This is a genomic window from Aestuariimicrobium kwangyangense DSM 21549 (assembly GCF_000421525.1).
GTDB lineage: Bacteria > Actinomycetota > Actinomycetes > Propionibacteriales > Propionibacteriaceae > Aestuariimicrobium > Aestuariimicrobium kwangyangense.
Genome location: NZ_ATXE01000002.1, coordinates 397,684 through 513,026, shown reverse-complemented (window position 1 = coordinate 513,026; position 115,343 = coordinate 397,684). Strand labels below are relative to the sequence as shown.

104 protein-coding genes and 1 tRNA gene (2 of these 105 only partly in view) are annotated in these 115,343 nt (G+C 68.4%); 82 read left to right on the top strand and 23 right to left on the bottom strand.

Features of this window, described 5'->3' with window-relative positions:
- The 6 genes from galK to H507_RS0108995 all read right to left on the bottom strand — a co-directional run.
- Positions 1-854: the 5' portion of a galactokinase gene (gene galK, locus H507_RS0109020; RefSeq protein WP_022910393.1), read on the bottom strand. The gene continues 310 nt to the left of window position 1, outside the view; 854 of the gene's 1,164 nt are visible here — the first part of the coding sequence; its start codon is at positions 852-854; its stop codon lies beyond the left edge, outside the window.
- A gap of 1 nt (position 855) precedes the next feature.
- On the bottom strand, positions 856-1,038 hold the full coding sequence (locus H507_RS0109015) for a DUF6104 family protein (RefSeq protein ID WP_022910392.1): 183 nt from the start codon (positions 1,036-1,038) through the stop codon (positions 856-858).
- Between the two features lie 3 nt (positions 1,039-1,041).
- Positions 1,042-4,959: a multifunctional oxoglutarate decarboxylase/oxoglutarate dehydrogenase thiamine pyrophosphate-binding subunit/dihydrolipoyllysine-residue succinyltransferase subunit gene (locus H507_RS0109010; protein WP_022910391.1), complete on the bottom strand. Its 3,918-nt coding sequence runs from the start codon at positions 4,957-4,959 to the stop codon at positions 1,042-1,044.
- A gap of 118 nt (positions 4,960-5,077) precedes the next feature.
- Positions 5,078-6,313, bottom strand: a complete 1,236-nt coding sequence (locus H507_RS15810; RefSeq protein WP_022910390.1) for a glycosyltransferase 87 family protein — start codon at positions 6,311-6,313, stop codon at positions 5,078-5,080.
- Positions 6,310-7,662, bottom strand: a complete 1,353-nt coding sequence (locus H507_RS0109000; protein ID WP_022910389.1) for a glycosyltransferase 87 family protein — start codon at positions 7,660-7,662, stop codon at positions 6,310-6,312. Before H507_RS0109000 ends, H507_RS15810 begins: the two co-directional genes overlap by 4 nt.
- A gap of 68 nt (positions 7,663-7,730) precedes the next feature.
- Positions 7,731-7,805, bottom strand: a tRNA-Arg gene (locus tag H507_RS0108995).
- A 120-nt stretch (positions 7,806-7,925) separates the two neighbouring features.
- Between H507_RS0108995 and lysA the strand changes: the two genes are divergently transcribed.
- From lysA to H507_RS0108865, 26 genes are all read left to right on the top strand, one after another.
- Positions 7,926-9,329 carry a diaminopimelate decarboxylase gene (gene lysA / locus H507_RS0108990; protein WP_022910388.1) on the top strand — a complete coding sequence of 468 codons (1,404 nt, stop codon included), beginning with the start codon at positions 7,926-7,928 and terminating at the stop codon, positions 9,327-9,329.
- The gene (locus tag H507_RS0108985) at positions 9,326-10,663 is read left to right on the top strand and encodes a homoserine dehydrogenase (RefSeq protein WP_022910387.1); all 1,338 of its coding nucleotides are present in this window, start codon (positions 9,326-9,328) and stop codon (positions 10,661-10,663) included. The genes lysA and H507_RS0108985 overlap by 4 nt, the downstream gene beginning before the upstream one ends.
- Complete coding sequence (gene thrB / locus H507_RS0108980) at positions 10,663-11,547, top strand: homoserine kinase (protein ID WP_022910386.1); 885 nt, start codon at positions 10,663-10,665, stop codon at positions 11,545-11,547. Before H507_RS0108985 ends, thrB begins: the two co-directional genes overlap by 1 nt.
- Before the next feature lie 238 nt (positions 11,548-11,785).
- Entirely contained in the window at positions 11,786-13,780 is a 1,995-nt protein-coding gene (rho, locus tag H507_RS15805; protein WP_022910385.1) for a transcription termination factor Rho, read from the top strand.
- Positions 13,781-14,057: 277 nt separating this feature from the next.
- A complete protein-coding gene (locus tag H507_RS0108970) occupies positions 14,058-15,842 on the top strand; it encodes an ABC transporter substrate-binding protein (protein ID WP_022910384.1) in 1,785 nt (594 codons plus the stop codon).
- A 39-nt stretch (positions 15,843-15,881) separates the two neighbouring features.
- On the top strand, positions 15,882-16,892 hold the full coding sequence (locus tag H507_RS0108965) for an ABC transporter permease (RefSeq protein ID WP_022910383.1): 1,011 nt from the start codon (positions 15,882-15,884) through the stop codon (positions 16,890-16,892).
- Positions 16,889-17,851, top strand: a complete 963-nt coding sequence (locus tag H507_RS15800; protein WP_022910382.1) for an ABC transporter permease — start codon at positions 16,889-16,891, stop codon at positions 17,849-17,851. Before H507_RS0108965 ends, H507_RS15800 begins: the two co-directional genes overlap by 4 nt.
- The gene (locus H507_RS15795) at positions 17,848-18,909 is read left to right on the top strand and encodes an ABC transporter ATP-binding protein (protein ID WP_022910381.1); all 1,062 of its coding nucleotides are present in this window, start codon (positions 17,848-17,850) and stop codon (positions 18,907-18,909) included. The genes H507_RS15800 and H507_RS15795 overlap by 4 nt, the downstream gene beginning before the upstream one ends.
- A 1-nt stretch (position 18,910) precedes the next feature.
- Positions 18,911-19,696, top strand: a complete 786-nt coding sequence (locus tag H507_RS0108950) for an ABC transporter ATP-binding protein (protein WP_022910380.1) — start codon at positions 18,911-18,913, stop codon at positions 19,694-19,696.
- A gap of 120 nt (positions 19,697-19,816) precedes the next feature.
- Positions 19,817-20,464, top strand: coding sequence for a TetR/AcrR family transcriptional regulator (locus tag H507_RS15790; protein ID WP_051139728.1), 648 nt, complete (start codon positions 19,817-19,819; stop codon positions 20,462-20,464).
- A gap of 60 nt (positions 20,465-20,524) precedes the next feature.
- The gene (rpmE, locus tag H507_RS0108940) at positions 20,525-20,731 is read left to right on the top strand and encodes a 50S ribosomal protein L31 (RefSeq protein WP_022910378.1); all 207 of its coding nucleotides are present in this window, start codon (positions 20,525-20,527) and stop codon (positions 20,729-20,731) included.
- 132 nt (positions 20,732-20,863) lie between these two features.
- Positions 20,864-21,931 carry a peptide chain release factor 1 gene (gene prfA, locus H507_RS0108935; RefSeq protein WP_022910377.1) on the top strand — a complete coding sequence of 356 codons (1,068 nt, stop codon included), beginning with the start codon at positions 20,864-20,866 and terminating at the stop codon, positions 21,929-21,931.
- Entirely contained in the window at positions 21,928-22,743 is an 816-nt protein-coding gene (gene prmC, locus H507_RS0108930) for a peptide chain release factor N(5)-glutamine methyltransferase (protein ID WP_022910376.1), read from the top strand. Before prfA ends, prmC begins: the two co-directional genes overlap by 4 nt.
- Positions 22,744-22,747: 4 nt before the next feature.
- Positions 22,748-23,575 carry an L-threonylcarbamoyladenylate synthase gene (locus H507_RS0108925; protein ID WP_022910375.1) on the top strand — a complete coding sequence of 276 codons (828 nt, stop codon included), beginning with the start codon at positions 22,748-22,750 and terminating at the stop codon, positions 23,573-23,575.
- A 1-nt stretch (position 23,576) separates the two neighbouring features.
- Positions 23,577-24,677, top strand: coding sequence for an MraY family glycosyltransferase (locus H507_RS0108920; RefSeq protein ID WP_022910374.1), 1,101 nt, complete (start codon positions 23,577-23,579; stop codon positions 24,675-24,677).
- Positions 24,674-25,144, top strand: coding sequence for a hypothetical protein (locus H507_RS0108915; RefSeq protein WP_022910373.1), 471 nt, complete (start codon positions 24,674-24,676; stop codon positions 25,142-25,144). The genes H507_RS0108920 and H507_RS0108915 overlap by 4 nt, the downstream gene beginning before the upstream one ends.
- Positions 25,145-25,200: 56 nt before the next feature.
- Positions 25,201-25,428 carry a hypothetical protein gene (locus tag H507_RS15785; RefSeq protein ID WP_022910372.1) on the top strand — a complete coding sequence of 76 codons (228 nt, stop codon included), beginning with the start codon at positions 25,201-25,203 and terminating at the stop codon, positions 25,426-25,428.
- A gap of 19 nt (positions 25,429-25,447) precedes the next feature.
- Entirely contained in the window at positions 25,448-26,245 is a 798-nt protein-coding gene (gene atpB, locus H507_RS0108905) for a F0F1 ATP synthase subunit A (RefSeq protein WP_022910371.1), read from the top strand.
- 66 nt (positions 26,246-26,311) lie between these two features.
- Positions 26,312-26,533 carry an ATP synthase F0 subunit C gene (gene atpE / locus H507_RS0108900; protein ID WP_022910370.1) on the top strand — a complete coding sequence of 74 codons (222 nt, stop codon included), beginning with the start codon at positions 26,312-26,314 and terminating at the stop codon, positions 26,531-26,533.
- Between the two features lie 5 nt (positions 26,534-26,538).
- Positions 26,539-27,096, top strand: a complete 558-nt coding sequence (locus tag H507_RS0108895) for a F0F1 ATP synthase subunit B (protein WP_040438050.1) — start codon at positions 26,539-26,541, stop codon at positions 27,094-27,096.
- Positions 27,093-27,881 carry a F0F1 ATP synthase subunit delta gene (locus tag H507_RS0108890; RefSeq protein ID WP_022910368.1) on the top strand — a complete coding sequence of 263 codons (789 nt, stop codon included), beginning with the start codon at positions 27,093-27,095 and terminating at the stop codon, positions 27,879-27,881. Before H507_RS0108895 ends, H507_RS0108890 begins: the two co-directional genes overlap by 4 nt.
- A 62-nt stretch (positions 27,882-27,943) precedes the next feature.
- Positions 27,944-29,581: a F0F1 ATP synthase subunit alpha gene (gene atpA / locus H507_RS0108885; protein ID WP_022910367.1), complete on the top strand. Its 1,638-nt coding sequence runs from the start codon at positions 27,944-27,946 to the stop codon at positions 29,579-29,581.
- Between the two features lie 5 nt (positions 29,582-29,586).
- Positions 29,587-30,498, top strand: coding sequence for a F0F1 ATP synthase subunit gamma (locus H507_RS0108880; protein ID WP_022910366.1), 912 nt, complete (start codon positions 29,587-29,589; stop codon positions 30,496-30,498).
- A gap of 24 nt (positions 30,499-30,522) precedes the next feature.
- Positions 30,523-31,986, top strand: coding sequence for a F0F1 ATP synthase subunit beta (atpD, locus tag H507_RS0108875; protein ID WP_022910365.1), 1,464 nt, complete (start codon positions 30,523-30,525; stop codon positions 31,984-31,986).
- A gap of 2 nt (positions 31,987-31,988) precedes the next feature.
- Positions 31,989-32,402, top strand: coding sequence for a F0F1 ATP synthase subunit epsilon (locus H507_RS0108870; protein ID WP_022910364.1), 414 nt, complete (start codon positions 31,989-31,991; stop codon positions 32,400-32,402).
- Positions 32,403-32,490: 88 nt separating this feature from the next.
- Positions 32,491-32,937, top strand: a complete 447-nt coding sequence (locus H507_RS0108865) for a DUF2550 domain-containing protein (protein ID WP_022910363.1) — start codon at positions 32,491-32,493, stop codon at positions 32,935-32,937.
- Positions 32,938-32,940: 3 nt separating this feature from the next.
- Here H507_RS0108865 and H507_RS0108860 read toward each other — a convergent pair whose 3' ends face one another.
- The gene (locus H507_RS0108860; RefSeq protein WP_022910362.1) at positions 32,941-33,555 is read right to left on the bottom strand and encodes a cob(I)yrinic acid a,c-diamide adenosyltransferase; all 615 of its coding nucleotides are present in this window, start codon (positions 33,553-33,555) and stop codon (positions 32,941-32,943) included.
- A 27-nt stretch (positions 33,556-33,582) separates the two neighbouring features.
- Here H507_RS0108860 and H507_RS18390 point away from each other — a divergent pair, with 27 nt between their 5' ends.
- A complete protein-coding gene (locus tag H507_RS18390) occupies positions 33,583-34,254 on the top strand; it encodes a peptidylprolyl isomerase (RefSeq protein ID WP_022910361.1) in 672 nt (223 codons plus the stop codon).
- Here H507_RS18390 and H507_RS0108850 read toward each other — a convergent pair.
- Together H507_RS0108850 and H507_RS0108845 are read right to left on the bottom strand one after the other, a co-directional pair.
- Positions 34,241-35,062, bottom strand: coding sequence for an alpha/beta fold hydrolase (locus tag H507_RS0108850; protein ID WP_022910360.1), 822 nt, complete (start codon positions 35,060-35,062; stop codon positions 34,241-34,243). The two genes, H507_RS18390 and H507_RS0108850, sit on opposite strands and share 14 nt — an antisense overlap.
- A gap of 6 nt (positions 35,063-35,068) precedes the next feature.
- Positions 35,069-35,278 carry a hypothetical protein gene (locus H507_RS0108845; protein WP_245558881.1) on the bottom strand — a complete coding sequence of 70 codons (210 nt, stop codon included), beginning with the start codon at positions 35,276-35,278 and terminating at the stop codon, positions 35,069-35,071.
- Between the two features lie 108 nt (positions 35,279-35,386).
- Here H507_RS0108845 and nucS point away from each other — a divergent pair, with 108 nt between their 5' ends.
- Positions 35,387-36,091 carry an endonuclease NucS gene (gene nucS, locus H507_RS0108840; protein ID WP_051139726.1) on the top strand — a complete coding sequence of 235 codons (705 nt, stop codon included), beginning with the start codon at positions 35,387-35,389 and terminating at the stop codon, positions 36,089-36,091.
- 14 nt (positions 36,092-36,105) lie between these two features.
- Here nucS and H507_RS15780 read toward each other — a convergent pair whose 3' ends face one another.
- Both H507_RS15780 and mce read right to left on the bottom strand, forming a co-directional pair.
- Positions 36,106-37,251 carry a coiled-coil domain-containing protein gene (locus tag H507_RS15780; protein ID WP_051139725.1) on the bottom strand — a complete coding sequence of 382 codons (1,146 nt, stop codon included), beginning with the start codon at positions 37,249-37,251 and terminating at the stop codon, positions 36,106-36,108.
- A 96-nt stretch (positions 37,252-37,347) separates the two neighbouring features.
- Positions 37,348-37,821 carry a methylmalonyl-CoA epimerase gene (mce, locus tag H507_RS0108830; RefSeq protein ID WP_022910357.1) on the bottom strand — a complete coding sequence of 158 codons (474 nt, stop codon included), beginning with the start codon at positions 37,819-37,821 and terminating at the stop codon, positions 37,348-37,350.
- Positions 37,822-38,012: 191 nt separating this feature from the next.
- On the opposite strand from mce, the gene H507_RS17965 reads away from it, so the two are divergent.
- Both H507_RS17965 and H507_RS0108820 read left to right on the top strand, forming a co-directional pair.
- Positions 38,013-38,159 (top strand): hypothetical protein, encoded by a 147-nt coding sequence (locus tag H507_RS17965; RefSeq protein WP_169512691.1) that lies wholly within the window; start codon positions 38,013-38,015, stop codon positions 38,157-38,159.
- A 19-nt stretch (positions 38,160-38,178) separates the two neighbouring features.
- On the top strand, positions 38,179-38,727 hold the full coding sequence (locus H507_RS0108820) for a PH domain-containing protein (RefSeq protein ID WP_022910355.1): 549 nt from the start codon (positions 38,179-38,181) through the stop codon (positions 38,725-38,727).
- A gap of 27 nt (positions 38,728-38,754) precedes the next feature.
- Here the strand turns inward: H507_RS0108820 and pgm are convergent, their stop codons facing one another.
- Positions 38,755-40,395 (bottom strand): phosphoglucomutase (alpha-D-glucose-1,6-bisphosphate-dependent), encoded by a 1,641-nt coding sequence (pgm, locus tag H507_RS0108815; protein ID WP_022910354.1) that lies wholly within the window; start codon positions 40,393-40,395, stop codon positions 38,755-38,757.
- 61 nt (positions 40,396-40,456) lie between these two features.
- Between pgm and H507_RS0108810 the strand changes: the two genes are divergently transcribed.
- Positions 40,457-41,377, top strand: a complete 921-nt coding sequence (locus tag H507_RS0108810; protein ID WP_022910353.1) for a tetratricopeptide repeat protein — start codon at positions 40,457-40,459, stop codon at positions 41,375-41,377.
- On the opposite strand, the gene H507_RS15775 is transcribed toward H507_RS0108810, so the two are convergent.
- From H507_RS15775 to glgX, 5 genes are read right to left on the bottom strand one after another with little or no spacing between them, the layout of a single operon-like run.
- On the bottom strand, positions 41,360-42,631 hold the full coding sequence (locus tag H507_RS15775; RefSeq protein ID WP_022910352.1) for an MFS transporter: 1,272 nt from the start codon (positions 42,629-42,631) through the stop codon (positions 41,360-41,362). The two genes, H507_RS0108810 and H507_RS15775, sit on opposite strands and share 18 nt — an antisense overlap.
- Positions 42,632-42,634: 3 nt before the next feature.
- Entirely contained in the window at positions 42,635-44,563 is a 1,929-nt protein-coding gene (glgB, locus tag H507_RS0108800; RefSeq protein WP_022910351.1) for a 1,4-alpha-glucan branching protein GlgB, read from the bottom strand.
- Between the two features lies 1 nt (position 44,564).
- Complete coding sequence (locus H507_RS0108795) at positions 44,565-45,839, bottom strand: maltokinase N-terminal cap-like domain-containing protein (protein WP_040438217.1); 1,275 nt, start codon at positions 45,837-45,839, stop codon at positions 44,565-44,567.
- Positions 45,840-45,849: 10 nt separating this feature from the next.
- Positions 45,850-47,931 (bottom strand): alpha-1,4-glucan--maltose-1-phosphate maltosyltransferase, encoded by a 2,082-nt coding sequence (locus H507_RS15770; RefSeq protein WP_022910349.1) that lies wholly within the window; start codon positions 47,929-47,931, stop codon positions 45,850-45,852.
- The gene (gene glgX / locus H507_RS0108785) at positions 47,928-50,072 is read right to left on the bottom strand and encodes a glycogen debranching protein GlgX (RefSeq protein ID WP_026378010.1); all 2,145 of its coding nucleotides are present in this window, start codon (positions 50,070-50,072) and stop codon (positions 47,928-47,930) included. Before glgX ends, H507_RS15770 begins: the two co-directional genes overlap by 4 nt.
- A 66-nt stretch (positions 50,073-50,138) precedes the next feature.
- Between glgX and H507_RS0108780 the strand changes: the two genes are divergently transcribed.
- The 5 genes from H507_RS0108780 to H507_RS0108760 are packed head-to-tail and all read left to right on the top strand — an operon-like array spanning position 50,139 to position 54,384.
- On the top strand, positions 50,139-50,921 hold the full coding sequence (locus H507_RS0108780) for an enoyl-CoA hydratase/isomerase family protein (protein WP_022910347.1): 783 nt from the start codon (positions 50,139-50,141) through the stop codon (positions 50,919-50,921).
- The gene (locus tag H507_RS0108775; protein ID WP_022910346.1) at positions 50,911-52,056 is read left to right on the top strand and encodes a cysteine desulfurase family protein; all 1,146 of its coding nucleotides are present in this window, start codon (positions 50,911-50,913) and stop codon (positions 52,054-52,056) included. Before H507_RS0108780 ends, H507_RS0108775 begins: the two co-directional genes overlap by 11 nt.
- A gap of 42 nt (positions 52,057-52,098) precedes the next feature.
- The gene (mnmA, locus tag H507_RS0108770) at positions 52,099-53,172 is read left to right on the top strand and encodes a tRNA 2-thiouridine(34) synthase MnmA (RefSeq protein ID WP_026378008.1); all 1,074 of its coding nucleotides are present in this window, start codon (positions 52,099-52,101) and stop codon (positions 53,170-53,172) included.
- Between the two features lies 1 nt (position 53,173).
- Positions 53,174-54,160 (top strand): uroporphyrinogen decarboxylase/cobalamine-independent methonine synthase family protein, encoded by a 987-nt coding sequence (locus H507_RS0108765; RefSeq protein WP_040438047.1) that lies wholly within the window; start codon positions 53,174-53,176, stop codon positions 54,158-54,160.
- 17 nt (positions 54,161-54,177) lie between these two features.
- Entirely contained in the window at positions 54,178-54,384 is a 207-nt protein-coding gene (locus H507_RS0108760) for a hypothetical protein (RefSeq protein WP_040438213.1), read from the top strand.
- 9 nt (positions 54,385-54,393) lie between these two features.
- Here the strand turns inward: H507_RS0108760 and H507_RS0108755 are convergent, their stop codons facing one another.
- The gene (locus tag H507_RS0108755) at positions 54,394-54,900 is read right to left on the bottom strand and encodes a VTT domain-containing protein (RefSeq protein ID WP_022910342.1); all 507 of its coding nucleotides are present in this window, start codon (positions 54,898-54,900) and stop codon (positions 54,394-54,396) included.
- Positions 54,897-55,505, bottom strand: coding sequence for an ACT domain-containing protein (locus H507_RS0108750; protein ID WP_026378007.1), 609 nt, complete (start codon positions 55,503-55,505; stop codon positions 54,897-54,899). Before H507_RS0108750 ends, H507_RS0108755 begins: the two co-directional genes overlap by 4 nt.
- A gap of 131 nt (positions 55,506-55,636) precedes the next feature.
- Here H507_RS0108750 and gatC point away from each other — a divergent pair, with 131 nt between their 5' ends.
- The 6 genes from gatC (at position 55,637) to H507_RS0108720 (ending at position 63,725) form a co-directional block, all read left to right on the top strand.
- Positions 55,637-55,930, top strand: coding sequence for an Asp-tRNA(Asn)/Glu-tRNA(Gln) amidotransferase subunit GatC (gene gatC, locus H507_RS0108745; protein WP_022910340.1), 294 nt, complete (start codon positions 55,637-55,639; stop codon positions 55,928-55,930).
- A 2-nt stretch (positions 55,931-55,932) separates the two neighbouring features.
- Positions 55,933-57,468: an Asp-tRNA(Asn)/Glu-tRNA(Gln) amidotransferase subunit GatA gene (gatA, locus tag H507_RS0108740; RefSeq protein WP_040438211.1), complete on the top strand. Its 1,536-nt coding sequence runs from the start codon at positions 55,933-55,935 to the stop codon at positions 57,466-57,468.
- A gap of 1 nt (position 57,469) precedes the next feature.
- A complete protein-coding gene (gatB, locus tag H507_RS0108735) occupies positions 57,470-58,978 on the top strand; it encodes an Asp-tRNA(Asn)/Glu-tRNA(Gln) amidotransferase subunit GatB (RefSeq protein ID WP_022910338.1) in 1,509 nt (502 codons plus the stop codon).
- A complete protein-coding gene (locus H507_RS0108730) occupies positions 58,975-59,820 on the top strand; it encodes an SMP-30/gluconolactonase/LRE family protein (protein ID WP_026378005.1) in 846 nt (281 codons plus the stop codon). The genes gatB and H507_RS0108730 overlap by 4 nt, the downstream gene beginning before the upstream one ends.
- 109 nt (positions 59,821-59,929) lie before the next feature.
- Positions 59,930-62,020 (top strand): cytidylate kinase family protein, encoded by a 2,091-nt coding sequence (locus H507_RS0108725; protein ID WP_022910336.1) that lies wholly within the window; start codon positions 59,930-59,932, stop codon positions 62,018-62,020.
- A gap of 34 nt (positions 62,021-62,054) precedes the next feature.
- On the top strand, positions 62,055-63,725 hold the full coding sequence (locus tag H507_RS0108720; protein WP_022910335.1) for a nuclease-related domain-containing DEAD/DEAH box helicase: 1,671 nt from the start codon (positions 62,055-62,057) through the stop codon (positions 63,723-63,725).
- 3 nt (positions 63,726-63,728) lie between these two features.
- Here H507_RS0108720 and H507_RS0108715 read toward each other — a convergent pair whose 3' ends face one another.
- Entirely contained in the window at positions 63,729-64,379 is a 651-nt protein-coding gene (locus tag H507_RS0108715; protein ID WP_022910334.1) for a TIGR03085 family metal-binding protein, read from the bottom strand.
- A gap of 48 nt (positions 64,380-64,427) precedes the next feature.
- On the opposite strand from H507_RS0108715, the gene hisI reads away from it, so the two are divergent.
- The 11 genes from hisI to H507_RS0108660 are packed head-to-tail and all read left to right on the top strand — an operon-like array spanning position 64,428 to position 77,601.
- Positions 64,428-64,862, top strand: coding sequence for a phosphoribosyl-AMP cyclohydrolase (gene hisI / locus H507_RS15765; protein ID WP_022910333.1), 435 nt, complete (start codon positions 64,428-64,430; stop codon positions 64,860-64,862).
- Complete coding sequence (locus H507_RS15760) at positions 64,859-66,346, top strand: anthranilate synthase component I (protein ID WP_022910332.1); 1,488 nt, start codon at positions 64,859-64,861, stop codon at positions 66,344-66,346. The genes hisI and H507_RS15760 overlap by 4 nt, the downstream gene beginning before the upstream one ends.
- A complete protein-coding gene (locus H507_RS0108700; protein ID WP_022910331.1) occupies positions 66,343-66,837 on the top strand; it encodes a Trp biosynthesis-associated membrane protein in 495 nt (164 codons plus the stop codon). Before H507_RS15760 ends, H507_RS0108700 begins: the two co-directional genes overlap by 4 nt.
- Before the next feature lie 48 nt (positions 66,838-66,885).
- Positions 66,886-67,137 carry an HGxxPAAW family protein gene (locus tag H507_RS0108695; RefSeq protein WP_022910330.1) on the top strand — a complete coding sequence of 84 codons (252 nt, stop codon included), beginning with the start codon at positions 66,886-66,888 and terminating at the stop codon, positions 67,135-67,137.
- Entirely contained in the window at positions 67,137-67,955 is an 819-nt protein-coding gene (gene trpC / locus H507_RS0108690; RefSeq protein ID WP_022910329.1) for an indole-3-glycerol phosphate synthase TrpC, read from the top strand. The genes H507_RS0108695 and trpC overlap by 1 nt, the downstream gene beginning before the upstream one ends.
- Positions 67,952-69,226 (top strand): tryptophan synthase subunit beta, encoded by a 1,275-nt coding sequence (trpB, locus tag H507_RS0108685; RefSeq protein WP_022910328.1) that lies wholly within the window; start codon positions 67,952-67,954, stop codon positions 69,224-69,226. The genes trpC and trpB overlap by 4 nt, the downstream gene beginning before the upstream one ends.
- Positions 69,223-70,038, top strand: a complete 816-nt coding sequence (gene trpA, locus H507_RS0108680) for a tryptophan synthase subunit alpha (RefSeq protein ID WP_022910327.1) — start codon at positions 69,223-69,225, stop codon at positions 70,036-70,038. Before trpB ends, trpA begins: the two co-directional genes overlap by 4 nt.
- A complete protein-coding gene (locus H507_RS15755; protein WP_022910326.1) occupies positions 70,035-70,676 on the top strand; it encodes an SCO family protein in 642 nt (213 codons plus the stop codon). Before trpA ends, H507_RS15755 begins: the two co-directional genes overlap by 4 nt.
- A 17-nt stretch (positions 70,677-70,693) precedes the next feature.
- Entirely contained in the window at positions 70,694-71,554 is an 861-nt protein-coding gene (lgt, locus tag H507_RS0108670) for a prolipoprotein diacylglyceryl transferase (protein ID WP_026378000.1), read from the top strand.
- 49 nt (positions 71,555-71,603) lie between these two features.
- The gene (gltB, locus tag H507_RS0108665) at positions 71,604-76,139 is read left to right on the top strand and encodes a glutamate synthase large subunit (RefSeq protein ID WP_022910324.1); all 4,536 of its coding nucleotides are present in this window, start codon (positions 71,604-71,606) and stop codon (positions 76,137-76,139) included.
- Complete coding sequence (locus tag H507_RS0108660) at positions 76,132-77,601, top strand: glutamate synthase subunit beta (RefSeq protein ID WP_022910323.1); 1,470 nt, start codon at positions 76,132-76,134, stop codon at positions 77,599-77,601. Before gltB ends, H507_RS0108660 begins: the two co-directional genes overlap by 8 nt.
- Positions 77,602-77,628: 27 nt before the next feature.
- Here H507_RS0108660 and H507_RS0108655 read toward each other — a convergent pair whose 3' ends face one another.
- A complete protein-coding gene (locus H507_RS0108655) occupies positions 77,629-78,075 on the bottom strand; it encodes a DUF2231 domain-containing protein (protein WP_157438938.1) in 447 nt (148 codons plus the stop codon).
- A 98-nt stretch (positions 78,076-78,173) separates the two neighbouring features.
- Here H507_RS0108655 and H507_RS0108650 point away from each other — a divergent pair, with 98 nt between their 5' ends.
- Genes H507_RS0108650 through H507_RS17335 form a run of 3 tightly spaced genes read left to right on the top strand, consistent with a single transcriptional unit; the run spans position 78,174 to position 83,761 of the window.
- Positions 78,174-79,421 (top strand): MFS transporter, encoded by a 1,248-nt coding sequence (locus H507_RS0108650; protein WP_245558879.1) that lies wholly within the window; start codon positions 78,174-78,176, stop codon positions 79,419-79,421.
- Complete coding sequence (gene dnaE, locus H507_RS0108645) at positions 79,414-82,977, top strand: DNA polymerase III subunit alpha (protein WP_026377998.1); 3,564 nt, start codon at positions 79,414-79,416, stop codon at positions 82,975-82,977. Before H507_RS0108650 ends, dnaE begins: the two co-directional genes overlap by 8 nt.
- A 10-nt stretch (positions 82,978-82,987) precedes the next feature.
- Positions 82,988-83,761 (top strand): hypothetical protein, encoded by a 774-nt coding sequence (locus H507_RS17335; protein ID WP_157438937.1) that lies wholly within the window; start codon positions 82,988-82,990, stop codon positions 83,759-83,761.
- Here the strand turns inward: H507_RS17335 and H507_RS0108635 are convergent.
- The gene (locus tag H507_RS0108635) at positions 83,666-84,457 is read right to left on the bottom strand and encodes a DUF554 domain-containing protein (protein ID WP_169512700.1); all 792 of its coding nucleotides are present in this window, start codon (positions 84,455-84,457) and stop codon (positions 83,666-83,668) included. The genes H507_RS17335 and H507_RS0108635 overlap by 96 nt on opposite strands.
- Positions 84,458-84,508: 51 nt before the next feature.
- Between H507_RS0108635 and hisD the strand changes: the two genes are divergently transcribed.
- Genes hisD through H507_RS0108555 form a run of 16 tightly spaced genes read left to right on the top strand, consistent with a single transcriptional unit; the run spans position 84,509 to position 101,986 of the window.
- Positions 84,509-85,813, top strand: a complete 1,305-nt coding sequence (gene hisD / locus H507_RS0108630; protein WP_211217325.1) for a histidinol dehydrogenase — start codon at positions 84,509-84,511, stop codon at positions 85,811-85,813.
- Positions 85,810-86,922: a histidinol-phosphate transaminase gene (locus H507_RS0108625; protein ID WP_022910316.1), complete on the top strand. Its 1,113-nt coding sequence runs from the start codon at positions 85,810-85,812 to the stop codon at positions 86,920-86,922. The genes hisD and H507_RS0108625 overlap by 4 nt, the downstream gene beginning before the upstream one ends.
- On the top strand, positions 86,919-87,548 hold the full coding sequence (hisB, locus tag H507_RS0108620; protein ID WP_022910315.1) for an imidazoleglycerol-phosphate dehydratase HisB: 630 nt from the start codon (positions 86,919-86,921) through the stop codon (positions 87,546-87,548). Before H507_RS0108625 ends, hisB begins: the two co-directional genes overlap by 4 nt.
- Before the next feature lie 9 nt (positions 87,549-87,557).
- Positions 87,558-88,298, top strand: a complete 741-nt coding sequence (priA, locus tag H507_RS0108615; RefSeq protein WP_022910314.1) for a bifunctional 1-(5-phosphoribosyl)-5-((5-phosphoribosylamino)methylideneamino)imidazole-4-carboxamide isomerase/phosphoribosylanthranilate isomerase PriA — start codon at positions 87,558-87,560, stop codon at positions 88,296-88,298.
- Positions 88,295-90,655 (top strand): HAD-IB family hydrolase, encoded by a 2,361-nt coding sequence (locus H507_RS15745; RefSeq protein WP_022910313.1) that lies wholly within the window; start codon positions 88,295-88,297, stop codon positions 90,653-90,655. The genes priA and H507_RS15745 overlap by 4 nt, the downstream gene beginning before the upstream one ends.
- A gap of 10 nt (positions 90,656-90,665) precedes the next feature.
- Positions 90,666-91,721, top strand: a complete 1,056-nt coding sequence (locus tag H507_RS17330; protein ID WP_022910312.1) for a GNAT family N-acetyltransferase — start codon at positions 90,666-90,668, stop codon at positions 91,719-91,721.
- Positions 91,718-92,485, top strand: a complete 768-nt coding sequence (locus H507_RS0108600) for a YebC/PmpR family DNA-binding transcriptional regulator (protein ID WP_022910311.1) — start codon at positions 91,718-91,720, stop codon at positions 92,483-92,485. Before H507_RS17330 ends, H507_RS0108600 begins: the two co-directional genes overlap by 4 nt.
- A gap of 15 nt (positions 92,486-92,500) precedes the next feature.
- Positions 92,501-93,076 (top strand): crossover junction endodeoxyribonuclease RuvC, encoded by a 576-nt coding sequence (gene ruvC, locus H507_RS0108595; protein ID WP_022910310.1) that lies wholly within the window; start codon positions 92,501-92,503, stop codon positions 93,074-93,076.
- On the top strand, positions 93,073-93,681 hold the full coding sequence (gene ruvA, locus H507_RS0108590) for a Holliday junction branch migration protein RuvA (RefSeq protein WP_022910309.1): 609 nt from the start codon (positions 93,073-93,075) through the stop codon (positions 93,679-93,681). The genes ruvC and ruvA overlap by 4 nt, the downstream gene beginning before the upstream one ends.
- Positions 93,678-94,709, top strand: coding sequence for a Holliday junction branch migration DNA helicase RuvB (gene ruvB / locus H507_RS0108585; protein WP_022910308.1), 1,032 nt, complete (start codon positions 93,678-93,680; stop codon positions 94,707-94,709). Before ruvA ends, ruvB begins: the two co-directional genes overlap by 4 nt.
- Before the next feature lie 53 nt (positions 94,710-94,762).
- Positions 94,763-95,209 (top strand): preprotein translocase subunit YajC, encoded by a 447-nt coding sequence (yajC, locus tag H507_RS17865; RefSeq protein ID WP_022910307.1) that lies wholly within the window; start codon positions 94,763-94,765, stop codon positions 95,207-95,209.
- 4 nt (positions 95,210-95,213) lie between these two features.
- On the top strand, positions 95,214-96,893 hold the full coding sequence (secD, locus tag H507_RS0108575; RefSeq protein ID WP_022910306.1) for a protein translocase subunit SecD: 1,680 nt from the start codon (positions 95,214-95,216) through the stop codon (positions 96,891-96,893).
- Position 96,894: 1 nt separating this feature from the next.
- Positions 96,895-98,007, top strand: coding sequence for a protein translocase subunit SecF (gene secF, locus H507_RS15730; RefSeq protein ID WP_022910305.1), 1,113 nt, complete (start codon positions 96,895-96,897; stop codon positions 98,005-98,007).
- Between the two features lie 12 nt (positions 98,008-98,019).
- Positions 98,020-98,550 (top strand): adenine phosphoribosyltransferase, encoded by a 531-nt coding sequence (locus H507_RS0108565; protein ID WP_022910304.1) that lies wholly within the window; start codon positions 98,020-98,022, stop codon positions 98,548-98,550.
- Positions 98,551-98,608: 58 nt separating this feature from the next.
- Positions 98,609-99,643: a potassium channel family protein gene (locus H507_RS15725; protein ID WP_425393310.1), complete on the top strand. Its 1,035-nt coding sequence runs from the start codon at positions 98,609-98,611 to the stop codon at positions 99,641-99,643.
- Between the two features lie 39 nt (positions 99,644-99,682).
- Positions 99,683-101,986 carry a RelA/SpoT family protein gene (locus H507_RS0108555; RefSeq protein WP_026377993.1) on the top strand — a complete coding sequence of 768 codons (2,304 nt, stop codon included), beginning with the start codon at positions 99,683-99,685 and terminating at the stop codon, positions 101,984-101,986.
- Positions 101,987-102,004: 18 nt separating this feature from the next.
- On the opposite strand, the gene H507_RS0108550 is transcribed toward H507_RS0108555, so the two are convergent.
- The gene (locus tag H507_RS0108550; RefSeq protein ID WP_022910301.1) at positions 102,005-103,249 is read right to left on the bottom strand and encodes a DUF349 domain-containing protein; all 1,245 of its coding nucleotides are present in this window, start codon (positions 103,247-103,249) and stop codon (positions 102,005-102,007) included.
- Positions 103,250-103,331: 82 nt separating this feature from the next.
- On the opposite strand from H507_RS0108550, the gene hisS reads away from it, so the two are divergent.
- From hisS to H507_RS0108500, 10 genes are all read left to right on the top strand, one after another.
- Complete coding sequence (hisS, locus tag H507_RS0108545; RefSeq protein ID WP_022910300.1) at positions 103,332-104,678, top strand: histidine--tRNA ligase; 1,347 nt, start codon at positions 103,332-103,334, stop codon at positions 104,676-104,678.
- 77 nt (positions 104,679-104,755) lie between these two features.
- The gene (gene aspS, locus H507_RS0108540; protein WP_022910299.1) at positions 104,756-106,567 is read left to right on the top strand and encodes an aspartate--tRNA ligase; all 1,812 of its coding nucleotides are present in this window, start codon (positions 104,756-104,758) and stop codon (positions 106,565-106,567) included.
- Positions 106,560-107,237 (top strand): dienelactone hydrolase family protein, encoded by a 678-nt coding sequence (locus H507_RS0108535; RefSeq protein ID WP_022910298.1) that lies wholly within the window; start codon positions 106,560-106,562, stop codon positions 107,235-107,237. Before aspS ends, H507_RS0108535 begins: the two co-directional genes overlap by 8 nt.
- Positions 107,238-107,257: 20 nt before the next feature.
- Positions 107,258-108,619, top strand: coding sequence for a replication-associated recombination protein A (locus tag H507_RS0108530; RefSeq protein WP_026377992.1), 1,362 nt, complete (start codon positions 107,258-107,260; stop codon positions 108,617-108,619).
- Between the two features lie 88 nt (positions 108,620-108,707).
- Positions 108,708-111,380, top strand: a complete 2,673-nt coding sequence (gene alaS, locus H507_RS0108525; RefSeq protein ID WP_026377991.1) for an alanine--tRNA ligase — start codon at positions 108,708-108,710, stop codon at positions 111,378-111,380.
- 40 nt (positions 111,381-111,420) lie between these two features.
- Positions 111,421-111,858 (top strand): Holliday junction resolvase RuvX, encoded by a 438-nt coding sequence (gene ruvX, locus H507_RS0108520; protein WP_040438196.1) that lies wholly within the window; start codon positions 111,421-111,423, stop codon positions 111,856-111,858.
- Positions 111,859-111,892: 34 nt separating this feature from the next.
- Positions 111,893-113,005, top strand: a complete 1,113-nt coding sequence (gene mltG / locus H507_RS0108515; RefSeq protein ID WP_051139758.1) for an endolytic transglycosylase MltG — start codon at positions 111,893-111,895, stop codon at positions 113,003-113,005.
- Complete coding sequence (locus H507_RS0108510) at positions 112,978-113,820, top strand: shikimate dehydrogenase family protein (protein WP_245558877.1); 843 nt, start codon at positions 112,978-112,980, stop codon at positions 113,818-113,820. The genes mltG and H507_RS0108510 overlap by 28 nt, the downstream gene beginning before the upstream one ends.
- Before the next feature lie 13 nt (positions 113,821-113,833).
- A complete protein-coding gene (gene aroC, locus H507_RS0108505; protein WP_022910294.1) occupies positions 113,834-115,021 on the top strand; it encodes a chorismate synthase in 1,188 nt (395 codons plus the stop codon).
- A protein-coding gene (locus H507_RS0108500; RefSeq protein WP_022910293.1) for a shikimate kinase crosses the window boundary here: on the top strand, positions 115,018-115,343 show its 5' portion. 190 nt of this gene lie beyond the right edge of the window; the window shows 326 of its 516 coding nt (coding positions 1-326); its start codon is at positions 115,018-115,020; the stop codon falls past the right edge of the window. Before aroC ends, H507_RS0108500 begins: the two co-directional genes overlap by 4 nt.

Below are 115,343 nucleotides of genomic sequence, written 5' to 3'. Positions count from 1 at the left end.
GCCGCGCGGAGCACCCGCTCGTCCTCGGTCACGACGTGCCGCACGCGCTTGGTCAGCAGCTCGGCATCGTCAGCGGTGGCCAGCTTCGCCAGCGCGTCGTCCAGGTCGGTCACGTCACGCAACGCCGGGACGCCGAGCAGCAGCGCCGCCCGTTCACAGCTGGCGCGCCGTTCGACGTACTCACCGTCGACGTGGCTGTGCGGGGTCTTGGTGTCGAACACGAGGATCTCGAGTCCAGCGGCCCCGAGGTCCATGGGCACCTGCTCGGTCTCGTGGGTGCGGCAGTCAAGCACCAAGGTGTTCCCCTCGGTGCACAGCGTCGAGGCGGCCTGGTCGAGCAATCCCGTGGGTGCACCGACGTAGGCGTTCTCGGCCTTGCGGGCCAAGGTGGCCCGTTCCAAGGGGGCGATGTCGAGACCGAACAGGTCACACAGCCCCCCGATCATGGCGCACTCGATGGCGGCCGAACTCGACAGACCCGCGCCGAACGGCACGTCGGACGACAACACCACCGTCACCCCGGTCGGAATGCCCCCGATGGCCCAGATGCACCCCGTGAGGTAGTCCCACCACCCACGCTCGCCGGCTTCGGGATGGTCGAAGGGACGAAGCTCGTCGAGACCCACCTCGTGGCGTTGGTCAAGGTCGAGGGCCTGGACGAGTACCCGGTCGTCGTCCCGCTTCGAGAGGCTGACCAACGCGCACTGTTCCAGCGCGAAGGGCATCACGAAACCGTCGTTGTAGTCGGTGTGTTCACCGATCAGGTTCACCCGACCCGGCCCGGCCCACACCAGTTCGGGTTCGACCCCGGCCAGTTCACGGTGGGCCGCCAGCAGCACCTGGATGTCTTTCATGTCAGGAGTCCTCATCGTCGTCGTCGAGTCGTGCCAGCCACGTGGCCAGCCGCTCGACCGGGGTTTCGAACTCGGGATTGAGGTCGACGAACGTGCGCAGCTGCTCGGCCAGCCACCCGAGGCTGACCTCCTCCTCGCCACGGCGCCGATCGAGTTCCTCGATCCCGCGATCGGTGAAGTACACGGCTCAGCCCTCGACCGCGTCGAAGGCCCGTTGCAGCAACTCGGCCTCCTGGGCCTGGTGCACCTTCGACAGGCCCACCGACGGCGCAGAGGCCGGGGGACGGGTGATGCCCGTGAACGAGAGTTCGTAGTTGCTCATGTGCCGCGCAACAGCCTGGGGCAGGTGCAGCTTCATGAACTCGTAGGCACCCTGGTTCTCGGGCTCGTCCTGCACGAAGCGCACGTCGTCGACGTGGCGGTAGCGCTCCAGGATGGCGGCGAGCGCCTCATCGGGCAGCGGGTAGAGCCGCTCGAGCGAGACGATCGCGACCTGCCCCTCGAGCCCGCGGCGCTTGCGCTCGGCCACCAGGTCCCAGCGGATCTTGCCCGAGCACAACAGCACGGTCCTGACCGAGGCCGGATCGGTGATGGTCGGGTCGTCGAGGGCCGGCTGCCACGTGCCCGTGGTGAACTCCTCGGGCATCGACGTCGACAGCTTGTTGCGCAGCATCGACTTGGGAGTGGCGATCACCACGGGACGGTGCCAGTTCACGTAGGCGTGCTGACGCAGCAGGTGGAAGTGGCTGGCCGGTGTCGAGGGCTGGCAGACCGCCAGGGCACCCTCGCTGCACAACTGCAGCCAACGCTCGATCCGGGCGGAGCTGTGGTCGGGACCCTGCCCGTCATGCCCGTGGGGGAGCAGCAGGACGACTCCGGACTTCTGGGTCCACTTGGCCGCGCCGGAGCTGATGAACTCGTCCGCGATGGTCTGGGCGCCGTTGGCGAAGTCGCCGAACTGTGCCTCCCACAGCACCAGCGCCTCGGGTGCGGCCACGGAGTAGCCGTACTCGAAGCCCATCACGGCGTACTCGCTCAACAGGGAGTCGAACACCTCGAAGGTCGCCTGGTCCTCGCTGAGGTGCTTGAGCGGAACCCACGAGTCGTTCGTGTGCCGGTCGACGATGGCCGCGAAACGCTGGACGAAGGTGCCGCGCCTCGAGTCCTGCCCGGTCAGGCGCACCGGCCTGCCCTCCAGCAGCAGCGAGCCGAAGGCGAGCAACTCGGCGGTGGCCCAGTCGATGGGCCCCTCCATGATCGCCTTGGCGCGACGCTCCAGCTGGGGCAGCACCTTGGGATGCACGGTGAACCCGTCGGGGAAGCTGGAGTGCACCTCGGCGACCTTGGCCAGCACGTCGGGAGTCGTGGCCGTGCCCTTGAACCCGCCCGGCTTGACGGGGTAGACCGGAACCTTCTTGTACTCATCGGCGTCGGGAGCGGCCTCGCGGACCTCCTTGAAGACGTTCTCGAGACGACTGCGGAAGCGGTCCATCACCTCTTCGGCGTCCGCGACGGAGATGTCACCGCGTCCGATCAACGACTCGGTGTACAACTTGCGGGTCGAGCGCTTCTGCTCGATCAGGTCGTACATCCTGGGCTGCGTGAAGCTGGGGTCGTCACCCTCGTTGTGGCCGCGGCGGCGGTAACAGATCAGGTCGATGACGACGTCCTTGTTGAACTTCTGGCGGAACTCGTAGGCCATCCGCGAGGCCTCGACGCAGGCGTCGGGGTCGTCCCCGTTGACGTGGAAGACGGGCGCCTCGATCACCTTGGCCACGTCGGTGCAGTACACCGAGGTGCGCGACTCGCTGGGCGAGGTGGTGAACCCGACCTGGTTGTTCACCACCAGGTGGATCGTGCCACCGGTCTTGTATCCGCGCAGTTGGCTCATCTGCAGGGTCTCGTAGACCACGCCCTGACCGGCGAACGAGGCGTCACCGTGCATGAGGATGGGCACCACGGGGTAGACGCCGCCGCTCGAGCGCAACCGGTCGAGCTTGGCCCGGGCGATGCCCTCGAGCACGGGGTTGACCGCCTCGAGGTGTGAGGGGTTGGCAGCCACCGAGGCCTTGACGGTGGCGCCGGACAGTGCCGTGAACTGGCCCTCGGCTCCGAGGTGGTACTTGACGTCACCGGTTCCCTGCGAGTTGCGGGGGTCCATGTTCCCGTCGAACTCGGCGAAGATCTGGCCGTACTTCTTGCCGATGATGTTGGCCAGCACGTTCAGGCGTCCACGGTGGGGCATGCCGATGCACACCTCGTCGAGGTTGTCATTGGCCGCCTGCTCGCAGATCTCGTCGAGTGCGACGATCGCCGACTCGCCACCCTCGAGCGAGAACCTCTTCTGACCCACGAACTTGGTCTGCAGGAAGGTCTCGAAGATCTCGGCCTCGTTGAGCTTGTCGAGGATGCGCAGGTGCTCGTCGCGGGGGAGCGCCACGTGGGGCTTCTCCATCCGCTCCTGGAACCAGGTGCGCTGGTCGGGATCGGTGATGTGCATGTACTCGACGCCCAGGGTGTGGCAGTACGAGTCGCGCAGGATGTCGAGGATCTCGCGCAAGGTCAGGTAGGCGCGGCGGTTGCCGCCGAACCGGCCGACCGCGAACTCACGGTCGAGGTCCCAGATGGTCAGCCCATGGGTCTCGAGCTGCAGGTCGGGGTGGCTCCCGACGCGGTACTCGAGCGGGTCGATGTCTGCGGCCAGGTGGCCAAGCGATCGGTAGGCCTGGATCAACTCGACCACCCGGGCGGCCTTCGCCACTTGGTTGGTGCGGTGGCCCGAGATGTCGTTGGCCCAGCGCAACGGGGCGTAGGGGATGCGCAACGCCTTGAAGATGTCGTCGTAGAAGCCGTCCTGCCCGATCAGGAGCTCGTGCAGCTTCTTGAGGAACTCACCCGACTGGGCGCCCTGGATGACGCGGTGGTCGTAGGTGCTGGTCAGCGTGGTGAGCTTGCCGATGCCGAGGTCGTTGAGCCTGGACTCGGAGTTGCCCTGGAACTCCGGCGGGTAGTCGATCGAGCCGACTCCCAGGATGGTGCCCTGGCCGTTCATCAGCCGGGGAACCGAGTGGTTGGTGCCGATACCGCCGGGGTTGGTCAATGAGGCGGTGGTGCCGGCGAAGTCGTCGACGGTCAGTTCGCCCCTGCGCGCCTTGGCCACGACCTCCTCGTAGGCGCCCCAGAACTGGTTGAAGTCCAGCGACTCGCAGTTCTTGATGTTGGGCACCAACAGTTGGCGGGTGCCGTCCTTCTTCGCCACGTCGATCGCCAGACCGAGGTTGATCGACGGGTTGGTGACCAGGGCAGGCTTGCCGTCGACCTCTGCGTAGGCGTTGTTCATGGCCGGGACGGCCTTGAGGGCCTGCACCATGGCGTAGCCGATGAGGTGGGTGAAGCTGACCTTGCCGCCCTTGCTGCGACGCAGGAAGTTGTTGATCATCGTCCGCTGGTCGATGACCAGTTTCATGGGCACGGAACGCACCGAGGTGGCCGTTGGCATGGTGAGCGACGAGTCCATGTTCTTGGCCGTGCGCATCGGTGCACCCTTCATCACCGTCGTCACGGGAGCAGCGGACTCCACGGTCGGGCGGCGGGTCGGGTTGGGTGCGTCGGCCGACAGGCCGCCCGAGGCACCGGGCACCGAGGGGCGGTTCGGACGGTTCTCGGGAACCTTGCGCGGTGAGTTGGCGGCGTTGGGGGCCGGCTTCGGATCGGCCGGGATCGCCTCGGGTGACTGCCCGGGCGTGGGCCTGGACGGATCCGGCTGGGGTGTCTCAGCGGTCGCCTTGACCGGGGCCTGGCCGTTGGGGGCCGGCTTGGTCTGGGCGGCGGGCTTGTTCTGGGCCGGCTTGTTCTGGGCCGGCTTGTTCTGGGTCGGCTTGGTCTGGGCGGGCTTGGTCTGGGCGGCGGCGGTCGGCTCGGGGCTCACCGATGCGGGGGCAGACTGGTGGTTCGACTCCCGGTCGAAGTAGGTACGCCAGCTGGGGTCGAGCTCGTCCGGGTTCTTCTCGTACGTCTCTCGCAACTCATCGATCAGCCAGTCATTGGCTCCGAAGTCACTCGCCTGGTCGTGGGACATGCTGTCTGAGGTGGAGGGAGCCACCATCGCCTTCTTCCGCTGAGAGCCGCCGCCAGGCTTCCGTGCCTGATCCTCTGACAAGGCTATCGAAAGCCAACGGCCTGACCAACACACACGCACGGACTGGTGCCGCCCCCGTTCGGGCTCAGCGACGCCCGACCCTGCGCAGCAGCACGACCACCGCCGACACCTGGGTCGCCACCCAGACGGCCACCATCAACAGGTTGCGAGCCACCAGCACGGAGGTGGCCGCCGAGGAACTGTGGGGGTTGCCGATCAGCCCGGCGTACTGCACGGGATAGACCTGCTGGGTCAACCACGCCAGCACGATGCAGGTGACCGCAACCGCGGCGGCCAGCAGGTACATCAGTCGGGTCCTGGCCTCGACCAGCAGGGCCGCCACCGGGGCAGCCAGCCAGACCAGGTACTGGGGCGAGAAGGTCTTGTTCGCCACCAGCATCCCGGCGACCACTGCGACCATCATCAAGGTCAGCACATCGGCGGGCAGCGACCGGTGGAGCAGGGCCATCAGCCCCATGCCCACGGCACAGATGACGACGACGGCCATGGCCAGGTCGGCTGCCCTCAGCCACGCCTCCACGCCCGGTCCGTAGATCTCGAAGGCGTTGTGGGGGCTGAACTCCACCTTCCACTGCGACGAGGTGACCCGCTGCGCCATCAGCCAGGTGGCCGGCACCGCCTCGATCTGCAACCCCCGGTCTCCCTGCCAGGTCAGGGGCGAGACCAGTCGCGCCGGCGACGAGCTGATGAGCGCCAGCAGCGCCAGGGCCAGTCCGGTGAACGCGAACCACACGACTCGCTGCACACCCGCGCGATGGCGCCCCGCCAGGGGGGCGATCAGGAGCGCGGGCCACAGCTTCAGACCGGCACCCAGCGCGACCAGAGCACCGCTCACCCGTGGATGCCTGGTGACGTAGAGCGCCGCCAGGCCCACCACGAGCGCGGGCACCATGTCGTAGCGGAACCAGATGAGCCCACCGAAGGCGAGCACGAATACGGTCCAGAACATCACGGCACGGGTGGATCCACGGCGGTGCAGCGCGATCGTGAAGACCGCGTCGAGGGCGGCCATGGTCAGGCCGAACAGCACCACGTAGTCGTTCACCTCCCGTGCCGGGAGCACGATCAACCCCAACACCCACAGCACCGGCACGGGGTACTCCACGAGACGGTTCATGCCCAGGTCGGGTTGTGACATCCACGCGTAGTAGTAGCGGACGTCGTTCCAGATGAACCGGGCGTGTGCCGACCACTGCGAGAACATGTAGGCCCGGGTGACGATCCACACCACCGCCCACAGGGCCCCGTGCCGCCAGACCCGCACGAGGTCGTCCCGCAGTTCGCGGGTCAGCCCCCTCACCGCTGGGCTTTCTGCAACGGCTGGGCCTTCTTCGCCGGGGGTCGCAGGAACGTCCACAGCCAGTGCAGCACCCACACCAGCAGGGCGACGATCCCGAAGTTGCGGGCGACCAGCACCAACGTCACCGCGGTCATGCCCAGGGATCCCTTGACGAGCGGCGCGTATCCGATCGGGTACACCAGTTGGGTGGCCAGGGTCAGGGCCAGCAGCACCGAGCCCGTGCGGATCAGCCGCCGCTCGTCGGCGAGGCGCCGGAAGGTGGAGGGGTCGTCGGCCGAGGAGATCACGCTCAACCCTGCTGCCAGCGGCCCGCCGAGCCAGATGATGTACTGCGGCGAGAACGTCTTGTTGGTCACGATCATGACCAGGATCACCATCAACATCAGCACCACCGCCTCGATCCGTCGGCGGGAGTGACCCGGTCGGAGCCACGCCAGGTAGACAGCGACGGCCAGCGCATAACCCACGTAGGTCGAGATGGTGGCCATCGCGAGCAGGGCGTTGGCCCCCGGTCCCCAGATCTCGAAGGCCTGGAAGCTCGAGATGCCCACCCAGTAGTCGTGCCGGTGCAGGATCCGCCACAGCATCGCCGGGGTAGCCCAGACCGACTCGATCTGCAGGTGTCGTCCCGACTGCCAGGTCAGCGGCGACAGGAGCCGGTCCCACCCCGCCCAGAGGAGGCTGGCCAGGGCCAGTGCCCCGCCCAGGCCGAACATGGCGGCGGTGGCCTTCACCCGGGCCCGCGCATCCCCGCGCAGCAGGGCCGGCCACAGCAGTGCCGGCCACAGCTTCGTGGCCGCACCCAGGCCGATGAGCGCCCCGGCTCGTCCGTGGTGCCGGTTGACCAGGGCAAGCAGCGCCCAGGCGGCCAGGGCCGAGGTGACCAGGTCGAAACGCAGGTAGGCCGTGGGTCCGATGAACGCCAGGAAGACCACCCAGAAGACGACCGCCTCACCGCGCAGACGGCCGCCGTTGATCCACAGGCTGCGGCAGATGGCGGCGTCGATGGCCAGCATCACCACCACGAAGACGATGATGTAGCCGACCTTGGTGGTGAACCCGAGGTAGTAGGGGACCAGCATCAACCAGATCACCGGCGTCGGGTACTCGACCAGGGTCTGTTGTGGACCGACGTCGAACAGGGCGCGTGTCTTCTCGAAGTAGTAGACGACATCGCCCTGGGTGCTGGGTGCCGCGATCAGCCACAGGGCGAACACCAGGCATCTGGCGATCACCCACAAGGTGGCGAGGAAGCGAGGACTGTCGAGCTGGGCGCTGGTGAACCAGGTGCTCCACGCCCACCAGCGGCGTTTCAGGGGCAGTCGACGAGGCGCCTCCGTCTCCACCACGAGGCCTCCTGACACCGCGCCGCGCCGGGCGCGACACCCGCCCCTGGGTCCTGACTGGTCGATCCTGCTGGCGCCCCCGGCAGGATTCGAACCTGCGCTCCCGCCTCCGGAGGGCGGTGCTCTATCCCCTGAGCTACGGGGGCCTGGTGGCCTGGGGCCTGCCCCACACTAGCAGCCGTCGGAGGGTCGCGACACGCGCCGCCCGCCGCCCCTCCAACTGGACGGCATCGGGCCGATCCTCGCCGACATGGCACGCTTGCCCCATGACCCACATGCACGTCGCAGGTGTCACCCACGCCGATGTCTGGGGTGCTGGCCCGCAGTGGCTGGAACGCCCCACCGATCCCAATGCCCTCGACACCCAGTTGTGGTCGTCCACGACCAGGCGCGAGCCCTCTGGCGAGGTCACCATCGGCGGGATCGGGGTCACCGGGATCGTCGAGCAGACCCAGACACCGGTCTACGTGATGGACGAGGTCGACTTCCGCGCCCGCGCGGCCGCGTTCAGGCAGGCCTTCGCCGACTGGGACGTCTACTACGCCGGCAAGGCGTTGCTGACCCGGTCGGTCGCCCGCTGGGCCATGGAGGAGGGCCTCCGACTCGACGTGTGCAGCCTGGGTGAACTCGTGACTGCCCTGCGCGCGGGGGTTCCGGCCGCCGACATCGGGCTGCACGGCAACAACAAGAGCGTCGAAGAACTGCGGCTGGCCATCGAACAGGGAGTGGGCCGTATCGTGGTCGACTCGCTCGACGAGGTGGCGCGCATCGAGCGGCTCACCGAGGAACTCGACCTCACCGCCCATGTGCTGGTGCGTGTCACGGTCGGGGTCGAGGCGCACACGCACGAGTACATCGCGACCGCCCACGAGGACCAGAAGTTCGGCTTCTCGATCGCCAATGGGGCCGCCATGGTCGCGATGGTCAGGTGCCACTACAACCCCCGGATCGACCTGCGGGGAATCCACAGCCACATCGGCTCGCAGATCTTCGCCACCCAGGGCTTCGAGGTGGCGGCGCGCCGCACCATGAAGCTGTTGGGACAGTTCGTCTCGGCGACCGGGTCCCAGTTGCCCGAGCTGGACCTCGGGGGCGGCTTCGGCATCCGCTACACCAGTCAGGACTCGCCGGCGACCCCCGACCAGCTGGCCAGCGACCTGCGCGAGATCGTCGAGCACGAGTCCCGAGCGTTCGGTCTGACGGCGCCGAGGATGTCGATCGAGCCGGGCCGGGCCATCGTCGGACCGGCGGGTACCGCGCTGTACACCGTCGGCACGGTGAAGACGGTCGAACTGGACGGTGGCCAGAGCCGGGTCTACGTCTCGGTCGACGGAGGCATGAGCGACAACATCCGCACCGCCCTGTACGCGGCGGAGTACTCGGCCGCGTTGGTGAATCGGGCCAGCACCGCCCAACCCGTGCTCTGTCGCGTGGTGGGCAAGCACTGCGAGGCAGGTGACATCGTCGTGCGGGACGTCTTCCTGCCCGGGGACATCACCCCCGGTGACCTGATCGGCGTGCCCGCCAATGGTGCCTACTCACGCTCGATGGCCTCCAACTACAACCACGCCACCAAGCCCCCGGTGGTGGCGGTGCGCGACGGGCACCTGGTGACCATGCTGCGCCGCGAGACGCTGGACGACCTGCTGGGACTGGACGTGGGCGCATGATCAAGCCTGCAGACCTGAAAGAGGACACCGTGAAGGAACCGCTGAAGATCGCCCTGTTGGGGTGTGGGGTCGTCGGTACCCAGGTGGCCCGACTGCTCACCCAGCAGACCGCCGACATCGAGGCCCGGATCGGCCGGGAGATCGAGTTGGTCGGCATCGCCGTACGCGACCTCGACCGGCCCCGCGAAGGGCTCGACCCTGCGTTGTTCACCACGGACGCCACCGCCCTGGTCAGCCGGGACGACCTGGACGTGGTGATCGAGGTGATCGGTGGTATCGACCCGGTGCACGCCCTGGTGCGCGCAGCCATCCAGCACGGTGCCTCGGTGGTCACCGCCAACAAGGCGCTGTTGGCCGAGCACGGCCCGGAACTGGCAGCCCTCGCCGAGAGTGAGGGGGTCGACCTGTACTTCGAGGCGGCCGTCGCCGGTGCCATCCCGATCATCCGCCCACTGCGGGAGTCGTTGGTCGGTGACGAGATCACCACGGTGATGGGCATCGTCAACGGCACCACGAACTTCATCCTCGACAAGATGTCATCGGAGGGCGGATCGTTCGCCGACGTGTTGGCCGAAGCCCAGGAGCTGGGCTACGCAGAGGCCGACCCGACCGCCGACATCGAGGGGTTCGACGCCGCCGCCAAGGCGGCCATCCTCGCCTCCCTCGCCTTCCACACCCACGTGCGCGGTTCCGAGGTCTACCGCGAGGGGATCACGAAGCTTGCCAGCGACGACATCGCTGCCGCCCAGCGGATGGGCTTCGAGGTCAAGCTGGTCGCCATCGCCCACCTCAACCAGGACGACTCGGTGACCGTCAAGGTGCATCCGGCCATGGTTCCGCTCGACCACCCACTGGCCGCGGTCAAGGGTGCCTACAACGCCATCTTCGTCGAGTCGAGGGAGGCCGGACGCCTGATGTTCCTCGGCCCCGGCGCCGGGGGAGCGCCGACCGCATCGGCGGTGATGGGTGACCTGGTCACCGTGGCCCGCAACCGCGTGCGTGGGGTGGCGGGTCCCGCCCAGACCAGCTACACCCAGCGCAAGGTCGCCCCCATGGGTGCCTCCGTGACCCGCTACTTCATGCGGTTCGAGGTCCGGGACAAGCCGGGCATCCTGGCGGCTGCGGCCCAGATCTTCGCCGAGCACGAGGTGTCGGTGCAGACGGTGCAGCAGTCGACCATCGAGGCCCTCTCGAGGGGCGACGAGATCTCAGCCACCCTGGGCATGCTCACCCACGCCGCCACCGAAGAACAACTGCGCGCCTGCGTCCAGGAACTGGAGGCGAGCGACTTCGTGCCCGGCGCCGTGCGGGTGCTGCGCGTCGAGGGGGTGTGATGGCGGCCGTCACCGTACGGGTGCCGGCCACCTCGGCCAACCTCGGCCCGGGTTTCGACGCCATGGGTCTCGCGCTCGACGTCTATGACGAGATCACCGTCACCCCCGCCCACCGGCTCGGCTTCGACCTGAGCGGCGAGGGTGCCGATGACGTGCCCCGCGACGAGTCGCACCTGGTGATCACGACGATCCGCCAAGGCCTGGTCGACCTCGGGCACCACGATCCGCACCAGGGCCTGCACCTGCGCGCCACCAACGTCATCCCGCACAGCCGCGGTCTGGGCTCGTCCGCCGCCGCCATCGGCGCGGGTCTGGTGGCGGCCTGGGCGCTCGCTCGTCCGGGCACCGAACTCGACCGCGAGTGGCTGCTCGACCGGTCGTCGCGCATCGAGGGGCACCCGGACAACGCCGGTGCGGTCGTGCACGGTGGTGCGGTGCTGGCCTGGATGGACGCCGACCGGGTCGGACTGGTCAACCTCGCCCTCGACCCACGCATCGAGGCCCGCGTGTACGTGCCTGCCACGACGCTGCCCACGGCCAAGGCGCGTCGGGTGCTCCCCGGCACCATGCGGCGTGCGGCGGTCATCAACCAGGCGAGTCGGGCGGCGCTGCTGGTGCACGCCCTGGCCGGGGCGCCGGAACACCTGTGGGAGGCGACCCGCGACTGGATGCACCAGGAGCAGCGGGCAACCCTCATGCCCGAGTCCCACCGCCTGCGCCTGCGCCTGCGCGGGGTGGGGGTTGCCGCGGCGGTGTCGGGGGCCGGTACCACCATCATCGCCCTGGGCACCCCGGAACAGTTGGCGGCCGCTGACGCGGTCAACTGTGAGGGTTTCCAGGAGCACCACGTCAAGGTCGGACGAGGCGCCCATCTCGTCGGCTGACCGTTGGCACCGGCGCGTCAGAATTCCCCAGTTGTCGCCACGCTGCTATGGTTGACGCTGACACGAGACGGTGTCATACAGCCGAGGACTCCGGCAGCTTCCAGCAAGCACGCGGACCCCGCCACCAGCACCTGGTGCCGGCCCGCTGCAACCCAGACGATCACAACTGGGAGAAGTCCGAATCTTGGGTGACCGGGTTCGTCCCGTGAGCTCACATGCACCCCTTGAAGGGACCTTCGTGACCGAATCCACCGCCGGCCTGTCCGGCAAGCTCCTGCCGGAGCTCAAGTCCATCGCCGCAGGCATGGGCATCCAGGGCACCGCAAAGATGCGCAAGGCAGACCTCGTCGCCGCCATCGGCGCCCGCAATGGCGGGGGAGGGGCGCCGCGTCAGTCGGCCGCCCAGACCTCAACCGGCCAGGGCGGGACGGGCCAACCCGAGACCCAGCCGCGCCAGCACCGCTCGGCCCGCCGTGATGCCGGGGCACCCGCCCAGAGCCCAGCGGAGTCGTCCGGTGTGCACGTCGCACCCTCGACCGTCGACGAAGTGGGCGCCCGGCTGGCCCAGCTCGCCGCCGAGAGCGGCACCCCCGACACCCAGGACGGTGGGGGATCCCGCCGTCGCAGGCGTCGTGGTGACCAGGCCGAGCAGGCCGACCAGTCCGAGGGCACCCAGCCCTCTGAGAACCAGCCGAACGACTCGGGCTCGAACGACTCGCAGGGCTCGGAGGGACGACGCTCCCGCGGTGGCCGAAACGACCGCCAGAACGGTGACCGCCAGAACGGTGATCGCCAGAACGGTGATCGCCAGAACGGCCAGAACAACGATCGTCAGGGCTCTGGTCGCCAGGGCGGCCAGAACAACGACCGCCAGAACAACAACGACCGCCAGAACAACGACCGCCAGAACAACGACCGGCAGAACAACGACCGGCAGAACAACGACCGGCAGTCGCAGAACTCGGGCGGGGGCTTCGAGTTCGACGACGAGCCGGGCGGTCGGCGCAGCCGTCGTCGTCGTCAGCGCGACCGACAGGGCCGCCGTACCCGCCCCTCGGGTGGCCAGGGTCTGGCCGACGAGCCCACGGTCAGTGATGACGACGTGCTGGTGCCCGTCCGCGGCATCCTCGACGTTCTCGACAACTACGCCTGCGTGCGAACCCAGGGCTACCTCCCCGGGCCCAACGACGCCTACCTGTCGCTCTCGCAGGTGCGCAAGTACGGCCTTCGCCGCGGCGACGTGGTGACGGGCCAGATGCGCGCCGCCCGTGAGGGTGACCGGAGCCAGAAGTTCTCGCCCTTGGTCTCGGTCGAGTCGATCAACAATGCCGAGCCCGAGTCGATGCGCAGTCGTCCCGAGTTCAACAAGCTGACGCCGCTGTACCCCCAGGAGAGGCTGCGGCTCGAGACCACCCCGACCAACATGACCGGCCGCATCATCGACCTCGTGTCGCCCATCGGCAAGGGTCAGCGTGGCCTCATCGTCTCGCCGCCGAAGGCCGGCAAGACGATGATCATGCAGAACATCGCGAATGCGATCGCCACCAACAACCCCGAGGTGCACCTCATGGTGGTGCTGGTCGACGAGCGACCCGAAGAGGTCACCGACTTCCAGCGCACCGTCTCGGGCGAGGTGATCGCCTCGACCTTCGACCGGCCCGCCGAGGACCACACGATGATCTCGGAGTTGGCCATCGAACGGGCCAAGCGCCTGGTCGAGCTGGGTCATGACGTGGTCGTCCTGCTCGACGGCATCACCCGACTCGGTCGCGCGTACAACCTCGCGGCGCCGGCGTCGGGACGCATCCTGTCGGGTGGTGTCGACTCGGCCGCGCTGTACCCGCCGAAGAAGTTCTTCGGTGCTGCCCGCAACATCGAGGACGGCGGTTCGCTGACCATCCTGGCGACGGCGCTGATCGAGACCGGCTCACGCATGGACGAGGTGATCTTCGAGGAGTTCAAGGGCACCGGCAACATGGAGCTCAGGCTGCAGCGCCAGTTGGCCGACAAGCGCATCTTCCCGGCCATCGACGTGGACGCCTCGGGTACCCGTCGTGAGGAACTGCTGCTGGGGCGCGAGGAGCTCGCCATCATGTGGAAGCTTCGCAGGGTGCTGTCGGGTCTGGAGGACCAGGCCGCCCTCGAGATGCTGCTGTCACGGTTGCGCAAGACCCAGACCAACCACGAGTTCCTGGCCGTCATCTCGCGTACCACACCATCCTCGGAGAGCTGATCCCGGCCCCCTCGAAAGGCCCTCGGGGAACCGATTTCGGAGAACCGATTCTGTAGCCCCTGACAAGTACCGACGCCCCATCGTGACCCGGTGGGGCGTTGGTGTATGTTCACGATTGGGTCACGGTTCGGTGAACATCCTCGCGGATCTCACTGAATGGTGGTTCAGTTAAGCGATCCTGACACTCGGGGGGCGGTGCAGCCCACTCGTTTCGAAGGTCAGCCCTTCTGGTCGAGGACGACCAGTCAAGGACTCACAGAGCATGCAAAGGAGCATCATGAACAATTCGTGGACGCCGACCCGTCGCGGGTTCCTGGGACTGGCCGCTGCGGCCACCGCGGGCCTCGCGCTGACGGCCTGTGGCACGGCCACCAACACTCCGGGGGGTGGGAGCACCAACAAGTCCTCCACCACCGGTACCGGCGCCAAGCCGATCCGCACCGGGGCATCGGCCGACACCTTCTTCATCGCCGGCTTCCAGTGGGGCCCGCCCACCAGCTTCAGCCCCATCAACGCCTCGCCCGCCTTCGGCGCGGCCCTGAACACCTTCGACATCATGTTCGAGCAGTTGGTGCACTTCAACCAGCTCGACGGCAAGATCGAGCCCTGCCTGGCCAAGGAGCTCAAGCAGACCGACACCGGTTTCGAGCTGCCGCTGCAGGACACCATCAAGTGGTCCGACGGCACCGACCTGACCGCTGACGACGTGCTCTACACGTTCGAGATCGCCAAGAAGGCCCAGGTGAGCTTCTCGTCCTTCTGGACCTACGTCGACAAGGTCGAGGCCAAGGATCGCACCATCGTGATCACCCTCAAGAAGGATCCCTTCAACCCGCTGATCGTCAAGGACATGCTCTGCACCGTCCCGATCCTGCCCAAGGCGTACTACGGCAAGCTCTCGGACGCCGACCTGACCAAGGACGCCAACCTGAAGCCCGTCGGCTCGGGCCCGTACATGCTCGACAAGTACGACGCCACCCAGGTGATCTTCAAGCGCAATGACGACTGGTGGGGCAACGACGTGTTCGGCAAGCCCGCGCCGACCGCCATCGTCCACCCGATCTTCAAGGCCAACAACGACGGTGACCTGCAGCTCGAGGCCGGCCAGCTCGACGGCAGCCAGCAGTTCACCGCCCAGATCTGGAAGATGTGGGAGGACAAGAAGAAGCCGGTCGGCACCTACCTCAAGGAGAAGCCGTACTACCTGCCCGGCGCCATGCCCTCGTTGATCTTCAACGTCGCCAAGAAGGGCCTCGACAACGTCGGCGTCCGCAAGGCCATCGCCTACGCGATCAACTACGGTGACATCGCCTCGAAGGCCATGAGCGACTACTCCGACGAGATGCAGGCCTCGATCGTGCTGCCGAAGGGCTCGGAGGAGAAGTACTTCGACAAGGCCGCCGTCGAGAAGTCGGGCTGGAAGTTCGACAAGGAGAAGGCCGTCAAGATCCTCGAGGAGGAGCTCAAGTGCAAGAAGGGCTCCGACGGCATCTACTCCCTGCCTGACGGCACTCGTCTGGGCCCGTGGAAGCTGCAGACCCCGACCGGCTGGACCGACTGGAACACCTCCTGCGAGATCATCGCCAAGTCCTGCAAGGACATCGGCATCGACGTGCAGACCAACTTCCCGCAGGCCGCCACCATGATCGACGCCATGCAGAACGGCAACTTCGACCTGGTGCACTACAGCTACGCCTCGGTCGGCTCCGCCACCCCGTGGCAGCGCTTCCGTGACTACCTCGGTGACGAGGGTGTCGCACCCGTCGGCCAGCGTGCCTTCTGGAACTACGGCCGGTTCAAGAACGCCGACGTCACCGCGCTGCTGAAGCAGGCGGCGGCCGAGACCGACGAGGCCAAGGCCAAGGAGATCTACGGAAAGTTGGACGAGATCTTCCGTACCAACGTGCCGGCGATCCCCGTGATGTACCGTCCGAGCCAGTTCTACGAGTTCAACCAGGGAACCTGGACCAACTTCCCGACCGAGGCCAACCCCTACGCCCCCCCGACCTGGAAGGGCGCGGGACGCAAGTTCCTCTGGAACATCAAGAAGGTTGGCGCCTGAGTCACCCCTGGGTGACTCCCTCTCCCCGGAAGGACAGACATGGGCCTCGGCCGCTACCTGCTGCGGAAGGCTCTGTGGTACATCGCTGCACTGTTCGTCGCTCTCCTGCTCAACTTCCTCCTCCCGCGACTCATCCCCGGCAACCCGGTGGATGCGCTGGTGGGGAAGTTGGCGCAGGGGGGCGCCGGCAGCGACCAACTGCAGACCATCTACGAGCACTACGTCAAGGAATTCGGCCTTGACAAGCCAATGTGGGAACAGTTCCTGGTGTACCTGCAGAACACCTTCACCGGGAATCTCGGTACCTCATTCATGCAGTACCCCGCCTCGGTCAACAAGCTGATCGGAGACGCCCTTCCTTGGAGCCTCGCGATCCAGTTGCCGGCCGTCATCATCGGATGGCTGGTGGGCAACCTGCTGGGCGCCGTGGCCGCCTTCAAGGGCGGCTGGTTCGACAGGGGAGCCTTCGTCGGCTCGCTGTTCCTGTCGTCGATGCCGTACTACTGCCTGGCCATCCTGCTGCTGTTCGGCTTCGCCGTGTGGCAGCCGGTCTTCCCGCAGGGCCGGGCCTACTCCATCGGGCTCACCCCCGAGTTCTCGATGCCCTTCTTCATGGACGCCATCAGCTACTGGTGGTTGCCGTTCTGGTCGCTGGTGCTGATCTTCATCGGTGGCCAGGCCGTGGGCATGCGCTCCATGGCCATCTACGAACTGGGTTCCGACTACGTGAACTACGGTCGCGGCCTGGGCATGCGCGACAGCCAGATGGTGCGCTACATCTTCCGCAACGCCATGCTGCCCCAGATCACCGGTCTGGCGCTGTCGCTGGGTGGTCTGGTGGGTGGCGCACTGATCACCGAACTGGTCTTCAACTACCCGGGCATGGGCTCACTGTTGTTCACCGCCATCTCGGCGAACGACTACCCCGTGATCCAGGCGATCACGTTGATCATCACGGTGACGGTGCTCGTCGCCAACTTCGCCGTCGAAGTTCTCTACGGCCTCATCGATCCCCGCATCCGGGCCACCCAAGGTGGTGACAAGTCATGAGATTCTCCGTCCGTTTCTACGTCGCGGCCGGTCTGGTCGTGCTGGTTCTGCTGGCGGCACTGCTCGGCCCGTTCCTGATCGGCGTCGACCCCAACACCTCCATCGGTGGTCTGTACGACAAACCCGGGGTCCACCCCGGCTTCGGGGGCATCCTCGGCACCGACAACGAGGGCCAGTCGGTGATGTCGAACCTGCTGTACGGCACCCGCACCTCACTGTTGGTCGGCCTGATCGCTGGCATCGTCGCCTCTGCGATCGGTCTGGTCATCGGCCTGATCGCCGGGTATGCCGGTGGTCTGGTGGAGGAGATCCTGATGGGCCTGACCAACATCATGTTGGCCATCCCCAGCATCGTGATCGTCATCCTGTTGTCGGTGTCACTGCCGCAGCGCAACATCTTCACCCTTGCGCTGGTCATCGGGATCACCTCGTGGCCCTGGACGGCACGAGCGGTTCGTGCCCAGGCAACCTCGGTTCGCACCCGCGAGCACATCGAGGTCGCCAAGATGTCGGGTGCGAACTTCTGGAGCATCCTGGTCTGGGACGTGTTGCCCTACCTGCTCAGCTATGTCGTGATGGCCTTCGTCCTCCAGGTGGCCAGCGCCATCCTGACGGAGTCCTCACTGTCGATGCTGGGGCTCGGTCCCTCGAACATCGTGTCGATCGGCATGATGCTCAACTGGGCACTGGCGTGGGGATCGATCCGGGTCGGTGCCTGGTGGGCCTTCATCCCGCCGACGTTGATGTTGACCCTGATCGCGTTCTCGCTCTTCCTGCTGCAGTCCAGCCTGGACGAGCTGTTCAACCCGCGCCTGCGCCGAGGCAAGAAGGTCAAGGCCGGCGTTGTCACCCCCGACCAAGACGACGAGTTCCTGCCCGAGGCAGGTTCGGCGGCCGGTCCCGCAGCCCTGATGGAAGCGGCCGTCGTCGACAGGACTCGTGAGGAGGCCCGACCATGACGAAGCGCCTGTTGGAGGCCAAGCAGGTCACTGCGGCCTACCACACACCCGACGGACGTGAGGTGCGCGCCGTCGACAACGTCAGCGTGTTCGTGAACGAGGGCGAGATCCTGGGCTGTGCGGGCGAGTCGGGGTGTGGCAAGTCCACCCTCGGCAACGTGCTGGCCCTGACCGCTCGTCCGCCGCTGTACCCGATCAGCGGCACTCTGAACATCGACGGCCAGGTGCTCGAGCTCGGGCAGAACAACAAGGTGCCCCGCACCTGGCGTGGTTCGGTGGTCTCGATGCTGCCCCAGGGTGCCTTGAACTCGTTGTCGCCCACGGCCAAGATCCGCGGGCTGGTGGTCGACGTGCTCAAGTCGCACGGCACCAAGTTGTCGAAGGACGAATGCCTCGACCTCGCCCGGGACAGGATGAAGAACCTCGGGCTGCCCACCCGGGCCCTCGACTCCTACCCCCACCAGTTGTCGGGCGGTATGAAGCAGCGCGTGATCACGGTGATCTCGACCTTGCTCAACCCGCGATTGCTGATCGCCGACGAGCCCACGTCGGCGCTCGACGTGTCGAGCCAGCGGGCCCTGGTCGAGATGCTCCGGGAGATGCTCAACCAGGACATCATGAAGGGCGTCATCTTCATCACCCACGACCTGCCGTTGCTGAAGACGATCTCTGACCGGGTCGCCATCATGTACGCGGGCCAGATCGTCGAGGTGGCGAACTCCGAGGACATCGCGGAGCGGCCCCGCCACCCGTACTCGAAGGCCCTCCTCAACGCGGTGCTCGCACCCGAGGAGGACACCCTTGCGAAGAGGGTGGAGGGCATCAAGGGCTCCCCGCCCAGCCTTGCCAAGCCGCCGTCGGGATGCCGGTTCCACCCTCGCTGCGGCCTGGCGATGGACATCTGCACCCAGGTGATGCCACGTGCCCAGGGCAACGAGCTGCAGTTCGCCAAGTGTCATTGGTCACAGCAACATCCCCACGAGCCCATCCGTATCGAAGACGTGTTGCGTCGCAACGACGAGATCGAGGCCCCCGTGCTGATCAAGAAGGAGGCCTGACATGGCACTGTTCGAAGCCGACAACCTGTCCAAGACCTTCGGCGGCGGCAAGGGTGCGGTGCACGCCGTCAAGGGAGCCACCTTCGGGCTGGAGCCGGGATCCATCACAGCAGTCGTGGGGGAGTCCGGTTCGGGCAAGTCGACGCTCGCCCGGTTGGTGCTGGGGCTACTGCCCTCGTCGGGTGGAACGATGACCTTCGACGGTAGTGACGTGACGAAGATGAGCTTCCTGCAGTCGAAGAAGTACTGGCAGGAGGTGCAGGCGGTCTTCCAGGACCCGTTCAGCGCGTTCAACCAGTTCTTCACGGTCGAGCGCCTGCTCGACCGTTCGGCAAAGCTGATCGACAACAAGGCCGAGGCGAGGACCCGCATGGAGGAGGCCCTCCACCACGTTGGGTTCGAGGTGGCCGACGTCATCAAGAAGCACCCGCACGAACTGTCCGGCGGGCAGCGGCAGCGCATCATGATCGCACGAGCGCTGATGATGCGACCCAAGCTGCTGCTGGCCGACGAGGCGACCTCCATGTTGGACGCCTCACTGCGGGTGAACGTGCTCAACGTGTTCAAGGACCTGCGCGACAACCTCGGCACCACCATCATGATCATCACCCACGACATCGGACAGGCCACCTACGTGGCCGACCGCATGTTGGTGATGCAGAAGGGTGACATGGTCGAGCAGGGCACGAGCCAGGACGTGGTGTTCAACCCGCAGCACGAGTACACCAAGCAGCTCCTGGCCGACGTCCCGAAGCTGCACGGCGAGCTGGGCGAACTCGTCCACTGAGTCACCCCCGTCCCACCACTCGGGACGGGGCAGTCGACCCTGAAGGGGGTGAGCAGGCGCTCACCCCCTTTTGGGTGTTCATGTCAGGGGGCCGGTGCAAGCTGTGCTTGGATGTCCTGCGTGACCCGACCGAAACTTCATGACGAAACCTTGCGCGAGGCCCTGATCGAGGAGGCTTCGAAGGTGATCGCCAGGCACGGTCCGGACAGCCTGAACCTTCGCCGGGTGGCCACGGCCACGGGTACTTCCACGACCGCGATCTACTCCCTGTTCGGGTCGAAGGACGAGCTGGTGAGCGCGGTCACGATCACCTCCTACGAGAGTCTGGCGGCCTCCCAAGCGGCTGTGCCCACCACGGACGATGCCTTCGCCGACCTGTGCGAGATCGGTCGCGACTACCGTCGCTGGGCCCTGAAGCACCCCCACTTCTACGTGGGCATGTTCCGCGAGCAGGCGCTCAGCCTGTCGGCCTCCACTCCCACCGCCATGGACCCGGTCAAGGACTGCATCCGCCGGTGCATCGACGAGGACCTCTTCCGTGGGGACGTCTACCTGCTGTCGATGCTGTTCTGGTCCATCGTCCACGGCTTCGTCGTCCTCGAGATCGAGGGCCATTTCGAGATGCTCCCCGACCACGATGCCCTGTACGAGACCCTGCTGCTTGCCAATGCCGCCGGTTGGGTCACCGAGGCCCACAATGCCGAGCCCCGATCGAGCGACTGGCTCCACCAGTTGTCGATTCGGATGCAGCGCCCTTCCGTGGCATAATCAATCCTCGGTCCCGGTTCACGCACTCCTGCGACCCGGGGCACCAACCCAAGGAGAATCATGAAGCAGGGCATCCACCCCGAGTACGTCGACACCACGGTCACCTGCACCTGTGGCGCCACGTTCACCACCAAGAGCACCGCGAAGGGCGGCCAGCTGACCGCTGACGTCTGCTCCGAGTGCCACCCGTTCTACACCGGCAAGCAGAAGATCCTCGACACCGGCGGCCGCGTGGCCCGGTTCGAGCGCCGTTACGCCAAGAAGTGACGCTGCCGACCGTCTGATGGCCCACCCTCGTGCGGCCTCCAACGACCCCTCGCGTTCACGCGGGGGGTCGTTCTCGTCCGGGGCTGACCCGAGACCATCGATCAGAGCCGACGCAGGGGAGAGGATTCATCCGTGGCTGATCTGGCTGAAGGCCTGCGGGCCGAGCACGCCGACCTGGAACGTCAACTGGCCGATCCCGCGGTGCTGGGCGATGTGGCCCAGAGCCGAAGGGTGGGTCGGCGCTACTCCGAACTGACCGGCATCGTCCGGGCCCTGGACGATCGGGACGCCCTCGTCGCCGACGTACAGGCCGCCCGCGAACTCGCCGAGGAGGACCCCGACTTCGCCGCCGACGCCCAGACGCTTGCCGAGCGACTCGACCTGGCCCAGCGTCGAGTGGCCGAGTTGTTGGCGCCGCGCGACCCCCATGACTCCTTCGACGCCCTGGTCGAGATCAAAGCAGGGGAGGGTGGGGAGGAGTCGGCCCTGTTCGCTGCCGACCTGTTCTCGATGTACTCCAGGTATGCCGAGAGGGTGGGGTGGAGGATCGCGGTGCTCGACTCCCAGGACACCGATTTGGGCGGGCACAAGTCGATCACCTTCTCGGTGCAGGCGACCGCTGCCTGCCCGCCCGAACGACTGCCCTACGGGGTGCTGAAGTTCGAGGGAGGGGTGCACCGGGTGCAGCGCGTGCCCGTGACTGAATCCCAGGGAAGGATCCACACCTCGGCTGCGGGGGTGCTCGTGATGCCCGACCTCGAGGCCGACGAGGTCGACCTGCGCGAGTCGGACCTGAGGATCGATGTCTTCCGCTCGTCGGGGCCCGGCGGACAGGGGGTCAACACCACCGACTCGGCCGTACGGATCACGCACCTGCCGACGGGCATCGTGGTCAGTTGCCAGAACGAACGCAGCCAGTTGCAGAACCGTGAGCAGGCGATGCGCATGCTGCGGGCCCGGCTGGTGGCGCGCGCCGACGAGGAGGCGGCCGCGTCCGCGTCGGCGGCACGACGTTCGCAGGTGAGGACGGTCGACCGATCCGAGCGAATCCGCACCTACAACTACCCCGAGAACCGCATTGCCGACCACCGGATCGGTTTCAAGGCGCACAATCTCGACGCCGTGCTGGGCGGTGACCTGGAGGCGGTCGTCGAGGCACTCCAGTCCGCCGACGTCGCCGAACGTCTGGGCCAGGCGTGAGTGACCTGCGTCGTCTGACCCGTCAGCTGGCGGAAGGGGGTTCGCCCAGCCCCGAGGCGGAGGCCCGCACCTTGCTGAGCCACGTCACGGGCGTGCCGCTCGATCGCCTGTTCCTGGTCGGCGAACTCTCCGAACAGCAGCAGGCCACCCTCATGGCTGCGACCCGACGGAGGCTGGCCGGCGAGCCCGTGCAACACATCACCGGTGAAGTCTGGTTCCGTCACGCCCGGCTCCGGGTCGGGCCAGGAGTCTTCGTGCCCCGCCCGGAGACCGAACTGCTGGCGGGCTGGGCCATCGACCAGCTGGGGGACACCCACGGTCGGGTGGTGGTGGAGCTGTGTGCCGGGTCGGGGGCGATCAGCCGGTCGATCGCCGACGAGGCGCCGGGTCACCACCAGTACGCAGTCGAGATCAGCGAGACCGCGCTCACCTTCGCCCGGGAGAACCTCGCGGGAACCGATGTCGACCTGCGCCCCGGTGACATGGCGGACGCGTTCCACGACCTCGACTCCAAGGTCGACCTGCTGGTGGTCAACCCCCCCTACGTGCCCCTGCCGACCCGGGTGTCGGCCGAGGTGCACCATGATCCCGCGGCCGCCGTCTTCGGCGGGGAGGACGGGCTGGATGCGGTGCGGGTGGTCGCCGAGGTGGCGGCCCGGCTGCTGCGTGCCGGTGGAGTGCTCGGCTGCGAGCACGACGAGTCCCATCCGGAGGCCGTCCGTGGACTGTTCGAGCGTGCGGGACTGACCCGGGTCGAGACCCATGCCGATCTGGTGGGTCGTCCTCGGTACACGACCGCCGTGGCAGGATGATCGCGTGAGCGTGAACGAACCCGAACAGTCCCCCCTTGACGAGTGGACCCCTGACGAGTCGACCGGCGACCAACTGCCCCTGGCCCCCGTGGAGCCCGCCTGGCAGCGCCACACGCTGGGGATCGATGACGAGGCCGGGCTCGACGCCGCGGTGAAGGCAGTGCGCGCCGGCGAGGTGATCGTCATCCCCACCGACACCGTCTACGGGGTCGCCGCTGACGCCACGAGTCCCGAGGCCGTGCAGCGCCTGCTCAACGCCAAGGTGAGGGGTCGCGACATGCCCCCGCCGGTGCTGATCTCTGACGCCATCATGCTCGGCTCGCTCGCCGACGAGGTGCCCGAGTCGGTGCACGCGCTGACCGCCGCCCACTGGCCGGGGGCGTTGACGGTGATCCTCAAGGCCCAGTCGAGCCTGGGCATGGACCTCGGGGAGACCGAGGGGACGATCGCGGTGCGTGTGCCCAACCACGACGGTGCCCGCGCCCTGCTGAGGCGCACCGGTCCGTTGGCGGTGAGCTCGGCCAACATCTCGGGCAATCCCGCCGCCACCACCGTTGACGAGGCGATCGACCAGTTGGGGGAGTCGATCTCGGTCTACCTGGACGGAGGGCCGACCCCGGGACTCGCGCCCTCGTCCATCGTCGACTTCTCCACGAACCCCGACGGCCGGCTGGTGCGTCTGGGTGCGTTGACGATCGAACAACTGACCGAGCGGCTGCCCCAGCTGGACCTGGGCGAGTTCGCGCCCCAGCCCAGCCAGGATCCCGGGACGCCCGTCGAGCTTGCCGAGTCCGACGACGACGCCACCAGCGAGGACGAACCCGTCCGCTGACATGCGCGAATACCTGCTGGTGCTGCTGACGGCGGCCATGACCACCTACCTGCTCGCAGGCATGTGTCGTCGCGTGGCTCTGCGTGTGGGCGCACTGGCGATGGTGCGCGACCGCGACGTCCACGCCGTGCCCATCCCGTACTTCGGCGGGGTCGCCATGCTCGGTGGCGCCGCGGCAGCCTTCCTGCTGGCCGCCCAGCTGCCCTTCCTGGGCCGCTTCGCACTGGTCAGCCATGACGCCATGACCATCTTGCTGGCGGGCACCGTCATCTGCCTCGTCGGGGTGGTGGACGACATGATCGACCTGCCCGCGCTGGCGAAGTTCGCCGGTCAGATCCTCGCGGCCGCCATCGTGGTGACCAACGGCGTGCGGATGTACTGGATCCCCCTGTCGAGTTCGATCTTCGCCCTCGACCAGGCCTCCTCGATCGTGATCACGGTCTTCTTCATCGTGCTGTGTGCGAACGCCGTCAACTTCGTCGACGGTCTCGACGGTCTCGCCTCGGGCGTGGTCGCCATCGGTGCCGGAGCCTTCTTCATCTACACCTACCTGCTCGCCTACGAGCAGGACATCACCCGCGCGACCACAGCAAGTCTGGTGACGGTGGGCATCACGGGGGTGTGCCTGGGGTTCCTGCCCCACAACTTCTCGCCCGCGCGCATGTTCATGGGTGATTCCGGCGCGCTGCTGCTCGGACTGCTGATGGCCTGCTCGGTGATCTCCCTGACGGGCCAGATCGACTCGTCGGCACTGTCGGCCACCAACGGGTCGCTGGTGCCGAGCTACCTGCCGATCGTGCTTCCCTTCGCCATCATGGCCATCCCCCTGCTCGACCTGGTGCTGGCCTACGTGCGGCGCACCATGAACGGCAACTGGTGGTTCGTCGCCGACAAGCAGCACCTGCACCACCGCCTGCTGCAACAGGGTCACAGCCAGGCGGGTGCCGTCGGCGTGATGTACCTGTGGACGGCCATCCTGAGTTTCGGCACCGTGGCGATCGGCATGCGCACCAATGCCTGGACCATCGGGGGTACGGCTGTCGCGGTGGCCCTCGCGGTCGTCCTCACCCTGATCCGTGGCCGAGGGGCGCGGGCGGCATGAACCGTGCCGGACACCGGGTGAGCGTCAGCGCGAGGCTGCTGTCGTCCATGATGCGAGGGTCTGTGCTGTTCGCGCACGCAGCCCTGCTGATCGCGCTCGGTGTGGGATGGCTCACATCTGGGGCGGCTGGTCTGGCCAACGCGGCCATCGGGGGAGCGATGGTGGTGCTGTTCTTCGCGGCCGGCCAAGGGGTACAGGTGCTGGCCGGGGAACTCGACCCACGTGCCGGTCTTGGACTGACGCTGCTCAGCTACCTGGTCAGGGCAGCGCTGCTGGCCGCGGCGCTGCTGGCGGTGCAGAACTCGCAGAAGGTGGCCGATGCCTTTCGTCCGGTGCCCTTCTGCTGGGGGGTCGGTCTGGTGCTCGCGGGGTGGCTGGCCGGTATGTTCTGGGCCCACGCGCGTCTGCGGATCCCCGTCTACGACACCGACGATGGTGGCCCCGACGAGGGCAGCGACCGCGTCTGAGGGGTGGACGCCGCAGTGTGACCCGCACTGACTTGTGCTGATAGAGTCGCAGCGACATGGACGACGAGAGTTCGAAGAAGGCTCCGCCAGTCAGATCCGGCAACGGTGAGGACGGCATGGTGGTGCTGAGCTATGTCTTGTCGGGAATCCTCCTCTATGGCGGACTCGGCTGGGCAGGTGCTCACTTCCTGGGCCAGGTCTGGATGCTTCCAGCCGGCCTCATTCTCGGACTCGGACTGAGCCTTTTCTTGATCGTCAAGCGATACGGGAGCCCGACACGATGATGAGCACCGCGGAGCGGCCATGCTGATCCCCTTCCTGCCCCTCGAGACCGCCGGTCACGGTGGTGGTTACCACGCGCCCTCGGTCGAGGACTTCTACTTCGACAACCTGTTCGGGGTGGCCCAGGTCGACCGGGTGATCTTCCAAGCCGTCCTGGGTGCTGTGATCGTGGTGGCGTTGTGGTGGTTGGCGGCACGCCGACTGAGGACGGTGCCCACCAAGGCGCAGTTCATCTCGGAGTACCTCTACGACTTCGTGCGCAACGGCATCGCACGCGACCTGTTGGGTCACGACTACCGCAAGTTCCTGCCCTACCTGCTGGGGCTGTTCAGCTTCATCTTGGTGAACAACCTGTTCGGGCAGTTCTTCCTGTTCATGTTCCCGACCTTCTCGCGAGTCGGGTTCGCGTACGGACTGGCCCTGCTGACGTGGCTCATCTACATCGGCGCGGGCCTCAAGCGGCACGGGCTCACCTACATCAAGAACTCCCTGCTGCCCTCGGGCGTGCCGTGGTACCTGTGGGTGCTGATCATCCCGCTGGAGTTCCTCTCGAACTTCATCACCAGGCCGATCACGTTGGCCCTGCGTCTGTTCGCGAACCTGTTCGCCGGACACCTGGTGGTCTCGGTGTTCGTGGTCGGCGGCGCCTTCCTGCTGCAGTACCAGGACAACCTCTTCTACAACATCTCCGGCGGCGTCTCGCTGCTGTTCAGCTTCGCCATCCTGTGCCTGGAGCTGTTCGTGGGGTCGCTGCAGGCCTACATCTTCACGGTGTTGACCGCGCAGTACATCTCCAGTTCCCTGGCCGAGTCCCACTGACCCGGTCCGACCACCCCACCCCAGAACTTCTCCACGCCAGTGGAGAGCAATCCGAAAGGAAACCACATGACCCCCATGGAAATCGGCGGCTCGATCAACATGATCGGCTACGGTCTGGCGACACTTGGACCGGCCATCGGTGTGGCCCTGATCTTCGCGGCCGTCATCAACGGCACCGCTCGTCAGCCCGAGGCTCGTGGCGCGATGATGAGCACCGCCTTCATCGGCTTCGCCGTGGTTGAGGCCCTCGCCATCATCGGCATCGCCCTCGCCTTCGTCCTGGCGTGACCTTGATGGGCCCCAACGTGTGGGCGCCCCTCGAAATCGACCTTGGGCCGCTCCTTCCGCACTACGTCTCGGAGATCATCGTCGGCATCGTGCTGATGGTGTTGATCTGGCTCGTCATGCGCTCGAAGGTCGTTCCTGCGTTCGAGAAGATGTACGCGGAGCGTACGGACTCGATCCAGGGCGGCATGGAGCGGGCCGAGAAGGCCCAGGCCGAAGCTGAGGCGGCACTCGCTGAGTACCGCACCCAGCTGGCCGAGGCCCGCGAGGAGGCAGCCAGGATTCGTGAGGACGCCAAGAACCAAGGCGCCCAGATCATCGCAGAGATGCGTGATCAGGCGACCGCCGAGTCGGCTCGTATCGTCGAGCACACCCGCGCTCAACTCGAGGCCGAGCGGGCTCAGGCCATGCAGCAGCTGAAGGTCGAGGTGGGCGGCTTGGCCACCACACTGGCAGGCAAGATCGTGGGCGAATCGCTCTCGGACGACGCCCGTGCCCGCCAGACGGTCGACCGCTTCATCGCCGAACTCGAGGCCGCTGACGCCGAGGCGGGGCAGCTGTCGTGAGTGCAGTGACCGAAGGCCGCGCACGCCAACTCGACTCCGTCCTCGACCAGAGCCAGGTCACCGAGGCGGTCGCCGACGACCTGTTCGCGGTCGTGGACGTGCTCGGTGAGGCCACGGCCCTGCGCCGCGCCCTCAGCGATCCCGATGCCACGGCCGGTGCCAAGACCGATCTGGTCGAACGGCTGTTCGGGGCGCGACTCTCGGCCCCTGCGGTGGCCGTCGTGAAGGAGGCGGCATCGTTGCGCTGGTCGTCGATGGGGGCCCTGGTGGCCGGCATCGAGCGGCAGGCGGCCCGAGCGGCCCTGAAGCAGGCGGAGGCGGCTGGTCAACTCGACCAGGTGGCCGACGACCTGTTCCACTTCAACCGGATCGTGGCTGACGACGACGGGCTGCGCGAAACCCTGACCGACGCCCGGATCGACCGCACCGCTCGCGAGCAGTTGGTCGACCAGTTGCTGCAGCACCGGACGAGCCCGGTGGTCGTGGTGTTGGCCAAACGAGCACTGCGCGCACGCCACCTGGCCGACGCGCTGGCCGAGTACGGCGGCCTGGCGGCCCAGTTGCGCGACCGCAGCGTCGCCAGGGTGGTCGCGGCGGTACCCCTCACCCCTGAGCAGGAGGCGCGTCTTCGTGCAGCCCTGGTCAAGCAGGTGGGACGCGAGGTCGATCTGCAGGTGAGCATCGACCCCAGCGTGCTGGGTGGGCTCACGGTGCGCATCGGCGACGAGGTCATCGAGGGCACCGTCGCACATCGCCTCGAAGACGCCCGACGCCAGCTGGCCTGACCAGCGACAACTTCAACCGGCGGCTGCCGTCGCCACCCAGTACTTCTTGAGATGAGGACGCTATGGCGGAACTGACGATTCGTCCGGACGAGATCCGCGACGCTCTGGACACCTTCGTCCAGAACTACACCCCTGAGGCGGCCAGCCGCGAAGAGGTCGGCACCGTCGTGACCTCCGGCGACGGCATCGCCCGTGTCGAGGGACTGCCCTCGGCCATGGCCAACGAGCTGCTGAAGTTCGAGAACGGCACCCTCGGCATCGCCCTGAACCTGGACGTGCGTGAGATCGGTGTCGTGGTGCTGGGCAACTCCGAGGGCATCGAGGAGGGTTCGAGCGTCACCGGCACCGGTGAGGTGCTCTCGGTCCCGGTGGGCGACGGCTTCCTGGGTCGCGTCGTCGACGCCATGGGCAACCCGATCGACGGTCTCGGTGAGATCACCGATGTCGACGGCCGTCGTGCCCTCGAGCTCCAGGCTGCGGGTGTGATGGATCGCCAGGAGGTGCGTGAGCCGCTGCAGACCGGTCTCAAGGCCATCGACGCCATGGTGCCGATCGGCCGGGGACAGCGTCAGTTGATCATCGGCGACCGCAAGACCGGCAAGACCGCGCTGGCGATCGACACCATCATCAACCAGAAGTCGAACTGGGCCTCCGGCGACCCGAAGAAGCAGGTGCGGTGCATCTACGTCGCGGTCGGGCAGAAGGGCTCCACCGTCGCCGAGGTGCGCGGTGCGCTCGAGGAGGCCGGGGCGCTGGAGTACACCACCATCGTCCACGCCCCTGCGTCGGACCCCGCCGGGTACAAGTACATCGCCCCCTACGCCGGATCGGCCATCGGGCAGCACTGGATGTACGCCGGCAAGCACGTGCTGATCATCTTCGACGACCTCACCAAGCAGGCCGAGGCGTACCGCGCCATGTCGTTGCTGCTGCGTCGTCCCCCGGGCCGTGAGGCCTACCCCGGCGACGTGTTCTACCTCCACTCCCGTCTGCTGGAGCGTTGTGCCAAGCTCTCCGACGAGCTGGGCGGTGGTTCGATGACCGGTCTGCCGATCATCGAGACCAAGGCCAACGACGTGTCTGCCTACATTCCCACCAACGTGATCTCGATCACCGACGGCCAGATCTTCCTGCAGTCCGACCTGTTCAACGCCAACCAGCGCCCGGCCATCGACGTCGGCGTGTCGGTCTCGCGCGTGGGTGGCGCGGCACAGATCAAGGCCATGAAGGGTGTCGCCGGCTCGCTGAAGCTGAACCTGGCCCAGTACCGCGACATGCAGGCCTTCGCCATGTTCGCCTCCGACCTCGACGCGACCACGCGCCGGCAGCTGGACCGGGGCGCCCGCCTCACCGAACTGCTCCGTCAGGGGCAGTACGCGCCCTACCCGGTCGAGGACCAGGTGGTCAGCGTCTGGGCCGGCACCACCGGTGAGTTCGACGACGTCCCCGTCGACGACGTGCTCCGCTTCGAGCAGGAACTGCTCGAGCACATGCGCCACAACACTCCCATCCTGAAGACGATCGCCGAGACGCAGGTCTTCGACGACGACCAGAAGCAGGCTGCCAAGGAGGCCATCGCCTCGTTCAAGCAGGGCTTCCGCACCTCAGCGGGCAAGCTCCTGCTCGGTCATGAGGAGGCGGAGCCACTGGCCGAGGAAGAGATCGGCCAGGAGACCATCGTCAAGCAGAAGCGGGGCTGATCGACGTGCCAGCCAGTCTGCGTGAACTCAGGCAGCGGCGGAAGTCTGTCCAGACCACGAAGAAGATCACCCGGGCCATGGAACTGATCGCCGCCTCGCGGATCGTCAAGGCCCAGCAGGCTGCCGCAGCCGCCGCCCCGTACAGCCGTGAACTGTTCCGGGCGGTCTCGGCAGTCGCGACCTTCTCGGACGTCGACCACCCGCTGACCAATGACGTGGAGTCGCCGCAGCGATCCGCCGTGCTGCTGATCACCTCCGACAGGGGGCTCGCGGGGGCGTACTCCTCGTCCGTCATCAAGGCGGGGGAGCAGTTGACCGCTCGCCTGCACCATGAGCAGGGCCAGGAAGTGCTGCCCTATCTGGCGGGTCGCAAGGCGATCGGCTACTACGGGTTCCGCAAGCGCCAGGTGGCCCAGCAGTGGGACGGGTTCTCGGACTCACCCACCTACACCCAGGCTCGCGAGATCGCTGACGCGCTGATCGAGGCCTTCCTCACCCCGACCGAGGAGGGCGGTGTCGACGAGATCCACATCGTCTTCACCCGTTTCGTCTCGATGATGACCCAGACCCCGACGGTGGTGCGCCTGCTCCCGCTCGAGGTCGTCGAGGGCACTGAACCCCCGGCCCCGGGTGAACTGTTGCCCGAGTACGAGTTCGAGCCCGACCCCGAGACGGTGCTCGACCGGTTGTTGCCGTTGTACGTCGCCAACCGCGTGCACTTCGCCCTGCTGCAGTCGGCAGCCTCGGAACTGGCGAGCCGTCAACGGGCCATGAAGTCGGCCACCGACAATGCACAGACACTGATCGAGACCCTGACCCGCCAGGAGAACCAGGCGCGGCAGGCCGAGATCACCCAGGAAATCAGCGAGATCGTCGGCGGCGCCTCGGCGCTGGCCGATTCCGCACCGCAAGCGTGACGACCACGGAAATTTGGAGACACAATGACTGCCACTGAAGTTGATCCCCAGGCCTCGCGCCCTGCCGGTGCGACCGGCGGAGTCGGCCGGGTCAGCCGCGTCATCGGCCCCGTGGTCGACGTGGAGTTCCCCGCCGACCAGATGCCCGACATCATGAACGCGCTGCTGGTCGAGACCGAGGTGATGGGCGACAAGCGCACCATGACCATGGAGGTCGCCCTGCACATCGGTGACAACACCGTGCGTGCGATCGCGCTGAAGCCCACCGACGGCATGCAGCGCGGGGCCGAGGTGCGTGACACGGGTGCACCGATCTCGGTGCCCGTGGGTGACATCACCAAGGGACACGTCTGGAACGTGACCGGTGACGTGCTCAACGCCGATCCCTCCACTGTCGAGATCACCGAGCGCTGGCCCATCCACCGCGATGCGCCCAAGTTCGATGCCCTCGAGTCCAAGACAGAGATGCTCGAGACCGGTATCAAGGTGCTCGACCTGCTGACCCCCTACGTTCAGGGCGGCAAGATCGGTCTGTTCGGTGGTGCCGGCGTGGGCAAGACCGTGCTGATCCAGGAGATGATCTACCGCATCGCCCACAACTTCGGTGGCACCTCGGTGTTCGCCGGCGTGGGGGAGCGCACCCGTGAGGGCAACGACCTCATCCACGAGATGGACGAGGCCGGCGTCCTCAAGGACACTGCGCTCGTGTTCGGCCAGATGGACGAGCCCCCGGGCACCCGTCTGCGTGTCGCCCTGTCGGCGCTCACCATGGCGGAGTACTTCCGCGATGTGCAGAACCAGGACGTGCTGTTGTTCATCGACAACATCTTCCGGTTCACCCAGGCCGGCTCGGAGGTGTCGACCCTGCTGGGCCGCATGCCCTCCGCGGTGGGCTACCAGCCCAACCTGGCCGACGAGATGGGTCAGCTGCAGGAGCGGATCACCTCGACCCGTGGACACTCGATCACCTCGATGCAGGCGATCTACGTTCCCGCGGACGACTACACCGACCCGGCACCGGCGACCACCTTCGCCCACCTCGATGCGACCACCGAGCTGAGCCGCGAGATCGCCTCCCGCGGTCTCTACCCGGCCGTCGACCCGCTGACCTCGACCTCGCGCATCCTCGACCCCCGCTACGTGGGCCAGGAGCACTACGACACCGCGGTCCGGGTCAAGCAGATCCTCCAGCGCAACAAGGAACTGCAGGACATCATCGCGATCCTGGGCGTCGACGAGTTGTCCGAGGAGGACAAGATCATCGTCAACCGGGCTCGTCGCATTCAGCAGTTCCTGAGCCAGAACACCTACATGGCCGAGAAGTTCACCCAGATCGAAGGTTCGACGGTTCCGCTGAAGGACACCATCGAGTCGTTCAAGATGATCTGCGACGGTGAGGTCGACCACATCGCCGAGCAGGCCTTCTTCAACGTGGGTGGCATGGACATGGTGATGGAGAACTGGTCGAAGATGCAGAAGGACGCCTGATCGTGGCCGAGCCATACCAGGTTGAGGTGGTCGCGGCGGATCGTCGGGTCTGGGAGGGGCGCGCGGTCAATGTGATCGTCCGCACCACCGAGGGCGACATCGGCATCCTGCCCGGCCACGAACCGCTGCTGGCCGCCCTGGTGCCGTGCGCTGCCGAGATCGTCACCGCCGAGGGCGGCCGTGAGGTGATCGCCCTCGACGGCGGCTTCGTCTCGGTGACCCCCGAACGCGTCTCCCTGCTGGCCCAGTACGCCTCGTTGGCGACCGAGGTGAAGCCCGACCAGGCCCAGCGTGAGCTCGACAAGTTGCAGGTCCTGATGGATTCGGGTGACGCCACCGACGAGGAGCAGCACCGCTACCACCTCGCCGTCGCCCAACTGGCGGTGCTCAGGCGACAGGGGAACGAGCCTCACTGAGGCCACGTATGACCCCCGCTGACACGGAGGCCCCGTCCACATCCGAGCGCGATGTGACGGGGCCTTCGCCGTTGGCTATCTTCTGAACATGAACGAGTGGGAGCTTCCGGTCGAGATCGCTCTCGCGGTCTTCGTGATCGTGGTGCTCCCGCTGGTCTGGCTGTTCGTCCGGCGCCGCTGGCTGACCGGTCGAGGCGGTCTGTTCGACTGTTCCCTGGCCAGGGGCCAGAGTCATCGGTGGGCCCTGGGTCTGGCCCGCTACGAGGGAAACACGCTCCAGTGGTACCCGGCGCTGGGTGTCAGCCTTCGTCCGGCGCTGACCCTGGACCGGACCGAGACGACATTCGAGTCACAGCGGGAGCCAGACGTCTCGGAGGCGATCCAGTTGTTCAGCCATGACGTGGTGGTCACCCTGCGCAGCACTCGCCCCGACCAGTCCCACCAGTTGGCGATGACCCCCGCCTCGCTGATGGGCCTGCTCAGCTGGCTCGAGGCCGCCCCCCCGGGGGGTCTGCGCTACCCCGGACTGGAGTAGGGCTCAGCGTTCGGGACGCGGACGGTCGCCTCCGGGCACCCACAAGACCTCGCGCTCGGGGTGCGCTCCGGACTCGGTGGTGACCGACCGACTCAGGATGAACAGCAGGTCGGAGAGCCGGTTGAGGTAGGTCAACGCCAGCACGTGCAGCCCACCATCTGTCTCGAGGCCGTGGGCCTCGGCTGCCTGCCATCCGGCGCGCTCGGCCCGACGCACGACCGTGCGGGCCACGTGCAACTGCGCGCCCGCAGGCGACCCGCTGGGCAGGATGAACGAGCGAAGGTTCGGCAGCGGTTCGGAGAACTCGTCGCACCACGCCTCGAGTCGGTCGATCGACTCCTGCTCGATGCGCAGCGGCGGCCACGGCGGTGACTGCTGGATGGGCGTGGACAGGTCGGCGCCGACGTCGAAGAGTTCGTTCTGGATGAGCGTCAGCACGCCCGCCACGGCCTCGGGGAGGTCGGCGGCGGCCAGCACCACCCCCAGCAGCGAGTTGGCCTCGTCGACGTGACCGTAGGCGGCAACCCGCAGATCGGTCTTGGACGCGACCGAGTTGTCACTCAACCGAGTCTGACCGGCGTCGCCGGTGCGGGTGTAGATGCGTGTCAGATTGACCATGTACCCACCCTAGTGAACAGTGGAGCAGTGGCTTCCTCCCCCCGCTCCTTGACCCTGCTGATGGCTGCGCTGGCACTGGTCGCCGCAGGCTGCAGCGGTTCACCCTCCGCAGCCGACGATCCCGCGACCGTCGCCTCGGGGAAGCAGCCCCGGTGCGCCTACCCGGTGGGTGGACGCGAACCGGCTCGTCCGGTCGACCCGCCCAGCACCGATCGGGTGCCCACCACGGGCACCGTCACGGCGACCCTGAAGATGGCCGCCGGCACGGTGACCATCACGATGGATCGAGCCAAGACGCCTTGTACCGTCCACAACTTCGAGTCTTTGGCCGCCCAGCAGTTCTTCGACCACACCACGTGCCACCGACTGGTCGACACCGGCATCTTCATCCTGCAGTGCGGTGACCCCAGCGCCACCGGCACCGGTGGCCCCGGGTACTCCTTCGCCGACGAACTGACGGGCAAGGAGACCTACCCGCGGGGCACGGTGGCGATGGCCAACGCCGGACCCGACACCAACGGCTCCCAGTTCTTCCTGGTCTGGCAGGACAGCCCGCTCGACCCGAACTACACCGTCTTCGGGCATCTGGACGATGCGTCGCTGAACGTGGTGGCCTCGATCGCCTCCCAAGGTGTCGACGGCACCGATGGGGTCTCGCCGATCGCCGACGCCTCGATCACGTCGGTCACGCTGGGCTGAGGAAGGCCTTCACCACCGCCACGAAGGCGGCTGGCTGCTCGGCGTGCACCCAGTGGCCCGCGTTCTTGATGGTGACCAACCGCACCTGCGGGAAGAGACTGCGCATCAGCGGCCGGTCGGCATCGGTGATGTAGTCGGAGTCCTGCCCGGCCAACCAGAGAACAGGGCCCGGCCACGGTGTGAACTCTTCGTCGGGCCAGCCCCCGATCGCGGGCAACTGTTCCGCCAGCAGGTCGAGGTTCATCTGCCACCGCCACTGGGCGGGACCGTGGTCGCCGGGGATGCGGCGCAGGTTCTGCAGCAGGAACCCCCGCACCGTCGCCGACGGCACGGCCGAGCGCAGGGCCTCGTCGGCCTGACTGCGGGCGGTGAGCCGTTCGAGGTCGATGGCCCGCATCGCCTCGATGTAGGGGGCGAACGCGCTGACCCCCGTCGACTGGCCCGGTGAGATGTCGGCGACGACGAGCCGCTGGACGAGTTCCGGGTGCCGCAGGGCCACCAGCATCGCCACCTTGCCACCCATGGAATGGCCCAGCAGGGTCGCTCCTCGTCCACGGGCGACCGAGCCGGTGTGCGTGTGCATCCACGTGGCGATCTGGTCGGCCAGCTGGGGGTAGGAGAGATCGACGGTCCACGCTGAATGGCCGTGGTTGGGCAGGTCGAGCAGGTGGACCGTGACGTCACCCAGCTCGTCGGCCAGGGCCTTGGCGACGGTCGAGAAGTTCTTCCCCTGCCCGAAGAGGCCATGCAGGAAAACCACCTGTCGGGGGCCGGAGCCGTGGTGCAGGGCGTGGATCGGTTGGCTCACGGCGACTCAGTGCCTGGTGGTCCAGCAGTGCCCGTGCCAGTGGCGCCGGACGTCGGAGGCGCGCTCGACACCCCAGTCCGGTTCGGCGGGCCAGGCCACGACGTGGGCGGTGCCAGCCGGGATGGTGCGGTGGCAGCCGGGGCAGGTGTAGGTCTTCTGTGCGGCGGTGCCGGTCACGGTGCGGACGATCCAGCGGCCGTCAGATTTCTCGACCACGCTCGCCAGACTCCCGGTTGACAAGGGACGATGCGCCCGCTGATGTTTGCTGACTCGTCGTGCCACCCGACCAGCCTAGCGTCGGTTCGCTAAGGTGTCGGCGTGCGAATGGTGATAGCGGAGTGTCAGGTCGATTACGCGGGCCGGCTGACCGCCCATCTGCCGATGGCCAAGCGGTTGATCCTGGTGAAGGCCGACAACTCGGTCTCGATCCACGCCGACGACCGGGCCTACAAACCGCTCAACTGGATGAGCCCTCCGTGCACCTTGGTCGAACGCGAGCCGGAGCCCGACGAGGCTGCAGCCACCGTCGACGTCGATCCGAGGATCACCCGGGTCTGGGTGGTCGAGGGCAAGAACGGTGACACCCTGCAGATCTCTCTGGGCGAGGTCTTCCACGACTCGAGTCACGAGTTGGGCGTCGACCCCGGGCTGCAGAAGGACGGGGTCGAGGCGCACCTGCAGGCGTTGCTGGCCGAGAACCCGGCGACCTTCGGGAGGGGGTACACCCTCGTGCAGCGGGAGTACATGACGCCCATCGGCCCCGTCGACCTGCTGCTGCGCGACGACCGGGGTGCCTATGTGGCCGTCGAGGTGAAGCGCCGGGGCGAGATCGACGGCGTCGAGCAGTTGACCCGCTATCTCGAACTGATGAACCGCGACCCCCTGCTGGGGCAGGTCAGCGGCGTCTTCTGCGCCCAGCAGATCAAACCACAGGCGAAGACCCTGGCCACCGACCGTGGCATCGCCTGCGTCACCGTCGACTACGACGCCCTGCGTGGACTCGACCACGCCGAGGACCGACTGTTCTGAGCCGATTCGCCCGATCAGGCCCTGCGGTCCGCGGACGAGGAGGCTGCCGGTTCGGAGGGGGGATTGTTCGGGTCGAGGACCATCGTGGGTTCGGACTCGGGAGTCTCGAAGGGGTCGGCGTCGGGGAAGTCGCCGACCGACTGACCTGCCAGCTGGCGAAGGTTCGACAACTGGGCCAGCACGGACTGCTTACGCTGCAGCAGGGTGGCGACCTCTCGCTCCAACTGCTCCTTGCGCCAGGCGAACTGCTCCTCGAGCCGGTCCTTCATCATGGCCGCCTGGCGATGGGCGGCAGCGATCTGCTGCTCCGACTCGCGAGCCGCCTCGACCTTGATGGTCTCGGCCTCGGTCAGGGCGTCGCTGCGCAGTTTCTGCGCGTTGTCGGTCTCGGTGGTCAGGTGCGCCGCGGCCGCCTCCAGGTGACGGGTGGCGTCGGCCAACATCTGTTGCGAGCGGTCCTTGGCCTCCAGATGGTCGGACTGGGCCTTCGAGATCAGCTGTTCTGAGTCGTTGCGGGCCTGCAGCATCGCCGCAGCGGCGTCCCTCTCACCCTGGGCACGAAGCGTGCTGCCCTCGGCCTTGGCAGCCTCGATCAGCGAGGCGGCGGTGCGCTCGGCGGCGTGCACCTTGCCGTCGGCCTCACGCCGAGCTGCCGCCACCAGGGAGGCGGCCTGTGACTTCGCCTGCCGCAGGGTCTGCTCGTGCACGGCCTCGTGCTCGGACCGGAGCTTGCGCAGGTTGGCCAGCCCGGCCACGCGGATGTCGTCGGCCTCCGCCTGGGCATTGGCGCGCAGGTCGGCCGCCACCCTCCGGCCCTCCTCCTTGATCCGTTCGGCTTCGAGTCCCGCCCGGCTGACCAGGTCGGCAGCCTGGGCCTCGGCGGCCTTGAGCAGCCCCTGGGCATGTGCCCCGAGCCGCGTCAGGTCGGTGGTGCCGTGGGCCTCGTGGGCGAGAGCCACCTCGCGGCGCAACTGTCGGGCCAGCTGCTTGAGGGTCGACAGTTGTGTCTCGATCTCGCGCACGTAGCGGTCGACCTCCCGGCGTTCGTAGCCCATCATGGCGCTCGGGAAGGTGCCAGCGGCACTGGCCTGGTCGTCGAACAGGTTGAGCCCGGTCTCTTCGCCGAGGTCACGCACCTGCAGTTGGTCGTTGTCGCTCATGAGCCCTCCAGAACACGTTCGTCCCCGAGGCTACCCTGCCAGTGGCGGGGTGCTCGGGGACGACTCGGCGGGTTTCTGGCGGATTGTGGGTGGCGCTCAGTGAGCGGCTGCGGCCGGGGGTTCGGTCAGCTCGAGCAGCACGCCGCCGGCATCCTTGGGGTGCACGAAGTTGATGCGCGCGCCACCGGTGCCGGTCTTCGACTCGGGGTAGAGCAGTCGCACACCACGCTCACGGAGCACCGCCGAGACATGCTCGAGATCTGCGACGCGGTAGCAGAGCTGCTGCATGCCCGGACCGTTCTTGGTGAGGAACTTGCCGATCGCCGAGTCCTCGCGCAGAGGAGCCAGCAACTGGATCTGCGCGCTCTCGGGAAGCTGCGATCCGGTACCGATCATGGCCTCCTCGACACCCTGTTCCTCGTTGGTCTCGCGGTGCAGCAGACGCCACCCGAAGACCTCGGTGTGGAAGCGGATCGCCTCGTCGAGGTCGGGCACGGCCAGACCGACGTGGTCGATGCAGATGAACAGGTCCTGGGGGAGGGTGACTGGGGTGTGTGCGCCGTTTTCCATGGGCCCATCGTCCCAAACCGGATGGCCACTCGTCGGGGCGGGGCGCCCATTCCGATTGCGGTTGCTGCGCCTGGCCCCCGGCGCGCCGCCCGCGAGGAGGCAGCCGCGGCGGGCATCATGTGAGCTGGAGTGGAGACCGATCGCTCGGTGTGCCATGATCCCGTGACCTTCCCCGCCACTAGGAGATGACCATGCCAGGCTGGCTCAAGAAGATCCTGTGGGCGCTGCTTGCTGCCTTCGCGCTGTACTACATCTTCACGCAGCCGGAGCAGACCGCCACCGTCGTCCGCAACTTCTTCGGGGGCATCTTCACGTTGTTCCGCGCCCTGGCCTCCTGATCACAGCGGTGCCGCAGCGATGGGCCTGCTGACCCGTTTCGTCGAACCGGACATCGACCGCCACCTGCTCACCCAGGAGGGGGAGTACGTGATCGACGAGGTGACCAAGCACTGGGTGACCATTCTGGGGCCCACCCTGGGTGTGGTCGCCTGCATCCCGATCTTCCTGGCCATGATCTGGTTGGGCCCGTGGTTCTGGTTGTCGTTCGTCGTCGGTGTGCCCCTTCTGGTGTTCTGTCTGGTCCGGATCCACGTGGAGTACATGGACCGGTTCGTGGTGACCAACATGCGTGTCTTCAGGGTGCACGGGGTGCTGAGCCAGCACTTGGCGACCATGCCGATGACCCGCATCCTCGACATCTCGGTCTTCCAGCCCTTCCTGGGCCGGCTGGTCGGCTACGGGCACTTCACCTTCGAGTCGGCCGCCCAGGACCAGGGACTGCGCGACATCCGCTTCGTCCCCGATCCCGAGGGCCGCGACCTGACCATCCAGCGGACGATCCAGCGGGCCGGTCTGCGGGCCTCATTCAGCCGACAGACCGACGACGACGCCCAAGACGGCAACTGATCGAACGGCAACTGAGCCGAGGGGCGGTCACGCCAGTGCGGCGTCGACCACCTGCTTGGCCTCGGCCAGCACCTGCTGGAGGTGTTCTGGGCTCTTGAGCGACTCGGCGTAGATCTTGTACTTGTCCTCGGTGCCGGAGGGTCGGGCCGCGAACCAGGCGTGCTCGGTGGTCACCTTGATCCCGCCGATGGCCGCCCCGTTGCCCGGTGCGTGGGTGAGCACGGCGGTGATGGGCTCACCTGCGAGGTCCGTGGCGGTGACGTCGTCGGCGGAGAGCTTCGACAGGCGCGCCTTCTGCTCCCGGGTGGCGTCGGCGTCGACCCGGGCGTAGGACGAGGCACCGTAGCGGGCCTCGAGGTCGGCGTAGTGCTGGCTCGGGGTGCGGCCGGTGACCGCAGTGATCTCGGAGGCCAGCAGGTCGAGCACCAACCCGTCCTTGTCGGTTGTCCACGTGGAGCCGTCCATGGCGAGGAAGGAGGCCCCCGCCGACTCCTCGCCGCCGAACCCCATCTCTCCCGAGATCAGTCCGGGCACGAACCACTTGAAACCGACGGGCACCTCGACCAGTTCTCGTCCGATCTCGGCGGCCACCTTGTCGATCATCGAGGAACTGACCAAGGTCTTGCCCACTTTGGCGTCGGCCGACCACCCGGGGCGATGGGTGAACAGGTACCAGATCGCCACGGCGAGGAAGTGGTTGGGATTCATCAGTCCGGCGTCAGGGGTGACGATGCCGTGACGGTCGGCGTCCGCGTCGTTGCCGGTCGACAGGTCGAACGCGGTGCGGTTGCGGATCAGCGAGGCCATGGCGTTGGGGGAGGAGCAGTCCATGCGGATCTTGCCGTCGGTGTCGAGGGTCATGAAGCGCCACGTCGGGTCGACCTCGGGGTTGATCACCGTCAGGTTGATCCCGTGCGTGTGGGCGATCGCACCCCAGTACTGCACCGAGGCGCCACCCATCGGGTCGGCCCCGATCCGCAGACCCGACCTCTGGATGGCCTCGAAGTCGATGGCCTGGGCGAGGTCGGCGACGTAGGCCGTGCGGTAGTCGTAGCGTGTCACCGAGGACGAGGCCAAGGGGTAGGGGGTGCGCGCGATCGCCCCCGCGTCCTCCTTCAGCTCGGCCAGCAACTGGTTCGCCCGGTCGGCGATCCAGCCCGTGGCGTCGGAGTCGGCCGGTCCACCGTTGGGCGGGTTGTACTTGAAGCCCCCGTCACGCGGAGGGTTGTGGCTGGGGGTGACCACGATGCCGTCGGCCAGGGCCTCGGGGCGTTCGCGGTTGTACCGGATGATGGCGCGGCTGACGGCCGGGGTGGGGGTGTACTCGTCCTCCCGCTCGGCGAGGACGGCGACCCCGTTGGCCACCAGCACCTCGATGGCGGTCGTCCAGGCGGGCAGGGAGAGGGCGTGGGTGTCCTTGCCGATGAACAGCGGTCCGGTGGTGCCCTGACCCGCGCGGTACTCGATGATCGCCTGCGTTGTGGCGGCGATGTGGGCGTCGTTGAACTTGGTGTCCGGGCTCGAACCGCGGTGCCCGGAGGTGCCGAAGACCACCCGCTGGTCGGGGTTGCTCGGGTCGGGTACCAGCTCGTGGTAGGCGGCCAGCACCTCATCGACGTTGATCAGGTCCGCCTCGGTCGCGGGTTGGCCCGCTCGTACATGTGCCATGGCCCCATCCTTGCGGATAGTCGGGGTTGGTGCAGGGCGAAGGTTTGGTTGAATGGGAGCCATGACCGACGCTCAGTTCTCCCGTCCCGGTGCCGTTGACCTCTCCTCCCTCACGCAGGCCGCCCAGACGTCGCCCGCGGCAGCCCCCGGCGGCGACACGTGGGTGACCGACCTCACCGAGGCCAGCTTCAACGACTTCGTCCAGTTGTCGATGCAGTACCCCGTGGTGCTCGAACTGTGGTCCCCCCGTGCCCAGGGTGGCGAGCAGTTGGCCCGAGACCTGGCCGAACTCACCGACGCCGCCCGGGGGTCCTGGCTGCTGGGCCGGGTGAACGTCGACACCGAACCGCGCATCGCCCAGGCACTCCAGGCCCAGGCCGTGCCCTACGTCGTCGTGTTGCTGGGTGGGCAGGTGGCCCCGCTGTTCCAGGGCACCCGCTCACGGGACGAGGTGAAGGCGGCGCTCGACCAGATCGGTCAGGCGGCGGCTGCCGGGGGCATGGTGGGCAAGGCCCAGCCGCTGGGACGCTCTGCCGCCGCTTCGGCGGGCAGCCCGGACGAGTCACCCGCCAATCCCCGGTTCGCTGCCGCCGATGCCGCCCTCGAACGGGGAGACTTCGCCGCCGCCCTCGCCGAGTTCGACAAGTTGGTTGCCGAGACGCCACGGGACGCTGAGGTGCTCGCCGGGCGAGCCCAGGCGGCCCTGCTGGTCCGCGCCGGGGCCCATGACCCGGCCGGGGTGCTCGCGGCAGCCCAGGCCAACCCCGACGACTTGGAGGCCCAGTTTCGAGCCGCCGACGTCGAGTTGATGAACAACCGCGCCCAGGAGGGATTCGACAGGTTGCTCGTCCTCGTGCGGAACACGTCGGGGGACGAGCGCGAACAGGTGCGCCTGCGTTTGGTGGAGTTGTTCAGTCTGCTCGGCAACGGTGACCCGCGGGTGCTGAAGGCCCGGCGGGAACTCTCAACAGCCCTGTTCTGAGACCCCGCTCCCGTCCACCGCGTGCCGCGCAGACCGCAGGGGCGACAGGGCCACGACGAGGGCAGCGAGGACGAACGCCGTCGCCCCGACGCCCATGGTCGCCCTGTAGCCGAATCGGGTCGCGAGCAAGCCCGAGACGAGCGCCCCGAAGAAGAAGACCACCCGGTTCGTGGTGCGAATGGTGGCGTTCATGCGCCCTTGCAGGCGGTCGGGGGTGACCGACTGGCGATAGCCCGTGTCGTTGGCGTCCTCGATGCCCATCGCCAGCCCGTGCACGACCTGGACCGCCGCCACCGCCACGATGGTCCGCGTTTCAGCCCCCAGCTCCGGTGGCCACAGTGCCAGTGCCGCCCAAGGCAGGAACACCAGCGTTCGTCCCAGCAGGATGGCGCGGCCAGCGCCGAGTCGGTCACCGAGCCCGGGCGAAACCAGGGTTCCCGCCAGCCCGCCCACCCCCGCGCAGGCCAGCGCCAGTCCATAGCCCCAGGCCGGTACCCGCAGTTCGCGAAGCACGAAGACCGCGAACACGGTCATCACCAGCGAGTTGCCCAGGAACCACAGGTGCACCGACAGGGCCAGTGGCCGCAGGGTGCGATGGCGGTAGGTGAACCTCATTCCCTCGGCGATGTCGTGGCCCAGGTGCGTTCCGGCTGGGCGAGCCTGGGCGCGTGGCTCGCGGACGCTGATCCGTGCCTGCAGCAGGGCCGCCAACCCCGTGAGTGCGGAGTCGGCCACGAAGAGCAGCGGGGCCCCGATCAGGGTCAGCAACACCCCTCCCAGGGCCGGACCCGCGGTTCCCGCGACGGTCTCGCTCTGACCGAGTCTGGCGTGGGCCATCACCAGGGAGCGGCGTGGAACCAGTCGCGGCAGCAGCGGCTGGGCTGCTGAATCGCCGAAGAGCACCAACACTCCCAGCCACAGGGCCACCAGGGCCAGTGCCGGGAAGGACAGGTGTCCCGTCACCATCAGCAGCGGGACCAGGGCCAGCAGGCAGGCCCGCCCCAGGCTCGTGAGGACCAGTGTTCGCTGCCGGGGCCAGCGGTCCATCAACGCCCCCACGACCAGTCCCAGGAACAGGTAGGGAAGGACGCCCAGTGCGCTGAGCACGCTGATCTGCAGTGGGGTCGCCCCCAGCCGGGTGACCACCACGACGTTGAGGGCCACCCCGGACACGGAGGCACCCGCCAGCCGAAGCGTGTGGGCTCCCCAGAAGAGGGCGAACCTGGGCTGCCGGAGCACCTCGTGCGTGGGCACCCGTCAGTCGACGACGGCGTTCGAGAGTGAGGTCAGTCGTCCGTCGTACTTGAGCCAGACCGAACCTAACGGGGGCAGGCACACGCTCGCCCCGGCCATGGCCCCGCGCCCACCCGGGATCTCGCGAGCGATCACCTGGCCCATGTTCCCGTAGCTGCCCGTGCCCTGGAAGTAGGCCGAATCGGTGTTCAGGATCTCGGTCCACACGCCGGGCTTCGGCAGCCCCAGTTGGTAGTGGTCGTGCGGGGTGGGGGAGAAGTTGGTGATGCAGGCCACCAACTGCCCCTCCCCGTCGGAGCGCAGGAAGGCGAACACGTTCGCGGCCGAGTCATCGGCGTTGATCCACCGGAAGCCAGCCGGGTCGTTGTCGAGCTTGTGCAGTGCCGGCAGCGAGCGGTACAGACCGTTCAGGTCCCGCAACAGCAGCTTGAGCCCGTGGTGTCCGTGCTGGTCGGCCTGCCACCAGTCGAGGCCGCGGGTCTCGGAGAACTCGGCCGACTGCCCGAACTCCTGCCCCATGAACAGCAACTGCTTGCCCGGGAAGCTCCACATGAAGGAGTAGAAGGCACGCAGGGTGGCGAGCTTGCGCCAGTCGTCCTGGGGGATCTTGCCGAACATCGAACCCTTGCCGTGCACGACCTCGTCGTGGCTGATCGGCAGCATGAAGTTCTCGGAGTAGGCGTAGACCATCGCGAACGTCATCAGGTGGTGGTGGTGGCGCCGGTTGATCGGGTCTTCCTCGAGGTAGCGCAGGGAGTCGTTCATCCAGCCCATGTTCCACTTGAACCCGAACCCCAACCCGCCGTGGTGCACCGGCCGGGTGACCCCCGGGAAGCTGGTCGACTCCTCGGCGATCATCAGCACCCCCGGTTCACGCTCGTAGAGGTGGGTGTTGACGTAGCGCAGGAAGTCGATCGCCTCGAGGTTCTCGCGGCCACCGAACTGGTTGGGCACCCATTCGCCCTCCTTGCGCGAGTAGTCCAGGTAAAGCATCGATGCGACGGCATCGACCCTCAGACCGTCGATGTGGAACTCCTGGATCCAGTACAGCGCGTTCGAGACGAGGAAGCTCTTCACCTCGTTGCGGCCGTAGTTGAAGATGTAGGTGCCCCAGTCCATGTGCTCGCCCTGGCGGGGGTCGGAGTGCTCGTAGAGAGCGGTCCCGTCGAAGCGACCCAGGGCGAAGTCGTCCTTGGGGAAGTGGCCCGGCACCCAGTCGAGGATGACCCCGATGCCGGCCTGGTGCAGGCGGTCGACCAGGTACCGGAACTCGTCGGGACGGCCCAACCGGCTGGTGGGGGCGAAGTACCCGGTCACCTGGTAGCCCCAGGAACCCTCGAAGGGGTGCTCGGCGACCGGCATGAACTCCACGTGGGTGTAGCCCTGCCAGGTGACGTACTCGACCAACTCCTCGGCCAGCTCCAGGTAGGTCTTGCCGCGCCGCCATGAACCCAGGTGCACCTCGTAGACGCTGATCGGTTCCTGATGGGCCTGACTGGTGCGCCGCTTGGCCATCCAGTCCTCGTCCGCCCACAGGTACTTGCTCTCGTAGACGATCGAGGCGGTCGACGGTGCGGCCTCGCAGAAGCGGGCCATCGGGTCGGCCTTCTCGATCCACCTCCCGTCGGCGGTGAGGATCTTGTACTTGTACACGGTGCCGGTGTCGATTCCCTCGACGAAGCGTGCCCACACCCCCGAGCCGGGAACGAGCGTGAGCTCGTCGCCCTGCCACCCGTTGAAGTCGGCGATCACCATCACGCGCTGCGCGTTCGGTGCCCAGACCGAGAAACGGGTGCCCCTCACCGACCCGCGCTCGTCGTCGTGCACGTCGGTGACGACGGCTCCCAGACGCTTCCAGCACTCGGTGTCGCCACCGGAGTGGAAGCCCTCCAGGTCCCAGCCGGTGAGTCCACCGGAGAAGTCGTGTGCCACGTCAGTTCCTTTCGGTCAGCTGCTGCAGGGCGAGCAGAGGAATCCCAACCCACGTCGGTCGGTTGCGTGTCTCGTAGACCACTTCGTAGATCGCCTTGTCAGCGATGTAGGCGGCAAGGATCCGGCGCTGCTCGGCCGTGATCTGTGGAGCGTAGGCGCCGAGGAAGGCCGCCGTGGTGCGGTCGAGCCAGCCTGCGGCCGTTGACGGGTCGTCGGCTGCCGAGGTGGCGTAACCGAAGGAGCGCACCATGCCGGCGACGTCACGCCACTTGGAGTCGGGCAGGCGGCGCTCCTCCAAGGACTTCATGGGTTCCCCCTCGAAGTCGATGATCCGCCAGCCGCCGGGGGTGTGCAGGGTCTGGCCCAGGTGGAAGTCGCCATGGGTCTGCTGGGTGTTCAACTGCAACCCCACCAGGCCCTCGAACAGCGAGGTCAGCGCCGTGACGTGCGGCTCGAGCACCGGTGCGGCCAGCACGGCCTGGTCGAGCCGCGCCCGCATGGTCGCCGCCACGGTGGCACCGTCGACGCGTTGCGCCGGGAAGGTGTCGGCCAGTGCCCGGTGCACCTGGGCCAGCGCACTGCCCAGGGCGGCCGCGTGGTCGGTGAAGTCGGAATCGGTGCGGGCCGCCTCGCAGGCGAGCCCCCAGCCGTCGACGGCGTCCTGCAGGCGTTCGACGATCATCGCCAGATCGCAACCACCCAGTCCGGGCACCGGTGCCGTCGACTCGACCCAGCCGTAGAGTCGCGCCACCGCACCCGACCCGGCCCGGGCGAGGGCGTCGTGCACGGCGATGTCGAGGTTTCGTCCGGCCTCCAACTTGCGGAACAGCTTCACCAGGGCCGCGCCGCCGACCTCGAGGTTGGTGTTGGACTGCTCGCCACCGAAGACGGTGACCTCGCCCGACAGCGCCTCGGGGTGGCTGACGACCGATGACCACGTGCCCGACTCCCCCCCGCGCTGAGCCATGGCGGACACCATGGCCCGCAGGGCGGCGGGATCGCGGGTGGCGTCGTGGGCGTGGCCCTCGTTCGTGTGGCCCAGACCGCCGGATCCCAGCGCCTGGGGCCGGTAGCTCACCACCACCTGGTAGAACTCGTGGCCGCCGTCGTCGTAGGTGACGGTGACGATCTCGCTGCGCACCGACAACTCGTCGGAGCGTACGTACCAGTCGAGGGGGACGAGGGCGGTCAGGCGACCGCCACGGCCCTTGCCGGAGAACCAACGGGCCCCCAGCACGTGGTCGGACAGGGCGGGGCTCTCGAGCAGCGTGGTCACGGGCGACACCTCACTGCTGGCGGGCACTGAAGATGTGGGCGGGCGTCGCGGGCGAGAGCTTGACGAAGTTGGTCTGCCCCCAGCTGAAGGTGGACCCCGTCAGTTCGTCGTGCACGCGCAGCACCGCCCCGGCATCGAAGCCCAGACCGGCCAGGTCGAGGGACACCTCGGCCGACTGCTCCAGGTTGGGGTCGAGCGAGACGATCACCAGCACGACGTCGTCACCGTCGCGTTTGGCGTAGGCGAGGATCGCCTCGGAGGTGGTGTGCTGGAAACTGGTGCGGCGCAGTTGCTGCAGGGCCGGGTGCCGGCGCCTGATGTCGTTGAGCAGGCCGATCAGCGCGTTCAGGTTGGGCTCCGCGTTGTGGTCACGGGGCCGGTACTCGTACTTCTCCGAGTCGAGGTACTCCTCACGACCGGGTGCCAGGGGCAGGTGTTCGAACAGTTCGAAGCCGGAGTACACCCCCCAACTCGGCGCGAGGGTGGCCGCCAGGATGGCCCGGATCGCGAACTGGGCCGGGTTGCCCGACTGCAGGGCGAAGGGGTTGATGTCGGGCGTGTTGACCCAGAAGCTGGGCCGGTAGCAGTCGGCCCACTCCGTGGCCAGTTCGGTGACGTACTCGGTCAGTTCGTGCTTGGTGTTGCGCCAGGTGAAGTAGGTGTAGCTCTGCTGGAACCCGGCCTTGCCCAGGGCCTGCATCATCTGGGGGCGGGTGAACGCCTCGGCCAGGAACACCACCTCGGGATGGGCGGCGTTGACCCGCCCGATCAGCCACTCCCAGAAGTCCACGGGCTTGGTGTGGGGGTTGTCGACCCGGAAGACGGTCACCCCCTTCGAGATCCACAACTCCAGCAGCCGCAACGACTCGGCATAGATGCCCTCGGGGTCGTTGTCGAAGTTGATGGGGTAGATGTCCTGGTACTTCTTGGGAGGGTTCTCGGCGTAGGCGATGGTGCCGTCCAGCCGGGTGGTGAACCACTCCGGGTGCGAGGTCACCCACGGATGGTCGGGCGATGCCTGCAGGGCGAAGTCCATCGCCACCTCCAGCCCCAGCTCCCGGGCTCTGGACACGAAGGCCTCGAAGTCGGCCATGGTGCCCAGGTCGGGATGGATGCTGTCGTGGCCGCCGGCCGGGGAACCGATCGCCCAGGGAGAGCCGGGGTCCTGTTCGCCGGGGGTCAGGGTGTTGTTCCTGCCCTTGCGGAACGAGGTCCCGATGGGGTGGATGGGTGGCAGGTAGACGATGTCGAAGCCCATCGCGGCCGCTGCCTCGAGCCGCTCGTGCGACGAGGCGAAGGTGCCCGAGACCCATCGTCCGGTCTGGGCGTCGATGTGGGCCCCCTGGGAACGGGGGAAGAACTCGTACCAACTCGAGAACGCCGCGAGCCGCCGCTCGACCCGCACCGGGACGGGGCTGGTGGGGGTCACGAGACCGCGTACGGGGAACCTGGCCATGGCGTTGGAGACGGCCCGGGTCTGCACCGTCTCGAGCAGTTCGGCCGGGTCACGTTCGGGCAGCAGGGTCGCGGCGACGGAGTCGAGCACGGTGGCGGTGGTGGTGTCACCGGCCGTGCGGGCCAGGTCAGCGGCCCGGGTGAGCACGTCGCGTCCCTCGAGGCAGACCAGCGCGACGTCGATCGCCAGCGGCAGCTTCGCCTCGGCGTGGTGCAGCCAGGTGTTCCATTCGTCGGCCCAGCCCTCCACGTGGAGGGTCCAGTCACCCTCGGCATCGGGGCGAACCCAGCACTCGAAGATGTCGAGCCCCATCGGCTCCACCTGGACCATCGCAGTGGTCAGTCGTCGACCGTCGGGGGCGGTCAGCACCGCGGTCGCGGCGACCGCGTCGTGCCCCTCGCGGAAGACGTGCGCCCGGACGAGCACCTGCTCCTTGACGACCGCTTTCGTGGGGTACGCGCCACAGTCGACCAGCGGCTCGGTGAGCCGCACGGGGATACGTCCCATGGCGGCCGGGTGAGGGTTGCGTTCGAGGGTGATCGCAGCCACGGCGGGAGCCGCGGTGGTGGCAGTGTCGGCCTGGACGGCCGAGGGTTCGGTGGCCTTCTGGGCGGGCTTCTTGCTGGGAGTGCTCACGCCTCCAACGTATCGGCTCCGGCCTTGCTGGGGGCCAGATGCACGCGCACCACCAGTGAGGATCGTCCCGGGATGGTCAGCGTCTCACCCGGGGCCAGCACCGTCGGAGCCGACCCGGTCGTGCCGTCCGTTTCCGGTGCCGACCAGGAGTCGAGCAGCACCTCGTGGCCGGCTCCCCATTCGGCGGGCGGCATCACCAGGTCGAGGGGTTCCGGGCCGGCGTGCAGCCAGACGATGAACGCGTCGGTCTCGTCGGAGACGTACATGCCCAGGGTGCGGCGTCCGGCGTCGGCCCAGTCGGCGTCCCCCATCTCCCCGGCCCCGCCGTTGAGCCAGGCGAGGCGGTGGCGACCGGTCGGCTCACCGTCGGCATCGAGGATCTCGTCGTGTCCGCTGAACTCGGGCCGGCGCAGGAGCGGCTGCTCGGCCCGCAGCTTGAGGGCGCGCGCGGTGAAACCGGTGACGTCGGCCCAGTCGTCTGCCATCTCCCAGTGCACCCACGAAATGGGGGAGTCCTGGCAGTAGGCGTTGTTGTTGCCCCGCTGGGTGCGTCCGATCTCGTCACCGGCCAGCAGCATCGGCACGCCCACCGCCATCACCTGGCTGAGCATCATGTTCTTGATCTGTCGGTGGCGCAGGTCGAGCAGGGCCTCGTCGTCGGTGTCGCCCTCCCACCCGTGGTTCCACGAGTGGTTGTTGTCGGAGCCGTCGCGGTTCGACTCGCCGTTGGCGTCGTTGTGCTTGACGTCGTAACTGACGACATCGCGCAGGGTGAAACCGTCGTGCACGGCCACGAAGTTGATACCCGCCGTGGCATCGCGCCCCGGGGTCTGGAAGATGTCTGGGGACCCGGCCATGCGGGTCGCCAGTTCGCGCACACCGTGGGTGGCGCCACGCCAGAAGTCGCGCACGTGGTCGCGGAAGTGGTCGTTGTGCTCGGCCCAGCCCGGCCCCCAGTTGCCCACTTGGTAGCCGAAGGGGCCCACGTCCCACGGCTCGGCGATCAACTTGATGTCGGCGAAGACCGGATCGGCCGCCAGTGCCTGCTTGAACGGGTGGTTCTGGTCGACGTGGTGCTGGGCGTCGCGGATGAGGGTGGTGGCGAGGTCGAACCGGAACCCGTCGACCCCCATCTCGGTGACCCAGTAACGCATCGAGTCGAGCACCATGTCGAGCACCGCCGGGTGGGAGGTGTCGACCGAGTTGCCACAACCGGTGACGTCGTAGTCGTTGTGCAGGTCCTGTGTGAGCCGGTAGTAGGCCCCGTGGTCGATGCCGCGGTAGCCCAGGGTGGGTCCTTCGTGACCGCCCTCACCGGTGTGGTTGTAGACGACGTCGAGGATCACCTCGATGCCCGCCTCGTGCAGCGTCGAGACCATCTGCTTGAACTCCAGCACCTGTTCGCCGGTGGTCCCCATCGACGAGTAGGCGGCATGCGGTGCGAAGAAGCCCAGCGTGTTGTAGCCCCAGAAGTTCGTCAGTCCCTTGCCGACCACGAACGGCTCCGAGACGAAGTGGTGGACCGGCATCAACTGCACCGCTGTGATGCCCGTCCTCACGAGGTGCTCGACCACGGCGGGATAGGCCAACCCGCCGTAGGTGCCACGCAGGTGCTCGGGGACCTGCGGGTGCTGATGGGTGTAGCCCGACAGGTGCGTCTCGTAGATGACCGTCTCCGACATCGGACGACGCCGGGCGAGCGGGGTCGGCGCCGGTCCGTCGGCCACCACCACGGCCAGGGGCACCGCCGAGGCACTGTCGCGGGTGTCGGGCTGGTAGTTGGACTCGGCGGTGTGGTCGCGGATGGGTCCGGCGTAGTCCACCCCGGCCGTGATGGCGCGGGCGTAGGGGTCGAGCAGCAACTTGGCCGGGTTGAAGCGCATGCCCCGGTTGGGGTTCCACTCACCGTGCACCCGGTAGCCGTAGAGCTGACCTGCGCGCACACCCGGCACGTGCACCAGCCAGGTGCCGTCTGGTTGCTGGGCCATGTCATGGTTCTGCTGGCTGCGGTCGAGTTCGAGGAGGGAGAGTTCCACCCGCGTGGCGCGAGGCGCCCACAGGGAGAATCGACAACCGTCGTCGACGAGGTGTGCCCCCAAGCTCGATGAATCCTGGGCTCGACGGGACTCAGCAGCGCTGATCTCGCTCAATTCACATCCTTTGGTTGACCGGCGACTGATTGTAACCGCCACGGTAAGTTGACCGACATGAACAGAGCGGACGTCGTGGTCGAGCGTGTCGGACGAGTGGCGGTCATCCGGTTGGATCGTCCGCCGGTGAATGCCCTCTCGATGGCGATGCAGGACCGCCTCGGTGAGATCGCCCATGACCTGTCAGCGGATGCCGGGGTACGGGCGGTCGTGGTCACCGGCAACGGCAAGAACTTCGCCGCCGGTGTCGACATCAAGGAGATGTCGCAGCTGGGCGTGACGCAGATGTCGTCGCGCGTGAAGGTGATGCAGGAGTGTTTCACGGCCGTGGCGAAGATCGGCAAACCGGTCGTGGCCGCCGTCAACGGCTACGTACTGGGCGGGGGCTGTGAACTGGCCCTGTGCGCCGACCGCCGGATCGCGGGGGAGTCGACCACCCTGGGCCAGCCCGAGATCCTGCTGGGCATCATGCCGGGGGCGGGTGGCACCCAGCGGCTGCCGAGGCTGATCGGCTCGTCCGCGGCCAAGGACCTGATCTTCACGGGACGCCGGGTGCACGCCCAGGAGGCACTGGCGCTGGGCCTGGTCGACGAGGTGGTGCCCGATGCGGAGTTGGTCGACCGGGCCGTTGCGTGGGCCGCGCAGTTCGAGAACTCGCCCTCGTGGGCGATCAGCTGGGCCAAGGAGTCCATCGACACCGGCCTCGAGACCGACCTCGACAACGGACTGACCATCGAGGCGACCGGGTTCGCGTCACTGTTCGGCACCGAGGACCGTCGGATCGGCATGAAGAGTTTCCTGGAGTCCGGGCCCGGCAAGGCCGTCTTCCGTGGCCGCTGAGGCGACCCGACACTACTTCGACCACGCGGCGCACTCGCCGCTGCGGCCCGCTGCCCGGCAGGCGTGGCTGCAGGCCGCCGACCTGGTCGGCAACCCGGCCGCCCTGCACGCCTCAGCCCGGCGCTCCCGGGCCGCGCTGGAGGACGCCCGCGAGTCGATCGCGGCTGATCTGGGGGCGCACCCCACCGAGGTGGTGCTGACCTCCGGCGGGTCGGAGGCCGACACCCTGGCGGTGTGGGGTGGTGTGCGTGGGCGCGCGTCGTCGGGCCGCGATCTGGTGGTGATCTCGGCCGTCGAGCACCCCGCGGTCGGCGAACTGGCCCGACAGTGGCCGGGCACCCTGATCGCCGGTGTCGACCCGACCGGCTCGGTGATGCTGGACGAACTGGCCCGTCTGGTCGGTCCGTCGACGGCGGTGGTGAGCGTGCAGACCGTCAACAACGAGGTCGGGGTGGTGCAGCCGGTGGCCGAGGCCGCCGAGATCGCCCACGCGGCCGGCGCCTGGTTCCACACCGACGCGGTCCAGGCACTGGTCTCACCCGGGCTTGACTTCTCAGCCAGCGCGGCCGATCTGGTGTCGGTCTCCGCCCACAAGCTGGGTGGCCCCGTCGGGGTGGGGGCGCTGCTCGTCCGACGTGAGGTGGCCCCCGCCGTCACCGGACTGGGAGGGCGCCAGGAACGGGACCTGCGCTCAGGCACTCAGTCCGCGGCGCTGGCGGCAGCCTTCGCCGCGGCGCTGCACGAATCGGTGGCGAGCCGAGAGGCCGAGCGCGTCCGGATGGCTCGACTGAGGGCTGAACTGCTGGCCGGTCTGGCCGCAGCAGGCCAGGGAGAGGGGGTGCGCGTGAACGGCGGCGAGGTCGTCAACCCGGCCATCGTCCACCTCACCGCCCCCGGGGTACGCGCCGACGATGTGCTCCTGCTGCTCGACCGGGTCGGCATCGACGCCTCCGTGGGGTCGGCGTGCCGGGCGGGGGTGCACCAGCCCAGCGAGGTGGTGTTGGCGATGACCGGCTCCACCCAGGACGCCCTGTCGAGCCTGCGCTTCTCGATGGGTTGGTCGACCACCGACGACGACGTCGCGGCGCTGGTGAGGGAACTGCCCCGGGCGCTGGCGCGGGCGCGGGGAGTCTGAGGCCGCCGGGCCACCGAGGGCGGCGGGGTAGACTCGTCCGCCGTGAGAGTTCTGGCAGCCATGAGCGGGGGAGTGGACTCCGCCGTCGCCGCTGCCCGCATGGTGGCCGCAGGTCACGACGTCACCGGCGTGCACCTGGCGCTGTCGAAGAACCCCGAGTCGTATCGCAGCGGTGCCCGTGGGTGCTGCTCGCTGGAGGACTCCCATGACGCCCGCCGCGCCGCCGACAAGCTGGGCATCCCCTTCTACGTCTGGGACTTCGCCGAGCGTTTCCATGCCGACGTCGTCGAGGACTTCGTCGCCGAGTACGCCGCCGGCCGTACCCCCAACCCGTGCCTGAGGTGCAACGAGAAGATCAAGTTCGCTGCCGTCCTCGACCGAGGGCTGCAGTTGGGATTCGACGTGGTGGCCACCGGGCACTACGCCCGGTTGACCCGCTCGTCCGCCGGCCAGGTGGAACTGCGCCGCGCCGCTGACCCCGCCAAGGACCAGTCCTACGTGCTGGGCGTGCTGGACGCACACCAACTCGCGCACTGCGCCTTCCCGCTCGGCGACACCCACAAGACCGACGTGCGGGCCGAGGCCGCAGCCCTCGGGCTCGGGGTGGCCAAGAAACCCGACAGCCATGACATCTGCTTCATCCCCGATGGTGACACCGCGGGCTTCCTGACCCGCCAGCTCGGTGAGCGGGTCGGCGAGGTCGTCGACACCGCCGGACGGGTGGTGGGAAGCCATCCGGGTCACCACCAGTTCACCGTGGGCCAGCGGCGTGGCCTGCACCTGGGTGTGCCCGCCGATGACGGACGACCGCGCTTCGTGCTGTCGATCGAGCCCGTCCAGAACCGGGTCACGGTGGGTGCGAGGGAGCACCTGGCAGTCGGGGTGATCGACGCGATCCGGCCCATCCTGGCCGGCGCCGCCGTGCCCGGACGGTGGCGCGGGCACGTGCAGGTGCGGGCGCACGGCGTACCGATGCCGGCCACCGTCGAGTTCAGCGCCGACGCTCTGCACGTCGAGCTCGACCACCCCTGCGAGGGCATTGCCCCCGGCCAGGCCGCCGTCGTGTACGCCGACGACCGCGTGGTCGGCAGCGCCACCATCAGTGGGACCCGCTGACATGTTCGCCACCCATCTGGGATCGCTCCCGGGCACCGACTTCCGCGCAGCCGTGCGACTGGTCCGTGACCGGCTCGGACGGGCCGACCTGCCCGAGCTGCCCGCCCGTGGGGTGGGTGCCCAACTGGTCGGGCGAGGGGCCTCCCTGCTCGACGGGTTGGCCGTCGACCTGCAGCCTGCAGGGTGGCGGCTGACCGACCACCCCGGACGCGACCAGCGGCGCGCCCTCGCCCTGTTCCGGCGTGACCTCGACGACCTCGAGGAGGAGTGCTCCACCTTCGCCGGCCCCGCGAAGCTGTCGGTGGCCGGACCATGGACACTGGCCGCCGGTGTCGAACTGGCCCGCGGTGAACTGGTGCTCGCCGACGCGGGTGCGACCCGCGACGTTGCAGCCTCGCTCGCCTCGGGACTGGCCGACCTGGTCGGCGAACTGCGCCGCAGGTTTCCCGCCGCCAGCTGGACGGTGCAACTGGACGAGCCCTCCCTTCCGGCCGTGAGCTCCGGTGCCCTGCGCACGGCCTCGGGTTTCGGCCGCCATCGCGCCGTGGACGAGTCCGTCATCGGTGGTGGGCTGACGGCGGTCGCGTCGGCGGTGGCCGCCGCGGGTGCCCAGGTGGCCCTGCACTGTTGCGCGCCCGGGCTCCAGCTGCAGTGGTTGGAGCGCGCCGGGATCGGCACTGTCGCGCTCGACGTGGCCCTGCTGACCGATCACGACCTGGCTGCCCTGGCCGGCTGGCTGGAATCGGGCAACCAGGTGTGGTGGGGCGTGCAACCCACCCAGGTACCCGACCGGGTGCTCAGCCGGGACGAACTGGTGGCCACCCACCGCCGGGTCGTCGATCGGCTCGGGCTCGACCCCCTGGTGGTGGACGAACGCTCGGCGGTCAGCCCTGCCTGTGGGCTGGCCGGGTGGAGCGAGGGCACCGTCCCACGCGTGTTCGACTCGCTGGTGTGGCTGGCCGAGGCCGCTCTGGAGTCAACCACCTAAGCGGTACTGTGGGCCGGGTGCGGATCTTCACCAACCTGAACCTCAACGGCACCACCCCGGCCCGGGTTCAGCCCAAGGTGGGGGAATGGGGACCGACCAAGGTGCCCACGACGGCCGCGAAGAAGCGGATGCGCATCTGGGTGAGCATTGCGTTCGTGGTGGTGCTGGCCGTCCTGGTGTTCGTGGGGTGGACGTTCTTCAAGGCCTTCACCCAGACCGCGTGACGCCGGCGCTCAGCCGAAGATGCCCTGGAAGGCTCCCATGGTGCCCAGGGCCAGCACGATGCAACGCACGAAGAACCCGACCAGCATGACCAGGCTGAAGGCCCAGAAGTTCATCGCCGTGGTGCCCGCGACCAGCACGACACCGTAGACCGGGGGCGCCCCGGTGGCCGATGAGACGAACAGGATCGGCATCCCCCACCGTGGGTTCTCGACCAGACGCGCCGTACGGGCCGACCAGCGGCGCCACCGGGCCCGCCACGATCCGGCGGGCACCTGGACCGGTTCACCCCGGTTCAGCCACGGCAGCTTCTTGCCGTGCCTGACCGCCAGGAACATCACCTGCTTGCCGATGGTGTGGCCGATGGCCAGTCCCACCGACAGTTCCACCGGGCCCAGCAGGTTGGACGCCGCCGCGGCCACGATGAAGGCCTCGGTGTGGAACACGGGGACGATCGACGACAGCACCCCGTAGCCGATCGACGAGATCACCTCGAGCCACTGGTGCCAGCTGATCAAAGGGTCATCCCTGCCAGGTGCTGCAGCCGGCGCACCTCCGAGACCAGATAGGCGGGCCCTCCCTGACGGCCCAGCACCAACGCGGATCCGTTCTGGAGGGGCGCGAAGGCGATGGTGGTCTCGCCCCAGCCCGGCAGCCACCCCTCGGGCAGGTCGCGGGTGGCGGCCTCGTCGAGGGGACCGAGGGCGCTGATCGCCTCGTCGTCCAACTCGGGGGCCAATTGGCTGGTCGTCGACGAACCGTCGGCGTTGACCACGGCCGCCCACTGGCTGTGGAAGACCACCGGCGCGTGGGCCGTCAACGTCTCGCTGGCACGGGCGGGGTCGGCCGAGATGCGGTCGAGCAGGTCGATGTCTGACTCAAGCCCCCAGTTCTCCGGGTACCGCGACAGCCACAGCACCTGTACCCCCGGCAACTCGTTGCAGGCGCTCACCAAGGTGTCGGGAAGACTGTTGGGAGGCATCGTCAGCATGAAGTCGTTGATCACCGAACCCTGCTGCTTCTCGACGATCTCGATGGCGGAGATGTCGGCACCCACGGTGCCCATGGCGGTCGCCACCTGGCCCAGGGAGCCGGGACGGTCGGGGAGTTGGACTCGGAGCAACAGCACCCCCCCAGTGTGACCGACGGCGGCGACGAGCCCAAGCCGACCGTGTTGCAGTCCTGTTTCACCCCCTAGGATGGGGTGGCCCCGTGCGGGTCGGTCCCGCACATGCCCGGGCTGCAGGAGGTTTCGTGGCACTCACCGAACGAGAGGTCGCTCGGCTCGCCGAGTTGGCCCGCATCGAGTTGACCCCCGAGGAGCTCCGCCTGTTCGCGCCGCAGCTCGACGTGATCCTCGACTCCGTGGCCAGTGTCGCCCAGGTCGCCACCGACGACGTGCCGCCCACCTCGCACGCGATGGGTCTGACCAATGTGTTCCGCGACGACGTGGTGCGCCCGGGCCTGACCCCGCAGCAGGCGCTCGCGATGGCACCCGTCTCGGAGGACGACCGGTTCCGCGTGCCCCGCATCCTGGACGAGGAGTGATCGTGTCCCAAGCCGACCTGAACGCGCGGATCATCACCGCCACCGCCGCCGAGCTCGGACGAGCCATCGCCGCCGGCACCTGGACCTCGGTGCAGGTGACCACCGCCTTCCTGGCCCAGATCGACGCCGTCGACGACCGGGTGAACGCCTTCGTCAGCGTCGACCGGGAGGGTGCGCTCGCAGCCGCCCGCCGGGTGGACGAGAGGATCGCCGCCGGGGAACGACTGGGTCCGCTCGCGGGGGTGCCGATCGCGGTCAAGGACCTGCTCTGCTACCAGGAGCTGCCCACCACGGCCGGCTCGAGGATGCTCGAGAACTGGACCCCGCCCTACAACTCCACGGTCGTGCAGCGCCTGCTCGACGCCGGGCTGGTGATCCTCGGCAAGACCAACCTCGATGAGTTCGCCATGGGCTCCTCCACGGAGACCTCAGCCTTCGGCGCCTCCCACAACCCGTGGGACCTGGACCGGATCCCGGGCGGTTCCGGCGGCGGATCGTCCGCGGCCCTGGCGGCCCATGAGGCACCCCTGGCGATCGGCACCGACACGGGTGGATCGATCCGCCAGCCGGCGTCGGTGACCGGCACCGTCGGGGTGAAGCCGACCTATGGTGGCGTCAGTCGCTACGGCATCATCGCGATGGCCTCCTCGCTCGACCAGTGCGGCCCCTGTGCCCGCACCGTCGAGGACGCTGCGCTGCTGCACGAGGTGATCGCGGGGCACGACCCGATGGATGCCACCTCCATCGATCAGCCGGTACCCGCCGTGGCTGAGGCCTCCCGCGCAGGCGATGTGCGGGGGATGAGGATCGGCGTCGTCCGCGAACTCGGCGGCGAGGGCTATGCCCCCGGTGTCGAGCAGCGCTTCGACGAGGCCGTCGAACTGCTCAGGGCCCAAGGGGCCGAGGTGGTGGAGGTCTCCTGCCCCCACTTCGACCAGTCGCTGTCGACCTACTACCTGATCATGCCGGCCGAGATGAGCTCGAACCTCGCCCGCTACGACGCCATGCGCTACGGCCTGCGGGTCGGCGACGACGGCCAGAACTCGGCCGAGCAGGTGATGCGGCTCAGCCGCGGAGCCGGTTTCGGGTCGGAGGCCAAGCGACGGATCATCATTGGCACCTATGCCTTGTCTGCCGGTTACTACGACGCCTACTACGGCTCCGCCCAGAAGATGCGCACGCTGATCACACGTGACTTCGACGCTGCCTTCGCGCAGTGCGACGTGCTCGTCTCGCCATCGACGCCCACCACCGCGTTCAAGCTGGGGGAGCGGATAGACGACCCCCTGGCGATGTACAAGGCCGACCTGTGCACCATCCCCTCGAACCTGGCCGGCAATGCCTCGGCGTCGTTCCCCTGCGGCACCGCACCCGAGGACGGGTTGCCCGTCGGTTTCCAGGTGATGGCGCCCCCGATGGCCGACGACCGCCTCTACCGCGTCGGCGCCGCCCTCGAACGGGCGCTGGCCACGCGTGGCACCTCCACCGTCATTCCCCAGCTGCCCGGCAGTCTGGCCGAACCTTCACAGGAGGCCTGAGATGAGCGCATCCGCCGACGAGCTGATGGACTACGACGAGGTGCTCGACCGCTTCGACCCGGTGATGGGGCTCGAGGTGCACGTCGAACTCAACACGGCCACCAAGATGTTCTGTGGCTGCCCCACCACGTTCGGCGCCGAGCCCAACACCCAGGTCTGCCCCGTCTGTCTTGGCCTGCCCGGGTCAATGCCGGTGGTCAACGGCAAGGCCGTCGAATCGGCCATCCGGATCGGTCTGGCGCTCAACTGCGAGATCGCGCAGTGGTGCCGGTTCGCCCGGAAGAACTACTTCTACCCCGACATGCCCAAGGACTACCAGATCAGCCAGTACGACGAGCCGATCGCCTTCAACGGCCACCTCGACGTCGACGTCGAGGGTGAGACCTTCCGCATCGACATCGAGCGCGCCCACATGGAGGAGGACACCGGCAAGTCGCTGCACGTCGGCGGTTCGACCGGTCGCATCCAGGGGGCGGAGTACTCGCTGCTGGACTACAACCGGTGCGGTGTGCCGCTGATCGAGATCGTCACCAAGCCGATCGTCGGCGCCGGGGCGAAGGCACCCCAGGTGGCCCGGGCGTACGTGGCGCACCTGCGCGAACTGCTGCGCGCGCTCGGCGTCTCCGACGTCCGCATGGAGCAGGGTTCGCTGCGCTGCGATGCCAACGTCTCGCTGATGGCCAAGGACGCGACCGAGTTCGGCACCCGCACCGAGACCAAGAACGTGAACTCCCTGCGTTCGGTCGAGAACGCCCTCGCCTTCGAGATGCGGCGTCAGGCCATGGTGCTGGCTGGGGGAGGACGGGTGAAGCAGGAGACCCGTCACTGGAACGAGTCCCAGGGCAACACCTCACCGGGACGCTCCAAGGAGACCGCCGAGGACTACCGCTACTTCCCCGAGCCCGACCTGGTTCCCGTGGCCCCCGCGACCGCCTGGGTGGAGGAACTGCGGGCCACCCTGCCCGAACCCCCCGCCCAGCGCATGCGACGCCTCGCCGAGCAGTGGCAGCTGGGTGAGCTCGAACTGCAGGCGGTGATCAGCGCCGGCGCGCTCGACCTGATCGACGCCACGGTCACCGCCGGCGCCAGTCCGCAGGCCGCCCGCAAGTGGTGGACCGGTGAGCTGCTGCGCCGCGCCAACGAGGCCGGCGTCGACCTGGCCGACCTTGGCATCAGCCCGGCCCAGGTGGCGGCCGTCCAGGGTCTGGTCGAGGCGGGAACCGTCAACGACAAGCTGGCCCGGCAGGTGATCGAAGGCGTGCTGGCCGGTGAGGGCGAACCGGCCGAGGTCGTCGAGTCACGGGGCCTGGCCGTCGTCTCGGACGAGGGCGAACTCTCCGCCGCCGTCGATGCCGCCATCGCGGCCAACCCCGACGTCGCCGCGAAGATCCGTGAGGGCAAGGTGCAGGCGGCTGGAGCCCTGATCGGCTCGGTGATGAAGGCCATGCGTGGCCAGGCCGATGCGGCCCGGGTGCGTGAACTCGTGCTGGCCAAGCTCGCACAGTCATGACGGATGCGTTGGTGAACGGGGTCGAGCGGCTGGCCACGGCCGCACGCTGGCTCGAGGGACCCTGCTGGGTGCCGGCTCGGCGCAGTGTCGTGATGTCCGACATCCCGGGCAATCGGGTGCTCGAATGGCATGCCGAGACCGGTGAGCTGACCGTGTTGGAGGACCGGTGCGAGTTCACCAACGGACGCACGTTGGCCGCCGACGGCTCGTTGCTGGAGTGCAGCCACGGCCGCCGCGCGGTGCAGCGCCGACAGTTCACCGAGAACGGGTCGTCCACCGAGGTGCTCGTCGACCGTTGGCACGACCACCGGTTGAACTCGCCCAATGACCTGGTGGTGAGCCGCGACGGAGCGATCTGGTTCAGCGACCCCAGCTACGGCATCGATCTGCCCGATGAGGGGCACCCCGGTGAGCGCGAGTACGGCGACCGCTGGGTCTTCCGGCTCGACCCCACCGGTCGACTGAGCCCCGTCGTCACCGACATCGTCGCTCCCAACGGGCTGGCGTTCTCACCGGACGAGACCCTGCTCTACGTCGCCGATTCCGACGTGGCCGCCCAGATCAGGGTCTACGACGTCGTCGATGGCTGTAGGGCCAAGAACGGACGCTGGTTCGCCACCGTGCCGGCGGGCGTGCCCGACGGGATCCGGGTGGATGCCTCGGGGCGGGTGTGGTCGTCCGCGGCCGATGGGGTGCACGTGTACGACACCCTCGGCACCCACGTCGGGTTCGTGGGGGTGCCCGAGGTGGTCTCGAACCTCTGCTTCGGTGACGACGACTGGGTCTATGTCACGGCCTCGACCAGCCTCTACCGGTTCCGGATCCACGACCTGCCTGGCTGAGGCAACATCAGGCAAGCGCCTCCGTTCGCTGCGCGGGCGGGCAAGGCCGGACGTAGCGTGGATGCATGGCCCCCGGTGGGCCCCGCTCCCACGAAAAGAGTGCTGCACCATGTCCGCCCCGACCCTGGAACTGACGCCGTCCACCACCTCCCAACTGCCGCGGTCGCGGATCTTCTCCTACGCCCTCGGCGACGTGGCGAACAACCTGAGCTTCCAGCTCACGTCCATGTTCCTGATGATCTACATGACCGACATCGTGGGCATCTCGGCCGGGGTGGCGGGCACCATCTACGCGATCACCAAGATCTGGGCCGGCGTCGCCGACCTGATCGCCGGTTCCACCGTCGACCGTGCGCGCACCAGGTGGGGACGGCTTCGTCCGTGGCTGTTGTGGTGCTCGACACCGCTGGCCGTGGTCTTCGTGTTGCTCTTCTCGGTGCCGGCGGGACTCAGTCCGGCCGCCTCGGTCGCGTGGATCTTCCTGTTCGACGCGCTCTTCCAGCTCTTCTACTCCTTCGTCAACATTCCCTACGGTTCCCTGTCGGCTGCCATGACCCAGGACTCGGTCGACCGCTCCCGACTCTCCGGTGCCCGGGCGATCGCCTCCGCGCTGACCGGGGTGGGATTGGCGGCCGTTGTCGCCCCACAGTTCAAGGACACCGCCGCTGACGGGGTACGGCTCACCTTCACCCTCACCACCATCGTGCTGGGCGCCATCGCGCTCGGACTGCACCTGGTGTGCTTCCGCAACACCCGTGAGGTCGTGCCACGCGGCACGGCACGGATCAACCTGCGCAACACGCTGGTGATGGTGCGCCGCAACCGGCCCCTGCTGGTGCTCTGCCTGGGGGCCCTGTTCCTGCTGGCCGCGAACTTCACGATGAATGCCGTGGCCATGTACTACACCCGCTACGTGCTCGGCAACGCCTCGTGGTTCACCTGGCTGATGCTGGCGCAGACCGTCGGGACCATCGCCGCCGCCTCCCTCGTGCCCACCCTGACGATGCGGTGGGGCAAGCGCCGGGGCTACATCGGTTTCGCGGCCGTCGCCGTGATCGCCCACCTGCTGGTCTTCCTCGTCCCCGGCGGCGAGGGCAGCCTGTTCATCGCGATGATCGCCTGGCTGCTGCTCGGCATCGGGATGGGCGGCACCAACGCGCTGATGTTCGCCATGCAGGCCGACACCGTCGACTACGGCGAGTGGCGCACCGGCATCCGGTCCGAGGGAGGCTCGTACTCGATCCTGTCGTTCGTCCGCAAGGTCGGCCAGGGTGTCGGTGGGGCGGTCGGTGGGGCCGTGGTGGGTGCGTTCGGTTACGTGGCCCAGGCGCCTTCACAGAGCGCCCACGCGTTGACCGGTATCAAGCTGTCGGCCGGGCTGGTGCCGGCCGGGCTGGCCGTGCTGGCCGCGTTGGTGATCATCTTCTACCCGCTCACCGCCGACCAGCACCGCTCCCTGGTGCGTGAACTCAGTGACCGTCGCACTCGCGCGGCAGCCGCCGAACAGGGCGTGGACGAGGTCACGATCACCGGTGTCGGCGACGGTCGCGACACCATGGTCACCGTTCCCCCCGCGACGCTTGGTGCGCAGGTGCCGCCGATCGTCACGATCTTCGCCCAGTACGGCTCGGGCGCCTCGGTGATCGCACCGGCGGTGGCCGAACGGCTGGGGGTGCGCTTCATCGGGCAGGCCTTCAGCCACGAGCAGATCGCCGATCCCACGGGGCGCAGCGACAACCCAGGCATCTGGGACCGGTTCCTGCAGACCTTCCAGGACGCGGGGTCGTCCGACTCGGAGATCTCGCGGGCCGCGCACCAGAGCCTCGACCACACCATGGTGGTGCGCAACACCGACGAACTGCTCGCCGGGGTGCAGAACGGTGCCGTGGTGCTCGGACACAACGGTCAGGCCGTGCTGGCTCGTGCCGTGGGGGCGCTGCACGTGCGGCTCACCTCGCCGGTCAGCATGCGTACCCAGCGCGTGGCCTACCTGACGGGACTGCCCGAGGACCAGGCGCTGGCCAGGCTGCGCAACGACGACAGGCTCCGCGCCGAGATGTCGATCAGGCTGCACCAGGTCGACCCCAACGACGACACCTTCTACGACCTCGTGCTGAACACGGCCACCTTCACCTTCGACCAGGCCGTCGATGCCATCGTCGACGTCTACCGGACGAAGTACCCCACGGCCGTGCTCTGAGGCAGATGTCGGTGCGGCTTGCCATGATGGGCCCATGGCTCGCATCCTGCCCCCGACCGAGGAATGGTCGGACTCCGAACACCCCGTCATGAAGGCGCTCCACCAGACCCTGACCGACGAGGACGTGGTGCTCGTCCACCTCAACCTGATGGAGGCCGACCGTGACCGTGAGGTCGACTTCCTGGTGATGATGCCCGGCACGGGTTTCGCCGTGGTCGAGGCCAAGGGAGGGCTGGTCAGCCACGACAAGGACGGGCAGTGGTGGACCAGGTCGAGGGGCAGCAGGTTCGCGAGGGTGGACCCCGTCGACCAGGCCAGGCGCGGCAAGTACGCCGTCATCGAGCGGTTGGAGCGAGACTCCCGCTGGGGGCGCAGGGGACGGATCGCATTCGTGCACAGTGTCGCCGTTCCCTTCTCGGAGTTCCCCGACACCTGGCACTCCGCTGACCTGTCCCGCTCAGCGCTGCACGACAAGGCCGACCTGCCCCAGATCGGCGGACGACTCCGGCGCCTGGTCGCCGAGCTCCGCCCCGGCGACCGGGTGCCCGACCACGACGACATCGAGGTGGCCGTCGAGATCCTCCTGGGCGGCGAGGTCTGGCAGGACGGTCCGCGACCCGAGGCCGACCTGCGGGCCGGCCAGGTGGCGCGGCTCACCACCGAGCAGTACTCCCTGCTGGGCGTCACGCGGCTGCTGAACCGGGTCGAGGTACGGGGGAGCGCCGGGTCCGGCAAGACCACGTTGGCCCTCGAGCAGGCCCGCCAACTGGCCGGCGGACGGCAGGGACACCCCGCCCAGAAGGTGGCGGTGATCTGCTACACCCACGGCTTGGCCGAACACCTCAAGCGTGAGGTCGCCAGCTGGCCCCGACGCTCCCGGCCCGCGTTCGTCGGACGCTACGACGAACTCGCCGAGGACTGGGGCATCCCACCCCATGACCGCGACGACTCACAGTGGTGGGAACAGGAACTCCCCGCGCAGATGGCGGAGGCCGCCAAGCAGCTCGACGAGGTGCAGAAGTTCGACGCCCTCGTGGTCGACGAGGCACAGGACTTCGCGGATGCCTGGTGGACCCCGCTGTTGGGCTGCCTGCGGGACCCCGACAGCGGTGGCATCTACACCTACGCCGATCCTGACCAAGGGGTGTTCGGGCGTCGTGGGACGCCCGGGGTGCCCATGGTTCCGCTGGTGCTCGACCACAACCTTCGCAACAGTCGTCAGATCGCCGAGTCGCTGCGCCCCTTCGCCCCCCACATCCGCCCACGCGGGTTGGACGGGCCGGCGGTCCGCTTCGTCGCGGCCGACCCTGACCAGGTGGTCGGTGTGGCCGACGACCTGGTCGACGAGCTGCTGGGCGAGGGCTGGGCCCCGGGCGATGTCGCCCTGATCACCACTGGCAAGCGGCACGAGGTGCAGCGGGAGCTGTTCGACCGGTACGGCAACCAGGGGTACTGGGCGAGCTTCTTCGCCGGCGACGAGGTCTTCTACGGAACCGCCCTGGGGTTCAAGGGCATGGAACGCACCGTGGTGGTGCTGGCCGTCAACGACGGGCGAATGGATCCCGAACGGGCGCGGGAGCGCCTCTACGTGGGCATGTCACGTGCGACCGATCTGCTGGTCGTCGTGGCTGATCCCGATCACATCGTCCGCGTGGGAGGACGCGACCTGGCCCACAAGTTGGGGGTCACCACCCCCCACCGGTGAGGGTCACAGGCTGATGGCGGCGGCCTCGAGGGCTGACTGGCCCTCCTCGTCGGCGATCACCGTGACGTCGGCGTGGGCGCCGCGGCCGTAGCCGGCCAGCAGCAGTTCGCTGGCGCGTCCCTGCAGGGTGACGGTGTGGCTGCCGGGGCGGACCCGCAGCGACTCGCCGGGGGTGCCGTCGGCGCCGACCCGTTCGAGCACCAGCCCGGCGTCCACCTTGCGGAAGATGGCGCGGGCCAGCAACTTCAGCCGCTTCCAGCAGAACTCCTCGACCTCCTCGGGCAGTTCACGCGGCGGCAGTGGCGGTGTCTGGGCCCGACGGACGTCCTCGCAGTGGATGAAGAACTCCATGGCGTTGGCGCCCTCATCGACCCCGGGCACCCGGAACGGGCTCCATTGCCCGGGCCCACGCCGCAGCCTCTCCACCACCTGCGTCCACGGTTCGGCCGCCAGCACCTCGGTCATCCGACGTTCGGTGTGCGCGGCCAGCGGTTTGAGCACGATCCCGCCCGCTGCGATGGGGTCGTTCTCGCGGACGATCAGGTGCGCGGCCAGGTCGCCGGTCGTCCAGCCCTCGCACAGCGTCGGCTGGTCGGGGCCCAACTGGTCGAACAGGTCACAGATCAGGGAACGTTCGTCGGAGGCGATGGTCACCTGCCCCACCTTAGGCCCGGGCGAGCAAGCCGGGCCATAATGGGCGCCATGCCTTCTGCCGACCCCCGGTCCGGACTGGACCCCGCCCTCGCTGGCCGCCTCAAGCGCAACGAGGCAGGACTGGTGGCCGTGGTCACCCAGGACGCGACCTCCGGCGAGGTGCTGATGCAGGCCTGGATGAACGACGAGGCCCTGGCGGCGACGCTCGCCACCCGCCGGGCGACGTACTGGTCGCGCTCGCGCGACGAGCTGTGGGTCAAGGGACTGACCAGTGGTCACACCCAAGTCGTGCGCGAGGTGCGACTCGACTGCGACGGCGACACGGTGCTGCTGAAGGTCGACCAGACCGGCGCAGCCTGCCACACCGGCGACCGCACCTGCTTCGACTCCGATCTGCTGCTGGCCGACCCCCTGCTGGCCGACCCCTCGCCCGCCACCCACGTGCACCACCTGTCCGATCAGCAAGCCATGGAGCGCCCGTGACCATCACCCCCTCGCTGCACGAGTTCCGGCGGCTGGCCAGCCAGCGCCGGGTGATCAGCGTGCACCGACGCGTCCTGGTCGACGACCTGACGCCCATCGGCATCCACCAGACCCTGTGCGGTGACCGCGTCAACACCTTCCTGCTGGAATCAGCCGATGCCGGGGTCTGGTCGCGGTGGTCGTTCATCGGGGTGAACTGTTCGACCACCCTCACCGAGACCGACGGACAGGCCGTCTGGCTGGGTCGTCCCATCGCGGGGTTGCCGACCGAGGGTGACGTGCTCGAGGTGCTGGGCGCCACCATCGACGCGCTGCACACCGAACCTGCTCCCGACCTGCCCCCGTTCACCTCGGGTCTGGTGGGTTACCTCGGCTACGACTGCGTGCGCCATCTCGAGAAGCTGCCCGAGACGACGGTGGACGACCTGGGGATCCCCGAGCTGATGATGCTGGTGACCACCGACCTCGCCGCCTATGACCACCACACCGGTGAGTTGTGGCTGATCGCCAACGCCATCAACTTCGACGACTCGGATGCCGGCGTCGACGAGGCCTGGCGTGACGCGGTCAGCCGGGTCGACGCCATGGCCGACGTTCTCGCGCGTCCCCGTGGACGACGCCTGCGCGAACGCTCCAGCCAGCCCGACCTGCCGATCCACTGGCAGCGTGGCGCGGGGGAGTACCAGCAGATGGTGCGCGACGCGGTCGAGGAGATCCGGGCTGGTGAGGCCTTCCAGGTCGTGCCTTCCCAGAGGTTCGAGTTGGCCACCAACGTTCCCGGCATCGACGTGTACCGCGAGCTGCGGCTGATGAACCCCAGTCCCTACATGTACCTGCTGACGTTGCCCGGTTTCGAGATCGTTGGCGCCTCACCGGAGGCCCTGGTCACCGTGGTCGACGGGCGGGCCGCCACCAACCCGATCGCGGGCACCCGCCCGCGTGGCGCGACCATGGCCGACGACCAGCGCAACGAGGAGGAGTTGCTCGCCGACCCCAAGGAGCGCGCCGAGCACATCATGCTGGTCGACCTGGGTCGCAATGACCTGGGCCGGGTCTGCAGCCCCGGCACCGTCGAGGTCACCGAGTTCATGAAGGTGGCCCGCTACTCCCACGTCATGCACCTGGAGGCACGGGTCGAGGGAGAGGTGGCCGAGGGGCGCAACGCACTCGACGTCACCCTGGCCTGTTTCCCCGCCGGCACCCTGTCGGGTGCACCCAAGGTGCGCGCCATGGAGATCATCGACCGGCTCGAACTGACCAGGCGCGGCGTGTACGGGGGCGTGGTGGGCTACTTCGACTTCGCCGGCAATGCCGACACCGCCATCGGCATCCGCACCGCACTGTTGAAGGACGGGCGGGCCTATGTGCAGGCCGGTGCCGGGATCGTGGCCGACTCCGTGCCCGACACCGAGAACGACGAGACCCAGCACAAGGCCCGGTCGGTGGTGAACGCGGTGCGCCGCGCTGCCGGGGTGAGCCGGTGAGGCGCTGGTACGCCGCCGTGTCGTGGGCCGTCGCCGCGGGGCTCTCGGCCGTCGCGGGTCAGCGCACCTGGGCCCATGACGGGGTGCTGTCGGTGTCGGGTGCCGACGCCACCGGGGGCCTGGTGACCACCCTGGCTTGGGCCAGCGCCGCACTGGCCCTGTTGCTGCTCGTGGTGCGACGACGGGGTAGCAGGGTGGTGGGCGCGCTCGCCCTGGTGCTGGGCATCGGCGCGCTGCTGTCGGGACTGACCGCCTCCTTCCCCGCCCAGGACCTGCCCGCCGCCGTCGCCGCCCAGGCCAACCGGGATCCGTGGCGCTTCGCGTTCGCGGGGGCCGGGCTGCTGTTGGCACTCGGTGGCGTGGTCGCCCTGGTCACCGCGGGGCAGGCGGGTCGTCGTCCCGATCGGTACAGCCGACGCGCCGAGGCCACCGATGCCGACCTGTGGAAGGCCATGGACGCGGGACACGACCCCACCGAGGACCCGCGATAGGCTGCGCTCACCCTCACATCCCAGGGGCACGACCACGAGAGGACGACCATGGCTGACACCACCGAGGCCATCACCACCGCCACCGCGGGTCGCCGCAGCAAGCCGGTGCGTCACTACCACCATGGCCGCAGCCCGGCTGCCTGGACCGGCGTCGTGCTGGCCAGCGTCGGATTCCTGCTGGCGGCCATCGCCGCCGTCACCGGACCCAACTGGGTGCTGGCCATCGTCGGTGGGGTGCTGATCGTGCTGAGCCTGGTCATCAGCGGCATCCTGAAGGCCGCTGGCTTCGGCAACGGCTGATGAGTGTGCTCGACAGCATCGTCGCCGGTGTGCGGGAAGACCTGGCCGTTCGTGAGCAGCTGACGCCCCGGCGCGACCTCGAGGCCCTGCTCGACCGGGCGCCCGCCCCCCGGGACCCACGACCCGCGTTCCGACGGGCGGGGGTCCAGGTGATCGCAGAGGTGAAGAGGTCGAGCCCCTCGAAGGGCGCCCTCGCCGACATCCCCGATCCCGCCAGCCTCGCCGCCCTGTACGAGGCAGGCGGCGCCGCCGCCATCAGCGTGCTCACCGAGAAGCGGCGCTTCGGTGGCAGCCTCGCCGACCTCGACGCCGTCCGTGACCGGGTCGACCTGCCGGTGTTGCGCAAGGACTTCATGGTCACCGAGTACCAACTGGTCGAGGCGCGGGTGCACGGTGCCGACCTGGCGCTGCTGATCGTCGCCTCGCTGGACGACGCCGAACTGCGTCGCCTGCACCGGCTCGCCCTCGACCTGGGACTCACCCCCCTGGTCGAGGTGCACACCCCGGACGAGGCGAAGCGGGCAGCCGACCTGGTGTCCGAGGACCCAGCCGAGGCCGTGATCGGCGTCAACAACCGCAACCTGGTCACCCTCGAGGTCGACATCTTCCAGTTCGGCTCCTTGGTCGCCGAACTCCCGGCCACTGCCATCAAGGTCGCCGAGAGCGGCCTGACCGGGCCACAGGACGTCGCCCTGGTCGCCCAGCAGGGGGCCGACGTCGTCCTGGTGGGAGAGGCGCTCGTGCGCCATCACGATCCCGCCCACGCCATCGAGGCGATGCTCGCCACGTCAACCCCCACCACGGGAGGAAACCTGTGACCGAACCGCGCGCCACCCATCCGTCCGGGGCCCCGCTGCCCGACAAGGGCGGCCACTTCGAGGAGTTCGGGGGCAAGTTCGTCCCCGAGGCCCTCTATGCCGCCCTGGCCCAGCTCGAGGATGCCTTCGACGCCGCCCAGCAGGACCCCGACTTCGCGGCCGAACTGAGCCGTCTCCAGCGTGACTACGCCGGCCGCCCCACCCCCATCACCGAGGCCACCCGGTTCTCGGAACACTGCGGTGGTGCGCGCATGCTGCTCAAGCGCGAGGACCTCAACCACACCGGCAGCCACAAGATCAACAACGTGCTGGGCCAGGCCCTGCTCACCCGCCGGATGGGCAAGCGCAGGGTGATCGCCGAGACCGGCGCCGGGCAGCATGGCGTGGCCAGCGCCACCGCCGCGGCGCTGCTCGGGCTCGAGTGTCGCGTCTACATGGGCAAGGTCGACACCGACCGGCAGGCCCTGAACGTGGCCCGCATGCAGATGCTCGGCGCCGAGGTGGTGGCGGTCAAGGCCGGTTCGCAGACCCTCAAGGATGCGATGAACGAGGCCATGCGTGACTGGGTCACCCATGTCGACGACACCCACTACCTGATCGGCACCGTCGGCGGCCCGCACCCGTTCCCGAGGATCGTGCGCGAGTTCCAGCGGATCATCTCGACCGAGTCGAGGGCGCAGGTGCTGGAGAAGTACGGACAACTGCCCGACGCGGTCTGCGCCTGCATCGGTGGCGGCTCCAACGCCATGGGCATCTTCGCCGACTTCATCCCCGACGAGGGTGTGGGCCTGTACGGCTTCGAGGCCGGGGGCGACGGGGTCGACACCGGACGCCACGCCGCCAGCATCACCGCGGGTTCGCTCGGCGTGTTGCACGGGGCCCGCACCTACGTGCTGCAGGACGAGGACGGGCAGACCGTCGAGTCGCACTCCATCTCGGCGGGGCTCGACTACCCGGGGGTGGGTCCCGAGCATGCCTGGCTGGCCCGTACCGGACGGGCCACCTACCGTCCCATCACCGACACCGAGGCGATGGACGCGCTGATGCTGCTCACCCGGACCGAGGGCATCCTGCCAGCCATCGAGTCCGCCCACGCCGTCGCCGGTGCCCAGAAGTTGGCATTGGAGTTGGTCGAGCGTCCCGAGTTCAGGACGAAGCCACCGACCATCCTGGTCAACATCTCGGGACGCGGTGACAAGGACGTGTCAACCGCGCTCGAGTGGTTCGGCATCGACGGTTCCGTCGACCGTGAGACCGAGGAGGTCAGGTGAGCAGCAGTGCCCAGGCGATCCTCACCGCCAGGACGCAGAACCGGGCGGCGCTGGTGGGCTACCTGCCCGTCGGGTACCCCGACGTGGCCGGGTCCTTCGATGCGCTGCGCGCGATCACCGAGGGATCGGATGGTACCGGGGTCGACCTCGTCGAGATCGGCGCGCCGTACTCCGACCCGGTGATGGACGGACTGGCGATCCAGCACGCCGCCACCCGGGCGCTCGAGCGTGGGGTGAGGACCGCGGACGTCTTCCGCGCCGTCGAGGCCGTCACCGCCACCGGGACGCCGGCCGTCGTGATGACCTACTGGAACCTGGTGGAGCACTACGGGGTCGAGCGCTACGCCCGCGACCTCGCCTCGGCCGGGGGATCGGGACTGATCACCCCCGACCTCACCCCCGATGATGCCGAGCCGTGGATCGCTGCCAGCGAGCAGCACGACCTCGACCGCATCTTCCTGATCGCACCCTCGTCGACCGACGAGCGGATCGCGCTCACCACCCGCGCCTGCCGGGGATGGGTCTACGCCACCGCCGTCATGGGTGTCACCGGAGCCCGGCAGCAGACGTCCTCGGCCGCTCCCGACCTGGTGGCGCGCATCCGAGCCCAGTCCGACCTCCCCGTGGGAGTGGGACTGGGGGTCTCCAACGGTGACCAGGCCGCCGAGATCGGGGCCTATGCCGATGCGGTGATCGTCGGTTCGGCGCTGGTGAAGGAACTGATCGACAACGAGCGCACCGGATCGTCCGACCTGTCTGGTCTGCGCGCGGTGGTGGACGACCTGGCCGCCGGCGTGCGCCGCGCCCGATGAAGCTCTCCAGACGCGCGCTGCTGGGTTCGGTGACCGCTGCCGGGGCAGCCGTGGCCGTGTCCGGTTGCTCGTCATCGGCGCCGGCCACCACCGGTGGTCGTCCGGGCGGCTATGCGGCCGGTACCGAGATCACCTCGACCGGCTGGAAGCTGCCCATGGCCGAGCTCACCGACACCACGGGTGCGGTAGCCCCCCTGAACTCCCACCACGGGTCAGCGGCCACCCTGGTCTTCTTCGGCTACACGAACTGCCCCGACGTCTGCCCCGGCATCATGGCCGACCTGGCCAGCGCCCTGCAGCGGGTCGACGCACGGGTGCGTGAGCAGGTCAAGGTCGTGATCGTGACCACCGACCCGGCCCGGGACACCCCAGCGGTGCTGAAGGCGTACCTCGACCGGATCGATCCCGGTTTCGTGGGCCTGACCGGGAAGCTGTCGGTGATCGTCAAGGCGGCCTCCCAGATCGGTCTCAGCATCGATGACGCCACGAAACTGCCCTCGGGCGGTTACGAGGTCACCCACTCCACCCAGGTGATCGGATTCGGCAGGGACGAGACCGCGGCCGTGCTGTGGTCGACCGGTACCAGCGTCGCCGACTACGTCACCGACATCGCCCGTCTCGTCAACCAACAGAAGTGAGCCACCCGATGCCCGAACTGGTCTGGCTGTCGATCCCGAGCCCTTCCTGGAACGGCTTCAACCTGGGGCCGCTGCGGGTGCACGCCTACGCCCTGTGCATCCTGGCGGGGGTGATGGTCGCCTGGCTGCTGGTCAGGCACCGCTACCGCGTCCGGGGAGGAAATCCCGAACAGGTCGAGTCGCTCACCCTGTGGGCGGTGCTGGCGGGCATCATCGGCGCGCGGATCTACCACGTCACCACCGACCCGGAGCTCTACTTCGGGCCGGGCCGGGACTGGTACCGGGCCTTCTTCATCTGGGAGGGAGGGCTCGGCATCTGGGGTGGTGTGGCCGCGGGTGCCCTGGTGGTGTGGTGGCTGTGCCGCCGCTGGCAGGTCAACTTCGGCGCCGTCGCCGACGTGATGGCACCCGCCCTGCTGATCGCCCAGGCCATCGGACGACTGGGGAACTGGTTCAACCAGGAACTCTTCGGAGGGCCGACCACCCTGCCCTGGGGGTTGGAGATCGCTCCCCAGTACCGTCCCGTCGGATATGAGCAGTTCGCGACCTTCCACCCCACCTTCCTCTACGAACTGGTGTGGTGCCTGCTCGGTGCCGCGCTGTTGCTGGTGCTGGAGCGGCCGTTGCGGCTGGGTCGAGGCAAACTGATGACCAGCTACGTCATCTGGTACACCCTGGGTCGCTTCTTCATCGAGGGCGTGCGGATCGACAAGGCCAATCAGTTCGGGGGACTGCGCGTCAACGAGTACGTCTCGCTGGTGGTCTTCCTGGCGGCGGTCGCACTGCTGGTCGTCCAGTTCGTGAGGTACCCCGGACGCGACCCGCAGCCCTTCGTCCAGATCCCGGACGAGGCAGAGGCAGCCAGTCCTGCTGTGTGAGATTGAACCGCTTGCCACCCGGGCACGCGTGAGCCGATTGGAGTCAACGATGGTCTTTGGCCACCACCCCAAGCAGGGTCTCTACCGTCCGGATTTCGAGCACGACGCCTGTGGTGTCGCCTTCGTGGCGCAGCTGAACGGTGTGCCCAGCCACGCCATCGTCGAGCAGGGACTCGAGGCCCTGCGCAACCTTGACCACCGTGGTGCCACCGGCGCCGACGAGGCAGCAGGGGACGGTGCCGGCATCCTGGTGCAGGTTCCCGATGCCTTCCTGCGCGCCGCGGTCGACTTCGACCTGCCGGCCGCCGGCGCCTACGCCGTCGGCATGGCCCACCTTCCCGTGGACGAGGCCGAACTCGCGAACGCCCGCACCTCGATCGAGCGGATCGCCGCCGACGAGAACCTGACCGTGCTGGGCTGGCGAGAGGTGCCGGTGGTCACCGACTCCTTGAGCCCCGTGTCGCTCGCCGTGATGCCGCACTTCGCGCAGTTGTTCGTCAGCGCACCCCCGCCCAAGTCGGGCGAGCCGGTGACCGGACTCGCCCTCGACCGGCTCGTCTACGGCCTGCGTCGCCGTGCCCAGCACGAGGTCGACGTCTACTTCTCGTCGCTGTCGTCACGCACGCTGGTCTACAAGGGCATGCTCACCACCGACCAGCTGGAGCAGGTGTACCCCGAGCTGCACGAGGAGTCGTTCACCTCGGCGCTCGCGCTGGTGCACTCCCGCTTCTCGACGAACACCTTCCCCGCCTGGGAACTGGCCCACCCGTACCGGTTGATGGCCCACAACGGCGAGATCAACACCGTGCGCGGCAACCGCAACTGGATGCGTGCGCGTGAGGCCCTGCTGACCAGCGACCTGCTGCCCGGCGACCTCGAGCGGCTGTTCCCGATCTGCACCCCCGAGGCCTCCGACTCGGCCAGCTTCGACGAGGTGCTCGAACTGCTGCACCTGGGCGGTCGCAGCCTGCCGCACGCGGTGCTGATGATGATCCCGGAGGCGTGGGAGAACCACACCGAGATGGATCCCGCCCGTCGCGCCTTCTACGAGTTCCACTCCTCGATGATGGAGCCCTGGGACGGCCCCGCCTGCGTCACCTTCACCGACGGCACCGTGATCGGCGGGGTGCTCGACCGCAACGGGCTTCGTCCGGCGCGCTACTGGGTGACCACCGACGGACGGGTGATCTTCGCATCCGAGGCTGGTGTGCTGCCCGTCGAGCCCGACCAGGTGGTGCAGAAGGGACGCCTGCAGCCGGGCCGCATGTTCCTGGTCGACCTCGACCAGCACCGCATCATCGGCGACGACGAGGTGAAGTCGGCGCTGGCCGCCGAACACCCCTACCAGGAGTGGTTGCAGAACAAGCTCCGCTTCGACGACCTGCCCGAGCGCACCCACATCGTGCACTCCCACGCGTCGGTCACCCGGCGCCAGCAGTTGTTCGGCTACACCCACGAGGAACTGCGCCATCTGATCGCGCCGATGGCCAACGACGGTGCCGAGGCGATCGGCTCGATGGGTACCGACACCCCCATCGCCGTGCTGTCGGAGCGGCCACGGCTGATCTTCGACTACTTCGCGCAACTGTTCGCGCAGGTGACGAACCCGCCGCTCGACGCCATCCGTGAGGAACTGGTCACGTCGCTGGCCAGCACCATCGGGCCCGAGGGCAACCTGCTCAGCCCCAGCGAGGAGTCCTGTCGCCAACTGGTGATCCCCTTCCCGATCCTCGACTCCGAGCAGTTGTCGAAGCTGATCCACATCTCCGACGGCGGGGTGCACCCCCACCTGGCGGCCCATGTCGTGCGGGGCCTCTACTCGGTCGACGGGGGCGGCGACGCGCTGCGCACCCGGCTGGACGAGATCCGCGCCGAGGTCAGCACCGCCATCGCCGAGGGGGCCCGGGTGATCGTGCTCTCCGACCGCCACTCCACCCGCGAGTTGGCCCCGATCCCCTCCCTCCTGCTCACCTCCGCCATCCACCACCACCTGGTCAGCGAGAAGACCCGCACCCAGGTGGGCCTGATCGTCGAGGCCGGTGACGTGCGCGAGGTGCACCACGTCGCGCTGCTGATCGGCTACGGCGCGGCAGCCGTCAACCCCTACCTCGTGCTCGAGTCGGCCGAGGACATGGCCCGCAACGAGCTCTACGTGGGCGTCGACCCGCAGAAGGCGATCAAGAACGTCTACAAGGCGCTCGGCAAGGGCGTGCTCAAGGTGATGAGCAAGATGGGCGTCTCGACACTGGCCAGCTACACCGGCGCCCAGATCTTCGAGGCCGTCGGACTGCGCAGCGACTTCGTGGACGAGTTCTTCACCGGCACCACCAGCCGGATCGAGGGGATCGGTCTCGACGAGATCGCCGAGGAGGTCAACCTTCGCCACCAGCAGGCCTACCCGCTGTCGGGGGTGCCGAACGCCCACCGCACGCTGCCCGTCGGGGGCGAGTACCAGTGGCGTCGCGAGGGCGAACAGCACCTGTTCGACCCCGAGTCGGTGTTCCGGCTGCAGCACTCCACCCAGACCGGCCGCTACGACATCTTCAAGCGCTACACCCAGCTGGTCGACGACAACTCGGCGCGGTTGATGACGCTGCGCTCATTGCTGACCTTCAACTCCGACCGCGAGCCGATCGACATCGACGAGGTGGAACCCGTCTCGGAGATCGTCAAGCGGTTCTCGACGGGAGCCATGAGCTACGGCTCCATCTCGATGGAGGCCCACCAGACCCTGGCCATCGCCATGAACCGGTTGGGCGGCAAGTCGAACACCGGCGAGGGCGGTGAGGACGCCGACCGACTGCACGACCCGGAGCGTCGCTCCGCGATCAAGCAGGTCGCCTCGGGACGGTTCGGAGTCACCTCCGACTACCTGACCAACGCCACCGACATCCAGATCAAGATGGCCCAGGGCGCCAAGCCCGGCGAGGGCGGCCAGCTGCCGGGGGCCAAGGTGTACCCGTGGGTCGCGAAGACCCGCCACTCCACCCCCGGAGTCGGTCTGATCTCGCCACCGCCGCACCACGACATCTACTCGATCGAAGACCTCAAGCAGCTGATCCACGACCTCAAGTGCGCCAACCCCTCGGCGCGGGTGCACGTCAAGCTCGTCGCCGAGATCGGCGTCGGCACGGTGGCGGCGGGTGTCTCGAAGGCCAAGGCCGACGTGGTGCTGATCTCGGGACATGACGGTGGCACCGGGGCGGCACCGCTGACCTCGCTCAAGCACGCCGGCGGCCCCTGGGAGCTGGGGCTCGCCGAGACCCAGCAGACCCTGCTGATCAACGGTCTGCGTGACCGGATCGTCGTGCAGTGCGACGGGCAGCTCAAGACGGGACGCGACGTCATCATCGCCGCCCTGCTGGGTGCCGAGGAGTTCGGTTTCGCCACGGCGCCGCTGGTGGTCTCGGGATGCATCATGATGCGCGTCTGCCACAAGGACACCTGCCCGGTCGGCATCGCCACGCAGAACCCGGAACTGCGCGAGCACTACCACGGCAAGGCCGAGCACGTCGTCAACTTCTTCACCTTCATCGCCGAGGAGGTGCGCGAGTACCTGGCCCAGCTGGGCTTCCGGTCCATCGAGGAAGCCGTGGGCCACGTCGAGGCCCTCGACTCGTCCTCGGCCGTCGACCACTGGAAGGCACGGGGGCTCGACCTGTCGCCGGTGCTGCACCAGGTCGGGCTCGCCGCCGGCTCGTCCCTCCACCACACCACCGGTCAGGACCACGGCCTCGACACCAAACTCGACGTGCAGTTGATCGAGGCCGCCCGTCCCGCCCTCGACCGGGGGGAGCGGGTCGAGGCCAGCTTCGGCATCCGCAACATCGACCGCACCGTCGGGACGGTGCTGGGCCACGAGGTCACCAAGGCGACCGAGGGCCGAGGGCTGCCCGAGGGCACCATCTCGCTGACCTTCACCGGCACGGCCGGGCAGAGCTTCGGCGCCTTCCTCCCCGCGGGGGTCGATCTCACCCTGATCGGTGACTCCAACGACTACGTCGGCAAGGGACTGTCGGGTGGCACCGTGGTGGTGACCCCGGCCGACGAGGTCAGTTTCGATCCGCACGACCAGATCGTCGCCGGCAACGTGATCGGCTACGGCGCCACCTCGGGCAAGTTGTTCCTGCGCGGAGTGGTGGGGGAGCGGTTCTGCGTGCGCAACTCCGGGGCCTCGGCGGTCGTCGAGGGTGTGGGCGACCACGGTTGTGAGTACATGACCGGGGGTGAGGTGCTGATCATCGGTCCCACCGGGCGCAACTTCGCCGCCGGGATGTCGGGTGGCCACGCCTGGGTGCTCGACCTCAACCGTGACCGGCTCAACACCGAACTGGTCGACGCGGTCGAACTCACCGCGGACGATCTCGACCGCGTGACCGAGTTGCTGACCGAACACCGCGACCGCACCGGCTCGACCAAGGCCGCGGAACTGCTCGAGGCCGGTCGCGACCACCTCGCGCAGGTGTTCACGAAGGTGGAGCCGCGCGATTTCGCCAAGGTGATGCGTGCTCGCGCCGAGGCCATGCAGAAGGGCCTCGACGAGGCCGCCACGACCGCACTGATGATGGAGGCCGCTCATGGCTGATCCCAAGGGATTCATGACCACCGACCGTGAGGTTGCACCCCGCCGGCCCGTGCAGGAGCGCCTGCACGACTGGAAGGAGGTCTACCCCGGCGGACCGGGGCGGGCGCTGCTGCCGATCATCACCCAGCAGGCCGGCCGATGCATGGACTGCGGTATCCCGTTCTGCCACACCGGTTGTCCCCTGGGGAACCTCATCCCCGAATGGAACGACCTGGTCTGGCGCGACGAATGGGTGAACGCGCTGGAGCGGCTGCACGCCACCAACAACTTCCCCGAGTTCACCGGCCGGCTGTGCCCGGCACCGTGTGAGACCGCCTGCGTGGTGGGCATCACCCGTGAGCCGGTGACCATCAAGAACGTCGAGGTCGCCATCATCGACAAGGCGTGGGACGACCTCCGGGTCACCCCCCAGCAGCCCGAGTGGCACTCGTTGAAGACCGTCGCCGTGGTCGGGTCGGGTCCCGCCGGTCTGGCGGTCGCCCAGCAGTTGACCCGCACCGGCCACACCGTGGTCGTCTACGAGCGTGCCGACGCCATCGGCGGGCTGCTGCGCTACGGCATCCCTGAGTTCAAGATGGAGAAGGCGGTGCTCGACCGCCGACTCAAGCAGATGAAGCTCGAGGGCACCGTCTTCAAGCCCGACACCAACGTCGGCGTCGACATCACCGGCGAGCAGTTGCTCGAACGGTTCGATGCCGTGGTGCTGGCCACGGGTGCCACCAAGGCCCGTGACCTGCCCGTCCCCGGGCGCGAACTCGCGGGGATCCACCAGGCCATGGAGTTCCTTCCTCAGGCCAACCGCGTCGCGTTGGGTCAGACCGTCGACAACCAGATCACGGCCACCGGCAAGCACGTGGTCATCATCGGTGGCGGCGACACCGGGGCCGACTGCCTGGGTACGTCGCTGCGCCAAGGGGCTGCCTCGGTCACCCAGCTCGAGATCATGCCGATGCCTCCGGAGGCCCGTCCGGCCCATCAGCCGTGGCCCACCTACCCGATGATCTTCCGGGTGAGTTCGGCCCACGAGGAGGGCGGTGACCGCGTCTACGCCAGCTCGACCTCGCAGTTCCTCGGCGATGACGAGGGCAACCTGCGGGCTCTGCAGCTGTCGGAGGTCGAGTTCGTCGACGGCAGGTTCCAGCCCGTGCCCGGCACCGAGCGCGAGATCGAGGCCGAACTGGTGCTGTTGGCGATGGGCTTCACCGGTCCCGAGACCGACACCGTGGTCAGCCAGTTGGGCTGCGAGATCGACGAGCGCGGCAACATCAAGCGCGACGAGTCGTACCAGACCACCGTGCCGGGCGTGTTCGCCTGTGGGGACGCCGGACGTGGCCAGTCCCTGATCGTGTGGGCCATCGCCGAGGGTCGTTCGGCTGCCCAGGGGGTCGACTCGTTCCTGTCGGGCACCGCATCGGCGCTCCCGCGGCCGATCGGGCCGCAGGTACGCCAGATGCTGGCCTGAGTCCAGACAAGGTGGTGTGGGGCTGGCTCAGCCGCCCCACACCATCCGGGCCCCGGAGTCCCCGGTGAGCACGATGGTCACGAGTACCGCGAGCCCACCGAGCACCATCAGCACGTGACCCAACAGGGCCACCCAGCCCGGCTTCAACCGCGGGCCGAAGCCGGTACCCGGGCGGGTGAGCAGCGCCAGCAGGATGCCGAGTCCGAAGGCGGAGCCGGCGGCCACCAGCAGACTGGAGTACTGCTCGTGCACCGCCACCTGGGCGGCCTCGCCGGGGAACCTCTGGGCCAGGTCCTCGCCGGTCGTCCGGGCGACCAGGGTGGCGAGGAAGGCCACCAGGGCAGCGACAGCGGTCGGCCACAGCAGGTGACCACGCCAGCGCTTGACCGCCACGTGGACGATGCCGGCGATCGCGGCGAGCGGGAAGAGGACGACCGGCAGGTGGACGAACAGCGGGTGCAGCGGAAGGTTCATGGGCGAAAGCATGTCAGGTGATCACCAGGAATGACCGGCCATCCACCAACCCAGGTGTCGATCCTCGGGGGAGCGCCGGCGTCGATAATGTGCTGACGGTGTCCGAACCCACGCCCGTCGCCCGGCTGCCCTACCACGCCCTGATCTGGCTCGCGGTGGCCGGGTTCTCCACCGGCATCGACGGGTACGTGCTCGCCGGGCTGTTGCCCACCATCTCGACCGACCTCGGCGTCAGCAACGCCCTCGCCGGGCAACTGGTCAGCGTGTTCGCGCTCACCTCCGCCTTCGCCGGACCCCTGCTCGGCACCTTCACCAGCGGATGGGAGCGACGGCGAACCATCACGGTCGCGTTGGCGGTGTTCGTGGTCGGCAATGTCATCGTGGCGCTCGCGCCCGATTTCTCGGTGGCGCTGGCCGGCCGGGTGGTGTCGGCCCTGGGTGGCAGCCTGCTCAGCGCAGCCATCACCAGCTACGTCATCCACCTCGCCCCGCCCGACCAGCGCGGCCGGGCGCTGTCGTTCGTGCTCGGGGGCTGGATGACGGCAACCGCCCTCGGGGTGCCCGTGGGACTGCTGCTGGGTCAGTCGAACTGGCGGTTCCCGCTGGTGATGGTGGCCGCTGTGGGAACCGTCGCCCTGCTGGGGATTCTGGCCCGGCTGCCGCACCTGCACCTGCCCAGCACCACCCTGGCCGAGCGTCTCGCCCCGCTCCGACAGCCGCGCCTGGTGGTGGCGCTCCTGGTCACCATCGGGATCCTGTCGTCCAGCTACGCGTGCTTCACCTTTGCCGCGCTGATCCTTCGTCCGTACTTCCCGTTGGGCTGGGCGATCATCCTGATCATGTTCGGCTACGGCGCGGCCAGCATGCTGGGCAACGCCTTCACCGGACGCCTGGCCGACCGTCACACCCCGGTCCGGGTACTGACGGTGGTGCTCACCGGTCTGCTCGTGAACGCGGTGTTCGGTTCGGTGGTGTTCCTGCTGGGAGCCCGACTGGGGGCGGGACTGGGTCTGGGGGTGCTGGGGCTGGTCTGGTTCTTCGTGTGCGGCATCGGCAACGGGGGAGCCGCGGTTCCCCAGCAGGCCAGGCTGGCGGCGATGGCGCCCCAGTCAGCGCCCATCGTGATGGCCCTCAATGCCAGCGCCATCTCCCTCGGCAACGCCCTGGGAGGGGGTCTCGGTGGCCTCACCCTGGCGGCCGGGGCCGGACCCGAGCACCTCCCGGTCGTGTCCGCGGTGATCCTGGTCGGGGCGTTGGTCGTCCATCGGGTTGTCAGCGGTCGGCACTACAGTGGGTCTCTCACCCTTCGCCGCCCCGCTGACCGGAAGGCCGCCATCGATGGCTGACAACTTCGTCCACCTGCACGTGCACACCGAGTACTCGACGCTCGACGGGCTGGCGAAGAACAAGCAGCTGTTCGCCGAGGTCGAACGACTCGGCATGCCTGCGGTCGCCATGAGCGACCACGGCAACATGTTCGGCGCCTACGAGTTCTTCCAGACCTCGAAGAACCATGCGGTCAAGCCGATCATCGGCATCGAGGCCTACGTGGCACCCTCGTCCCGCTTCTCCCGGGTGCAGGAGTACTGGGCCGACGGCGGACGCCGCGATCCCTCCGATCCTGACGCCGAGGGCGGCAAGGACGTCTCCGGTGGCGGCCGCTACACCCACATGACGATGTGGGCGAAGAACGCCTCTGGGCTGCACAACCTGTTCCGGTTGTCGTCCTTGGCCAGCTTCGAGGGCTACTACATGAAGCCCCGCATGGACCGGGAACTGATCGACACCCACCACGAGGGCATCATCGCCACCACCGGCTGTCCCTCCGGTGAGGTGCAGACCAGACTCCGGCTGGGTCAGTACGACAAGGCCCGCCAGGCCGCCGCCGACTACCGCGACATCTTCGGCGCCGAGAACTACTTCATAGAACTGATGGAGCACGGGGTCCCGATCGAGCGCGAGGTGCGCGAAGACCTGATGCGCCTGCACCGCGACCTCGGCATCCCGTTGTTGCTCACCAACGACTCCCACTACGTCACCGAGGAGCAGGCCAACGCCCACGACGACCTGCTGTGCGTGGGGGTGGGCCGCAACAAGGACGACGAGAAGCGCTTCCGCTTCAACGGTTCGGGCTACTACATCAAGTCCTCCCAGCAGATGCGCGACCTCTTCCGGGAACTGCCCGAGGCCGCCGACAACACCCTGCTGGTCGCCGAGATGGTCGAGCCCTACGACGAGGTCTTCGCCCACGTCGACCGCATGCCCCAGTTCAAGGTTCCCGAGGGCGAGACCCAGAACTCGTGGCTGCGCAAGAAGGTCGACGAGGGTGTGAAGCTGAGGTTCGGCGACAACCCGTCACCCGAGGTGCTGGAGCGCATCGAGACCGAGTTGGCCGTGATCGAGCCGCTCGGCTTCTCGGCCTACTTCCTGGTGGTCTCCGACATCTGTCAGGCCGCCCGTGACATGGGCGTAGCGGTGGGCCCCGGACGAGGGTCCGCGACCGGTTCGATGATCGCCTACCTGACCCGCATCACCGAACTCGACCCGATCGAGCACGCCCTGCTGTTCGAACGCTTCCTCAACCCCGAACGCATCAACCCCCCCGACGTCGACCTCGACTTCGACGACCGCCAGCGCGACAAGATCATCGACTACGTCACCACCAAGTACGGCGCCGAGTTCACCAGCCAGGTCAACACCTTCTCGACCATCAAGGCCAAGGCAGCCATCAAGGACGCCAACCGCATCCTGGGCCACCCGTTCTCGCTGGGCGAGAAGATCACCAAGGCCATGCCGCCCGCGGTGATGGGCAAGGACGTGCCCCTGAAGGACCTGTTCAACGAGAAGCACGAGCGCTACGCCGAGGGTGCGGAGTTCAGGGCCCTGTTCGACACCGACCCCGACGTGCGGCAGGTGGTCGAGACCGGGCTGGGGCTCGAGGGCGCCATGCGCGGCACCGGCGTGCACGCCTGCGCGTTCATCCTCTCGTCGGCGCCGCTGCTCGACCTGATCCCGCTGCACCGCCGCGACAAGGACGGCACCATCATCGCGGGCTTCGCCTATCCCCAGCTCGAGGAGATGGGGCTGATGAAGATGGACTTCCTCGGCCTGCGCAACCTCGGCATCATCGACCACGCCCTGTCGATCATCCGCGCCAACCGGGGCATCGACCTCGCCTGCGAGAACATCCCGCTGGAGGACGAGAAGACCTTCGAACTGCTGGCCCGCGGTGACACCCTCGGAGTCTTCCAGCTCGACGGTGGGCCCATGCGCAGCCTGTTGCGGCTGATGGCGCCCACCCGATTCGAGGACATTGCCGCCGTGTTGGCGCTGTACCGGCCGGGTCCGATGGCCGCCAACGCACACATCAACTACGCGGCCCGCAAGAACGGGCGCCAACCGATCACTCCGATCCACCCGGAGTTGAAGGATGCGCTGGAGCCCATCCTGGGCACGACCTACCACCTGATGGTCTACCAGGAGCAGATCATGGCCGTGGCCCGTGACCTCGCCGGGTACACCCTCGGCGGCGCGGACCTGCTGCGGCGGGCGATGGGCAAGAAGAAGCCCGAGATCCTCGCCAAGGAATTCGACAACTTCAAGGCCGGGATGAGCGCCAACGGATGGTCGCCCGCCGCCACCCAGGCCCTCTGGGACGTGATGCTTCCCTTCTCGGGCTACGCGTTCAACAAGTCGCACACCGCCGGTTACGGGCTGGTCTCGTACTGGACCGCCTACCTGAAGGCCAACTACCCGGCCGAGTTCGGCGCCGCTCTGTTGACCAGCGTCGGCGACGACAAGGACAAGATGGCCATCTACCTGGCCGACACCCGTTCGATGGGCATCAAGGTGTTGCCGCCCGACGTGAACAGCTCCGAGGCCGAGTTCTCCGCCGTCGGCGACGACATCCGCTTCGGGCTGGCCGCCATCCGCAACGTGGGTGAGAACGTGGTCGCCTCCATCGTCGAGGCCCGGACCGAGCACGGTGAACCGTCCGACTTCAACGCCTTCCTCGACCAGGTGCCGCTCAGTGTCTGCAACAAGCGCACCGTCGAGTCCCTGATCAAGGCGGGTGCCTTCGACTCGATGGGCCACCCGCGACGCGCCCTGATGGAGATCTTCGAGGGTGCGATCGACGAGGTCACCGACCTCAAGCGCAACGAGGCCAACGGCCAGGACTCCTTCGACTTCGGCTTCGGGCTGGACGAGGCGACCGACCCCCCCAGCGGGTTCTCGGGACGTGCCATCCCCGAGGTCGAGGACTGGGACAAGCGCACCAAACTGGCGTTCGAGCGCGAGATGTTGGGCCTCTACGTCTCCGACCACCCGCTGCAGGGCCTCGAGCACGTGCTGGCCGCGAACCGGGACACCACCATTGCCAGGGCGCTGGACGAGGACGGTCCCGCAGACGGCTCGACCCTCACCGTCTGCGGACTGGTCACCTCCGTGACCCGACGGCAGAACAAGCGCGGCGAACTGTGGGCGGCGGTCACCCTCGAGGACCTGGAGTCGGGACTCGAGGTGCTGGTGTTCAACAAGGCCTTCCAGCAGTACGCCCTGCTGCTGGCCCCCGACACCGTGCTGCGGGTCAAGGGACGCATCCGTCGCGGTGAGGATCGTGTCTCGTTGTCGGCCATCGAGATCTCGGCTCCGGACGTCGACCAGCAGGCCCACAACGGCCCTCTGACCCTGCAACTGCCCACCGTGCGCTGCACTCCCGAGGTGGTGGGCCGTCTGCGTGAGGTGCTGGGTCGCCACCCGGGCATGTCGGAGGTGCGGCTGCGGCTGGTCTCCCGTGAGAAGGTCACCACCTTCAGGCTGGACGAGCGACTGCGCGTGCAGGCCTCGCCGCCCCTGGTGGCCGACCTGAAGGCGCTGCTCGGTCCTTCGTGCGTGGCCTAGGGTGACCGGTGTGAGCGAGTCCGACCTGCCCCCGCGCAGCCTGCTGACCGAGCAGGCCGAGGCGCCGCGAGCCTTCGTCGACCCGCAGGGTCAGGTCTCGCGGGTGGCCCGCGGGTTGGGACTGTTCGCACTGGTCTGCCTGGTGGGCGGGTTGCTGGCCGGGTTCGTCTGGAATGTGGTGGTGGTCCGACCCGTCTACGTGATGGGCAACGACTCGGTCGCCACCACCACCGAACGGGGGCTCGCGCAGTTCTTCGGCGCCGACGCCTGGTTCTCGGTGATCGGTCTGGTCGGTGGTGCCCTGATCGGCTGGTTGGCCTGGATCCGGCACGGACGACAGGGCTGGCCGGTCGTGCCCCTGGCCGTGGTGGGGTCCTGTCTGGCCGGCCTGTTGGCCTGGGGGTTCGGGATCTTCCTCGACTCCGGCGACTTCGCCTCGCGGATTGCCGCCGCCAAGGCCGGCGACCAGATCTCGATCGAGTTGGCCCTGAGGGCCAAGGATGCGCTGGCCGTGTGGCCCTTCGGTGCGGTGCTACCGGTGCTGGCTGCGTCCTCGCTGACCGATGACGAGTCCGGGCCGGGACCGCTCACCCGACTCCGCCTGCGCCGGGCCCACCGGCGGATGACGGAGGCGCTGATCGTCCAGCAGCAACGGGCGAACCAACGACGCCAGGTCGAGGCCCCCGGTTCAGAGCAGGCGCGCGAGGCTGAACAGCAGCGGCGCCATCACCAGGCCGGGGGTCAGGTCGGCAACCCGTACCTGTCGGATGTCGAGCAGCCGTAGCCCAAGTCCCAGCAGGATGACCCCTCCGGCGATCGACAGGGAGTCGATCTGCGCGGCATCCAGCAGACGACCCAGCCACCATCCGCCAGCAGTGAGCAGTCCCTGCACGACGAGCACCCCCGCGGCCGAGAGGTAAACCCCGGCACCCATCGCCGAGGCCAGCGCGATGGAGGCGACACCGTCCATCAGCGCCTTGGTGAGCAGGACGTGCTGACCCGTGCCCAGCCCGTCCGACAGGGAACCCAGCACGGTCATCGGTCCGACGCAGAACAGCAGGGTCGAGGTCAGGAAGGCCTGCACGAACCGGTGCCGGTCGACCACGTCCTGGTCCCCGGCGGCGCCACCGCGCGCCAGCAGCCCGCGAGTCCACACGCCCAGTTGCTCGATCCGCTCCTCGATGCCGACCAGCGATCCGATCACGGCGCCGACGGCAAGCCCGATCAGGACGACGATCAGGGCGAGTTGACCCGACACCGCCCGCGAGAACCGGTCCCCGGCGGCCGGCAGCAGGGAGAGCACGGCGGTCATCAACGTGAACAGGCCCAGCAGGTCGATCAGCGTCGACCGCGTGCGCTCGTCCAGCCGATGTCCGATGACCAGGCCCACCGTCGTGCCCAGCATGATCGTGCCCACATTGGCGACCGTCCCGAAGCCCACGAACGCTTGCAGGGGCACGGGCATGAAGGAGTCCAGCACGCCGCCCACCGTAGTGGTGCCGACGGAGTCCGTCCTAGACTCGTGGCTGTGATGAGAACCCTTGACCTGCGTGATCGACCGGCCGACCTGACTGCGGTGCTGCCCCGGGCCGAGTTCGACGTCGAGCATGCCGTCGAGCGGGTCCGTCCGATCATCGATGCCGTGCGCGACGAGGGCCGGACGGCCCTGATCCGCTTCTCGGAGCAGTTCGACGGCATCCGGCCGCCCTCCCTGCGGGTACCTGCCGAGGTCCTGGAGCGGTGCGCCGCCGAACTGGACGACGACCTGCGCGCCGCCTTCGACGAGTCGATCGCACGCCGCCGGGCCGTCTGCGAACTGGGGGAGCGGGAGCGCTCGTCCGAGACCGTGGAAGTCGCCCCCGGCGCCAAGGTGACCCAGCGGATCATCCCCGTCGACCGGGTCGGGCTCTACGTGCCGGGCGGACTGGCGCCGCTGGCCTCGTCGGTGATCATGAACGTCGTCCCCGCCCAGGTGGCCAAGGTGCGCTCGATCGCCGTCGCCTCACCGCCCCAGAAGGACTTCGGCGGACTCCCGCACCCCAACATCCTGGGACTGTGCCACCTGCTGGGCGTCGACGAGGTCTACGCGGTCGGCGGCGCGCAGGCCATCGCCATGTTCGCGCTGGGGGTGGAGGGTCTGTGTGACCGCGTCGACATGGTGACGGGCCCCGGCAACATCTACGTCGCGGCAGCCAAGCGACTGCTGCGCGGGGTGGTGGGCATCGACGCCGAGGCCGGCCCCACCGAGATCGCCATCCTCGCCGACCACACCGCCAACCCGGTGCACGTCGCAGCCGACCTGATCAGCCAGGCCGAGCACGACCCGATGGCGGCCTCGGTGCTGGTCACCGACTCGGAAGACCTGGCCCGGGCCGTCGAGGCCGAGACCACCCGCCAGGTGGCGCTCACCCCGCAACGGGAGCGGGTGACGACAGCCCTGACGGGACAGCAGTCGGCCATCGTGCTGGTCGCCGACCTCGACCAGGGTCTCGACGTGGTCAACGCCTACGCCGCCGAGCACCTCGAGATCCAGACCGAGTCTCCCGAGTCCTGGGCCGCCCGGGTGCGCAACGCCGGGGCCATCTTCGTCGGCGCGTGGTCGCCGGTCTCACTGGGCGACTACTCGGCGGGCTCGACCCACGTGCTGCCCACCGCCGGGTGTGCCTGCCACTCCTCGGGACTGGGGGTGCGCAGTTTCATGAAGGCCGTGCAGGTGATCCAGTACAACGCCCAGGCGTTGGCCGAGGTCGCCGACCGGGTCGAGACCTTCGCCCGCGCCGAGAACCTGCACGCCCACGCCGCTGCCATCACCGTACGCCGGGAGCAGACCCGATGAGCCCCGACTCGGACTTCGGCCTGGCCGCGCTGCCACTGCGCCCCGAACTGGTGGGGGAGGAGCCCTACGGCGCCCCCCAGCTCGACGTACCCGTGCGGCTCAACGTCAACGAGAACCCCTACCCGCCCTCGGACGACGTGGTGCACGAGATGGGCCGGGTCGTCCAGCGGCTGGCCCGCGAGGTCAACCGCTACCCCGACCGGGAGGCGACCGAGCTGCGCACCGCGCTGGCCGGTTACCTCGGCTTCGGGCTGACGGCGGCCAACATCTGGGTCGCCAACGGCTCCAACGAGGTGATGACCCACCTGATGGGTGCGTTCGGTGGTCCCGGGCGCAGGGTGCTGTCGTTCTCACCCACCTACTCGATGTACCCCGAGTACGCCCGCAACACCCACACCGACTACGTCACCCGTCCCCGGGACGCCGACTTCAGGGTCAGCACCGCCCTGGTGCTCGAAGCGATCGCCGAGACCGAGGCCGACGTGGTGGTGATCACCACCCCCAACAACCCGACCGGCACCACCACCGCCGTGCAGGTGATCGACGAGATCTGTGCCGCCACCCAGGCCATCGTCGTGGTCGATGAGGCCTACCAGGAGTTCACGGCCGTGCCCGAGGACTCGGCCATCGCGCTGCTGCCGAAGTACCCGCGCCTCGTGGTCACCCGCACGATGAGCAAGGCCTTCGCCTTCGCGGGTGGACGTCTCGGTTACCTGGTCGCCAACCCGGCTGTGGTCGACGCCTGTCGGATCGTCCGGTTGCCGTACCACCTGTCGGCGCAGTCCCAGGCGTTGGCCCTGGTGGCGCTGCGGCACTCGACCCAGATGCTGGCCCGCGTGGAGTCACTGCGGGACGGGTTGCAGCGCCTGCAGCACGACCTGCGCCGCCGTGGCTACGAGGTGGTGCCCAGTGATGCGAACTTCTGCCTGTTCGGGCGCTTCGCAGACCGCCACGCCGTCTTCTCGGCACTGCTGGACCGTGGAGTCCTCGTCCGCGAGACTGGCCCCGCAGGGTTCCTGCGGGTCTCGGCTGGAACCCCTGACGAGCTGGCTGCCTTCCTGACTGCCCTCGACGACGTCCGTCCCCCCATCCAGGAGCTGCCCACATGAGTGAGTCCAGTACGCCCTCGTCCAGAACGGGCTCCGTCACCCGCGTGACGAGTGAGTCCGAGGTGCGGGTCAGCCTGGACCTCGACGGCACGGGTGCCTCGTCCATCTCGACGGGGGTCGGCTTCTACGACCACATGCTGACCGCGCTGTCGAAGCACTCGCTGATCGACCTCGAGGTGGCCACCACCGGCGACCTGCACATCGACGGCCACCACAGCATCGAGGACACCGCCATCGCCATCGGCCAGGCCCTCGGCCAGGCCCTCGGCGACAAGCGGGGCATCACCCGGTACGGCGATGCCATGGTGCCGCTGGACGAAGCGCTCGCCCAATGTGTCGTCGATGTCGCCGGCCGGCCCTGGGTCTCGTGCTCGGGTGAGCCCGAGGGGCAGGTCTACGCGCTGATCGGCGGCTCCGGGGTTCCCTACGCCGGTTCGATGACCCGTCACGTCGTCGAGTCCCTGGCCATGAACGCCGGACTGTGCGTGCACCTGCGCCTGCTTGCCGGGCGTGACCCGCACCACATCGTCGAGGCACAGTTCAAGGCCCTGGCCCGGGCCCTGCGCACCGCTGTCTCGCGGGACCCCCGCGTGCAGGGAGTGCCCAGCACCAAGGGCTCGCTATAGGGTCATGGCGTGACTGATCTTGTTCTGCTGCCCGCCGTCGACGTCCAGGGCGGCCAGGCCGTGCAGCTCGTGCAGGGCGTGGCCGGCTCCGAGAAGACGTTCGGTGACCCACTGGCTGCTGCCCTGCGCTGGCAGCAGGCCGGCGCCGAATGGCTGCACCTGGTCGACCTCGACGCGGCCTTCGGACGAGGCTCCAATGCCGAGGTGACCAGCCGGATCGTCGGTGAGCTCGGCATCAAGGTCGAGCTGTCCGGCGGCATCCGCGATGACGCCTCGCTCGAGCGTGCCTTGGCGGCCGGGGCCCGCCGGGTCAACATCGGCACGGCCGCGCTGGAGAATCCGCAGTGGTGCGAGCGGATCATCGGGGAGCACGGCGACCGGGTCGCGATCGGCCTCGACGTGCGTGGTACCCGGCTCGCGGCTCGCGGATGGACCGAGGAGGGCGGCGACCTGCACGAGACGATCGACCGCCTCAACGCCGCAGGGTGTCAGCGCTACGTCGTCACCGACGTCGCCTCGGACGGCATGCTGACCGGCCCCAACCTCGACCTGCTGCGCGACGTCTGCTCGCGCACCGACGCGGCCGTCATCGCCTCCGGCGGGGTGGCCCGACTGAGCGACCTGGCCGGTCTGCGAACCCTGGTCGACGAAGGCGTCGAGGGCGCCATCATCGGCACCGCCCTGTACGTGGGCAACTTCACCCTCGAGGACGCCCTGCGGGTAGCCCGCGGAGAGGAGACTCACCCGTGAGCACCCGACCTGTACGACGCCAGGGCCCCGCCGCGACCTTCGGCGAGTACCACGCGGCCCACCTGCCGCCGCTGCTGGACGGCCGGTTGCGCGACCTGCTGGCGGGACAGAAGATCCTGCTCACCGGTGTCACCGGCTTCATCGGCGAGCAGTTGCTCTGGAAGATCCTGACCGAACTGCCCGACACCAGGGTGGCGGTGCTGGTGCGGCGCAAGGGCTCGGTCACCGCCCACGAGCGGGTCGTCAGCCTCGCCCGCAAGAAGATATTCAAGCCACTGGTCGAGGCGGCCGGCGGCCCCGAGCAACTGGTCGATGACCGCATCGAGGTGATCGAGGGCGACCTGCCGCACGTGCCCGACCTTCCCCGCGACCTCGACGTGCTGATCCACTGCGCCGGGGACGTGTCGTTCGACCCGCCCATCGACGAGGCCTTCAAGACCAACGTGCTGGGCACCCAGGCCCTGATCGGCAAGCTGATCGAGGCCTGCACCGACCAGGACGGCACCCTGCACCGCATTCCGCACTACGTGCACATCTCGACGGCCTACACCGCCGGCCGGCGTCGCGGCGCCATCCCCGAGGAGGCCCACGCCCACGGCGTCGACTACGAGGCGGAGACCAGGCACGCCCTCTCCCTCAAGGAACACATCGAGACCCAGTCGCGCACCTCGGAGCAGCTGACGGCCCTGCGCAAGCAGGCCGAACGGCAGCACCAGCAGGCGGGCTACCTCACCACCGCCGCCGACACCGAACGTCGTCGAGCCGAATGGGTGAAGCGCAAGCTGGTCGAGGCCGGCACCGAACGGGCCAGGTCATTGGGCTGGACCGACGTCTACACCTTCGCCAAGGCGATGGGCGAACGAGTGGTCGCAGACCTGACGAGCTCCATCAAGGTCTCGATCGTTCGTCCCGCCATCGTCGAGTCCTCCTTGGTCGACCCCTTCCCCGGGTGGATCGAGGGATTCAAGATGGCCGATCCGATCATCCTCGCCTACGCCCGCGGCGAACTGCCCGAGTTCCCCGCCTCGCCCGATGCCGTCATCGACATCGTCCCCTGCGACCACGTGGTCAACGCGATCGTCGCCGTCGCTGCGACCGAACCCGAGATCGGACGACCCGAGTACTACCACTCGAACTCCGGCGCCAGGAACCCGCTCACCTTCCGGGGGGTGCACGACATCTGCCGCGCCTACTTCACGGCGCACCCGTTCATCCGCAACGGTGAGCCCGTCCCGGCCGTCACCTGGAAGTTCCCCGGAGCCGCACCCATCGAGAAGTACCTGGCTCTGGCCGAACGCGCCCATGCGGTGGGGGAGCGACTGCTCAGCTTCGCACCCCGCAGCGTGCGCACCCGGGAGGCGGCCATCGCCCTCGACAAGCAGGCCGAGCAGTTGGCCTTCTTCCGCAAGTACTTCAGCCTGTACGGGGAGTACCTGCAGTCGGAACTGCACTTCGTCGACGACAGCACCCTCGCCCTGCACCAGTCGCTGCACCCCGACGACGTCGAGCACTTCAGCTTCGACACCGGACAGATCGACTGGGACCACTACCTGGGCGAGGTGCACATCCCCGCCATCATCAACCCCGTGCAGCGACTCGAACTGGCCCGCACCAGACGAGGTGAGCGGTCGAGCACCTACAAGGCGCTCAAGCCCTCCCCGACCCCGGTGCTGGCCGTGTTCGACCTCGACGGCACCGTGATGGCCACCAACGTGGTCGAGACCTACTTGTGGGCCACCCTGCCCGACCTGCCGCTGACCGACCAGGTCAAGGAGGTCGCAAAGGTGGCCTCGCACCTGCCCGCCTACCTTGCCTCGCTGCGGCGCGACCGCGGCAACTTCCTCCGGCAGGTCTACCGGCGCTACGCCGGCATGCCGCTGGACGAACTGAACGCCATCGTCGACACCCGCATGCGGCCCTTCATCATGGATCGACTGGCCCATGACGCACTCACCCGCATCCAGGAGCACCGTGAGGTGGGGCACACCACGGTGCTGCTGACCGGCGCCGTTCGCCCGTTCACCCGGCCCATCGCCGACCTGTTCGACGTGGTGGTGGCGGCCGAACTGTCGACCGACGACCAGGGGGTGTGCACCGGCTTCCTCGACGGCCCCCCGATGGTCGGTGAGACCCGGTCGGCCTGGCTTCGCCAGTACGCCACCCTGCACGGCTACGACCTGGCCAAGAGCTACGCCTATGCCGACTCCCACGTCGACCTGCCTATGCTCACCGCGGTCGGCAATCCCGTCGTGGTCAGCCCCGACGTGGGCCTGTTGAGGGCGGCCCGACAGAACGGCTGGTCGGTCGTGGACTGGCCGGTCAGCGCGGAGCGGCGCCGGTTCCTGCCCCAGAGATGAGCGCCCCCCGGTGAACGCCATCAGTGACCTCATGGTCGAGCCGATGCTGGAGTGGTCACCGCTCACCCTCACCGACGTCGACGAACTCGCCGAGTTGGCCGAGGCCTGCGCCTGGCTCGACGACCCGGTCGACCGTCCCAGCGGCGACCAGTTGCGCGAGGACCTCAGCGACCCCCGCTCCGAGCCGGAACGCAACGGGGTGGTGGGTCGGGACCGTTCGGGGGCGATGCTGGCGGCCGGCTGGTTGCTGGTGCGTCGTGACGACGCCGACCTCCCACGCATCTGGCTCAACTGGCTGATTCACCCCCAGGCGCGCCACCGCCAGATCGGCCACCACCTGGTGCGCTGGCTGACCGAACGTGGTTGTGAGTGGGGTCTCGAGGCCGGTGTCGAGTCGCTGTGGCTCGGCTCCTACGTCGACACGAAGCTCACCCTGCGTCGGGACAGCCTCATCGCGGCCGGGTTCACCCCGGAGCGATGGTTCGCCGACATGCACCTGTCCTTCGACGAGGTCGACCCCCACGCCCTGCCCGACGAACTCTGCGACGGCGTCACCATCGTCGGCTTCGACCCCGAGCGCCACACCGAGCAGGTGCGGATCGCGCACAACCTCGCCTTCGCCGACCTGCCCGGCGCCAAGTCGGTGGGTCGCCTCGACTGGGAGAGGTCGCTCAGCGGAGCCAGTTCCCGGCCCGAGTGGTCCTTCGTGGCGCTCGAGGACGACCGGGTGGTGGGCTACGCGCTCTCATCGGCCTACCAGCAGGACTGGGACGCCCAGGGGTGGAGCGAGGGCTGGACCGACCGGATCGGGGTCCTTCCCAGTCACCGAGGACGCCGGCTGGGGCAGGCACTGCTCCGGCGGGTGTTGATCAGCTTCGCCGATGCCGGGCTCGAGGGGGCCGGTCTGGGGGTCGACACCGGTGGCGCCGACTCGGCCGAACAGGGCAGTGCGGCAGTGTCGTTGTTCGCCCGTCTGGGCTACCAGGAGGCTGACTCCGTGGTGCTGTACAGCCAACGGTGTGAGTACCATGACGGGGTACTGCGACGCGTAGAAGGGGTCCAATGAGCGGGCATTCCAAGTGGGCGACCACCAAGCACAAGAAGGCTGCGATCGACGCCAAGCGAGGCAAGCTCTTCGCCAAGCTGATCAAGAACGTCGAGGTGGCGGCCCGCATCGGTGGTGGTGACCCCGCTGGCAACCCCACGCTCTACGACGCGATCCAGAAGGCCAAGAAGACCTCCGTCCCCAACGACAACATCGACCGCGCCGTCAAGCGCGGGTCGGGTGCAGACGGTGGCGGTGCGAACTACGACACGATCATGTACGAGGCCTACGGGCCCGCCGGTGTCGCGATCCTGATCGAGTGCCTCACCGACAACCGCAACCGCGCCATCTCGGACGTTCGGGTGGCCGTCACCCGCAACGGCGGCTCGATGGCCGATGGCGGCTCCGTGCAGCGCATCTTCGCCCGCAAGGGTGTCGTGGCCGTGCTGAAGAAGCAGTCCGACCGTGAGGTCGGCGAGGACGACCTGCTCGAGGCGACACTGGACGCCGAGCCCGAGGACGTCGTCGACGAGGGCGAGGCCTTCGAGGTGATCTCCGACCCGTCGGTGATGGTCGAGGTGCGCAAGGCGGTCGAGGCCGCCGGACTCGACTACGAATCGGCCGAGGTCGAGTTCAAGCCCGAGTTCACCCAGACGGTGACCCTGGACGAGGCCCAGAAACTGTTCCGCATCATCGATGCGCTCGAGGACTCCGACGACGTGCAGAACGTCTACTCCAATGTCGAGGTGCCCGAGGATGTCGCGGTAGCCCTCGAGGAGGAATGAGCTAGCGTATCGAACATGTGTTCGGCAATCCGCGTGCTCGGGGTCGACCCCGGTCTGACCCGTTGTGGCGTGGGAGTGGTCGAGGGCGTGGTCGGACGACCGCCCAGCCTGGTCGCCGTGGGAGTGGTGCGCACCCCGGCCGATCTTGACCTCGCCAAGCGGCTGTTGCAGATCGAGCAGGGGATCGAGGAATGGGTCACCACCCATCGTCCCGACGCGGTGGCGGTCGAACGCGTGTTCGCCCAGCACAACCTCAGTTCTGTCACCGGAACCGCCCAGGCCGCCGGCGTGGCGATGTTGGTCGCCGCCCGACACGGCATCCCCGTGGTGCTGCACACACCCAGCGAGGTGAAGGCCGCCATCACCGGATCCGGCCGGGCGGACAAGGCCCAGGTCGGTGTGATGGTCGCGCGGGTGTTGAGACTGACCGAGGCCCCCAAGCCCGCTGATGCCGCCGACGCCGTCGCGCTGGCCATCACCCACCTGTGGCGGGGCAGCGCCACCAACCGGTACGCGGCGCTGGTCGCCGAACACAGCGCCAGGACCACCGCCACCCACCGGAGCAGGACACCGAACAGGAGCAGGTCATGATCAACCAAGTGCGGGGCACCTGCCTCGAGGCTGGCGCCACCTGGGTGGTGGTCGACCTGGGTGGATTCGGGGTGAAGGCCCTGTGCACCCCGGCCACCTCGGCGGCCGCCCGACCGGGACACTCCCTGCACCTGCACACCTCGCTGGTGGTCCGTGAGGACTCGCTCACCCTCTACGGCTTCGCCGAGGCGATGGAACGTGACGCCTTCGAACTGGTGCAGACCGCCTCGGGGGTGGGTCCGAAGCTCGCGCTGGCCGTCGTCTCGGTGGTGGCCCCGGCCGACTTCGTCCGCGCCGTGCAGCAGGGCGACCTGGCCAGGCTGACCTCGGTGCCCGGGATCGGCGCCAAGGGAGCCCAGAAGATGGTGATCGAACTCAAGGACAAGGTCGCCCAGTTGGGTCTCACCCCCGGTCCCCAGCCGGATCGGGCCCCCAGCGGGGACGAGGCCTGGCGCGACCAGGTCTCGAGCGGTCTGCAAGGTCTGGGCTGGAGCAGCAAGGACGCCGACGCGGCATGCGAGAAGGTTGCCCCGCTGGTCTCGGACGACCCGACGATCGGTGTCGGCCAGCTGATGAGGGCCGCCCTGCGGAGCCTTGCCCGATGAGCGCCGTCGATCCCCTGGTCGATCCGGCGGAACTGGCATCGGAGGCTGCCCTCCGTCCGACGACGTTGGCGGAGTTCGGCGGCCAGCCCCGGGTGAGTGACCAGTTGGGGCTGGTGCTCGACGCCGCCAAGCACCGCGGCACCGTGCCCGACCACGTGCTGCTGTCCGGGCCTCCCGGGCTGGGCAAGACCACCCTCGCCATGATCATCGCCGCAGAGATGGCGACGCCCATCCGCATCTCGTCGGGCCCGGCCATCCAGCACGCGGGTGACCTCGCCGCCATCCTGTCTGGGCTGGTCGAGGGCGAGGTGCTCTTCCTCGACGAGATCCACCGGCTGGCGCGGCCCGCCGAGGAGATGCTCTACCTGGCCATGGAGGACTTCCGCGTCGACGTGGTCGTGGGCAAGGGACCCGGCGCGACCGCCATCCCCATCGACATCCCACCGTTCACCCTGGTGGGGGCCACCACCCGTGCTGGGATGCTGCCGGGGCCGCTCCGCGACCGGTTCGGGTTCACCGCGAGCCTCGATTTCTACGACACCGATGCTCTGGCCGTGATCGTCGCCCGCTCCGCGGCCATGCTCGGGCTCCGGCTCGACGACGCGTCGGCCGCCGAGATCGCCGGACGGTCCCGGGGCACCCCCCGCATCGCGAACCGCCTGCTGCGGCGGGTGAGGGACTTCTCCCAGGTACGCCACGCCGGCCGGATCACCCATCAGACCGTCGACCTGGCCCTGCGGCTCTACGAGGTCGACGAGATCGGTCTGGACCGGCTCGACCGGGCGGTGCTCCAGGCCATCTGCGGCAAGTTCAACGGCGGCCCGGTGGGCCTGTCGACACTCGCCATCAGCGTCGGTGAGGAGACCGAGACCGTCGAGGACGTGGCCGAGCCCTACCTCGTGCGCCAGGGCTTCCTGATGCGCACACCCCGGGGGCGGGTCGCCACCCCTGCGGCGTGGGAACACCTGGGGCTCACCCCTCCCCAGAACCCGACACGGCAGGTCGAACCCGACCTGTTCGGAGCCTGACAGGACTGCCGGTAGGCTTGCCGGGTCATCGTTCCCGGACGAAAGAAATCATCGTGCAACCGCTGCTCGCCGGCCAAGGCCTGTCCACCATCATCATGCTGGTTGGCCTGGTCGCCGTCTTCTACCTCCTGTTGATCCGCCCCATGCGCAAGCAGGCCGCCGAGCATGCGAAGAAGCAGCAGGCGCTGCGCGACTCGCTGGCCCCGGGCGTCCGCGTCCAGCTGGCCGGCGGACTCTTCGGCACCATCAAGCACCTCGGTGAGAAGCAGGCCGTCGTCGAACTGGCACCCGGTGTCGAGGTGACCGCCATGAAGGACGCGATCATCAAGGCCGTCGACGCCAGCGAGGAGGAGTTCGAGTACGACGACGACTCCCACCCCGACGACGAGGGCGAGCTGGACGACCAGACAGAACTGGCCGGCGAGGCCGAGCAGACGGGCGACGAGCAGCACCTCGACGAGCTCGATCCGCCGGCCCAGCCGGGAGAGCAGCGGGTCTGACCCGATGGCGACCACGAGTCCTCATCGTCCGCATCCCGCGCGGACACTCGCCATCTTCCTGCTGGTCTGCTGTGGCCTGGTCGGCCTGATGGCCGTCGCCAAGCAGTGGACGCCGCGTCTGGGTCTCGACCTGCGCGGTGGCACCACCATCACCCTGACGGCCCGCAACTCCACGGGATCCGGCTCGGTGTCCGCCGACAGCCTCGAGCAGGCCCGCACGATCATCCAGCAGCGAGTCGACTCCCTGGGCGTGGGGGAGTCCGAGGTGACCACCGAGGGTGGCACCAACATCGTGGTCAGCGTGCCCAACGCCAACCGCGACGAACTCGTCTCACTCGTGGGCCAGACGGCCCAGCTGAGTTTCCGCATGGTCAACGAGGTCGGCCAGTCCACCCCGGCCGACCCGGCCACCGCATCGCCGTCGGCGAGCCCCAGCGGATCGTCCAGTGCCTCCGCCTCGCCCAAGCCGTCGGCTCCCGGGATGCCGACCCCGGCGGCGACGCCCACGCCGGTCGCTCCTGGACTGCCCACCGCTCCCGCGCCCGAGCCGACCCCTCGCCCCACGGCCCCGGGCAAGCAGACGCGGACGGTCGAGCAGTTGCTGGCGTGGCAGCCCAGCGCCCAGGACACCACCGAGTTCCAGACCTGGCAGTGCGGTGACCCGTTCCCCGACGTCGCCGACCAGCCTCTGTTCGCCTGCGACGCCTACGGGCAGAAGTACCTGCTCGGCCCGGTCGTGATCCCCGGCACCCAGGTCAACGACGCGGCCTCCGGCATCCCGCAGCAGGGGGTCGGCTACGTGGTCACCCTCGATTTCAACGGTGCCGGCACCAGCGCCTTCACCAAGTCGACGACCTACCTCGCCCAGCAGGCCTCACCCAAGAACCAGTTCGCCATCGTGCTCGACCAGCGGGTCATCTCGGCCCCCAGCGTCTCGTCGCCGATCCCCGGTGGGAAGGCCGAGATCTCGGGTCAGTTCACCGCGGCATCCTCGGCGGAGTTGGCCAACGTGCTCAAGTACGGCGCCCTGCCGCTGGCCTTCGACATCTCGTCGGTGGAGAACATCTCCGCGACCCTGGGTGGTGACCAGTTGCACGCCGGACTGATCGCCGGTGCGATCGGCCTGGCGCTGGTGCTGGTCTACTCGATGATCTACTACCGGGCCCTCAGCATCGTGGTCGTCGGCACCCTGGTCGTGGCCGGTGGCCTGACCTACACCTGCATGGTGCTGCTGGGCGCCGGACTCGGGCTGGCCCTCAACCTGCCCGGCATCGCGGGCGCCATCGTCGCCATCGGGGTGACCGCCGACTCGTTCATCATCTACTTCGAACGCATCCGCGACGAGGTGCGTGACGGACGAGCCCTGCGATCGGCGATCGAGTCGGGCTGGACGAAGGCCCGCGGCACCGTCGTGATCGCCGACATCGTCTCGTTGTTGAGCGCCACCGTGCTGTTCGTGCTCGCGATCGGGTCGGTGAAGGGCTTCGCGTTCACCCTGGGGCTGACCACGCTGATCGACCTGGCCATCGTGTTCTTCTTCACCAAGCCCCTGATGACCCTGCTCGGACGAACCAGGTACTTCGGTCAGGGCGGCCGTTTCTCCGGCCTGGACCCCAACCACATGGGGGTCACCCGGGAATCACTGCTGGGTCGGCGCACCCGACGCATTCGCAAGGAGGCCTGACATGGCAGACGCGGAACACAAGCACCACTCCTTCGCCCACAAGCTCTACACCGGCGAGATCAGCTATGACTTCGTCGGCAAGCGCAAGGTGTTCTACGCCATCTCGGCCGCGCTGGTGATCATCTCTCTGCTGGGGCTCGGCATCCGCGGTCTCAACCTCGGCATCGAGTTCACCGGTGGGTCCAGCTTCCAGGTTCCGACGGCTCAGGCGGCCAGCAAGATCGACCGCGCCCGCGAAGTGGTGCAGAACTCGGGCGTCCCCGACCTCGACTCCGTGACGACGGTTGCCGTCGGCGACTCCCAGGTGCGCGTGCAGATGCGCAGCCTCGAGACCGCCGAGGTGACCACGGTGCGGCAGGCCCTCGCCAGTGAGTTCAAGGTCAAGGAGGTCGACATCGCCTACTCCCTGATCGGCAAGTCCTGGGGCAAGCAGATCACCCAGAAGGGCATCATCGCCCTGGTCGTGTTCGTCGGACTGGTCATGCTGCTGATCTGGGGCTACTTCCGCGACTGGAAGATGTCGGTGGCCGCCATCGTCGCGCTCGGCCACGACCTCGTCCTCACCGTCGGCGCCTACGCCCTGTTGGGCTTCGCGGTGACCCCGGCGACCCTGATCGGCGTGCTGACCATCCTCGGTTACTCGTTGTACGACACCGTCGTGGTCTTCGACAAGGTGCGCGAGAACGTCAGGGGGCTGCGGTCCGGTGACCGCACCTACGCCGAGGCGGCGAACCACGCCGTCAACCAGGTGCTCGTCCGTTCCGTGAACACGACCATCATCGGTGTTCTGCCCGTGGCGGCGCTGTTGGTGGGCGGCTTGTTCTTCCTGGGCACCGGACCGCTGCTCGACCTGGGCCTCGCCCTGTTCGTCGGCATGGTGGCCGGCGCCTACTCGTCCATCTTCATCGCGGCCCCGTTGCTGGCGCAGATGCGGGAGGCCGAGCCCGAGATGGCCGAGCACCGCGCCTCCCTCGTGCGGCGCCGGCAGCGCCATCGGGAGCAGGCCGATCGGCCCGAGACCACGGCGGCTGCCGCCCTCGCAACGACCCCGAACGCGGGTGGTGGGGTGCGTGTCCAGCCGTCCCGCAGCACCCGCAGCCACCGCAAGCGCTGACAAGGAACTCCGATGGCAGATGTTGAGCTGATCTCGTCGCTGGTGCGTGACGTACCCGACTTCCCGAACCCCGGCGTGATGTTCAAGGACATCACCCCGCTGATCGCCTCCCCCCGCGGGTTCTGCGAGGCGGTCAAGGCGATGGTCGAGTCCTCTCCGCGCGACATCGACGTGGTGGTGGGCATGGAGGCGCGGGGGTTCATCTTCGCCGCCCCCGTCGCCCTCGCCCTGGGTGTGGGGTTCGTGCCCGTCCGCAAGCCGGGCAAGCTCCCGGGCAAGACGTTCACCGAGACCTTCGCCCTCGAGTACGGCCAGGACTCGCTGGCGGTGCACCAGGACGCCATCCCGCACGGTGGGCGAGCCCTCGTGATCGACGACGTGTTGGCCACCGGGGGGACGATCTCCGCGACCGCCGGCCTGCTCAAGCAGTTGGGGGCAGAGTTGGTGCACGTGACAGTGTTGATGGAACTGGGCTTCCTCGACGGGCGCGCCAGGCTGATGTCGGAGGGCATCGACTCCTGCGCCGCCGTGCTGCAGGCCTGAGTCGGTGGCGGCCATGGCGACGTTGCGGGCGGGTGGCAAGGGCTGGCGCGACCAGATCATGGTCAGCCTGCCCCGGCCCACCTCGAGCAGCCCCTGGGTCGAACTGGGCAAGCGGCTCGGGGCGGCCTTGCTGCTGCTGATGGCCTCGACCCTGATCGTCTGGTTCGACCGCGGCTCCTACGTCGACAACACCGGTGGTGACGGGATCAGCCTGATCGACGCCATCTACTACTCGACGGTCACCATCACCACCACCGGTTACGGTGACATCACCCCGCTCGCCACCCACGCCCGCCTCATCAACGCCCTCGTGGTCACCCCGCTGCGCATCGGCTTCCTCGTGTTGTTGGTCGGCACCACCCTGCAGGTGCTCGCCAACGAGGGCCGCCGCGGCATGCTCGACAGTTCGTGGAGGAAACGCATGCGCAACCACACCGTGGTCATCGGTTACGGCACCAAGGGACGCAGCGCCATCAACGCGTTGCGGCGCAATGACGTGCCCCTTGACCGGATCGTGGTCATCGACGCGGACGAGACCGCCGTCAACGACGCCAACCTCGATGGGCTGGCCGCGTTCACCGGCGACGCCAGCCGCCGTTCGTTGCTGCGCCGTGCCGAGATCTCGAAGGCCCGCGAGGTGATCATCACCCTCAACCGTGACGATGCCGCCATCCTCACGACCCTGACCGTGCGCCAGCTGAACCCTCGCGCACACATCGTGGTCTCGGTGCGCGAACACGAGAACGTGCCGCTGCTGCGCCAGTCCGGCGCCGACATGGTGGTCACCAGTTCCGATGCCGTCGGACGCCTGATGGGCCTGTCGTCGGTCAACCCCTACGTCGGCAACATCATCGAGGACCTGCTCTCCCACGGTGAGGGCCTCGAGGTGGTGCAACGGCCCGTCAAGCAGGACGAGGTGGGCCTCAGCCCCCGCCAGGTCAGCGACGACCGGGTGCTGGGGGTCGTCCGCAACCGCACCCTGCGACGGTTCTACGACTCCACCGTCGACCGGCTGCAACTCGGCGACGAACTCATCGTCGTCCGCAAGTCGGAGGGCGGTGCCGTGCTGGCGCCGAGCGAGGCTGACGACTAGCCGGGTACAGTTGGCCTGCGACCGCGGAAGGAGGCTGTGATGGCTGAATCTCCTGCCGCCCTGCGGCCAGTACCCGAACCCGAACCTGAGTCCCCGGCAACGGCGCGATTCACGTCCGGCCCCGAACAGCCACGGCTGCGGATGCGCCAACGCCTGGCCCGTCTCGGTGCGGTCAAGAGTCCGCAGTCGGCAGTGCTCGACCCCCTGTTCAAGGTCGTGCGGGCCAACCACCCCAAGGCCGACCTGCAACTGCTCGAGCGTGCCTACCACACCGCCGAGCACTACCACCGGGGCCAGTTGCGCAAGTCGGGCGACGCCTACATCACCCATCCACTGGCGGTCACCTCGATCCTGGCCGAACTGGGCATGACCGAACCCACCCTCGTGGCAGCGTTGCTGCACGACACGGTCGAGGACACCAGCTACACCATGGAGCAGCTCACCGCCGACTTCGGCGAGGAGGTGGCCGGGCTGGTCGACGGTGTGACCAAGCTCGACAAGGTGCAGTACGGCGACTCGGCCAAGGCCGAGACGCTGCGCAAGATGGTGATCGCGATGAGCCGCGACATCAGGGTGCTGGTGATCAAACTCGCCGACCGTCTGCACAACATGCGCACCCTGGGCTTCCTTCGCCCCGACAAGCAGAACCGGATCGCCAAGGAGACCCTCGAGATCTTCGCCCCCCTGGCCCACCGACTCGGCATGAACGCCGTCAAGTGGGAGCTGGAGGACCTGGCCTTCTCGACCATGCAACCCAAGGTCTACGACGAGATCGTCCGCCTCGTGGCCGAGAGTGCACCCCAACGCGATCGCGCCCTGCGCGAGGTGATCGCCACCGTCGAGGACGACCTGGCTGCGGCAGGCATCAAGGCCAGCGTCTACGGTCGTCCGAAGCACTACTACTCGATCTACCAGAAGATGGTGGTGCGCGGTCGCGAGTTCTCCGAGATCTACGACCTGATCGGGCTGCGCATCCTGGTCGACAGCAACCGCGACTGCTACTCCGCCCTCGGCGTGATGCACGTGCGCTGGAACCCGCTGCCCGGCCGGTTCAAGGACTACATCGCGATGCCGAAGTACAACATGTACCAGTCCCTCCACACGACGGTGCTGGGCCCCGGCGGCAAGCCCGTGGAGCTGCAGATCCGCACCCACGAGATGCACCGGCGGGCCGAGCTGGGTGTGGCCGCCCACTGGAAGTACAAGCAGGGCAGCAACGACTCGGCCGAGGCCACCGACCTGGCCTGGGTGCACTCGCTCAACCAGTGGAGCCACGAGGCGGACGACCCCGGCGAGTTCCTCGACTCGCTGAGGTTCGAGATCCAGTCGAGCGAGGTCTACGTCTTCACGCCGAAGGGTGACGTGGTGGCACTGCCCACCGACTCCACCCCCGTCGACTTCGCCTACTCGGTGCACACCGAGGTGGGCAACCGCTGCATCGGTGCCCGGGTCAACCAGCGACTGGTTCCGCTGGACACCAAGCTGGCCAATGGTGACGTGGTGGAGGTGCTCACCTCGAAGAACGAGCACGCCGGCCCCTCACGTGACTGGCTCGCCTTCGTCGCCAGCCCGAGGGCTCGCCAGAAGATCAAGCAGCACTTCACCCGTGAGCGCCGCGAGGAGTCGGCCGACAAGGGCAAGGACCTGCTCGCCAAGCAACTGCGCAAGTCGGGGGTGCCGCTGCAGCGGCTGCTCACCCTCGAACACCTGACGGCCGTGGCCGATGACCTGCGGCTGTCGGACGTCAACGCCCTCTACACCGCCATCGGTGACGGTTCGGTGGGCACCCAGCACGTGGTCGAGCTGTTGCTGCGCACCGAGGGTGGGGTCGAGAACGCCCGCGAGGAGTCCTTCGAGGACCGGCCGCTGCCGATCAACCTCTCGCGCCGGACCTCCGAGTCGGGGGTGATCGTCGCCGGCGACCCCGACGTCTACGTCAAGCTGGCCAAGTGCTGCCTGCCGCTACCGGGCGACGACATCATCGGGTTCGTCACCCGCGGCGACGGGGTGTCGGTGCACCGGCGGGACTGCACCAACGCCGACAACCTGCTGAACACCCCCGAGCGCATCCTCGACGTCACCTGGGCACAGAACGCCCAGCAGGGCTACCTGGTGGCCATCCAGATCGAGGGGCTCGACCGGGCGGGCCTGCTCTCGGACGTCAGCCGCACCCTGGCCGAGCAGCACGTCAACATCTTGTCGATCAACATGAACCAGACCAAGGACCGGCTGTTCAAGTTCCGCATGACCTTCGAGTCGGCAGACCCCCGGCACCTCGACCACCTGTTGAAGGCGATCCGGCGGGTACCGGGGGTCTACGACACGTTCCGGGTCAGGCAGTGAGCCTCCGGTCGCTGGGCCTCAGGCGGTGAACTCGTCCAGCGCCTTCTGGGCCTGTTCGCGCCACGAGGTGTAGGTGGCGATGGAGGCGTCCGCCTCCTTCGCGGCCTTGCTGTTGCCCGACTTCTCGGCGCTGTCGCGCTGGGCGGTCAGCTTGTCGATCTGCGCGGTGAACATGTCGACCGTGTCCTGCGCGCGCTGACGGGCCTCGGGATCGGTGCGACGCCACTGCTCCGCCTCCGCGTTCCGGACGGCCTGGTCGAGCTTGCGCACCCGGTCGTCGAGGGTGCGGATGGCATCACGCGGCACCTTGCCCAGTTCGTTGAACTTGGCGAGGAAGTCGCGGTAGGCGGTCTTGCCGGCCTCCGCATCGGTCACCGGCAGGATGCTGGCCTCGGCCTGGTCGAGCAGGGCCTCCTTGGCCTTCTGGTTCGCGGTGAACTCGGCGTTCTGCTCGTCCAGCACCGCGTTGCGGCGCCCGAAGAACTCGTCCTGGATGGCCCGGAACCGGGCCCACAACTTGTCGTCGACGCCCCGGGGGGCCGAACCGGCCGCCTTCCACCGGTTCATCAGGTCGCGGAACCCGGCCGCGCCAACACCGAAGTCCTCGGTCTTGGCCAGCTCCTCCGACTCGGCGATGATCTGTTCCTTGGCCTGCTGGGCCGTGGAGCGGGCCGCGTTGCGCTCGGCGAACTGGGCCTTGCGGCGGCGGGTGTAGGTGGTGCGGGCCGACGAGAAGCGGTGCCACAGGTCGTCGTCGGTGGCCTTGTCGATGCGGGGGAGCGCCTTCCACTCCTCGAGCAGGGTGCGGAAGCGATTGACCCCGTCTCGCCAGTCATTGCCGGCCGCGAGCTTCTCGGCCTCGGTGACCATGCCCTCCTTGGCCTGCTTCGTGCGGGCGTGCGCCTCGGCCCGTTCCGCGCGCTTGGCCTCCTGCTTGGCGGCGAGCGTCGGCGCCAGAGCCTGCAGGCGGGCCAGCAGACCGTCGAGGTCGCCGACCGCATTGGCCTCACCGATCTGCGTGGTCAACGCGTCCACCTTCTTGCGTGCCTCGTCGCCGCCCAGCGCTCCGGAACCTATGCGCGCCTCGGCCAGGCTCACCTCGGTCTCGAGCGCCAGGAAGCGACGCACGAAGAACTCCAGGGCTTCGGCGGGCGGAACATCGGGCACCTGGCCGACTCGTCGCTCGCCTGCGGACGTGGTGACGTAGACCGTGCCATCTTCTTCGACTCGGCCGAAGCTGGCAGGACCTGTGGATTCGCTCATGGGTCCATCTTGCCCGATAGGCTGGTCGGCGCGCTCACCCCTTCCGCCCCCCACCCCTTCCGCCCTGAGGAAAGATCACGCTGTGGCTCGTCCCCAACCGCTCTCCGGATTCCCCGAGTACCTGCCGGCACAGTCGGCCGTCGAGCAACAGCTGATCACGCTCCTGCGGGAGACCTTCGAGTTGCACGGGTTCGGCCGGATCGAGACCCGGGCGGTCGAGCCGCTGGAGCAGTTGAACCGCAAGGGTGAGATCACCAAGGAGGTGTACACGGTCAAGCGGCTGCACGCGGCCGCCGACGACACCGCGGAACTGGGTCTGCACTTCGACCTGACCGTACCCTTCGCGCGCTACGTGCTCGAGAACGCTGGCCACCTGGTCTTCCCCTTCCGCCGCCACCAGATCCAGAAGGTGTGGCGGGGGGAACGACCGCAGGAGGGTCGCTACCGCGAGTTCTGCCAGGCCGACATCGACGTCGTCGGCCAGGACACCCTCGCCGCCCACCACGACTCCGAGGTGGTGCTGGTCGCGCTCGAGGCCTTCGAGAAGATGCACACCCAGTTGAACCTGCCCCCGGTGCTGATGAGGGTGAACAACCGCAAGCTCGCCCAGGGGTTCTACGACGGGCTGGGAGTGGTCGACGCGCTGGCCGTCATCCAGCGGGTCGACAAGATCCACAAGATCGGACGCGACGGGGTCGCCACCCTGCTGGCCGACGAGTGTGGGCTCACCCCCGACCAGATCGAACCGGTGCTGGCCCTGGCCGCCATCCGTTCGGAGGACTCCTCGTTCGTCGACCGCGTGCTCTCGCTGGTGGCCGACCACCCCGAACTCGACAACGACCTGCTGCGCACCGGGCTGGACGAGCTCTCCGCACTGATCGCGCTGGTCGCCCGTCACTTCCCGGGACGAGCGGTGGCCGACCTGTCCATCGCCCGCGGCCTCGACTACTACACCGGTGCCGTCTTCGAGATCGAACTGGTCGGCTACGAGTCGCTGGGCACCATCTCGGCCGGCGGCCGTTACGACGCGCTCGCCAGTGACGGCAAGCGCACCTTCCCGGGTGTCGGCATCTCGGTGGGGGTGACCCGCATCCTGGCGCCGCTGCTGGGCCGGGGTGTGCTGACGGCGAACCGTTCGGTGCCCAGTTGCGTCCTGGTCGCTGTCGACAGCGAGGACGACCGAACCGTCGCCGTCGAGGTCGCCACCGCGCTACGGTCCCGCGGCATCCCCTGTGAGGTGGCACCCAAGGCTGACAAGTTCGGGCGCCAGATCAGGCATGCAGACCGACGGGGGATCCCCTATGTCTGGTTCGGTGGTGCGAACGGTCAGGTGAAGGACATCCGTTCGGGCGACCAGGTCGACGCCTCCGCCGCGGAATGGCAGCCACCGAGCGAGGATCTTTTCCCGCGCGTCATCCACCCTGCCTGACCTAGGCTTGGCCCGGGCCTCCAGCCACACACGCGGGCGCACTGTCGATGCGCACGCAACAACGGAAAAGGACAACCATGCTCAGAACCCATGAAGCAGGCACGCTCCGCGCGGAACACGCCGGACGGACCGTCACCCTCACCGGGTGGGTGGCCAAGCGCCGCGACCACGGTGGGGTCGCCTTCATCGACCTGCGCGACGCCTCCGGCATCGCCCAGGTCGTCGTCCGTGACGAGATCCTCGAGTCGTCGGGGGCCCACGACCTGCGCAACGAGTTCTGCATCAAGGTGACCGGTGTGGTCGAGGCCCGGCCCGAGGGCAACGCCAACCCCGACCTGCCCACCGGTGAGATCGAGGTCGCGATCACCGACCTCGAAGTCCTCAACGCTGCCGCCCCGTTGCCCTTCCAGATCGACCAGCGGGTCACGGTGGGTGAGGACGCCCGCCTGAAGTACCGCTACCTCGACCTGCGTCGGCCGCGGCAGGCCGAGGCGATCCGGTTGCGCTCCAAGGTGACCCGGGCCATCCGGGAGGTGCTCGACGAGCGGGAGTTCGTCGACGTCGAGACCCCCACCCTGACCCGTTCGACCCCCGAGGGCGCTCGTGACTTCCTCGTGCCGGCCCGGCTGCACCCCGGCAGTTGGTACGCGCTGCCGCAGAGCCCCCAACTGTTCAAGCAGTTGTTGATGGTCGCGGGCCTCGAGCGCTACTACCAGATCGCGCGTTGCTACCGCGACGAGGACTTCCGCGCCGACCGCCAGCCCGAGTTCACCCAACTCGACATCGAGATGAGCTTCGTCGACCAGGACGATGTCATGGAACTGGCCGAATCGGTGATGGCCAACTGCTGGAAGCTGATCGGTGTCGACCTGCCCTCGCCGTTGCCGCGGATCACCTGGCACGAGGCAATGGACTCCTACGGCTCCGACAAGCCCGACCTGCGCTTCGACCTGAAACTGACCGAGGTCACCGACTTCTTCTCGGGCACCCCGTTCCGGGTGTTCCAGGCCCCCTACGTCGGTGCCGTGGTGATGCCCGGCGGCGCCGACCAGCCCCGCCGGCAGTTCGATGCCTGGCAGGAGTGGGCCAAGCAGCGCGGTGCCCGTGGCCTCGCCTACATCACCATCTCGTCCGAGGGTGAGTTGGGTGGCCCGGTCTCGAAGAACATCTCCGAGGCCGAGCGGGCAGGCATCGCCGAGCGGGTGGGGGCGAAGCCCGGTGACTGCATCTTCTTCGGCGCGGGGGCCCGCGAGACCACCCAGGAACTGCTGGGTGCGGCCCGTCTCGAGATCGGACGCCGCTGCGGCCTGATCGACGAGAGCGCATGGAGCTTCCTGTGGGTGGTCGACGCCCCGCTGTTCAAGTCGACCTCCGACGCCGTCGCCTCGGGTGACGTCGCCGTCGGTGGTGGCTCCTGGACGGCCGTGCACCACGCCTTCACCTCGCCTCGTCCGGAGTCCATGGAGACCTTCGACACCGATCCGGGTTCGGCGTTGAGCTACGGCTACGACTTCGTCTGCAACGGCAACGAGGTCGGTGGCGGGTCGATCCGTATCCATCGCCGCGACGTGCAGGAGCGCGTCTTCAAGGTGATGGGCCTCTCGCCCGAGGAGTCGCAGGAGAAGTTCGGCTTCCTGCTCGACGCCTTCCAGTTCGGCGCGCCCCCGCACGGCGGCATCGCATTCGGCCTCGACCGGCTGGTCATGCTGCTGGGCGGTTTCGACACCATCCGCGACGTGATCGCCTTCCCGAAGTCCGGTGGCGGTTTCGACCCGCTCACCCAGGCACCTGCGCCGATCACGGCCCAGCAGCGCAAGGAGGCGGGCGTCGACGCCCGACCGGAGAAGAAGGATGCGCCGGAGAAGAAGGTCGAGAAGCTCGATGCCTGAGGCCACCGTCCCGATCGAACTGGTGGAGTCGCCCGAGGGGTCGGGTGCGGCCATCGTGCTGGTGCACGAGATCTTCGGACGCTCGCAGTACATGCGCACTCGCGCCCGTGACCTGGCGGCGCTCGGCTACACCGTCGCCCTGCCGCAGCTGTACTGGCGCATCGGCGCCGACGCAGTCGACGAGAACGGCGACGACTCGCTGGAGCGCGGTGTCGCAATGATGCGGCAGGTCGACTGGCAGCAGGCGGTCGACGACGTGCGGCTGGTCATCGCCTCCCTGCGCCGTGAACCTCGCACCGGCGGCCGGGTGGCCCTGGTCGGCTTCTGCTTCGGTGGTGGCCTGGCCTACGCAGCCCTGCAGGGGGCGGCCGACGGTGAGCGAGCCGACGCCCTGGTGAGCTACTACGGGTCTGCGCTGCCGAACCTGGTCGACGGCGAAGCGGTGACAGTACCGAGCCTGCACCACTTCGGCGACGCCGACGCCTACCTGACCTCCGACGCGGTGGAGCACATCTGCGAGGTGGTGCAGCACAACGGCGCCGAGGTGAAGCTGTGGCAGGGCGCCGGTCACGCCTTCGACAACCCCGCCCCGCAGTTCCACCACGCCCAGGCCTCCGACGCTGCCTGGGAGGCAACCGTGGAGTGGTTGCGCACCCACTACCCGGCCTGACCCGCGACTGACACAGAGCCATGACTGACCTGTTCGGCAACCCCGACCCCGGCACCGCACCGACAGCCGGTGGATCGTTGGGCGGCGCCCGGCAGGGCGGTCAGCCGTTGGCGGTGAGGCTTCGTCCGCGCAGCATCGACGAGATCGTCGGCCAGCAGCACCTGCTCGGCCCCGGTTCACCGCTGCGTCGGCTGGCCGACGGCAGCCAGGCGATGTCTGTCTTCCTCTGGGGACCGCCCGGGGTGGGCAAGACCACCATCGCCTCGGTGGTCTCGCACTCCACGAACCGCAGGTTCGTCGAGATCTCTGCCGTGACGGCCGGGGTGAAGCAGGTGCGCGAGGAACTCGACACCGCCTCGCGTGAGCTGGCCCGCGGACGCGGAACCGTGCTGTTCATCGACGAGGTCCACCGGTTCTCCAAGGCCCAGCAGGACGTACTCCTGCCCGCGGTCGAGAACCGGCTCGTGACGCTGATCGCGGCCACCACCGAGAACCCGAGCTTCTCGGTGATCTCGCCGCTGCTGTCACGTTCGCTGCTGCTCACCCTGAAGCCGCTGACCGACGACGACATCGGCACCCTGGTCGACCGGGGGCTCACCGACGAGCGCGGTGTCCGCACCGCCTCGGGTGAACCGTTCACGCTCGATCCGGAGGCGAGGGCCACCATCGTCCGACTGGCCCAGGGTGACGCCCGGCGGTCGCTGACCTATCTCGAGGAGGCCGCGGCCGGGGCCGAGGCGCTGGGGGAGACCCGGATCACCCCCGAGATCGTGGCCAAGGCCGTCGACCGCGCCACGGTTCGCTACGACAAGGACGGCGACCAGCACTACGACGTGATCAGCGCCTTCATCAAGAGTGTGCGCGGCTCCGACGTCGACGCGTCGCTGCACTATCTGGCCCGCATGCTCGAGGCGGGGGAGGACCCCCGCTTCATCGCCCGCCGACTGATGATCCTGGCCTCGGAGGACATCGGCATGGCGGCGCCGTCGGTGTTGCAGACGGCGGTCGCCGCCGCTCAGACGGTCCAGTTGATCGGCATGCCGGAGGCGCAACTCACCCTCGCCCACGCCACCATCGCCGCCGCCGTGGCCCCCAAGTCGAACGCGGTCACCACCGCCATCGCAGCCGCCCGCGCCGACGTGCAGGCAGGGAAGGTGGGTCTGGTCCCCGCCCACCTGCGTGACTCCCACTACGCGGGGGCGAAGACGTACGGCCACGGTCAGGGCTACGTGTACCCGCACGACCTCGACCCCGGGGTGGCCCGGCAGCAGTACCTGCCCGACGAACTCGAGGGCACCCACTACTACCAGCCGACCGACCACGGCAACGAGGCAGCGATCGGCAGCCAACTCGAGGCCATCCGGCGGCTCCTCGGTCACTGAGCAGTTGCCGGTAGGCTTGGCTCGCCCCGCGGGCGCTGACACCGGCCGCACCACGACCGCAGGAAACAAGACAACCCGAGGATCACCGATGAAGACCGCAGAAGTTGGCCGCCGCTACGTCGAGTTCTTCCGACGACGCGGCCACGCCGTCGTCCCCAGCGTCTCGCTGGTGCACAACGACCCCAATCTGCTGTTCGTGGTCGCCGGCATGGTGCCGATGGTGCCCTACTTCACCGGCGAGGTGCCGGCGCCGTGGAGCCGGGCCGTCTCGGTGCAGAAGTGCATCCGCACCCTCGACATCGACGAGGTCGGCAAGACCACCCGTCACGGCACCTTCTTCCAGATGCTGGGCAACTTCTCCTTCGGCGACTACTTCAAGGCCGAGGTGATCCCGTGGACCTGGGAGTTCCTCACCGGGTCCGTCGAGGACGGCAACCTCGGTTTCGACCCCGACCGCATCTCCGTCTCGGTGCTCGGCCCGGGCTTCCACCCCGCCTATCCCGAGGGGGACGTCGAGGCGCTCGAGATCTGGCGCTCCATCGGCATGCCCGACGAACGCATCTGGCGGCGTGACCTCAAGGAGAACTACTGGCACATGGGGGTGCCCGGGCCCGGTGGACCCGATTCCGAGGTCTTCTTCGACCGTGGCCCCGAGTTCGGCCCCGACGGGGGTCCGGACGTCAACGACGAGCGTTACCTCGAGATCTGGAACAACGTCTTCCAGCAGGAGGAACTGTCGGCGGTCCGCGCCAAGGACGACTTCGACGTCGCCCGGCCACTGCCCACCAAGAACATCGACACGGGTGCCGGGCTGGAGCGGATGGCGACCCTGCTGCAGGGCAAGCACAACCTCTACGAGATCGACCAGGTCTCGCCGGTGATCGAGCGCGCTGCCGAGCTCTCGGGCAAGGTCTACGGCGCCGACCCCGAGGACGACGTGCGCCTGCGGGTGATCGCCGACCACGTGCGGTCAGGGCTGATGTTGATGAGTGACGGTGTCCGCCCCGGGAACGAGGCCCGTGGCTACGTGTTGCGCCGCCTGTTGCGCCGATCCGTGCGGTCGATGCGTCTGCTCGGCTACCAGGGCACCTCGCTGGTCGACCTGCTCGACGTGTCCCGGCAGGCGATGAGCGAGTCCTACCCCGAGGTGGAACAGGCCTGGCAGCAGACCGCGGCCGCGGCCGAGGCCGAGGAGGCGACCTTCTCGCGCACCCTGACCAGTGGCACCCAGTTGTTCGAGACCGCGGCCAACCAGGTGCGCGCCGACCAGGGCACCACGCTGTCGGGCGAGAAGGCCTTCCAGTTGCACGACACCTACGGGTTCCCGATCGACCTCACCCTCGAGATGGCTGCCGAGCAGGGGCTCGACGTCGACCGCGGTGCGTTCACCCGGTTGATGACCGAACAGCGCAACCGCGCCAAGGCCGATGCCAGGGCCAAGAAGACCGGCGGTGTCTCCGTCGACGTCTACCGCGGCCTCCGCGAACACGGTGAGACCCCGTTCCTGGGCTACACCGACCTCGTCGTGCCCACCCGCGTGCGCGGCATCATCAGCGACGGCAGCGTCGTCGACCACGCCGCCGCCGGTTCCGTCGTCGAGGTGGTGCTCGCCGAGACCCCCTTCTACGCCGAGTCAGGCGGTCAGGACGCCGACGCCGGGGTGATCAAGGCGGGCGGTTTCGACCTCGAGGTGCTCGACGTCCAACGCCCCGTCCCGGGGCTCGTCGTGCACAAGGTCGCCGTGAACGGGGACCTCGCCGTGGGTGACCAGGTGGAGGCCGCCGTCGACGGTGTCAATCGCCTCGGGGCCTGCCAGGCCCACACCGCCACCCACGTGCTGCACGCCGCGCTGCGCGAACTGGTCGGCTCCGGAGCCACCCAGGCCGGCTCCTACAACAAGCCGGGCTACCTGCGCTTCGACTACTCGGCCCAGGCGGGACTCTCCGACGCGCTGCGCGCCGAGATCGAGGAACGCTGCAACGTCGCGATCAAGGACAACCTGACGATCACCGACACGCAGATGCCGCTGGAGCAGGCCAAGTCGATGGGGGCCATGGCGATGTTCGGGGAGAAGTACCCCGCCATCGTCCGCATGGTCGAGATGGGTGGACCCTGGTCGCGTGAGCTCTGCGGTGGCACGCACGTGCAGACCTCGTCGCAGATCGGGCTGATGGCATTGCTGGGCGAGCAGTCCATCGGGTCGGGCGCCCGTCGTGTCGAGGCGTTGGTCTCGACCGATGCCTTCTCCCACCTGGCGGCCGAGCGTGCCCTCGTGCACGGACTGACCGACGTGCTCAAGGTGCAGCCCGAGCAACTGACCGATCGGGTGCAGAAGCTCGTCGCCGACCTCAAGCAGGCCGAGAAGCAGATCGCCGAACTGCGGGCCGCCCAGTTGCAGGCACAGGCCGGGCAGATGCTCGACCAGGTACGCACCGTCGGCCGCTACCACCTGCTCGCCCTCGAGGTGCCCGGTGTCGGCGGCAACGACCTGCGCGGTCTGGTCACCGACCTGCGAGGCCGGCTGTCCGAGCAGGCCGCTGTCGTGGCCGCCGTGGGTGGTACCAGCGACAAGCCCGCACTGGTGGTGGCGACCACCCAGGCGGCCCGTGAGCTGGGCGCCAAGGCCGGACAACTGGTGTCGGTCGGCACCGTCCCGCTCAGCGGGCGCGGTGGCGGCAAGGACGACCTGGCCCAGGGCGGCGGCACCAACGGCGCCGGCGCCGCCGACGCACTGGCGGCCATCGCCCAAGCACTGGTCTGACCGCGTGCCCACCGACGTGCCCGACGACCTGCCCCCCGTGCTGGACGCCCTCGGCGACCAGCGGGGTGTCCGGTTGTGCTTCGACTGGGGCAAGGCCCGGGTGGGAGTCGCCTACAGCGACCGGGACGGTCTGATGGCCCACCCCGTCGAGACCATCCCGGCACGCGACCAGCCGTTCCGGCGGGTCGCGGTGCTGGTCGCCGAGTACGAACCCGTCGAGGTGGTGCTGGGCTGGCCGCGGAACCTCGCCGGGCAGGAAGGCCCCGCCGTGGAGTTCATGCGCGGGGTGCTGGCCGAACTGCGGACGACGGTGGCGCCGGTGCCCGTGGTGCTGGTCGATGAGCGGATGAGCACGGCGGAGGCGTCACGTAGACTCATGCAGGCTGGCAAGAACGCTCGTCAGCGGCGCGGGATCATCGATCAGGCTGCCGCAGTGGGCATCCTTGAGCAGGCGTTGGAGACCCGGCGCCGGGTCTGACCGGCCGACTTGGAAGGGGCACTGCGTGAGCGGTCTGTTCGTCGACAACGAGGGCAAGTACAACTGGAAGAAGGTGCTCTACCACACCCGTAGTGCCTTCGCCGTGCTGCTCTCGCTCGCGGTGCTCGTCGGGGGTGGCTGGGCCACCTACCACTACGCGAACAAGGCCTACATCGCCTACCGGACCACCGACGACTACCTGGGTTCCGCTGGTGTCAAGGACGTGATGGTGACCGTGCCCCGCGGTGCCGGGATGAACCAGATCGGGTTCATCCTGCTCGACGCCGGCGTGATCAAGTCGATGAAGCCGTGGCGCAAGGTGACCGCAGCCGAGGCGGGCTCGAAGGACATCCAGGCCGGACGCTACAAAATGCGCACCCAGATCTCGGCCGAGGCTGCCTTCAACTACCTGGCCGATCCGAAGAACATCGAGCGCACCCGCGTCACCCTGCCCGAGGGCCTTCGGCTCACCGAGCAGTGGCCGATCATCGAGAAGGCCACCAAGATCAAACCAGCCGACATGAAGGCAGCGGAGCAGAACACCAAGGCCCTGGGCGCCCCCGCGTGGGTGCCGGCCAAGAACGCCGAGGGGATCATGTTCCCCGAGACCTACGAGGTCGACGACAGCCCCACCGCCGCCGAACTGGGCAGCGCACAGGTCAGGCAGTTCAACACCGTGATCACCGACCTGAACTTCGCCGACCGGGCCAAGGCGATCGGGGTCACCCCCTACAACGCGCTGATCGTGGCCAGCATCGCCGAGAAGGAGGTGCGCGGCGAGAAGGACCTCGGTCTGGTTGCCGGCATCTTCTACAACCGACTCAAGGCCGGCATGCCACTGCAGTCGGACGCCACGGTCGTCTACGCCAACAACATCAAGGGACGACTCACCACCACCAACAAGGAGCGGGCCGTCAAGTCCCCGTACAACACCTATGTCAACAAGGGCCTGCCGCCCGGCCCGGTGAGCAACCCGGGCAAGTTGGCGCTGACGGCCGCCGTCAACCCGACCAAGACCGACTTCCTGTACTTCGTGGTGGTCAACCCCGACACCGGTGAGACGGCCTTCGCCAAGACGCTGGCCGACCACAACAAGAACGTCAAGAAGTTCCAGGCGTGGTGCCAGAGCAACCCGGGCAAGTGCTGACCCGGTGTGCGGTGATCGGGCACCCGGTCTCCCACTCCCTCTCCCCGGCCATCCACCGCGCGGCCTACGCCGCGCTCGGCCTCGACTGGGAATACTCCGCCGTCGACGTACCCCCGGGCGGGGTCGCCGCTTTCGTCAACTCGTTGGACGACTCCTGGCGTGGCCTGAGCGTCACCGCCCCCCACAAGGATGACCTGGTCAGCCTCGGCGAGCCGGACGAGACGGTGCTGCTCACCGGGGCGGCCAACACCTGGGTGCGGGACCCGCGGGCGGTGGGTGGTGCGATCGTCCGCAACACCGACGTGCCCGGGTACGGGGTGGCGTTCGCCGCCGCCGGCGTGACCGACCTCGCCACTGCGACCATCGTCGGGAACGGGGCCACGGCCCGGTCGGCCTTGGTCGGGCTCGCCCAGTTGGGCGTGCGCGAGGTGGTCGTGGTGGCCCGCGAACCGGCCCGTGCTGCTGGTCTGGTGGCCTTGGGGGAGCGGCTGGGGGTGGGTGTCTCGCCGATCCGGCTGGGGGGAGCGGTGCGCTCGTCCGACGTGATCGTCTCGACCGTTCCCGCCGCCGGTGCCACCCCCCACGCCGATCGCCTCGCCGCCTCGGCACCTGTGGTCTTCGACTCGGTCTACGACCCATGGCCCACCCCGTTGGCGACGGCCGCGGCACGGCTGGGTTCGGTCGTGCTCAACGGACTCGACCTGCTCGCCGGCCAGGCCGTCGAGCAGATCCGGTGGCACACGGGCCGCGAGGTCGGCTTCGACCTGCTGCGAGCCGCCGCGCAAGACGCAGCGACGGCGCGAATCCAAACCTGAGAGACTGATCGGCATGTTGCGTTACCTGACTGCGGGGGAATCCCACGGCCAAGCCCTGGTCGCCACCATGGAGGGCATCCCGGCCCACGTGCAGGTCTCGACCGAGGAGATCGGACGAGACCTGGCCCGCCGCCGGCTGGGAGTCGGCCGGGGCGCACGCATGAAGTTCGAGGCCGACGCGCTCACCCTGCTCGGGGGATTCCGCCACGGCGAGACCCTGGGTTCGCCGATCGCGCTCACCATCGGCAACACCGAGTGGCCCAAGTGGGAAGAGGCGATGAGCCCCGGCGCCGTCCCCGCCGAGGTGCTCGCGGAGCAGGCCCGCAACGCGCCCCTGACCCGGCCCCGTCCCGGTCACGCCGACCTGGCCGGCATGCAGAAGTACGACTTCGACGAGGCCCGCCCCATCCTGGAGCGTGCCTCGGCCCGCGAGACGGCGGCCCGGGTTGCCCTGGGCGCCATCGCCAAGGCCTTCCTGCAGCAGGCGCTGGGCATCACCGTGCTCTCCCACGTCGTCGAACTGGGCCCCGTGCAGGCGGCCAAGGGGCTGTTCCCCACGCTGAGCGATCTCGAGGCCATCGACGCCGATCCGGTGCGCTGCTTCGACCCCGAGGCCTCTGCGGCCATGCTCGAGGAGGTGGAGGCCTGTCACCGGGAGGGCGACACCCTCGGTGGCGTGGTCGAGGTGCTGGCCTGGGGCCTGCCCCCGGGCCTGGGTTCCCACTCCCAGGGCGATCGCAAGCTGGACGCCAAACTGGCCTACGCCCTGATGGGCATCCAGGCCATCAAGGGTGTGGAACTGGGTGACGGGTTCGGACTGGCCCGCGTGCGCGGATCCCTCGCCCACGACGAGATCGAACCGGGTGCTGACGGCATCCACCGGCTCAGCCAGCACTCGGGCGGTACCGAGGGCGGCATGAGCACCGGTGAACTGCTGCGGGTGCGAGCGGCCATGAAGCCCATCGCGACCGTGCCCCGCGCGCTGCGCACCCTCGACGTGTCGACCGGTGAGCCGGCCAAGGCCCACCACCAGCGTTCCGACGTCTGCGCGGTACCGGCTGCGGGGGTGGTGGCCGAGGCCATGGTCGCCCTGGTGCTGGCCGAGGTGGCGCTCGAGAAGTTCGGCGGCGACTCGGTCGCCGAGACCCGACGCAACGCCGAGGCCTACCTGGCCGACGTGCGGGCACGGGGGCTCGGGTGACCATCGTCTTCGTCGGCCTACCGGCCTCGGGCAAGACCACCCTCGGACGTGCTCTGGCCGCGCGACTGGGGTTGGAGTTCGTCGACGTCGACCAGGTGATCGAGGACCGGGCCGCCAAGACCATCGCCGAGATCTTCGTGGACGAGGGGGAGGCCCACTTCCGCGGACTGGAGCGGGACACCACGCTCGAGCTCCTGGGACCGCCCGACGAGCCCGCCAAGCGGGTGCTGTCGTTGGGTGGAGGGGCCGTGATGGACGACCAGATCCGCGACGCCCTGGCCGGTCACGACGTCATCTGGCTGCAGGTGTCGGTGACCCACGC

Excerpts from the sequence above, each read along its gene's own strand:
- H507_RS0108765 (WP_040438047.1), top strand. The coding sequence starts at position 53,174 with ATGTTCGCCACCCATCTGGGATCGCTCCCGGGCACCGACTTCCGCGCA.
- H507_RS0109010 (WP_022910391.1), bottom strand. The coding sequence starts at position 4,959 with ATGGTGGCTCCCTCCACCTCAGACAGCATGTCCCACGACCAGGCGAGT.
- H507_RS0108780 (WP_022910347.1), top strand. The coding sequence starts at position 50,139 with ATGAACAGAGCGGACGTCGTGGTCGAGCGTGTCGGACGAGTGGCGGTC.
- nucS (WP_051139726.1), top strand. The coding sequence starts at position 35,387 with ATGGTGATAGCGGAGTGTCAGGTCGATTACGCGGGCCGGCTGACCGCC.
- H507_RS0108660 (WP_022910323.1), top strand. The coding sequence starts at position 76,132 with ATGGCTGATCCCAAGGGATTCATGACCACCGACCGTGAGGTTGCACCC.
- thrB (WP_022910386.1), top strand. The coding sequence starts at position 10,663 with ATGGCGGCCGTCACCGTACGGGTGCCGGCCACCTCGGCCAACCTCGGC.
- H507_RS0108530 (WP_026377992.1), top strand. The coding sequence starts at position 107,258 with ATGACTGACCTGTTCGGCAACCCCGACCCCGGCACCGCACCGACAGCC.
- ruvA (WP_022910309.1), top strand. The coding sequence starts at position 93,073 with ATGATCAACCAAGTGCGGGGCACCTGCCTCGAGGCTGGCGCCACCTGG.
- H507_RS0108695 (WP_022910330.1), top strand. The coding sequence starts at position 66,886 with ATGGCTGACACCACCGAGGCCATCACCACCGCCACCGCGGGTCGCCGC.
- H507_RS0108565 (WP_022910304.1), top strand. The coding sequence starts at position 98,020 with ATGGCAGATGTTGAGCTGATCTCGTCGCTGGTGCGTGACGTACCCGAC.
- H507_RS0108535 (WP_022910298.1), top strand. The coding sequence starts at position 106,560 with ATGCCTGAGGCCACCGTCCCGATCGAACTGGTGGAGTCGCCCGAGGGG.
- H507_RS0108810 (WP_022910353.1), top strand. The coding sequence starts at position 40,457 with ATGACCGACGCTCAGTTCTCCCGTCCCGGTGCCGTTGACCTCTCCTCC.
- H507_RS15780 (WP_051139725.1), bottom strand. The coding sequence starts at position 37,251 with ATGAGCGACAACGACCAACTGCAGGTGCGTGACCTCGGCGAAGAGACC.
- dnaE (WP_026377998.1), top strand. The coding sequence starts at position 79,414 with ATGGCTGACAACTTCGTCCACCTGCACGTGCACACCGAGTACTCGACG.
- H507_RS15800 (WP_022910382.1), top strand. The coding sequence starts at position 16,889 with ATGAGATTCTCCGTCCGTTTCTACGTCGCGGCCGGTCTGGTCGTGCTG.
- ruvC (WP_022910310.1), top strand. The coding sequence starts at position 92,501 with ATGTGTTCGGCAATCCGCGTGCTCGGGGTCGACCCCGGTCTGACCCGT.
- H507_RS0108985 (WP_022910387.1), top strand. The coding sequence starts at position 9,326 with ATGATCAAGCCTGCAGACCTGAAAGAGGACACCGTGAAGGAACCGCTG.
- mce (WP_022910357.1), bottom strand. The coding sequence starts at position 37,821 with ATGGAAAACGGCGCACACACCCCAGTCACCCTCCCCCAGGACCTGTTC.
- H507_RS15785 (WP_022910372.1), top strand. The coding sequence starts at position 25,201 with ATGGACGACGAGAGTTCGAAGAAGGCTCCGCCAGTCAGATCCGGCAAC.
- alaS (WP_026377991.1), top strand. The coding sequence starts at position 108,708 with ATGAAGACCGCAGAAGTTGGCCGCCGCTACGTCGAGTTCTTCCGACGA.
- aroC (WP_022910294.1), top strand. The coding sequence starts at position 113,834 with ATGTTGCGTTACCTGACTGCGGGGGAATCCCACGGCCAAGCCCTGGTC.
- H507_RS15755 (WP_022910326.1), top strand. The coding sequence starts at position 70,035 with ATGAAGCTCTCCAGACGCGCGCTGCTGGGTTCGGTGACCGCTGCCGGG.
- atpE (WP_022910370.1), top strand. The coding sequence starts at position 26,312 with ATGACCCCCATGGAAATCGGCGGCTCGATCAACATGATCGGCTACGGT.
- lysA (WP_022910388.1), top strand. The coding sequence starts at position 7,926 with ATGACCCACATGCACGTCGCAGGTGTCACCCACGCCGATGTCTGGGGT.
- H507_RS0108550 (WP_022910301.1), bottom strand. The coding sequence starts at position 103,249 with ATGAGCGAATCCACAGGTCCTGCCAGCTTCGGCCGAGTCGAAGAAGAT.
- atpA (WP_022910367.1), top strand. The coding sequence starts at position 27,944 with ATGGCGGAACTGACGATTCGTCCGGACGAGATCCGCGACGCTCTGGAC.
- hisB (WP_022910315.1), top strand. The coding sequence starts at position 86,919 with ATGAGTGAGTCCAGTACGCCCTCGTCCAGAACGGGCTCCGTCACCCGC.
- H507_RS0108915 (WP_022910373.1), top strand. The coding sequence starts at position 24,674 with ATGAACCGTGCCGGACACCGGGTGAGCGTCAGCGCGAGGCTGCTGTCG.
- atpB (WP_022910371.1), top strand. The coding sequence starts at position 25,448 with ATGCTGATCCCCTTCCTGCCCCTCGAGACCGCCGGTCACGGTGGTGGT.
- H507_RS15725 (WP_425393310.1), top strand. The coding sequence starts at position 98,609 with ATGGTCAGCCTGCCCCGGCCCACCTCGAGCAGCCCCTGGGTCGAACTG.
- secD (WP_022910306.1), top strand. The coding sequence starts at position 95,214 with ATGGCGACCACGAGTCCTCATCGTCCGCATCCCGCGCGGACACTCGCC.
- H507_RS0108965 (WP_022910383.1), top strand. The coding sequence starts at position 15,882 with ATGGGCCTCGGCCGCTACCTGCTGCGGAAGGCTCTGTGGTACATCGCT.
- atpD (WP_022910365.1), top strand. The coding sequence starts at position 30,523 with ATGACTGCCACTGAAGTTGATCCCCAGGCCTCGCGCCCTGCCGGTGCG.
- H507_RS15795 (WP_022910381.1), top strand. The coding sequence starts at position 17,848 with ATGACGAAGCGCCTGTTGGAGGCCAAGCAGGTCACTGCGGCCTACCAC.
- trpC (WP_022910329.1), top strand. The coding sequence starts at position 67,137 with ATGAGTGTGCTCGACAGCATCGTCGCCGGTGTGCGGGAAGACCTGGCC.
- ruvB (WP_022910308.1), top strand. The coding sequence starts at position 93,678 with ATGAGCGCCGTCGATCCCCTGGTCGATCCGGCGGAACTGGCATCGGAG.
- H507_RS0108655 (WP_157438938.1), bottom strand. The coding sequence starts at position 78,075 with ATGAACCTTCCGCTGCACCCGCTGTTCGTCCACCTGCCGGTCGTCCTC.
- H507_RS0108950 (WP_022910380.1), top strand. The coding sequence starts at position 18,911 with ATGGCACTGTTCGAAGCCGACAACCTGTCCAAGACCTTCGGCGGCGGC.
- H507_RS0108895 (WP_040438050.1), top strand. The coding sequence starts at position 26,539 with ATGGGCCCCAACGTGTGGGCGCCCCTCGAAATCGACCTTGGGCCGCTC.
- rpmE (WP_022910378.1), top strand. The coding sequence starts at position 20,525 with ATGAAGCAGGGCATCCACCCCGAGTACGTCGACACCACGGTCACCTGC.
- H507_RS0108865 (WP_022910363.1), top strand. The coding sequence starts at position 32,491 with ATGAACGAGTGGGAGCTTCCGGTCGAGATCGCTCTCGCGGTCTTCGTG.
- gltB (WP_022910324.1), top strand. The coding sequence starts at position 71,604 with ATGGTCTTTGGCCACCACCCCAAGCAGGGTCTCTACCGTCCGGATTTC.
- H507_RS0108625 (WP_022910316.1), top strand. The coding sequence starts at position 85,810 with ATGAGCCCCGACTCGGACTTCGGCCTGGCCGCGCTGCCACTGCGCCCC.
- H507_RS0108600 (WP_022910311.1), top strand. The coding sequence starts at position 91,718 with ATGAGCGGGCATTCCAAGTGGGCGACCACCAAGCACAAGAAGGCTGCG.
- H507_RS0108730 (WP_026378005.1), top strand. The coding sequence starts at position 58,975 with ATGACGGATGCGTTGGTGAACGGGGTCGAGCGGCTGGCCACGGCCGCA.
- H507_RS0108860 (WP_022910362.1), bottom strand. The coding sequence starts at position 33,555 with ATGGTCAATCTGACACGCATCTACACCCGCACCGGCGACGCCGGTCAG.
- hisD (WP_211217325.1), top strand. The coding sequence starts at position 84,509 with ATGAGAACCCTTGACCTGCGTGATCGACCGGCCGACCTGACTGCGGTG.
- H507_RS0108725 (WP_022910336.1), top strand. The coding sequence starts at position 59,930 with ATGTCCGCCCCGACCCTGGAACTGACGCCGTCCACCACCTCCCAACTG.
- aspS (WP_022910299.1), top strand. The coding sequence starts at position 104,756 with ATGCTCAGAACCCATGAAGCAGGCACGCTCCGCGCGGAACACGCCGGA.
- pgm (WP_022910354.1), bottom strand. The coding sequence starts at position 40,395 with ATGGCACATGTACGAGCGGGCCAACCCGCGACCGAGGCGGACCTGATC.
- secF (WP_022910305.1), top strand. The coding sequence starts at position 96,895 with ATGGCAGACGCGGAACACAAGCACCACTCCTTCGCCCACAAGCTCTAC.
- gatB (WP_022910338.1), top strand. The coding sequence starts at position 57,470 with ATGAGCGCATCCGCCGACGAGCTGATGGACTACGACGAGGTGCTCGAC.
- hisI (WP_022910333.1), top strand. The coding sequence starts at position 64,428 with ATGCCTTCTGCCGACCCCCGGTCCGGACTGGACCCCGCCCTCGCTGGC.
- H507_RS0108970 (WP_022910384.1), top strand. The coding sequence starts at position 14,058 with ATGAACAATTCGTGGACGCCGACCCGTCGCGGGTTCCTGGGACTGGCC.
- H507_RS0108555 (WP_026377993.1), top strand. The coding sequence starts at position 99,683 with ATGGCTGAATCTCCTGCCGCCCTGCGGCCAGTACCCGAACCCGAACCT.
- H507_RS0108720 (WP_022910335.1), top strand. The coding sequence starts at position 62,055 with ATGGCTCGCATCCTGCCCCCGACCGAGGAATGGTCGGACTCCGAACAC.
- H507_RS17965 (WP_169512691.1), top strand. The coding sequence starts at position 38,013 with ATGCCAGGCTGGCTCAAGAAGATCCTGTGGGCGCTGCTTGCTGCCTTC.
- H507_RS0108820 (WP_022910355.1), top strand. The coding sequence starts at position 38,179 with ATGGGCCTGCTGACCCGTTTCGTCGAACCGGACATCGACCGCCACCTG.
- H507_RS0108920 (WP_022910374.1), top strand. The coding sequence starts at position 23,577 with ATGCGCGAATACCTGCTGGTGCTGCTGACGGCGGCCATGACCACCTAC.